This window comes from Pseudomonas sp. IT-196MI5 (genome assembly GCF_949767415.1).
Lineage (GTDB): Bacteria > Pseudomonadota > Gammaproteobacteria > Pseudomonadales > Pseudomonadaceae > Aquipseudomonas.
On record NZ_CATKPZ010000013.1, the window covers coordinates 1 to 99,838 of the forward strand.

Genomic DNA, 99,838 nt, shown 5'->3' on the forward strand with positions numbered 1-99,838 from the left:
GCTGACTGACACTCCGCAATCGCGAGCAGGCTCGCTCCCACACGTGAATGTCTGTCATGCAAAAATTGGCTGTTCACCAGCGATCCCTGTGGGAGCGGGCTTGCTCGCGAAAGCGGTGGATGAGTCGATACTGATGCTGACTGACACTCTGCTATCGCGAGCAGGCTCGCTCCCACACTTGAATATCTGTCGTACAAAAATTGGCTGTTCACCAGCGATCCCTGTGGGAGCGAGCCTGCTCGCGATAGCGGTGGATCAGTCGATATTGATGCTGACTGACACTCCGCAATCGCGAGCAGGCTCGCTCCTACAGTTCCGTTTTGGCCCTCTCCCCTGCTGCAACGCTGGTCAAGCCCGCAAGAGTCCCTATAATCGCGGCGTTTTCGTCTACCCTCACGAAGCGTCGTGCAGCAATCAGCTTGTGCGGGGCGCATCGACATTTTTCCGCTATTGAACCGGAGAACTTCCATGCTCAAACGTACCCTGGCAACGGCCATTGGCCTGACCCTGTCCCTTTCCACCCTGCTGGCACAGGCTGCCGACACCCTCAAAGTCAGCGCCATTCCTGATGAAGCCCCCACCGAACTGCAGCGCAAGTTCAAGCCTCTGGGCGAGTATCTGGAGAAGCAACTGGGCATGAAGGTCGAGTTCGTACCGGTGTCGGACTACCCGGCGGTGGTCGAGGCGCTGGCCACGGACCGTATCGACATGGCCTGGCTGGGCGGTTTCACCTTCGTGCAGGCGCGGCTGAAAACCGGCAATGCCATTCCATTGGTACAGCGTGAGCAGGACGCCCAGTTCACCAGCAAATTCATCAGCGCCGACCCGGCCGTCAAGTCGCTGGCCGACCTCAAGGGCAAGTCGTTCGCCTTCGGCTCGGTCTCGTCGACGTCGGGCAGTTTGATGCCGCGCTATTTCATGCTGCAGGACGGCATCAAGCCGGAAACTTACTTCAGCCGTGTCGGCTACTCCGGCGCCCATGACGCCACCGTCGCCTGGGTCCAGGCGGGCAAAGTGGACGCCGGCGTGCTCAACGCCAGCGTCTGGGCAAAACTGGTCGCGGCCGGCAAGGTCGACACCGACAAGGTCAAGGTCTTCGCCACCACGCCGGCCTACTTCGACTACAACTGGACCGTGCGCGGCACCCTCGACCCGGCCCTTGCCAACAAAATCAAGGTGGCCTTCCTCGCGCTCGACCCGGCCAACCCGGAGCAAAAAGCGATTCTGGACCTGCAAGCCGCCAGCCGCTTCATCGAGACCCAGCCTGAGAACTACAAGGGCATCGAGGAAGCCGCGCGCGCTGCCGACCTGCTGAAATGACACTGCATCTGAACCGGGTCAGCCTCACCCACGGCAATGGCGTGCGTGCGCTGCATGAGGTCGACCTGCACATCGCTGCCGGTGAGCAGGTCGCGATCATCGGTCCGTCCGGCGCCGGCAAGTCGAGCCTGCTCAACCTGTTGGCTACCGCCCTGCGCCCCGGCAGCGGCACGGTCGAGGTGCTCGGCGAGCAAGCCTGGCAGCTTGGCGCCCGACAGCGCCAACGGCTGCGTGCACGCATCGGCCTGGTGCATCAGGCGCCGCCACTGCCTGCGCGGCAGCGGGTGGTCACGGCGGTGCTGGCCGGAAAGCTGGGGCAATGGAGTTTTGCCAAAAGCCTGTTGAGCCTGTTGCATCCGGTGGATGTTCCGGGCGCGCGGGCGGCACTGCTCAAGCTGGACCTGGGTGACAAGCTGTTCGCCCAGTGCCAGCAATTGTCCGGCGGTCAGTTGCAGCGTGTGGGCATTGCGCGCGTGCTGTACCAGGCGCCCGAAGTGCTGTTGGCTGATGAGCCGGTGTCGGCGATGGACCCTGTACTGGCCGGGCACACCCTGTCGATCCTCTGCCGCCATGCCCGGGAGCACAATGTGACGCTGGTCGCCAGCCTGCATGCCGTGGAGCTGGCCCTGACGCACTTTTCACGCATCATCGGTTTGCGTGAAGGGCAGATCCTGTTCGATCTTCCCGCCAGCGACATCGACCAGCAATTGCTCGACAAGCTCTACGCCAACGAACAACTGCTATCGCCGCCCACGCCGGTGGCGCCCTTGATCCTGCAGATTCCCCGATGCTGACGCGCGATACACGAGACCCGGCCACCCTGCCCCGCCTGCTGCTCTGTCTGCTGGCGCTGGCCCTGCTGTGGCCCGGTGTCCATTTCAGCGAACTGGACCTGGGAGTGTTGCTCAAGGCCGACAGCCAGAGTGAGATGGGCCGTTTTGTTTCGGCCTTCTGGCCACCGGCCCATGGCGAAGAGTTCCTCCAGTTGCTGTGGCAAGCCACCCTGCAGACACTGGCCATCGCCACCGCCGGCATGGCCCTGGCCTTGCTGTTGGCCGTACCCGCCAGTCTGCTGGCCAGTCGGGCACTGTCGTTGTCGGCAGCTTCACGCAGCGGTCGCCCGAGCGCCCTGGGCCGGCTGTTGCGCTGGCCGGTGCGCGGGTTGCTGATCTTCCTGCGCAGCGTGCCGGAAATCGTCTGGGCCTTGCTGTTCGTACGCGCCGTCGGCCTTGGCCCGACGGCCGGGGTGCTGGCGATTGCCATCACCTACAGCGGCATGCTGGGCAAGGTCTACGCGGAAATCTTCGAGTCGGTCGACCAGCGTCCGGCCCATGCGCTGCTGCAAGCCGGCAGCAGCCGGTTGGCGGCATTCTGCTACGGCACCCTGCCCAATGTCGGGGCGGAGTTGCTGTCGTACACGGTGTACCGCTGGGAATGCGCCATCCGCGCGTCCGTGGTGATGGGCTTCGTCGGCGCCGGCGGGTTGGGCCAGCAGATCGACTTGTCGTTGCGCATGTTCGCCGGCGGTGAAGTGGCGAGCATGTTGCTGACCTTTTTCGTTCTGGTGCTGTTTGCCGATCAGATCAGCCGCCTGTTGCGCTGGAGGTTCGCATGAATCGCCTGATCAACCTGCTGCTGATCCTGTGCATCGTCGCGGCAGTCGTCCTCTCGTTCAGCTATCTGGGCATCAACCTCGGCGAACTGACGGGCAGCGGGAACCTTGCGCAGATGGGCGCCTACGTGCTGCGTTTTCTCAGCCCGGACCTGAGCGCCGGCCATCTGCAAGCCATCGGCCGTGGCGCCGTGGAAACCCTGGCCATGTCGGCCCTGGGCACCCTGCTCGCGGCGGTCTTCGGCCTGGTGCTGGCATTGCCGGCGGCCGGGCGTTTCGGTTGGCCGTTGCAGAGCGCGTCGCGCCTTGTGCTCAATGGCCTGCGCGCCATTCCCGAACTGGTGTGGGCCGCTTTGATGGTGTTGGCGGCGGGTCTCGGCCCCAACGCCGGGACCCTGGCACTGGCCATGCACACCGCGGGGGTGCTGGGTCGACTCTTCGCCGAAGCACTGGAAAACACCCCGCCGCAACCGGCCGAAGCCATCCGTTTGCAGGGCGGCAACGTCGTCTGGGCCTTCTGCTACGGCACCCTGCCCAACCTGTTTCCACAGCTGTTGGCGTACATCCTGTACCGCTGGGAAAACAATATCCGCATGGCCAGCGTGCTCGGTTTTGTCGGTGCCGGCGGTTTGGGGCAGATGCTCTATGTCAGCCTCAGCCTGTTCCAGGAGGCCCAGGCCAGCACGGTGATCCTGGCCATGTTGCTGCTGGTGTTTGCCGTTGATGGGCTGAGTAGTTGGAGTCGTCAGCGTTGGGTCAAGGCGTGATTTGCTTTTAGCATGAGGGCCTCAATGAGGCCCTCATGCTAAAGCGTAGTTGTACTCAGTGCGCCACTACTGGCTCGCGGTGACCGTGACCGCTGCCGAAACCGCCACGGACACCGTCGTCGGTGCCGACTCCGCGCCCTTGGCATCGGCGGCTTTATAGATAAAGGTCGCAGTGAACGGCGCTACGACCGTGGCCGGTGGTGTGTAGGTCACGCGCACACCATCGGTGCTGACCACGCCCGTGCCGGAGTCCGGTTGCTCCAGCCCCACCACTCTAAGTGGCACGTTACCGTCAGGGTCGGTGTCGTTGGCCAGGACGTTGATGGGCACCGGTTGACCGGTGTTGCTGATGGCACTGTCGGGGTTGGCGATCGGGTTTTGGTTATTGCCGTTGTTATTGGCGCGGGTATCGCCGGTGCGGAAGGTCGGCAGCGCGGCGGAGTTGACGTAGGTGACGCCGTCCCAGCCGGGTATGGGTGCTGGCATCAACTGGAACTGGCCGGGGTGCTCGACATCCCAGCGCAGCAGCATGGACGTGTCCTCGTGCTGGGTGTTGTGGCAGTGCTCCATGTAGGTTCCGGCGAATTCCCGGAAGCGGATCGCCATTTTCACGTCCACCGAACTGTCGATGCCATCGCCGACGCGATAGACGTCCTTGCGCGCCCATTTTTCCCATTCCGGCGGTGGGTTGCCATCGCGGCTGAGGATGATCCCCTCTTCGAAGTGCACGTGCACCGGGTGGTTCCAGCCGTTGCCGCCGCTCATGATTCTCCACACTTCCAGGGTACCGTCACCGGAGAAGCCGGCAGGGGTCGGGCCGTTGGCCAGTTGCGGAGCGGCGCTGATGACTCGAGGGTCCATGGGGAAACCAAATTCACCACCGTCGGTCTTGATGGTCCAGGGTGTTTCGTCGGTGCCGTCGGAGCGGCCGAAGCTGAACTCGCGATGCCGCGCCAGCGCGAGCCTGGCCTGCACCGCCGGATCGTCACGGTTGAGGGTTAGCGGGATCATGGTCTTGCCGGCTGGCTTGCCCGGTTTGGCGGGCTCGAAGTCGGCGGGGTTCATGCTCACGTCCTGGCCGGCATAAGGCTGGACCACCAACTGCAGGAACTTGCCCACCCCCGGGTCGCCGCCGACCCATTCCGGCCCTTTGCTGCCCAGCCTGATCACCGCCTTGTACGTCCCGGACAGGACATCGGCCAGGCTCAGCACTGTAGCTGTCGGCTTCTTGCCGTTCTGGTGCTCCAACAGGTTGACGAAGTACAGCTTGTCGCCGGTGTTGATCCCGTTTTTCGCGAAATTGACGATGATGTCGAAACGCTCGGCGATGCCCTGGGTGGGCAGGATGGCGTTGTGGTCCTGGGGATCGCCGCTACCGTCCAGGTCCATGCTGCCGTCGAACGGCACGGCGTGTTCCATCAGGTTGCCGTCGTTGGCGATCAAGTGGAACGGCACGCGGCTATAAGACAGGCCGGAACCGGCCGGGCCGGGGAATTCGCCACCGCTGCCGGCGACTTCACGCACCAGTGCGATCTTTAAGTAGCGCGACACCGAGCCGTTGAGGATGCGGAAGCGATAGCTGCGCGCCCGCACATTCAGGCGTGGCTGGTACTGCCAGTTGACCAGGACCTGATCGCCGAGAAAACCGTCGGTGTTGAACGGGTTGAACCAGAGCTGGCCGTTCTGATCCCAAGCCTTGTCGGCCACCATCAGGTTCACATCGTAGTCGCGGTTACCCCAAGGCAATGCCGAACCGCTGGGCAGGCGCAGGTTGACGCCGTCTTCGAAGGCTTCGTTACCGCGATCCAGGGCGCTGTAGTAATTCATCATCACCGCGTTGCCCTTGTAGACGTTCTGCGCGGTGAAATCGAGCATGTGGTCATGGAACCAGTGGGTGCTCATGGTTTCGTGCCAGTCGCCACGGATCTTGATGCTGCCGTTGTTGCACGTCTTGAGGCCCGGTGTGGCATCGTTGACGAACAGGGTTTCGCCCGGGGCGCAGGGGAACGCCGCGCGCGGATCCTGAGCGGTGGTGTTGATGGTGTCGTAACCGGCCAACTGGATCGGCCAGCGATAGTCGTAGTACTGCCCCGGAAAGAAAAACGCACCGGCAAAACCATCGCTTTCAGCCGGGGAGTGGCCGTTGTGTTCATGGGTGGTAATGGTGTGCAGGCCAAACCCCATGTTGGCCGACGGATCGATCGGCAGGGCGTTGTAGTGGCGCATCAGCGCGGCCTGACCGTAACGCACCATCAACAGTTTTGGCGGAAAAGTACCGTCGAAGGTCCAGAGCGCCTTGTGGTCCTGAATCGGCATGTTGGGGTGAAAACGAACATTGATGCCTTGGGTGGTGCCCACCAGGACCGGGGTGTCCGAGGTCTGGTTGTAGAGCCCGCCCGGCCCGAACTCACCGACAGCGTAGTTGTGCAACTGTCGGTGGTCGCGCATGCCGCTGTTGATCTGGGCACCCGCTTGCACGGTTTTGAAGCCGACCTGCGGGAAGAACTCGTTCCAGCGCTGGTGCGACCAGCCTTTTCCTGGCGGACGACCTTCGGCCGGCGAGCCGACCGGATGGCGGTTGAGGAAGGCTTCGATCTGCGCTTGCCACGGGTTACGGTCCAGCACGTTGGAAAATTGCGACGGAAACGGGAACAGCCCCGGCTGGCGCATGAAGGCTTCCAGCGCCGCGGGCGAAGGGCTGCTGCGGGCGGTGTTGTTCGGGTCCTGCGTGGGCGCCGGGCCGACGAGCGGAACCGGGAAGGTCAGGGGCGGTGCGGGCAACGCCGGGTCGAGTGTTTCCGTGCCGAATTCTTCGAACAGCAACAGTTGCTGCGTATACGGCTGGGCCCCGAACAATGGGCTGGGCTTGCCATTGGTGGGGATATTAAAGGATGTCTGCAGGGCTGGCGGCAGCACGTTTTCGGCCCGTGGCGTGTTCCGGTCACCAAATACGCCATTGGGCAGGGCGAGGGCGCCCTGGTTGGCGGGTGGCGAGGCCCGTAAGGCAGCCGCCGCGGCATCGAGGTCGGCCGGCGGGTTGCTAAACGCCGAGGGGTCCGTCGGGGGTGGCGGGCCGAAATCATCCAGCGGCACGGCGCTTGCCATGGTGGTCAGGGTAAGGAGCATCGCACAGGGCAGGCTTGTCCTGCGTAGAAAGGAGATGGAGCTGCGAAGTGATGTCGTGCGTTTCATTTTTTCACCCCTCGCGACATATCGAGTCTGGCGAAACCCACCGTCGCCAGGAGGTCTGGGACACAGCTATTGCGGGTACAAGAGGACTGCAATTAATGGGCCATCACACCAGAGGGGGAGAAAAAATCCAGGTAAATTAATAAACTATTTTTGAGTGTTTCAAACGCGAGAAGAGTGAGTGGGGAATACCCCTCTAATTAGGTGGAAAACACCCGCTCGTGGGGGTAATGCCCCATTTATGGAGAGGATTGAAACCTTTACTTTTAGCGCAGGTATACGGCGGTCAAGTGCAGTGCAATTTCGCGCCTGACGACCAAACCAGTACTGCCCACGCAAAAACCCCTTCCTGCGCGCCAACACAGGAAGGGGTTTTTCGTTGCGGCCGATCAGTCTTTAGCCTGGCTCAACTTGGTGAACAGCTCGGTCGGTACTTTCTTGCCGTTGGAGATGAACTGGTTAGTGCGGAACTTGTACACCTCCCCCTCGGACAGGAAACCGTCGCCGTTGGTGTCCATCGCCTTGAATTCCCCAGTGCCCTTGGGCGCCACGGCCAGCAGTTCCTTGAGCGACACGCGGCCGTCATCATCGGTGTCGGTGCGCGCGAAAGACGCATCGCCGCATTTGCCCTCACCGCACTTGCCCTCGGCCTGGGTCTTTTGCGCGCTGGCTTCGGCACCGCACTTGCCTTCGCCACACTTGCCTTCGCTGGTCTTTTCCGCGGAAGCCAGTTGATAGCCCTGCGGCAAGGCTTCGGCGGAAAACGCCGAGGACGCGAAGTTGATACCGCCGACCAGTGCAACAGCGATCAGGCCAATACGGGTTTTGTTCGACTGGATACGAGACATGTTGATACTCCGGAACATTTGCGCGGCTGGACCGTTATTGGTCGTACCACAAGGGTTGATAAACCTGGTGGCGAGGTGCGTTGTGCCTCTCGCTTTGGCAGGTCTATTTGGCCCCGGTGGTGTATCCCGGCTGTATCCGTAAAGTGCTGGTTTTGTATGGCTGTATGCGGATGCCGTGCCCTGATACACAGCGATACACGAAAGCCGGTATTGAGCTAGTCAGTCCCGCTTGTGTCCGCTGGGGACGATCGCTCGACATCCCCCAAGAGCGCTTGTTTAAAAAGGTTGTAGGTTATTTCCCGAGGGCTACAGGACCTTGCGTCGTTGCCTACGGTTACGCCAGAATCCGCCGGCTTGTGCGCCCAGGGTCCAGGTTCTATCGTTTCCGCGTCGTTGCCAATTCAGCGACCAGGCTTGGAACCCTGATGAATAAACGGCGCATGACGCCCTTCATAACCTATGCTGCGCACTTTTGAGTGTGTACTCCGTTATGGCGGCTGTGCGTGGGAGACCTTAGGGTCTGCCGGGTTTCCGTTTCCCGGGTTCCAGCCTGCGTACAGCTGCCACCATTCGCTTGGAACCGAATGGTGCAGCTTTAACTCATAGACGGAGAGTTGCCATGTTCAAGGTCACCCCCAACCCGCCGGACACCGATCCGGCATCCCCGTACGAACCCGACTCAAAACAGCTCAACGAGGCCGCCGACCCCGCGCTCGCCTTCCACGTCCCCTCGACCGCAGACATCAAAGCCACTCCACGCACACCCAGCGCCCTGTTTACCGTCGACCCCAAGGTCGATACCGAAACCCTGATGGTGTATCTGGTCGAAACGTTGGCCTCGGTCGATGTGATGGTGCACCAGTTGGTGGATCATCTGGACGGCGGCTCACGCAATGCCCTGCTGGGGATTTCCAACAGCGTGATGTTGGCGGAGATCACGGCGAATCGGGTGCTGGACCAGATTGATCCGCCTGAGTAATCACTGAATCGGTGGCTAACGCTGCCCCTGTGGCGAGGGTGAGGCTCAGTTCGGATCCAGCAACCCGCCGCTCCAGTTTCGCGACACCCGGCTGCCGGTAAACTTCGCCACCCCCATGCCTTGAGGAATCAGGCGATCGCGATAGCGCGTCACCAGCCGCCCCGCTTGCTCGGCGTGCAGCACCACTTCGGAGGACGGGTCGCCCGGTCGCCCGAGAATCCGTGCAAAACGCTGGCCTTCTTCGACAAAATCCCCCAGCTCTTTTTCGAAGATCAGCACCCCGGGTTGCGGCGCGATGATGGTTTCCATGTGGCCCATTTCCACGGCTTCGACGGGCCAGTCAGCCGGTGAAACTTGCTCGTCAATGACACCGCAACCGCACAGCCAGTTGTACAGCCCTTCGGCATCGGACTCGGCAAAACGGTCGCTGACATCGCCCTGCCCGCGCAGCTCCAGGGTCGCCGCCATGCGGTGCTCGGTGACGCCTTCGCGCAGCCATGGGGCAATGATGGTTTCCTCGAAGGAGCCATCGCCGCCGTCATCCCAGATGATCGCCACATCCATCTTCATCGCCGCCGCCAGTTCGCGACCACGGGGCCAGAAACTGCGGTGTACGTAGAGGTATGGCAAGGCCTCGTCATCGGTGTGCAGGTCGAGCATCACATCGGCCGGGGCGGCCAGTTGCACCAGTTTTTTTTGCCATTGCTGAACACAAGTCGAAGGCCGCGCCATGGCCGCCGACTGGTCGAACGCGCGATTGAAGTTATGCCCGGTCGCGTCGTGATAACGGCCGAGGATGCGCCCCTGGCGGAACTGCCCAATGCCCAGCGGATTGGCCTGCGGCACCACGGTCACACTGCCCTTGAGCCGGCCTTGGGATTCGGCGGTTTGCAGTCGTTGCATCAGCAGGTGCAGGACCAGCATCCCGGCGATTTCATCGGCATGCACGCCGGCCTGCAAGTGCACGTTTGGCCCGCTGCCGTCGCCTGCATAGCGCCAGGCACCGACCCGCACGGTATCGCCGTTGTTGTTTCGAACACTGAACGAAATATCCTGCGGCATTGGCTTTCCCTCCCGTCATGAACCTTGAAAAACGTTGTATCGCTGCTGCCGAGGCTGGTGATTGAACAGACGTTCAACTAAGCTCGGCATCGTGGAACCTCACCCAAGGACAGCCTTGTGACAACCGATGCCCCGAAAAACCGCCGCGCCGAACCCGAAGACCGTCGCGAAATGCTGGTGGCCGCCACCCTGCGCTGCCTGGGCCGCGACGGTCACGCCGGGATTTCCGTACGGCGCATTGCCACTGAAGCCGGAGTGTCCGTGGGGTTGCTCAACCATCACTTCGGCAGCATCGAGGCACTGATCGCCGACACCTACCAGCGACTCGCGAGCGAACTGACCACGGCCCTGCTCCAGGAAATCGAACAGGCCCAGACACCTGCGCAAAAGATCGATGCCTTCCTGGAAGGCTCGTTCTCGCCCAGGGTCATGGACCCGCAACTGCTCGGCGTGTGGGTGGTGTTCTGGAGCCTGATCCGTCACTCCGAACACGTCAGCCAGTCCCACGAAAAAAGCTACCGCGCCTACCTTGATCTGATCCGCCAGTTGCTCGACGGGCTGGCCGCCAGCGAAGGCTTCGTGATTCACGACACCCGCCTGGCGGCCATCGGCTTATCGGCGATGCTCGACGGTCTCTGGCTCGAGTGGTGCCTGAACCCCGAGACCTTCAGCGCCGCCAACGGACTGCATATCTGCCGTTGCTGGATAAAGGGGCTGCGTCACGGAGCATTCAGCACCGACGACGCCCTGTGACGAATGCCGGTCGAAGATCATCGCCAGGGTGCCGCTGACGGCGGTCAACCCTTGTCGAACTCATCAGGCCGACCTGCGTACCGGCGTCCCGCGCCGCTCGGCAAAGGCAAACAGCGCCTCGATCAGGAACGTCAGGCAGACGTACACACCGGCTACCAGCAACAAGGGTTCGTACACCTGCAGGGTTTGCGCGCGGACCACGTTGGCGGCACCAAGCAGGTCGATCACGGCGATGGTCGAAGCCAATGCCGTGGACTTGAGCAGCATCACGGTTTCCCCGGCCAGGGTCGGCAGCAACAGGCGCATCGCCCGGGGCAAACGCACCCGCAGCAAGGACTGGCGCGCGGTCATGCCAAACGCCGAGGCCGCCTCCATTTCGCCCTTCGGTACCGCCAGCAGGCCACCGCGAATCACTTCGCCGACATAGGCCCCCACCGACACCACCAGGGCGAACACGATGTACCAGTAACCGTCGCGCAGGTACGGCCAGAGGAAACTGCCGCGAATCAGCGGGAACTGGGCAAACAGGCTGCCCAGGCCGTAGTAGAAAATGTAGATCTGGATCAGCAAGGGTGTACCGCGCGTCACGCTGGTGTAGAACAGGCTGACCTTGGCAATCACCTTGTTTTTCGAGATCCGCGCCAGCGCCACCAATACCGCCAGGACAAAACCGAACACACTGGCGATCAATAGAATCCCGAGGGTGGTTTGCAGCCCCCGACCCAACAGTGCCGCGTATTCAACTATCCACGCTGGAATCATTTCATTCTCTCTGCCGGTTCAGTCAACAAGAGGCATCCAGCGACGAATACGTCGCTCAAGCCGACCCGACACATAGTTCGACACCAACGTCACCGCGTAATACAACGCCGCTGCCGTGAGGTAGAACAACAGATAATGGCGCGTCGACCCCGCGCCTTGCTTGGCGGTGTACAGCAGCTCGTTGGTGCCGACCACGCTGATCAGCGCACTGTCCTTGATCAGGTTGATCCACAGGTTGGCCATCCCGGCCATGGCGTAAGGCGCCATGATCGGCAATGTGACCCGGCGGAACAGACCGAAACCGTTGAGGCCGAACGCCTTGGCCGCTTCGATCTGGCCGAAGGGAATCGCCTGGATCGCCGCGCGGAAAATCTCCGAGGCGTACGCGCCCTGCACCAGCCCCAGCACCACGATGGCCGCCAGCGGACCGCTGACATTCACCACGTCGTAGCCGAGCCGAGTCATCAGCGAATTGAGGAGCATGGAGCCGACGTAGTACAGCAACAGAATCAGCAGCAATTCCGGAACCGCGCGGAACAAGGTGGTGTAGCCGCGCATCAGCGCTGCAATCGGCTTCGGCGCGCCCAGCTTGAGGCACGCCACCACCAGCCCGATGGCCAGCCCGAGCACAAAGGCTCCGGCGGAAATCTGCAGGGTCATCCAGAGCCCCTTCAACAGCGCACTGCCCCATCCCTGCTCGGTGAAATTGATCAGATCGAACATTGCCGGCATATCAGTCTCCCCTGATCCTGTGGGAGCGAGCTTGCTCCGGGCGGCGTTCCGACGATGAGGCCATGCCAGTCAATATCAATGGTGACTGAACCACCGCTATCGCGAGCAAGCTCGCTCCCACAGGTTTTGCATTTGCCACAGGTACTGTGTTCAGGTCAGAACGCAGGCTTCACGCTGGTGCCAAAGTAGCTCTGGGACAGGTCGTCGTAGTCTTTGCTCGCCAGCAACTGCTGGATGGCCTTGTCCAGTTTGGCCTTGAGTTCGGTGTCGTCCTTGCGCAGGCCGGCCCCCACGCCTTTGCCGAAGATCGGGTCGTAAGGCACGGTGCCGAGGTAGGCCAGGTCCTTGGCATCCGGGGTCTTGATGAAGGCGGCCATGGCGGTGCCATCGGCCATCATCAGGTCGATGCGCCCGGCAATCAGGTCGGCGTTGGCCGAGTCCTGGGTGTCGTAGTATTTAACGTCGGCAATTTTTTCGTAGTAGGTCTTCAAGTAACTGGCGCTCACGGTCGAGTTCTGCACGCCGATGATCTTGCCCTTGAGGTCATCCGGGTACTTCTTGACCGACGCCTCTTTCGGGCCGACGACGGCAATCGCCGAGTCGTAGTAGGCGTTGCTGAAGGCGATCTGCTTTTCCCGTTCTTCGGTCACCGACATCGAGGAAAAAATCACGTCGATCTTCTTGGCCAGCAGCGACGGAATGATGCCGTCCCACGCCACTTCCTTGATCTCGCAATCGGCTTTCATTTCGCTGCACAGCTTGTGGATCAGGTCGACTTCGAAGCCCTTCCACTCACCGTTGGCCTGCTTTTCGGTATACGGCGGATAGGGTTCGGCTGCCACCGCGAACCTGATCGGTTGCGCCTGGGCCGCACTCATGCCGGCCAGCAATACGCAGGCCGCACCGGTCAACCAGTTTGCAAAACGTCGATTTCCCATGTTGTTTTCCCGTCTTTTTATGATGAGTTAGCGAGTCTGATGAGCGTTGACGAACTGTCGGCAACGCTCGCTGCGTGGGTGTACGAACACTTCGTCCGGCGAACCGGTTTCCTCGATCAGCCCTTGATGCAGGAAGGCGACCTTGGAAGAGACATCGCGTGCAAAGGCCATTTCATGAGTCACCAGGATCATGGTCCGGCCTTCTTCGGCGAGGGAGCGGATCACCCGCAGCACTTCCCCGACCAGTTCCGGGTCGAGTGCCGAGGTGGGTTCATCGAACAGCATGACCTTGGGCCGCATGGCCAGGGCTCGGGCGATGGCCACCCGTTGTTGCTGTCCCCCGGAGAGAAACGCCGGGTACTCGTTGCGCTTGGCCGCAAGCCCGACGCGCTCCAGCAGCGCTTCGGCCCGTTCAGTGGCCTCCGCCCGGCTTTCACGCAGGACCTGGATCGGCGCTTCGATGAGGTTTTCCAGCACCGTGCGATGGGGCCAGAGGTTGAAGTTCTGGAACACCATGCCCAGGCTGGAGCGGATGCGTACCAGCTGCCTGGCGTCCGACACCAGCGGTGCGCCGGGACGATTCTGGTTAAGGTGAATGCTTTCGCCATCGACCAGGATGCGGCCCTGGTCCGGCACTTCGAGCATGTTGATGCAGCGCAACAAGGTACTTTTGCCCGAGCCGCTGGCGCCGATCAGGGAAATCACTTCGCCCTCGCGGGCGGTCAGGGAAACGCCCTTGAGCACTTCGATATTGCCGAAGCGTTTGTGCAGGCGATCGACTTCGATCATGGTCTTGGCGGCGACCGGTTCGGCGGCTGCGGTACGGGTCAGCGTGCCGATCACCGGCCTCGGCGCTTCGCCCATGAGCACCCCGACAAAATCGCGAATACGCTGACAGGCCTGGGCCAGGCGCTCGTCACTCAGGGTGAACGAAAGCCGTACAAAACCCTGGGCCGGCTCACCGAATGCCGCCGCATCCAGCACCGAGACACCGGCTTCGCGCAGCAGCCGCCAGGCGAACTCGAGCGAGGTCAGGCCGGTGCCACGCACGTCCACCAGCACGAACATGCCGGCATCGGGGTTGAGCACGCTGATGCCCGGGCAACCGGCCAGGCCGGACACCACCAGGTCGCGGCGCCGACAATAGATCTCGCGCATGCCGTGGGTGACTTCGTCGTGTGACTGCACGGCCTTGAGCGCCGCTTCCATGACAAACCCGGGCAAGCCGTACAGCATGCTCAACACCAGGGTTTCGACATGGTTGATCAGGGCTGCATGGGCCACGACCCAGCCGATGCGCCAACCGGTCATGGCATGGGATTTGGACAGGCTGCCGATCACCACGCAGCGCTCGGCCATGCCCGGCAAGGCCGCCAGGCTCAGGTGTTCGCGCTCATAGGCGAGGCTCTCGTAGACCTCGTCCACCACCACCCACAGGTCATGGGCGATGGCGATTTCGGCGATGGCTTGCAGCTCTTCGCGACCCAGCACCACGCCAGTGGGGTTGTTCGGGTTGGAGAAAAAAATCGCCCGGGTGCGCGGGGTGATGGCCTTGGCCAACACGGCGGCATCGAGGCGGAAACCCGAGTCCGCCGCGCAAGGCACCCGCACCAGCGTGGCGCCGGACGCCTTGAGCGTCGCTTCGTAGGTGACGTACATCGGATCGAACGCGATCACCTCGTCACCGGCACCGAGCAGGCACATCGAGGTGGCGAACAAGGCGTTCTGCGCACCTGCCGTGAGAATGACGTTCGACGCCTGCAGTTCGCGGTCGATCAGTTGGCTATAGCGACCGGCAATGGCCTCGCGCAGGGCCTGGCGGCCGGCGATTTCGGTGTAGTGGGTGTCCCCTTCGCGCAGGGCGTGGATGGCGGCGTCGGTGATGAAATCGGGAGTGGGAAAATCCGGGTCGCCGACGCTGAGGATGATCACGTCTTCGCCATTGCGCTGTGCCGCGCTGGCCGCGTAGTGAATATCCCAGGCGGCAACGCCCTGGCCACTGATCCGCTCTACAAAGGGTGAAAACCGCATGCCAGTGCCTCGTTCGAATTGAAGAAACGCAAGCCCGCAACCAGCCGGGGGAAGGTGGCCCCCAACATAGTCGAGACTGAACACTCGTTCAACAGAAAACTCGCGAGGCTTCGCGTTCAGCGCAAACAGGTCGTTTTCACGACAGTCGCGCCGTTTTTCAGCACGGCGCGATCAAGCGACGTGAAACGATTTTGCTGACCGCGCCAATCGCCAGCGCAATGACAATCAACCCGGCGGCGGCGGCAAACGTCAGCCGCATCCCCTGTGCGATGGCCTCAGGTTGCGCCTGCAAAATATCGTCGCTGGCCGAGCCGAAGGCGAACACTGCGCCCATGACCGAGGCGCCCGTGATCAACCCGAGATTGCGCGACAACCCGAGCAAGCCGGAGATTACGCCACGCTGCTGCGACTCGATATCCGCCATGACGGCGGTATTGTTCGCCGCCTGAAACAGCGCGTAACCGCCGGTCATGACAGTCAGCGGCACGATGTAGCCGAGTACACCGACCCCCAAAGGCATGGCGGGAAGGATGCAAGCGCCAATCAACATGGCAATCAATCCAATCGTACTGGCTCGATACGTGCCCAAACGATCGACCCATCGGCCCGCCGGTACACCTGCCAGTGCGGCCACCAGCGGCCCCGTCGACATCGCCAACCCAACGCTCGCCGCATTCAACGCCAGTGCGCCGGTGAGGTAAAACGGCCCGACCACCATGGTCGCCATGACCACGGTGGTCACCAGCATGCTCATGAGGAATCCTGCGCTCATGTGCCAGTTACGGAACATCGTCAATCGAACCAGAGGCGACTCGGCCGTGTGCTCGACGAATACAAACACGCACAGCCCAAGAACTGTCACCAGCAACAGCGTCATGTTCAGGGTGCCACGCCCAATGGTCATCGCCAGTGCATAAGCCAGCAGCGTCAGAATCAGCACCAGCGTGCCGAGCCCATCGAAGCCCTTTCGATCCGCCCTCTTCTCACTGCGATCATTGGGCAAAAAGTAGAGCACGAGCCCAATCGCCAAGACACCCAACGGCACATTGATCAGAAAAATGGCCTGCCACCCAAGATTGGCAATCAAAAAACCTCCAAGGGTCGGGCCGAGTGAGGTGCCAATCGCCGACATCGTGCCGAGCACGCCCATCGCACTGCCCGTTTTTTCTTTGGGAACGGCCCCGCCCACCAGCGCCATGGTCAGCGCCATCATGATGGCCGCACCGACGCCTTGCAGCGCCCGAGCGGCAATCAATAACCAGAGATGAGGGGCCAGCGCGCACAGGATCGAAGCGACGGTAAACACCCAAATCCCGATCAACAACAAACGTCGGCGGCCAATCATGTCGCCAAGTCTTCCGACACTGACGATCAGCGCCGTGATCGCCAGCAGGTAAGCGAGCACCACCCATTGCACTTGCTCAAAGGAGGCCGAGAACGCCTCGGCCAGTGTCGGCAATCCAACGTTGGCAATGCTGGTGCCCAGGGACGACAGCAGCATGGATAACGACAGGCTGGCCAAGGCTCCCCGAATCGATATGGACTTCATTTTCTCGCGACTCCGCAAATAGGTTGTCCCGAGCCTAAGCCCGGCCATAACATGGCGGAAGACGCAGCATTTGCACTTTATACGTGCATATAACGCCACCTACCCACAAACCAGTGTGGGAGCGAACCTGTGGCGAGGGGGCTTGCCCCCGTTGGGTTGCGAAGCAGCCCCAAAATCTCTGATGCACCAAAGATCTTGTGAGTGCTACGCACTCAAACGGGGCGATGCGGCGTTCCGACAAGCCCCCTCGCCACAGGGCCCGCTCCCACAGGTAATTCCGATGCCCGACCTCAATCTGTTGATCACCCTGAACGTGTTGCTCGAAGAAGGCAGCGTGGCCCGCGCTGCACAGCGTTTACACCTGAGCCCGTCAGCCATGAGCCGAGCGCTGGCGCGATTGCGCGAAACCACGGGCGATCCGCTGCTGGTGCGGGCCGGGCGCGGACTGGTGCCCACGCCTCGGGCGCTGGAGTTGCGTGAACGCGTCGGCGTGCTCGTGCAGGACGCCGAAGCCGTCCTGCGCCCTGCCGAGGCACTCGATCTCAAGCAGCTGGTGCGCACTTTCACCCTGCGCACCAGCGACGGCTTCGTGGAAAATTTCGGACCGCCACTGATCGCCCGCATTAACGAAGAAGCGCCCGGCGTGCGCTTGAATTTCGTGCAGAAGCTGAACAAGGACAGCACCCTGCTGCGCGAAGGCTCGGTGGATCTGGAAACCGGTGTGATCGGCGAATCGACCAGCCCGGAAGTGCGGACCCGAATGCTGTTTCGCGATCGGTTCATTGGCGTCGTGCGTGAGGGTCATCCACTGACTCAAGGTGAAATGACACCTGAGCGTTATGCCGCCGCCCGGCACATTCTGGTCTCACGTCGGGGCCACGAAAAAGGCGTCATGGACGACGCCTTGAATGAGCTGGGGCTCAAGCGCGACATCATCACCATCGTCGCCGGTTTCTCTTCGGCGATTGCACTGGCGCGGGCTTCAGACCTGGTCGCCAGCGTACCCGAGCGGCACGTCGGCAACCTGTGCCAGGGGATGCACTGCTTTGCCCTGCCGTTCCCCACGCCGCCGATCACGGTTTCGATGCTGTGGCACCCGCGCATGGACGCCGACCCGGCGCATCGCTGGCTGCGCGGTTGCGTGTGGGAGGTTTGCAGCCGGCAATGACCCTCGCCTACTCCTTCAGGATCAGCAGTGCTTCGCCTTTCTTCACGATGTAGGTTGCCAGTTCCGAGGCTTTGCCCTGACCCACGTTCTTCGCCACATGGGCGACACCTTCGGGGATGTACAACGAGTCACCGGCCTTGAGCGTCACCGGTGCCTGCCCTTCCAGTTGATATTCAAAGGCGCCGCTGATCACGTGTGCCACCTCGACACCGGGGTGAGCATGTCTGGGCGATGTCACGCCCGGATCGAAGTCCACGACCACCTGGAGGACTTCGCGATCGGCGGTGCCCAGGTCTTCGCGTACCAGGTCGGTGCGGTGCAGGCCCTGCTGCCAGCTTTTCATCGCCGGGGCCGGTTGTGTTTCCTGGGCTTGAGCAAGGCTCGCTACCGTGGCGAGCCCTGCGGCGGCCAGAACCAGACCAAGCTTGCCGAGGGTGTGACGGGTGGTGATACGCGACATTGTCTTTCCTCCAGTTGAACCACGCCAGGCCGCGCCGAAAGTGGCGCGATGCCGGTGATTCCATTTGAAGGCCGCCGTGTATCGCCCGGGTGTCGGGAAACACCGGTTTTGTATGCCCGGGTAACGGTGGGCGTTGCGGATACCTGCTGATACAAACCCGTATCGGCGGGTACGGCATCGTGGTCAATGGCGAAGATCAAGTGACCGCGACCCGATCCCACTCAGGTCGCGGCCTTCAGGCCCTCAAAAAACCCTCTTTGGGGTTTGTATGTGCCCACAGGTCATAATTGATCAACTAGCGGCTGTACTCATCACAGATTGGTTGATCCAAATTCATGCACCGTCGAATATCTGTTGACCTGACTGTTTCGTACCAACAAACTTTTCTGTTCTTGTGTATTTCTAAAGGTTTGTCTGATGCGTAAATCATTCACTGTCGTTGCACTAAGCCTCCTTGTATCGCAGTACTCCCTCGCCGGCGAAGCCACCAACACAGCAATCGGTGGCGGTGTCGGTGGCGCCCTTGGAAGCGCGGTCGGTCAGGCTATGGGAGGTAGCACTGGCGCTGCGATCGGAGCCGGCGTAGGTGGCGCAGCTGGGGGCGCAATATCTGCGAAGAGTGGCAACAAGACCGAATCAGCCATTGGCGGGGGGCTCGGTGCAGCGGGTGGCCAGGTAATCGGCAACAGTGTTGGTGGTTCCACCGGTGGCCTGATCGGCGCTGGACTGGGCGGCGCAGCAGGTGGTGCTATCGGCAACAATCTGGCCAACGACAACGACAACGACAACTACGACCACAAGCATAAAAACAAGTACAAGAACAAACATAAACACAAGCATGACGACTGATCTCGGATTCCGAGATCAGGAAGAAGATGACGTCGCCCCCTTCACTCGCGAAGAGCAACTGGCGATATTGGCGGCAGCCAGGGGCGACACGTGGCCGCAATTGCGCCTCCATGATGCTACCTGCTGGCGAGCATCCAATGTGGGGCGCCAAGCAGCTCGGCCACAAAGACTGGACCCTGATCGTCAAGGTTCATGGCCGCTGGCTGCCCTCCGCTGATGCAGGAGCCGGAGGGCGAGTCGAGGCACTTTTTGCCGGTAATGCCAGCGTTATGACAACATCTCCTCTAGGCAGTACGGTTTAAGTCGAAACGATCCAGGTTCATCACTTTGGTCCACGCAGCAACGAAGTCCTTGACGAACTTCTGCTGCGCATCGGCGCAGGCATAGAATTCGGCCAAGGCGCGCAACTGCGCATTGGAACCGAAGACCAGATCGACTCGAGTGCCGGTCCACTTCAGCGCGCCGGTCTTGCGATCGCGCCCTTCATACTCTTGCTGGGCATCCGATACCGGCTTCCACTCCACGCCCATATCCAGCAGGTTGGTGAAGAAGTCGTTGGTCAAGGCTTCCGGACGTGTGGTGAACACACCGTGTCTGCTCTGGCCGACATTGGTGTTCAACACACGCAAGCCGCCCAGCAACACCGTCATTTCCGGCGCGGTGAGCGTCAGCAGTTGCGCCTTGTCGATCAACAATTTTTCGGCCGGCACACGGTACTGTTGCTTCAGGTAATTACGGAAGCCGTCGGCAATCGGTTCAAGGTAACCGAAGGATTCGACATCGGTCTTTTCCTGACTGGCGTCCATACGTCCTGGGCTGAACGGCACTGTCACACTGTGGCCGGCGTTTTTCGCCGCCTGTTCGACACCCGCGCCACCGGCGAGCACGATCAGGTCAGCCAGGGAGATTTTCTTGCCGCCCGATTGCGCGCTATTGAACTCCTTCTGAATGCTTTCGAGTTTTGCCAGCACGCTGGCCAGTTGCTCTGGCTGGTTGACCGGCCAGGACTTCTGCGGCTCCAGACGCAAACGCCCACCGTTGGCACCGCCGCGTTTATCGGAGCCACGGAAAGTCGACGCTGCCGCCCAGGCCGTCGATACCAGCTGCGAGACTGACAGCCCCGAGGCAGCAATCTTGCCCTTGAGCGCAGCCACATCGCTGTCATTGACCAGCGGATGATCGACGGCCGGGATCGGGTCTTGCCACAGCAGCTCTTCGTTCGGCATTTCCGGGCCGAGGTAGCGTGAGAGCGGCCCCATGTCACGGTGAATCAGCTTGTACCAGGCACGGGCGAAGGCATCGGCCAGTTGATCGGGATTGGCCAGGAAGCGCCGCGAAATCGGCTCATAGATCGGGTCGAAGCGTAGCGACAGGTCGGTGGTCAGCATGGTCGGATCACGCCGTTTGGACGGATCATGGGCATCCGGAATGGTGCCGGCGCCAGCGCCGTTTTTCGGCTTCCACTGGTTTGCCCCCGCCGGGCTCTTGGTCAACTCCCATTCGTAACCGAACAGGTTCTCCAGGTAGTTGTTGCTCCACCGGGTTGGCGTGGTCGTCCAGGTCACTTCCAGGCCGCTGGAGATGGTGTCGCCACCTTTACCGGTACCGAACGTGCTCTTCCAGCCCAGGCCCTGCAGTTCGAGGCCGGCGGCTTCGGGCTCAGGTCCGACATGGTCGACGGGACCTGCACCGTGGGTTTTGCCGAAGGCGTGACCGCCCGCGATCAGCGCGACGGTTTCCTCGTCGTTCATGGCCATGCGCGCAAAGGTTTCACGGATGTCCTGCCCGGCGGCGACCGGATCAGAATTGCCTTCCGGGCCTTCGGGGTTTACGTAAATCAGGCCCATCTGCACGGCTGCGAGGGGGGATTCCAGATTGCGTTCTGCGGGATTTTGCCCGGCATCTTTGCCGTACCGCACGTCGCCACCCAGCCACGTTTTTTCCGAGCCCCAGTAGACGTCTTCGTCCGGTTCCCAGACATCCGGGCGGCCAGCGGAAAAACCAAAGGTCTTGAAGCCCATGTCCTCCAGTGCAACGTTGCCGGCGAGGACGATCAGGTCGGCCCAGGAGATTTTGTTGCCGTACTTTTGCTTGATTGGCCAGAGCAGCCGACGGGCCTTGTCGAGGCTGACGTTGTCGGGCCAGCTGTTGAGCGGTGCAAAGCGCTGCTGGCCGGAGCCGGCGCCACCCCGGCCGTCACCGGTGCGATAGGTGCCTGCGGCGTGCCAGGACATGCGGATAAAGAAAGGCCCATAGTGACCGAAGTCTGCCGGCCACCAGTCCTGAGAATCGGTCATCAGCGCAGTCAGGTCTTTTTTCAACGCCTGGAAGTCCAGGCTCTTGAAGGCTTCGGCGTAGTTGAAGTCGCCCCCCAACGGGTCAGATTTGGGCGAGTGTTGACTCAAGATCTTCAGGTTCAGTTGGTTCGGCCACCAGTCGCGGTTCGTCGTGCCACCGCCTGCAGCGGCGTGATTGAACGGGCATTTCGATTCAGTTGACATGGCATCTCCTCTTGATTTTGTTTTCAGCTAATCATCCTTAAGCGTGGATCCGGATCACCGATTGAAGAAATAGCTTTTCGGTATGGGATCCATAGCCTCAAGGCTATGACGGCCCAGTGATCAGTCGCTCCAGAACATCCATTAAAGTACCGGTCCGGGAAACTGTCGCTTCATCTTTGGAGATAGCTGATAAACAGTTCAAATCTGCAAGCAAATGCAAGATCATGAACACCTGCCACAATGGATAGGTAGCCTTTGCTGCAAGGATGCGTGCGATCGTAAGAATTGTTTGCCGCGAGAGGTTTCGCCATGCTCCTCAAAGCCATTGTGATCTGGTCATTGCTGTCGATCATCGTCGCCGCCGTGTTCTGTCGCCTGATGCATAACGCCAAGGTCGCCGACCGGGCGCTCAAGATCGCCAGGCCGGATCATCAGCCTCATGAACGAAACGTTGGCAATGCGTCCACGCCCCGGGACAAAAGTGGCAACGACGATTCGGATTGCCACGCGGCCCGAGCCATTCAGGGCGTTCCTACACTCAAAAAAAACCGGCTGTTCACAGACTGTGTGAAAACCTGCAATTTGCACGGTGCTCAAAGAAAATGCTCCGTATCGAAAGATACGGAGCATTTTTCTTTATGACTTACATCTAGGGAGATGTCCCGCAGATTGCTATGTTTTCACGCAGCCTGTGTAATTTCCCCGTAGGAAATGGGTTGTTTGTTATGGCGAAAATTCCTATTCGTTCATTTTGGCTATGCCATTGGATTGCGTTCAGCACGCGTCCCACCGTCTTATTCGTCGTCGCCCAATATTCCCTCTGCTCAGCGCTTCTGCCGAGATGAGAAGGAAAGGCAATTCAAACCGATGACGATAAGGACGTTGCAAATGAATGCACCTGTGCACCCCTTGTATACCAACGAAGTCTCCGCTGAGTTTCTTCGCAGTTTTGACGCCCCCCATTTCACTGAAGAACGGCTTGCGCACTTTTGCGACGAAGCTCTGGCAGTTGTTCGCCAGGGGCAGGCATACATGGAAGCTCACCCCGCTCACGCCATTTACCGAATCGCAACCGAGGACTTTCTGCCTTCCATCAAGGAGGAAGAACATCAATGAACGACGGACATTTCATTGGCCTGCATGACAAGACCACCTGTGGCGGCAAGGTCCTGGATGGTGACACCCGGATCATGATGTACGGCATTGCCCATGCCCGCGAGGGTGATCGAGTCACCTGTGGCAAGGACGGCAAGACTTACAAAATTGTCGGTGGCATTTCGCACATGATCAGTCATGGCAAAGCCATGGCGGGCACGCTGGACAGCCACAGCGATTGCCCCTGCAAGGCCCGGCTGATCCCTTCTGTGGTCACGGCGACCTATCGCAACGCTAACTCCGCACCGCGAACGGACAGGAGCGTTGTGCAACCCGTATCCAGTGCGGCAACCAGTCAACCGGCCGCGCCACGTCAGCCTGGTTTCGCCCCTTCGTACCCACCGGCGCCTGTCATATTCGCCCGCGCAGACCCTCAAGAACCGGGCTTCCATGTGGTGGCCAAAAGCATGACCCGGGAAGCCCTGGAGGCCACGCTGTTCGCCACGCCCGATGCCGCCGTGATGCGCAAGTTTCGGGCACTCAACCCAGTATCAGACAACATCAAAGCCGGCTCGTTGATCGTACTGAGCGACCCGAACAACACCTCCTGCACCTATCAGGAAGCCCAGCTGATGCAGGCCGCGCAGCAGGTCAGGGCCGCCCTCGATCCCCTGACGCCGGAGGAGGCCGAGTTCATGTTCCGCCACGCGGCGGAAATCGCCAGTTTTACCGGCGAGACTTCGACCTGGCTCGGCGTCAGCGCGGTGGTGATGGAAAAACACCTGACCCGACTGCGTGACACCCTGCAAGCCATGGAGCGCCTGCATCAGGACAGCTATCGTCAGCACGGCCACCTGCGATCGCCGCAGTTCTTCGCCGAACGCCAGCGGCTGCTCGCCCAGCTGGACGCCCACTTGCTGAACTCCACTCGCCTGCGTGGCCAGACCACCCTGGGTGATCACCCCAAGTTGAAGACGGCGCTCGGCATTTCCAGCCGTAGTCTGGTGCACCACTGGGACAAGGCCGGTGCGCCGGGGCAGATACCGGGGTATGCCACTCACGTGAATGCGACCAGTCGGGCGGCGAAGTACATGAGCACCGGCGGTTACATCGGCATTGGTATTGGTGGGGTTTCTTCGCTGTTGGCTATTCAGGAGGTTTGTGTTGGTGACTCTGGAACTGCTTGCGAGAGGATCAGGTTTACTGAAGGGGGGAAATTTGTCGGTTCTACTTTGGGTGGTATTGCAGGTGGGTGGGGAGCGTCTTCGGCAGCTGGCCCTATTTGTCTAGCGCTTGGAGTTTCTACTGGCATTTGGGGAGTTGTCTGCGCTGCGACCATCGTAGGAGTTGGTGCCTGGGAGGGAACCACCATTGGTGGCGAAAAGGGAGAGGCCTATGGCGACACTTTATATAGGGCTATACAGCCGTGATCAGCAGTTGGCCGGTCTGGGCGGTAATTATTGTGGATGGAGGGCCACTTCTGCTGGCGATGATCGCCATTGCATACTCTCTATACCTGGGCCGCCACCTGGACGCCATGATGGAAGCTCTGAAGAACAGTCGTTACATCTGTATTTGGGGGCCTACATTGCGAAATCAGGGTTGGTTTGGGTGCATCGCTCTGGTTTCAAAAATCGCAGGGATGGTGGTTTGGTCTACAGCATATATCCGCATCGGTGATGTGGACCCTGTCGATATTAAAAACTTCCCTCCCCATTTGAGATGGATGCTGACTATCAATCTTTTATTGATATTCGTGAGTCTGATTTGGATGGCAATTGACGTTGCATTGATGAGGATCTAAAAATTTTTGGAGCCAAGGATCCACCATTGGTGGGATTGCGGGTGGGGCAGGAGCTCCTTTGATTAGTGGCTCTATTTGCCTTGCGCTTGGGGTTACCACGGCAATAGGTGGTGTTATCTGCGTTGGGGCCGTGGTAGGGGTTAGCGCGTGGGTGGGGACAGAAGCGGGTGGTATGGGGGGCGAATTCGTAGGTGAGAAAATGTTTGAAATAAGACAGCCATGACCAGCATCGACATTTGGTCCCCATGGATTGCAGTTACTGTTGCTGGCGGTCCAATTCTGCTGGGGGCTATGAACATTGCTTACTGCCTGTACCTGAGCCGTCGTCATCTGGATGCCATGATGGAAGCCTTGAAAAACAGTCGCTACATTTTCATTTGGGGGCCAGGATGGCGGGGGCGGGGCTGGTTTGGGGGATTTGTACTGATCACTAAAATTGCCGGGATGGTAGTGCGACCGAGGGCGTATATACGCCTCGGTGATGTGGACCCTATCGATATCGAAAACTTCCCGCCCCACCTGAAGCGTCTTCTGATGATTAACGTAGTAATGACGATCATTACTCTAAGTTGGATGGCGATTACCTACGCTCTACTGAAGTTCAGATAACTCAATGGACGACTTTCCAAGTTGAAGTAGTCCTCGGCATTTCCAGTCGAAGCCCGGTGCACTGTTGCAACAAGGCGGTTGCATCGGGTTCCTCCGCCACATGAATTTGACCAGTTGTGGTGTCACCTATATAGCAGTCTGGAGGAGGATGGGCCGAAAACGGGACCAATTTATTTTTCATTTTCACGGAGGGAGGAAAATTTGTGTTGTCGACAATCGGTGGCCATAGAGGTGGAGAGTTGGCATATATAGCTAGCGGCCCTGTTTGCTTGGCGCTTGGGGTATCCACAGGGATTGGAGGCGTTATCTGCGTTGCGGCCATAGTAGGGGCTGGTGCATGGGTGGGTTCTGAAGCTGGAGGTGTTGCAGGAGAGTTCTTGGGCGAGAAACTGTATGAGGCCAAGCAACGGTGATCAACGCCTGGAGTCTCTGGGTTGTCATTTTGGTTGTGGGTGGGCCGTTCCTGTTAAGTATTGGTACTTTTGCCTACAGCCTTTACTTGATGCGTCATCTGGATTCCATGTTGAAAGCTCTGGAAAATAGTCGACATATTGTTGTTTGGGGAGCGGGTTTGCGACAACAAGGATGGTTTGGGCGACTCATGTTGGTGGCAAAAATCACAGGAATGGTGATGTGGCCGGGGCCGGGAATTCGCACTGGTGAAATGGATCCTGACGATGTAAAGAATTTTCCGCCTCACCTCAAACAACTTCTCAAAATCAAGATTTTGATATCGGGAATCATTGTTATCTGGGGGGCAATTGCATTCGCGCTGGTGAAATTCAAGTAATTATGTGCATCGATTCCAGATTGAAGACGGCCCTCGGCATTTCCAGTCGAAACCTGGTGCACCACTGATAAAAGGCCGGTGCACCAGGAAAGATAAGAAGCAGGACTGCGAAAAGCAAACGACACCGGAACAGACCATGTGAAAACGCGGTCTGCCAAGATCAAAAACAAATGCCCCGACTTGTCGGGGCATTTGTTGGGTTGGCCTTCAGTGGCTTTCACACTGTCTGCTCAGCCGATTTCTTTATTTCACTCAACAGCACTTCGGTCCGGCTTTACTGCCGTAACGGGCCTCCTGACGTTCGCGGAAGAACGCCTCGTAGTCCATCACCGGTTTGTCCGGGTGCTTGGTCTGCATATGCTCGACGTAGTTGTCGTAGTCGGGCATGCCAACCATCAGGCGTGCGGCCTGACCGAGGTATTTGCCGAGGCGACTCAGGTCATTGAACATGATCAGGCATCCGGCAGCGCGTGGAATGGCGCTTCCTTATCCGTACGCTCCTTGGTGCCCCAGGCGGCAATACCGACCTTGAGTGCGAAGAACAGGATGCTGAACACCACGAACAGGAACAGCGCAGTCAGCGTTGCGTTGGTGTAGGCGTTGAAGATCACGTGCTGCATCTGGTCGATGCTCTTGGCCGGGGCCAGCACCTGACCGTTGGCCAGGGCATCGCTGTACTTCTTCGCCAGGGCGAGGAAGCCGATCGCCGGGTTGGCATCGAACAGCTTGATGAAACCGGCGGTCGTGGTGCAGATCAGCAGCCATACCGCCGGCAGCAAGGTGACCCAGACATAACGCTGGCGCTTCATCTTGATCAGCACCACGGTGCCAAGCATCAGCGCGATACCGGCCAGCATCTGGTTGGAGATGCCGAACAGCGGCCACAAGGTGTTGATGCCACCCAATGGATCGATCACGCCCTGATACAGCAGATAACCCCACATGGCCACGCAACCGGCGGTGGCGATCAGGTTGGCGGTCCAGGATTCGGTGCGGCGCAGGGCTGGCACGAACGAGCCGAGCAAGTCCTGGAGCATGAAACGCCCGGCACGGGTACCGGCGTCGACCGCGGTCAGGATGAACAATGCTTCAAACAGGATCGCGAAGTGGTACCAGAACGCCATGGTGTTCTCACCCGGCAGGACGTGGTGCAGGATCTGCGCGATACCGACTGCCAGGGTCGGCGCGCCGCCGGCACGGGCCAGAATGGTGGTTTCACCGATGTCATGGGCCACGGCTTGCAGGGCTTCCGGAGTAATGGCAAAACCCCAGCTGCTGACAGTTTGCGCAACGGCCACCGCGTCGGCACCGACGACGGCGGCCGGGCTGTTCATGGCGAAGTACACGCCCGGATCGATCACGGAAGCCGCAACCATGGCCATGATCGCCACGAACGATTCCATCAGCATGCCGCCGTAACCGATGTAACGGGCATGCCCTTCGCTGGCGAGCAGCTTCGGCGTGGTGCCGGAAGCGATCAGCGCGTGGAAACCCGAGACCGCGCCACAGGCGATGGTGATGAACAGGAACGGGAACAGGCCGCCCTTCCACACCGGGCCGGTGCCGTCGATGAACTGGGTCAGGGCCGGCATTTTCAGCTCGGGCATGGTCACCAGGATGCCGATGGCCAGGGCGACGATGGTGCCGATTTTCAGGAAGGTCGAGAGGTAGTCACGGGGCGCCAGAATCAGCCACACCGGCAACACCGCCGCGACAAAACCGTAGCCGATCAGCATCCAGGTGATCTGCAGACCGGTAAAGGTAAAGGCCTTGGCCCAGACCGGATCCGCGGCAATCTGCCCGCCCAGCCAGATCGAACCGAGCAGCAACAGCACGCCGATCACCGAGATCTCACCGATGCGACCGGGGCGGATGTAGCGCATGTAGATGCCCATGAACATTGCGATCGGGATGGTCGCCATCACCGTGAAAATGCCCCACGGGCTTTCGGCCAGGGCTTTGACCACGATCAGCGCCAGCACCGCGAGGATGATGATCATGATCAGGAAGCAGCCGAACAGTGCGATGGTGCCGGGGATGCGGCCCATTTCTTCACGGACCATGTCGCCCAGGGATCGACCGTTGCGGCGGGTGGACATGAACAGGACCATGAAGTCCTGCACCGCACCGGCCAGCACCACGCCGGCGATCAGCCACAGCGTGCCGGGCAGGTAGCCCATCTGCGCCGCCAGCACCGGACCGACCAGCGGACCTGCGCCGGCGATGGCCGCGAAGTGGTGACCGAACAGTACGTGTTTGTTGGTCGGCACGTAGTCCAGACCATCGTTGTTGAGCACAGCCGGAGTGGCCCGATTGGGATCGAGCTGCATCACTTTATTGGCGATGAACAGGCTGTAGTAGCGGTAGGCAACCAGGTAGATGGCGACGGCTGCGACTACGATCCACAGGGCGTTGATCGCTTCGCCGCGGCGCAGGGCCACGACACTCAGCGCAATCGCTCCCAGGACAGCCACGGCAAACCAGGCGAGGTGTTTAGCCAGACGGGGCATAGCGTGTCTCCTGCCGACAGCCAGTGACTGCGGCGGTAATTTTTATAATTGTGTCCGCGGTGCGGAGCTGGCCCAATATCTGCGCATGCCGTCCACAAATAAATCCGCGTTACTACGTACGTGGTGTCTACGTAGTTCTACGTAGAACACGCCGATCTCCTGTTGGTTGACCACCGGATCCGGGGCCTCCCCCGATCAACTGTAGGAGCGAGCCTGCTCGCGATAGCGGACAGTCAGGCGCATTAATGCTGAATGTGCCGCCCTCATCGCGAGCAGGCTCGCTCCTACAGGTTTTACAAGCCCCAGCGGGTCATTCCGTCCAGCAACGCTACAGTCCCGGTGCCTCTATGGCATATGATCCCGAGCCTTCGCGCGGGCAGGAGTCAACATGCAGCTCAAACACAAGATCGTCGCCCTCGGGATCCTGCCGCTGGTGCTGGCCATTGCCGTCATCTGCGCGCTGGTGATATCCCTCAACCGCCAATTGGGCGACCAACAGGCGCAACTGATCGAAGACAGCATTCTGGCGAGCAAGCGCGCGGAGCTGAAAAACTACGTGGAAATGGCCCAGAGCCTGATCGAGCCGCTGTACGACGACGGCCACGGCGATGCCCACGCCCAGCAACAAGTGCTGGAAGAACTGCGCAAGCTCAGCTTCGGCATCAACGGCTACTTCTTCGTCTACGACCACGAAGGCCGCAGCCTGATGCATGCGCGTCAGTCGGAACTGGTGGGCCAATACCTGTGGGACATGAAAGACCCCCACGGCCTGCCGGTGATCCAGGCGCTGCTCAAAAGTGCGCAATCGGGCGAAGGTTTTCAACGCTACGCCTGGAACAAACCCTCCTCCGGCCAGGTGACCGACAAGCTTGCCTATGTGGTGATGCTCGATCGCTGGGGCTGGATGCTCGGCACCGGCATCTACCTCGAAGACGTCGAGCGCGCCACCCAGCAGGCCCGTGCCGAAGTGGCCATGGGCATCCGCAAGACCATGATGGCCATCGCCGTGGTCGCCCTGGTCGCGGTACTGTTCGTGTTCGCCACCGGCATGACCCTCAACGTCAGCGAACATCGGCTGGCGGACAAGAAACTGCAACGCCTGACCCAACGCATCGTCAGCCTGCAGGAGGAAGAACGATCCCGGGTATCCCGCGAGTTGCACGATGGCATCAGCCAGGTGCTGGTCTCGATCAAGTTTCAGTTCGAACTGGCCAGCCATCTGCTGGAACGCGGACAAGCCCACGACAAGGGCCTGAACACGTTAAGGGACGCCACCGAGCGCCTGGGCGATGCCATCGGTGAAGTCCGCAGTCTCTCCCACGACCTGCGCTCATCCTTGCTCGACACCCTCGGCCTGCCGGCGGCCATCGGCCAATTGGCCGCCGAATTCGAGCAGCGCAGCGGGCTGACCGTGACCTATGACGAAAATGAATTCGACTGCCAACTGGTCGACGGCGCCGCTGTTGCACTGTTCCGCATTGTCCAGGAAGGCCTGACCAATATTGAACGCCATGCGCAGGCGAAGAACGTGTCCATTACCCTGCGCGGCTGCGAACAATCGGTGCGGCTGACCGTGGTCGATGACGGCATCGGTTTCAACGTCGCCCAGGTCGAACGTCGTCAGGCCGGCATTGGTTTGCGTAACATCCGCGAACGCGTCGAGCATTTTGGCGGACGCTTCGATCTGATCTCGATGCCGGGCAGAAGTGAGCTGGACGTACGGCTGCCGATGAAACCTGGCGCCAAACGCTAAGCCGGCGCACAACTACAAGAGTGAATACTGCGATGAACCTGCCCTCCCCGATCCGCGTCGCCCTGGTCGACGATCACTCCCTGGTCCGCGACGGCATCAAGGCACTGCTGGCCGTGATGTCGCCCCTGGAAATGGTCGGTGAAGCGGAAAACGGCGCCGACGCCATCGAGATGGTCGGACGTTGTCAGCCGGACCTGCTGCTGGTCGACATCAGCCTGCCGGACATGAACGGCCTGGAACTGACCCGCGTGCTGCGCAGCCAATACCCGTCGCTCAAGGTGCTGGTGCTGAGCATGTACGACAACTACGAATACGTCAGTGAGTCGGTGCGCTCCGGCGCCAGCGGCTACGTGCTGAAGAACGCCCCGTCACGGGAAATCATCGCCGCCATCGAGGCCATCAGCAGCGGCGGCACCTTCTACAGCGCCGAAATCGCCCAGCGGCTGATCGCCGACAGGAACACCGACAACGAACTGACCCCGAGGGAAAGCCAGGTGCTGTCGAAGATGGCGCAAGGGTTGAACAATAAGGAAATGGCCCGGGAACTGGACATCAGCGTGCGCACGGTGGAAACCCATCGGCTGAGCATTCGGCGCAAGCTCAACATCGACAAGCCGGCGGCACTGGTCAAGTACGCGATTGATCACGGGCTTATTTCCCGCTAGCCCTCCAGACACCACAGCCCCCTGTAGGAGCGAGCCTGCTCGCGATGGACTTGAAGGCACCACGTGCATTCAGAAAGCACGCGTTATCGTTGACGTCCATCGCGAGCAGGCTCGCTCCTACAGGTTCGTTGTGTCTGAAATTTCTTACTTACCCCACCACCCGACGAGAAACTCATTCAGGGGACTTGTGCTTCAGGTATTATGGTATACCATCAGACGCACAGACACCAAAAACCTCCTACGGAGCAGCCCATGAGTTTCGAAATCCGCAAGATCGTCAGCTATGTCGAAGAAACCTTTATCGAAGGCGGCAAAGCCACCGATAAGCCCGTGACCATGGTCGGTCTGGCCGTGGTGATGAAAAACCCCTGGGTGGGCAACGGTTTCGTCGAAGACCTCAAACCACAGATCCGCGCCAACTGCTCCGACCTCGGCGCACTGATGGTCGAGCGCCTGGTGGGCATCATCGGCGGAGCCGAGAAAATCGAGGCCTATGGCAAGGCTGCGGTGGTCGGTGCCGACGGCGAGATCGAACACGCTTCGGCGGTGATCCACACCCTGCGCTTCGGCAACCATTACCGCGAAGCGGTCAAGGCCAAGAGCTACCTGAGCTTCACCAACAAGCGCGGCGGCCCGGGCACCTCGATCCAGATCCCGATGATGCACAAGGACGACGAAGGCCTGCGTTCGCACTACATCACCCTGGAAATGCAGATCGAAGACGCCCCGCGTGCCGACGAAATCGTTGTGGTCCTGGGTTGCGCCGACGGCGGCCGCCTGCACCCGCGCATCGGCAACCGCTACATCGACCTGGAAGAACTGGCCGCTGAAAACGCCCAGTAACCGGCCAGCAGAACGACAACAAAAAGGCATTGCAGGAGCGCTCCATGATTCGGCTCACCGCTGAACTCACCCCGGCTGGCACCAGTTACCTGGCGACCGGCCAAGGCCAGCCCGTGGTCTTGATCCACGGCGTGGGCCTGAACAAAGAAATGTGGGGAGGCCAGATCGTTGGCCTGGCCACGAAGTACCGTGTCATCGCCTACGACATGCTCGGCCATGGCGCCAGTCCGCGCCCTTCGATCGGCACGCCGCTGCTCGGCTATGCCGACCAGTTGCTGGAGCTGCTCGACCACCTGCAATTGCCCAAGGCCACGGTGATCGGTTTTTCCATGGGCGGGCTGGTGGCGCGGGCGTTTGCCTTGCACTACCCGCAACGCCTGGAAGGCCTGGTGGTGCTCAACAGCGTGTTCAACCGCAGCGCTGAACAACGCGCCGGGGTCATCGCCCGCACCAGTCAGGCTGCCGAACACGGACCGGACGCGAATGCCGAAGCGGCGCTGTCGCGCTGGTTCAGTCGCGAATACCAGGCCGCGAACCCGGCGCAGATCGCTGCGATTCGCCAGACCCTGGCCGGCAATGACCCCCAGGGCTACCTGACCACTTATGAACTGTTCGCCACCCAGGACATGTACCGCGCCGACGACCTGGCCAGCATCCAGGTGCCGACGCTGATCGCCACCGGCGAGCTGGACCCCGGTTCGACCCCGGAAATGGCCCGGCAACTGGCCGAACGCATTCCCGGTGCGACCGTTGCCGTGCTCGCCGAGCAACGGCATATGATGCCCGTAGAGTCTCCGCGCCTGGTCAACCAGCTGTTGCTGGAGTTTCTGCAGGCCGCGCACTCCCAACAAAACCAGATCAAGGGGATCGTTGCATGACACTCGCACGCTTCCAGATGTGCATCGGCGGTGAATGGGTCGATGCCCTGTCCGGCAAGACCTTCAAAAGCCTCAACCCGGCGCTGGCCGAGCCTTGGGCGGAACTGCCCGACGCCGACGAAGCCGACGTCGAGCGCGCTGTGCAAGCAGCGCAGACGGCTTTCGACAGCCCGGCGTGGCGCGGCTTGACCGCCACTGCGCGCGGCAAATTGCTGCGACGCCTGGGCGACCTGATCGCCGAGAACAAAGAACAACTGGCGCAGCTGGAAAGTCGCGACAACGGCAAGCTGATCCGCGAAACCCGTGGCCAGGTCGGCTATCTGCCGGAGTTCTTCCACTACACCGCAGGCCTGGCGGACAAGCTCGAAGGCGGCACCCTGCCGCTGGACAAGCCGGACCTGTTTGCCTACACCGTGCACGAAGCCATGGGCGTGGTCGCGGCGATCATTCCGTGGAACAGCCCGCTGTACCTGACGGCGATCAAACTGGCCCCGGCCCTTGCCGCGGGCAACACCATCGTGATCAAGCCGTCGGAACACGCCTCGGCGACCATCCTCGAACTGGCGCGCCTGGCGCTGGAAGCCGGGATCCCGCCGGGCGTGGTCAACGTCGTCACCGGTTATGGCCCAAGCACCGGCGCCGCCCTCACCCGCCATCCGCTGATCCGCAAGATCGCCTTCACCGGCGGCGCGGCCACGGCCCGGCATGTGGTGCGCAGCAGCGCGGAGAATTTCGCCAAGCTGTCGCTGGAACTGGGTGGCAAATCGCCGAACATCATCTTCGCCGACGCCGACCTCGACAGCGCGATCAACGGTGCCATCGCCGGGATCTATGCCGCCTCCGGGCAGAGCTGCGTCTCCGGTTCGCGCTTGCTGGTGCAGGACGAGATCTACGACGAGTTCGTCGGCCGTCTGGTGGAACGCGCCCGGCGCATCCGCATTGGCAACCCGCAGGACGACAGCAGCGAAATGGGCCCGATGGCCACCGCGCAGCAACTGGCCGTGGTCGAAGGCCTGGTGGCCGATGCGATTGCCGAAGGCGCGCGCCTGCGTCTGGGCGGCAAGCGTCCGGCCAATCTGGGCGACGGCTGGTTCTATGAGCCGACGCTGTTCGAGTGCGACCGCAACTCGATGAAGATCATGCAGGAAGAAGTCTTTGGCCCGGTGGCTTCGGTCATCCGTTTCAAGGACGAAGCCGAGGCCCTGGCGATTGCCAACGACTCACAGTTCGGCCTCGCCGCCGGCATCTGGACCCGCGACCTGGGCCGCGCCCATCGCCTGGCCCGGGACGTGCGTTCGGGGATCATCTGGGTCAACACCTATCGCGCGGTCTCGGCCATGGCGCCGATCGGCGGCTTCAAGAACAGTGGCTATGGACGCGAAAGCGGCATCGATTCGGTGCTGGCCTACACCGAGCTGAAAACGGTGTGGATCAACCTGTCCCAGGCACCGATGCCTGATCCCTTCGTGATGCGCTAGGAGTCCTGGAAAATGATCGAACCCGGCATTTACAAAGACGTCATGAGCTCGTTCCCGTCCGGGGTCACGGTGGTCACCACCCTGGACCCGGACGGCGGCATCGTCGGCATCACCGCCAGCGCCTTCAGTGCGCTGTCGATCGACCCGGCACTGGTGCTGTTCTGCCCCAACTACGGCTCCGACACCTACCCGGTGCTGCGCGACAGCAAGCAGTTCGCGATTCACCTGCTGTCCGCCGACCAGACCGCCGAAGCCTATGCCTTCGCCGGTAAAGGCAAAGACAAGGCCAAAGGCATCGAGTGGCACTTGAGCGAACTGGGCAACCCGATTCTTGCCAAGGCCACGGCGATCATCGAGTGCGAGCTGTGGCGCGAATACGACGGCGGCGATCACGCGATCATCGTCGGCGCGGTGAAGAACCTGATCCTGCCCGCGCAACCGGTCACGCCGATGATCTACCACAAAGGCAAGCTGGGCCCGTTGCCCACCCTGGCCTGATGCCTACACACAAAACCCTGTGGGAGCCAATCCCTTGTGGGAGCGAGCTTGCTCGCGATGACGGACTGACATTCAACATGTATGTCGACTGATACACCGCTATCGCGAGCAAGCTCGCTCCCACAGGTAAAGCAGAGCAGCCACTTTCAATTTTCTCAGGAGCCGGCATGAGCCCAGCAGCCTCGTTACTGTTCCGCCAACAGGCCTACATCAACGGCCAATGGCTGGACGCGCCGGATGGCGCCTGTCAGGACATCTTCAATCCGGCCACCGGTGAACTCATCGGCCAGGTGCCGAACCTGGGTGCCGAGCAAGCGCGCCTGGCCATCGAGGCCGCCAACAAGGCCTGGCCGGCCTGGCGCGCACTGACCGCCAAGGAACGCAGCAATACCCTCAAGCGCTGGCATGCCTTGATGCTGGAAAACGCCGACGCCCTGGCCGAGATCCTCACCCTCGAACAAGGCAAGCCACTGACTGAAGCCAAAGGCGAAATCCTCTACGCCGCGAGCTTCATCGAGTGGTTCGCCGAGGAAGCCAAACGGATCTATGGCGACACCATTCCCAGCCACAAGGGCGACGCGCGCATCGTGGTCAGCAAGGAGCCGATTGGCGTGGTCGCGGCCATCACGCCGTGGAACTTCCCGGCGGCGATGATCACCCGCAAAGCCGGCCCGGCACTGGCCGCCGGTTGCCCGTGCATCGTCAAACCGGCCCCGGAAACGCCATTCTCCGCACTGGCCATGGCCGCACTGGCGGAACAGGCCGGGATTCCAGCGGGCATTTTCAACGTGATCACCGGCGACGCCATCGCTATCGGCGCCGAGCTGACCGCCAGCCCGAAGGTGCGCAAACTGTCGTTCACCGGTTCCACTGCCATCGGCAAATTGCTGATGGCCCAGTGCGCGCCGACGCTGAAAAAAGTCTCGCTGGAACTGGGCGGCAACGCGCCGTTCATTGTCTTCGACGATGCCGACCTGGAGCGTGCCGTTGACGGCGCACTGATCGCCAAATTCCGCAACGCCGGGCAGACCTGCGTCTGCGTCAATCGCTTCCTGGTCCAGGCCGGTATCCACGACGCCTTTGTGGCGCGCCTGACCGAGCGGGTTTCGCAACTCAAGGTCGGCAGCGGCTTTGACGCGGGTGTCACCCAAGGACCGCTGATCAACGAGCGTGCCGTGGCCAAGGTCGAAGACCATGTGCAAGACGCGCTGGCCCACGGCGCACAACTGCTGTGCGGCGGTGAACGCCATGCATTGGGCAACGGCTTCTTCCAGCCAACCGTTCTGGCGGGCGTTACCACGCAAATGAAAGTCGCCCAAGAAGAAACCTTCGGCCCACTGGCAGCGGTGTTCCGTTTCGACACCGAGGCCCAGGCCGTCGAGATGGCCAACGACACCGAATTCGGCCTGGCCGCCTACTGCTATACCCGCGACCTGGGCCGCGCCTGGCGCATGAGCGAAGCATTGGAGTACGGCATGGTCGGGATCAACGAAGGGCTGATTTCCACCGAAGTCGCGCCGTTTGGCGGCATCAAGTCCTCGGGGCTGGGCCGCGAAGGGTCGAAGTACGGCATCGAGGATTACCTGGAACTCAAATACACCTTGATGGGCGGCCTCTGAGCCCACGGGAGCTACGCAAATGAGCAACGAAAAATACGAAAAAGGCCTGAAGATCCGCACCCAGGTGCTGGGCGAGGCCTACGTCAATCGTTCCATCGAGAACGCCGACGACTTCACCCGGCCATTGCAGGAAATGGTCACCGAATATTGTTGGGGTCATGTCTGGGGCCGTGAGGGTTTGTCGCTCAAGGAGCGCAGCATGATCAACCTGGCGATGATCTCGGCCCTCAACCGGCCCCACGAACTCAAGCTGCATGTGCGCGGCGCCTTGCGTAACGGCCTGAGTCGTGAGCAAATACGCGAAATATTGCTTCAGGTCGGCATTTATTGCGGTGTCCCCGCTGCCGTAGACAGTTTCCGGCTCGCCCGTGAAGCCTTCGCCGAAGCCGATGCCGAGGCCTCCAGTTAACCCTTGGCTGTTTGATGACAGAGCACATGGATTCCCGTAATCGAAGTGCTCTTTTTGCATGGACAGCCACACTCAGAGCGGACCCCATGAAACGCCTGCCACTCGACGACAGCTTCAAGGTCAATCGCAACCCCGTTACCCTGCGCGAAATCGTGCTGGATAAACTGCGAAGCGCCATCATGAACTTCCAGCTCTTGCCGGGAGATCGTCTAGTCGAACGCGATCTGTGCGATCGCCTGGGCGTCAGCCGCACGTCCGTCCGCGAAGCCTTGCGTCACCTGGAATCCGAAGGCCTGGTGGAATTCGCCGACGCCAAGGGCCCACGGGTTGCCATTATTACGCTGGCCGATGCCGTGGATATCTACGAGCTGCGTTGCGTGCTCGAAGGCCTGATCGTGCAACTGTTCACCCTGCGCGCCAAGGCCAAGGACATCAAGGCCCTGGAAAAAGCCCTGGAAGAAAACCGCAAGGCGCTCAAAGACGGCGAACTGCAACAGGTCATCGACTCGGTCCAGGGTTTCTACGACGTGTTGCTCGAAGGCTCGGGCAACCATGTCGCGGCCACTCAGCTGCGCCAGTTGCAGGCACGCATCAGCTACCTGCGCGCGACCTCGGTGTCCCAGGAAAACCGTCGCGGTGCCAGTAACCAGGAAATGGAACGCATGGTCGAAGCGATCAAGAGCGGTGACCCGCTGGCCGCCCACCAGGCGTGCGTCGACCACGTGCGTGCGGCCGCTGCCGTGGCCTTGGACTACCTCAAGCGCAAACAGGAAGAAACCGGCGCGATCCCCGAGATCACCCTGCCCATCGCGCTGAAAGAACCGCGCATAGGTCGCTGAAATGTTCAGCCCGAGCTTTTGCCCCAAGTGCGGCAGCGCAGACCTTAGGTCACAGTTGCCGCCGGGCGATACGCACGAGCGCCTGATGTGCCGCGGCTGCGGCTACATCCATTACGTCAATCCGAAAATCATTGCCGGCTGCATCATCGAGCAGGACGGCAAGTACCTGTTGTGCCAGCGCGCGATTCCACCGCGCCCCGGCACCTGGACGCTGCCGGCGGGCTTCATGGAAAGCGGCGAGACCACCGAGCAGGCGGCCTTGCGCGAAGTCTGGGAAGAAAGCGGCGTGCGCGCGGAAATCGTCTCGCCCTATTCGATCTTCAGCGTGCCCAGGATCAGCGAGGTGTACATCATCTTCCGCGCCATCGCGCTGGAGATCACCGGCCAGTACGGCCCGGAAACCCTCGACTGTAAATTCTTCGCGCCCGAGGAGATTCCCTGGGACAGCATCTACTACCCGGCGATCCGGCAGATCCTCGAACGCTATATCGAGGAACGCCAGGCCGGGGTGTATGGCATCTACATGGGCAATGACGACAGCGGGAAGATTCATTTCATCCGCTGAAAAATCCCCCATTTCCCTGTAGGAGCGAGCCTGCTCGCGATGGTCGTCAACGATGACGCGTGCTGACTGACCGAACGCGTTGCTCTGACGTTTTTCGCGAGCAAGCTCGCGCCTACAGGGTCAAGCGGTGTTGGTTAGAGCGGCGCCATGCCCTCGACAATAATCACCTCTGCCTTCGCCACACCCTCACGGTGCCCCCTCGCCTCCTGATACAGCGCCGAGTGATAGCACGCCACCGCCTGCTCATAAGAATCGAACTCGATCACCACACTGCGTTGCGGCGTCGTCCGACCTTCCATCGCCTCACTACGCCCACCCCGCGCCAGAACCCGACCGCCATACAGGGCAAACGCCTGCGGCGCCCGCCGGGTGTATTGGCTGTATTGATCAGGGTCAGTGACATCCACATGAGCAATCCAGTACGCCTTCATAGTGACCTCTCGGTTTATTTTGTATTATGGTATACCACAATACCAATCCAACAAACACCGAGACTCCAGCATGGCCTTCAACAGCATCGAAGAAATCATCGAAGATTACCGCCTCGGCAAAATGGTCCTGCTGGTGGACGATGAAGACCGGGAAAACGAAGGCGACCTGTTGCTCGCCGCCGATTGCTGCACACCCGAGGCGATCAGTTTCATGGCCCGTGAAGCCCGCGGCCTGATCTGCCTGACCCTGACCGACGAGCATTGCAAACGCCTGGGCCTGGAGCAGATGGTGCCAAGCAACGGCAGCGTGTTCAGCACCGCCTTCACCGTGTCCATCGAGGCCGCCGTCGGTGTGACCACCGGCATTTCCGCTGCGGATCGTGCCTGCACTGTGGCCGCTGCCGTCGCCGCCCATGCCGGCCCTGCCGACATCGTGCAACCCGGCCATATCTTCCCGCTGCGCGCCCGGGAAGGTGGTGTGCTGACCCGTGCCGGCCATACCGAAGCCGGCTGCGACCTGGCCCGCCTGGCCGGCCATACGCCCGCCTCGGTGATCGTCGAAGTGATGAACGACGACGGCACCATGGCCCGCCGCCCCGACCTGGAAGTGTTCGCGCGCAAGCACGGGATCAAGATCGGCACCATCGCCGACCTGATCCACTATCGCCTGAGCACCGAACACACCATCGTGCGCATCGGTGAACGTGATCTGCCGACCGTGCACGGCACCTTTCGTCTGATCACCTTTGAGGATCGCATCGAAGGCGGTGTCCACATGGCCATGGTCATGGGCGATCTGCACCGCGAAGAGCCGACGCTGGTGCGCGTGCATGTGATCGATCCGTTGCGCGACCTGGTCGGCGCCGAATACAGCGGGCCGACCAACTGGACGTTGTGGGCCGCCTTGCAGCGTGTCGCCGCCGAAGGCCACGGCGTGGTGGTGGTGCTGGCCAACCACGAATCCTCCCAGGCGTTGCTCGAACGCGTGCCGCAATTGACCCAGCCGCCACGGCAGTTCAGCCGATCGCAATCGCGGATTTATTCGGAAGTCGGCACCGGTGCGCAGATCCTGCAGAACCTGGGTGTCGGCAAGCTGCGCCACCTCGGCCCGCCGCTGAAATATGCGGGCTTGACCGGATATGACCTGGAAGTGGTGGAGAGTATTGCCTTCACCGACTGATCCTCGGTTTAGCGCAATTCCCTGTGGGAGCGAGCTTGCTCGCGATAGCGGTATGACAGCCAACACTTGTATCGACTGACACACCCTCATCGCGAGCAAGCTCGCTCCCACAAGGGATTGCATTGCCTGACAGGTTCCGGCCAATCCCCACAGCCAAAAAATCCACTTTCGGCTGATAGCCGGTACGGCAAAATGCTTGCACAAAGTTTGGAATACCATAATATGATATTCCATAGACCGGACAGTCAGCACTGACTCGATGGACTTACTGCTCCCGATAGGCGGGCACTCGAAAGCCCCGCTCATAAACACAACAATGAGGGCGTGAAAATGGTGTTGAACAAACGTGCGACCGCGGTTCTTTTTGCGGGACTGCTGAGCGTGACCAGCCAGGCATTGCTGGCGGCTGAAAGCGTCAACTTCGTGAGTTGGGGCGGCAGCACCCAGGATGCGCAGAAGCAGGCCTGGGCCGATCCGTTCAGCAAGGCCAGCGGCATCACCGTGGTGCAGGATGGCCCGACCGACTACGGCAAGCTCAAGGCCATGGTCGAGAGCGGCAACGTGCAATGGGACGTGGTCGACGTCGAAGCCGACTTCGCTCTGCGCGCCGCCTCCGAAGGCTTGCTCGAACCCCTCGATTTCAAAGTCATTGAACGCGACAAGATCGACCCGCGCTTCGTCAGCGATCACGGCGTCGGTTCGTTCTTCTTCTCTTTCGTCCTCGGCTACAACGAAGGCAAGCTCGGCGCCAGCAAGCCTCAGGACTGGTCCGCGCTGTTCGACACCAAGACCTACCCCGGCAAACGCGCCCTGTACAAATGGCCAAGCCCTGGCGTGCTCGAACTGGCGCTGCTGGCCGACGGCGTGCCTGCCGACAAGCTTTACCCGCTGGACCTGGACCGCGCCTTCAAAAAGCTCGACACCATCAAGAAAGACATCGTCTGGTGGGGGGGCGGCGCGCAGTCGCAGCAGTTGCTGGCCTCCGGTGAAGCGAGCATGGGCCAGTTCTGGAACGGCCGGATTCACGCCCTGCAGGAAGACGGCGCGCCGGTTGGCGTAAGCTGGAAGCAGAACCTGGTCATGGCCGACATCCTGGTCATTCCCAAGGGTTCGAAAAACAAGGACGCGGCGATGAAGTTCCTGGCCAACGCCAGCAGTGCCAAAGGCCAGGCGGACTTCTCCAACCTGACCGCCTACGCCCCGGTCAACGTCGACAGCGTGCAGCGCCTGGACTCGGTGCTGGCCCCGAATCTGCCGACCGCTTACGCCAAGGATCAGATCACTCTTGATTTCGCGTACTGGGCCAAGAACGGTCCGGCCATCGCGACACGGTGGAACGAATGGCTGGTCAAATGAAAATGACGGCAACCGCACCCCGTCCTTCCACGTCAGTCGGGAGCGCCCCTGGCGCTGCCGGCTCGGCGGTTGCGATGACGCAATCGCCAAGCCTGGCCCAGCGCTGGCGTGGATCGGGCAACCTGATCCCCGCCCTGCTGTTCCTCGGCCTGTTCTTCCTCGCGCCGTTGATTGGCCTGCTGTTGCGCGGCGTGCTGGAACCGGTGCCGGGCCTGGGCAACTACGAGCAACTGTTCGCCAACTCGGCCTATGCCCGGGTCTTGCTCAACACCTTCTCGGTGGCCGGTCTGGTGACGCTGTTCAGCCTGTTGCTGGGCTTCCCGCTGGCCTGGGCGATCACCCTGGTGCCCCGTGGCTGGGGGCGCTGGATCCTGAACATCGTGCTGCTGTCGATGTGGACCAGCCTGCTCGCCCGCACCTACTCCTGGCTGGTGTTGCTGCAAGCCTCCGGGGTGATCAACAAGGCGTTGATGGCCATGGGCATCATCGATCAGCCGCTGGAGATGGTGCACAACCTCACCGGCGTGGTGATCGGCATGAGCTACATCATGATCCCGTTCATCGTGCTGCCGTTGCAGGCGACCATGCAGGCCATCGACCCGATGATCCTGCAGGCAGGTTCCATCTGCGGCGCCAGCCCCTGGACCAACTTCTTCCGGGTGTTCCTGCCGCTGTGCCGGCCGGGGCTGTTCTCCGGCGGGCTGATGGTGTTCGTGATGTCACTCGGTTACTACGTGACCCCCGCACTGCTGGGCGGTGCGCAGAACATGATGCTGCCCGAGTTCATCATTCAGCAGGTGCAGTCGTTCCTCAACTGGGGCCTGGCGAGTGCCGGCGCCGCGTTGCTGATCGTGATCACGCTGGTGTTGTTCTACTTCTACCTGAAGCTCCAGCCGGAATCCCCGGTTGGCGCCAGCAACGCGAGGTAAGCCGTCATGCTCCTGACCCCCAATGCCATGAGCCGGCGCATGCGCTTCGGCCTGTATGCCACCACCGGGCTGATCGGGCTGTTCCTGCTGCTGCCGATCGTGTTCATCGTGCTGTTGTCGTTCGGCTCGTCGCAATGGCTGGTGTTCCCGCCACCGGGCTGGACGCTGAAATGGTACGGCCAGTTCTTCTCCAATGCCGACTGGATGAACGCGGCGATGGCCAGCCTGAAAGTCGCGGTGCTGACCACCTTCTTCGCCGTCGCGCTGGGCCTGCCCACCGCGTTCGCCCTGGTGCGTGGCCGCTTCCCCGGCCGCGAGATGCTCTATGGCCTGTTCACCCTGCCGATGATCGTGCCCCTGGTGATCATCGCCGTGGCGGTGTACGCGCTGTTCCTGAAACTGGGTTACACCGGGACCATGTTCGCGTTCGTGGTCAGCCACGTCATCGTCGCGTTGCCGTTCACCATCATCTCGATCATCAACTCGCTGAAGCTGTTCGATCAGTCGATCGAGGATGCGGCGGTGATCTGCGGCGCCTCGCGCCTGCAAGCGGTGTTCAAGGTGACCTTCCCGGCGATCCGTCCGGGCATGGTGGCCGGCGCCCTCTTCGCCTTCCTCGTCTCGTGGGATGAAGTGGTGCTGAGCGTGATGATGGCCAGCCCGACCCTGCAAACCCTTCCCGTGAAAATGTGGACCACCCTGCGCCAGGACCTGACGCCCGTGATCGCCGTCGCTTCGACGCTGCTGATCGGCCTCTCGGTCTTGGTCATGGTGATCGCCGCCGCTCTGCGCCGGCGCAACGAAATCAGCGCTTGAGCGCCAGGAGTACGACATGAGTGCAGTGATCAAAGATTCCGCGCAGCAAAATGACAAACCCCTGGTCAGCCTGCGTAACCTGAACAAGCACTACGGCGACTTCGCCGCCGTGGACAACATCTCGCTGGACATCAAGGACGGTGAATTCCTCACCTTCCTCGGCTCCAGCGGATCGGGCAAAAGCACCACGCTGTCGATGCTGGCCGGCTTCGAAACCCCGAGCAGCGGCGAGATCCTGGTCAACGGCCAGTCGCTGGTCAACGTGCCGCCGCACAAACGCGACATCGGCATGGTGTTCCAGCGCTACTCACTGTTCCCGCATCTGTCGGTACGCGACAACATTGCCTTCCCGTTGGCCATCCGCAAACTGGCCGCCGCCGAACGCGAGCGTCGGGTCGATGCGATGCTCAAGCTGGTGCAGCTTGAGCAATTTGCCCATCGTCGCCCTTCGCAACTGTCCGGTGGCCAGCAGCAACGCGTCGCTATCGCCCGCGCGTTGGTTTACGAACCACGCATCCTGCTGATGGACGAACCCCTCGGTGCACTGGACAAGAAACTGCGTGAAGACTTGCAGGATGAACTGCGTCAGCTGCATCGACGCCTGGGCATCACCATCGTCTACGTGACCCACGACCAGGAAGAAGCCATGCGTTTGTCCCAGCGCATCGCGATTTTCAGCCACGGCAAAATCGTCGGCCTGGGCAGCGGCTATGACCTGTACCAGAATCCGCCGAACGCCTTTGTCGCCTCGTTCCTCGGCAACTCGAACTTCCTCAAGCTCAAGGCCCAGGGCAATGCGGTGGCGACCTTTGAAGGCCAGGCGCTGTCGATCCGACTCACGGCCGGCCTGCAAACCGACCAGGACGTGCTGCTGATGGTGCGTCCGGAAAAAGCCTTGGCCTTGAGTGTCGAGCAAGCTGCGCAGGAACCGTTGGCCGCCGGCTGGAACGAAGTCTCGGCCAAGGTCGTGGAAGTGCTGTTTCTCGGCGAAAGCCAGACCTGCAGCGTGGTCACCTCGGGTGGCACCTCGATGACGGTCAAGGCACTGTCCGCCGCCGGCATGCCGCTCAAGGCGGGCGACCCGGTGCGGGTGCGCTGGGCCACCGCCGATGCCTGCGTCTACACCGAATGGGCCGAAAGCGACCTGAACAAGGCCGCCGGCGCTCACTGATCCATTGGCCTGCGCGCGCGGGCCACTATAATGAGTCACCCTCGGGCCACCACAACGTCGGGTTGTGGTGGCCTTTTTTCTGTCGCCTGTAAGATAAATTGGACAACGGATTCCTAAAATCCCGGTTTAATGCTAAATAGTGCTCAGTATTTTTAACACCCGACCCTGTCGTGCCACACAGTGCAACGAGAATAACGATATGAAAGTCCATTTCGAGAAAAGTGAAGTGTTTGGGACCCTCCACCTGCAAGCGGCGGTGGCAGCATGATCGAAGTCACCGAAGTTTCCATTGCCGAGCTGCGCGCCGCGCTCGAATCCGGCCAGACCACCTCGGTTGAACTGGTCCAGGCTTATCTCGCGCGGATCGACGCCTACGACGGCCCCGAAACGCCAACCGCGTTGAACGCGGTCGTGGTGCGCAACCCCGAGGCGCTCGCCGAAGCGCAGGCGTCCGACGCCCGTCGCGCCAAGGGCCAGACGCTGGGCCCGCTGGACGGCATCCCTTACACCGCCAAGGACAGCTATCTGGTCAAGGGCCTCACCGCCGCTTCCGGCAGCCCGGCCTTCAAGGACCTGGTCGCCTATCGCGACGCGTTCACCATCGAACGCCTGCGCGCTGGCGGGGCGATCTGCCTGGGCAAGACCAACATGCCGCCGATGGCCAACGGCGGGATGCAGCGCGGCGTCTACGGCCGTGCCGAGAGCCCGTACAACGCTGACTACCTCACCGCCCCATTCGCCTCCGGTTCGTCGAACGGCGCGGGTACTGCCACTGCCGCGAGTTTCGCGGCCTTCGGCCTGGCGGAAGAAACCTGGTCGAGCGGTCGCGGACCGGCCTCGAACAATGGTTTGTGCGCCTACACCCCTTCGCGCGGGGTGATCTCGGTGCGCGGCAACTGGCCGTTGACCCCGACCATGGACGTGGTCGTGCCGTTTGCCCGGACCATGGCCGACCTGCTCGAAGTGCTCGACGTGGTGGTGGCCGATGACCCGGACACCCGTGGCGATCTGTGGCGCCTGCAACCCTGGGTGCCGATCCCGAGCTCGTCCCTGGTGCGCCCCAAATCCTACGCGGCGCTGGCCGCCAACGGCGAGGCGCTCAAAGGCAAGAAGTTCGGTATCCCGCGCATGTACATCAACGCCGACCCTGAAGCCGGCACCTCTGAAGCACCGGGCATCGGTGGCCCGACCGGCCAACGCATCCACACCCGTCCTTCGGTGATCGGCCTCTGGGAACAGGCACGCAAGGCCCTCGAAGACGCGGGTGCCGAAGTGATCGACGTGGATTTCCCGCTGGTTTCCAATTGCGAAGGCGATCGTCCTGGCGCGCCGACCGTGTTCAATCGCGGCATCGTCTCCAAGGAATTTTTACACCATGAACTCTGGGACCTGTCCGCCTGGGCGTTCGATGATTTCCTGCAGGCCAACGGCGACCCGAAACTCAACCGTCTGGTCGATGTCGACGGTCCGCAGATCTTCCCTCACGATCCGGGCACTCTGCCCAACCGCGAGGGCGACCTGGCCGCCGGCATGGACGAATACGTGCGCATGGCCGAACGCGGCATCACCCCGTGGGACCAGATCAGCACGGTGCCGGACGGCCTGCGCGGACTGGAACAGACCCGCAAGATCGATCTGGAAGACTGGATGGATCGCCTGGGCCTGGACGCGGTGCTGTTCCCGACCGTCGCTGACGTGGGCCCGGCGAATGCCGATGTCGATCCGCAATCGGCGGATATCGCCTGGAGCAACGGCGTATGGGTCGCCAACGGCAACCTCGCCATCCGCCACCTCGGCGTGCCAACGGTTACCGTGCCGATAGGGGTGATGCCGGACATCGGCATGCCGGTCGGCCTGACGTTTGCCGGGCGCGCCTATGACGACTCGTCGCTACTGCACCTGGCGTCGGCGTTCGAATCGACCGGGAACAAACGCATGATCCCGCCGCGTACCCCGCCATTGGTCGCTGACAAGCGGTAATGTAGGAGCTGGCTTGTCGGGTCGCCGCATCGCAGCGATGGTCGTCAACGATAACGCGTGTGATCTGGATAAACGCGGTGCACTTGAGTCCATCGCCGGCAAGCCGGCTCCTACAGTTTCCCGGGATTATCAAGGATCTACCTGGGCCATCAGTTCCGGAATCGATTCCGGCCGTTTGGCATAACGCTGCGCCAGCACCGCACAGACCATCAGTTGAATCTGGTGGAACAGCATCAACGGCAGGATCAGCACGCCAATGGTGCTACCGGCAAACAACACCTGGGCCATCGGCACACCGGTTGCCAGGCTTTTCTTCGAACCGCAGAAGAGAATGGTGATGCGGTCTTCCTGGTTGAAGCCGAAGGCTTTGCCGAGCACCGTCGACGCCAGTAACACCAGCGCCAGAACGATGCAGCAGACCAGCACCAGCCCGACCAGATCCCGCATTGGAATCTGCTGCCAGAGCCCCTCGATCACCGCCTCGCTGAACGCGCCGTAGACCACCAGCAAAATCGAACCCTGATCGACGACCTTCAACCAGCTCTTGTTGCGCGCCACCCAGTTGCCGATCCAGCGCCGCGCGATTTGCCCGGCCATGAACGGCAGCAGCAACTGCACGCTGATCTTGAAGATGGCGTCCAGGGTCGAGGCGCCTTCGCCGTGCACATTCAGCAGCAAGGCCACCAGCAATGGCGTGAGGAAAATCCCGAACAGGCTGGACGCCGCCGCGCTGCAAATCGCCGCCGGGATGTTGCCCCGTGCCAGCGAAGTGAAGGCAATCGCCGATTGCACCGTAGCGGGCAGCGCACACAGGTAAAGCATGCCCATGTACAGGTCGTTGCCGATCAGCGGCGACAACAGCGGTTTTAGCGCCAGGCCGAGCAACGGAAACAGCACGAAGGTCAGGCTGAACACCAGCAGATGCAGGCGCCAGTGCCCGGCACCGGCAACGATCGACTCGCGAGACAGCTTGGCGCCATGCAGGAAAAACAGCAGCGCGATGGCGATGTTGGTCAACCAGCCAAAACCGACCGCGACCTGGCCGCTGGCAGGCAGCAGGCTGGCGAGCGTGACCACGCCGATCAGGGTCAGGGTGAAGTTGTCGGGTAACAGACGGGGGCGGGTCATGGGTTTGGTCATCCGGGGGTTGCCAGTACGTGGAAGCGACTCTAACGTGACTGGGTATTACCGACTAACGCCGATGAGCCAGCAGATGCCGCCTAAAGGACATGACAAAAGTATCCGGCGCAGTATTCCCGGGCTGTCCAGCCTGCCACGGCCGCTCTACGGTCGTACCGAATCGCTGCCCAATCGCGCCCTGACCCGGCGCCACAGTCATCCGTGGGTGCAGCTTTCCTATGCGATTGCGGGCGTGCTCGAAATTCAGACCGGCGTCGGGCGCTTCGTGGCCCCGCCGGAGCGTGCGGTGTGGATTCCGGCGGGCATGCCGCACCGGGTGTTCAGCTCGCCGCGCACGGAAATGCGCAGCCTGTACATCGATTGCAGCGTCTCGGCATGGGCGCCGCCGGGCTGTCATGTGTTGGGGGTCAGTGATTTGTTGCGCGAGTTGATCCGCGCCTTCAGCCAGGTTCCGGTGGAATACGATCAGAACGGCCCGCATGGTCGGTTGGCCCAGGTGATTCTGGATCAGTTGGCTGAGGCGCCACAGATCGACTTGATGCTGCCCCTGCCCCAGGACAGCCGATTGCGGCAGATCGCTCAAAGCCTGGAGTCGCACCCCGAGCAACAAACCACGCTCAGTCACTGGAGCGACAAATTTGGGGTCACCGAGAAAACCCTCAGTCGCCTGTTCCTGCGCGACACCGGCCTGACCTTTCGCGCCTGGCGTCAGCGTCTGCGCCTGCTCGGCGCCCTGACGCCACTGGAACAGGGCGAACGAGTGACCGACGTCGCGCTGGCCTGTGGTTACGACTCGACGTCGGCGTTTATCGCTGCCTTCCGCCAGCAGTTCGGCGAAACACCGGGGGAGTTTTTTCGCTGAGACTTGCACCGTACATCTCTGTTGCCTGTCAGTCCGCCATCGCGAGCAAGCTCGCTCCCACAGTTTTTTGTGTCGAGCACAGGTTTTGTGTACACCACATCCCCCTGTGGGAGCGAGCTTGCTCGCGATGGCGGTGGATCAGTCGACACATGCATTGACTGTCAGGTCGCTATCGCGAGCAAGCTCGCTCCCACAGGGTCATGGGTGTACATAAAGTCTGTGTTTACACAGAGATCTCATACAATTTCCCGGGGTTACTGATCCGACTTGATGCTGGTCCACACGCGCGTGCGCACCCGCTCGAGCTTTTGCGGCAATGGCTGCACGACATACAGCGTCTTCAGCGCCTCGCTGGTCGGCGTCAGGTTCGGGTTGCCGGTGATGTCCTTGTTGATCAGCGCCAGCGAGTCCTTGTTCGCGTTCGGGTAACCGAGGAAGTCGCTGATCGGCGCGATGACTTTCGGGTCCAGCAGGTTGTTGAGGAATTCGTGGGCCTCGGCGACGTTCTTCGCGCTTTTCGGGATGGCGAAGGTGTCGAACCAGATCGGCGCGCCTTCCTTCGGCAGTCGCCAGTCGACGACCACGCCGTTGCCCGCCTCTTTGGCGCGATTGCCGAATTGATAGAAGCTGCCGGAGTAGCCGATGGCCACGCAGATATCGCCGTTGGCGATGTCGGTCATGTACTTGGCGGAGTTGAAGTAGGTGACGTAAGGGCGAACCTTGAGCATCAGCGCCTTGGCTTTTTCGTAGTCATCCGGGTTCTGGCTGTTCGGATCCAGCCCCAGGTAATGCAGGGCCAGCGGCAGAATCTCCGACGGCGAGTCGAGCATGGCGACGCCACAGGCCTTGAGCTTCTCCATGTTCTCGGGCTTGAACACCAGGTCCCAGCTGTCCACCGGTGCATTCTCGCCCAGCGCCGCCTTGACCTTGGCCGGGTTGAAGCCAATCAGCACGGTGCCGTACATGTAGGGCATGCCGTACTGGTTGCCGGGGTCGTTCTTGTCCAGCAGCTTGAGCAGTGCCGGGTCCTGGCGTGACCAGTTCGGCAGCTTGGACTTGTCGAGTTTCTGGAACACGCCCGCCTTGATCTGGGTTTCGATGAACTGGTTCGAAGGCACCACCAGGTCGTAGCCCGAGTTGCCGGTCAGCAGCTTGGCTTCCAGGGATTCGTTGGTGTCGAAGGTGTCCCAGGTCACCTTGATCCCGGTGTCCCTGGCGAAATCCTTGGGCACGGACGGCAGGATGTAGTCCGCCCAGTTGTACACCCGCAATTCGTGCTGTTCGGCGTGTACCGCGCTGGCCAGCAGCGACAGTCCGCAAACGCTGGCGCCCAGTATGCGTTTCATTGAGTCCATGGATCATTTCCCCAAGTGTGGCGTGAGTTGGATGGTTTTTATGTTCTGTACACGGCAGCAATCTTGAAAATAGCCAAGGGTAAGGAAGGGAAGCTTCTGGTTGTGATTTGACCTTGGGTTGCCGACTCGGCAACCCGCGTCTGATTCTTGCTGACGGCAGCGCCGGTTCACAGCGTGAGGCAGGCCAAAAGGAGATCGATGCGGCCAAAATACGTGTCCGCTTTGATCGGTGCAGTGGGGCAATCAATCCCCGGTAAGTCCAGACTGCCGATGCCTGCGCAGTCTGTTGACTGCCTATTACGCGTTACACCAATAACAAGATCGCGAGGCTTCGATGAATGGCTTGTGAAACGCTTAAAGCATTTCGAGTGGCTATTATCAAACGCAGTGAAAGCAGTTTTCGTGGAGGGATAAGGCTTGTCGCGCTGGGGTATGGACGATCACTGTTTTTGCATATCGGTGCGGCGGTTTTTCATCAGACTGACATGATTGGCAGTGTTCGGTGGCTGCCTGTGTCCCGACAAGAGCGATGACCCATGAACGATCAAATCGAACTGTACGGCGCCAGCACCGGCAACAGTCTGCGGGCCGCAATTGCCCTGGAAGAATCCGGCATCGCCTACACGGCACGCAGGCTCGACCTGTATGCGCAGGAACACCGTGGCCCGGCCTTCCTGGCGCTGAACCCGGCCGGGAAAGTCCCGACCCTGATCGACCACGGGACCACGCCGGCGCTGGTCATCAATCAGTCCAACGCCATCATCCAGTACGCCGATGCCAAGGCGCCAGGACGACTGGCGCCGGCGCAGCCCGGACTTGAGCGTATCCGGGTGATTGACCGCTATTTCTTTTTCGTGACCGATGTCATCGCCCCCAGCCATGCCGCGTTTTTTCTGCACCAGGCGGGACAGGACAAAGCGGCGGCGATCATCGATCTGCGGGTGATCGAGCAACTGACCTACGCGGAAAGTTTTTTGACGGACGAATTCATGGCCGGAGCGCAGTTCTCCATGGCCGACATTTCGGCGTTCACCATCGCCACAGCGTTCCGAGATCGACTGGAATGGAAAGAGCTTGCGCAGCTATCGCGCTGGTTCGATACCGTCGAAGCCAGGCCGGCGGTACAACGCGGCCTGAATGTGTTCAAGCATTCCTGAGTGGTCGATGTGCTGACGCTTATGTGGGAGCGAGCCCTGCTCGCGATGGACGTCAACGATAACGCGTGCTTACAGGTTAAACGCGCCGCACTTGAGTCTTTCGCGAGCAGGGCTCGCTCCTACAAAGTGCGGCATTCCAATAGATCAGTCGGTGTAGCCGAACTTTACCGAACGGCTTTCCTGCGCCTGGCTTCGCGTAGCGAGGCAATAATACAACGGACACGTCACCACCAGCCCCACCAGCCATGACAGGTCCGCGCCGTCCACCAGATTGGCGTACGGTCCGACATACAGCGACGTATTGGCGAATGGCAGCTGCACGATGATGCCGATGAAGTAAGCAATGATCGCGTGCAGGTTGAAGCGACCGTAGATGCCGCCGTCAGCGCGGAAGATCGAAGCGATGTCATAGCGACGACGCTTGATCAGGTAAAAGTCGATCAGGTTGATCGAGGCCCACGGCACCAACACCAGCAACAGCGCGAGAATCAGGCCGATGAACTGCGAAATGAAATTCGCCGAAGCGCCCAGCGCCACCACACAGCAACCCGCCAGTACGATGCCCGACAACACCACGCGCACCTTGATGCTCGGCGTCCACTGGCTGGCGAAGGTCTGGATCGAGGTGATGATCGACAGCACCGCGCCATACAGATTCAAAGCGTTGTGGCTGATGATGTTGAGCAGGAACAGCACCATCAGGATCGGCCCCAGCCAACCGGTAGACTGCTTGACCGCCGCCATCGCCTCGGTGCCCTCCGGGGTTGCCAGTACCGCCACGGCGCCGAAGGTAAAGGACAGGATCGTGCCCAGGGTCGCCCCCAGGTAGGTGGCGAAGAACGGCCGGGTGATGCCGATATCCGCCGGCAGGTAGCGCGAGTAGTCCGACACGTACGGCGAGAAGCTGATCTGCCAGATGATGCCCAGCGACACCGTGGCCAGCCAGCCGGACAGGTTGAAGCCGCCGCGGGTGAAGAAGTCCGCCGGCAGGTCATGGGCAAAGATGTAGAGGAAGCCGGCGAGCAACGCGCTGCCCATGACCCAGGTGCCGATGCGGTTGAGGGTATGGATGAAGCGATAACCGATCACCCCGATGGCCGTGGCACTGAGGGCACCGATGAGAATGCTGGCCGGCACCGGAACCGACGGCGCAATGCCGACAATCGATTTACCCGCCAACACGATGTTGGAAATGAAGAAACCGATGTAGATCAGCGCCGCGAAGAACACGATCAGCAGCGCGCCATAGCGGCCGAACTGCCCACGGCTCTGCACCATCTGCGGAATGCCCATGCACGGTCCCTGGGCGGACGCCAGCGCAATCACCACACCGCCGACCATGTGCCCGAGGGCAATCGCCAGCAGGCCCCAGAACAGGTTGAGGTGGAACACCTGGACCACCATGGCGCCGGTGACGATGGGCAGTGGCGCAATGTTGGTGCTGAACCACAGGGTGAAAAGATCGCGGGCCTTCCCGTGGCGCTCTGCGAGTGGAACATAGTCGACCGTGTGGTTCTCGATCAACGGATCTTGCCGGGACATCTGGGACATATGCATGAACTCGAGTTTGTCTGTTCTTATCTTTGTATGAAGCCAAACCGGGGGGACTCTCTGGCCACCCCTCAGATGCGAACCATATTATGGTATTCCAAACTTTAAACAAGACTGATCCGGTCTTTGAACGAGCATCTGAGCCGGCATCCTGCCCGATTCACGCCTGCACTGGCCAGCTGAAAGCCCCGCAATCATTGGGCTAAAGACGAAAGCCTTACGTTTATCGGTTCACCTAAAAAGACCTTGCAATCGATGTATTACGGTATACCATCAGACCTACAAATATATAAAAGCGCGTCACACCATCCGAGGACCGTCCAATGATCGATGCCGCCATCTACAAACAAGTCATGGGTTCGTTCCCGTCCGGAGTGACCGTGATCACCACCCTGGATGACGACGGGCAAATCGTCGGCCTGACCGCCAGCGCCTTCAGCTCGCTGTCGATGGACCCGGCCCTGGTGCTGTTCTGCCCGAACTACAGCTCCGATTCCTACCCGGTCCTGATCAAGAACAAACGTTTTGCCATCCACGTGCTGTCCGGCGGCCAGCAGAACGAAGCCTATGCTTTCGCGCGCAAAGGCAAGGACAAGGCCCAGGGGATCGAGTGGACGCTCAGCGAGTTGGGCAACCCGATTCTGGCCAACGCCACGGCGGTCATCGAATGTGAGCTGTGGCGCGAATATGAAGGTGGTGACCACGCGATCATGGTCGGTGCCGTGAAAAACCTGATCGTGCCGCAGCACACCGCCGGTCCGCTGGTGTACTGCCACGGCAAAATGGGCGCCCTGCCCGTCGTCGCCTGAACCGACAGTCAATAACAAAGATCCGAGGTAAGCGTCATGAAGTTTTCCCTGTTCGTACACATGGAACGTTGGGACGAAAGCGTCAGCCACCGCCAGTTGTTCGAAGACCTGACCGAACTGACCCTGATGGCCGAAGCCGGTGGTTTCAGCACCGTGTGGATCGGCGAACACCACGCCATGGAATACACCATCTCGCCAAGCCCGATGCCGCTGCTGGCTTATCTGGCGGGCAAGACCACCACCATTCACCTCGGTGCCGGCACCATCATCGCGCCGTTCTGGCATCCGTTGCGGGTAGCTGGCGAATGCGCGTTGCTCGACGTGATCAGTAACGGGCGCATGGAAGTCGGTCTGGCCCGTGGTGCCTACCAAGTGGAATTCGACCGCATGGCCGGTGGCATGCCTGCCTCCTCAGGCGGTCAAGCCCTGCGGGAAATGGTTCCGGTGGTGCGCGCCCTGTGGCAAGGCGACTACGCCCACGACGGCGACATCTGGAAATTCCCGACCTCCACCAGCGTGCCCAAGCCGATCCAGAAGCCGAACCCGCCGATGTGGATCGCCGCCCGCGACCCGGACTCGCACAACTTCGCCGTGGCCAACGGCTGCAACGTCATGGTCACGCCGCTGATGAAAGGCGACGAGGAAGTCCTCGACCTGAAGAACAAATTCCAGACTGCCCTGGACAACAACCCTGGCGTGCCGCGCCCACAATTGATGGTGCTGCGTCACACCCACGTGCACACCGCCGACGATCCGCAGGGCTGGCAAGTCGGGGCCAAGGCGATCTCGAAGTTCTACCGCACCTTCGATGCCTGGTTCGGCAACAAGACCACCCCGGTCAACGGCTTCCTGGCGCCGAGCCCGGAAGAGAAATTCGCCGGTCGCCCCGAGTTCGAACTGGAAAGCCTGCACAAGACCGCCATGATCGGCACCCCGGAAGAAATCATTCCGCGCATCAAGTACTACCAGGAACTGGGTGTCGACGAATTCAGCTTCTGGTGCGATAACAGCCTGCCCCACGCGGAGAAGAAAAAATCCCTGGAGCTGTTCATCAAGCATGTGGTGCCAGCGTTCCGCTGATTGTGCCACTCTGCTCCCCGGACGCGAAGCCGGGGCGCAGCACACCTCAACTGTGGGAGCCTGCTCGCGATTGCGGAGTGTCAGTCAACATCAATGCTGGATGTGCTGGCCTCATCGCGAGCAAGCTCGCTCCCACAATGTTCGAGGGTGTACACAGGTTTCGTGTTCGACACAGATCAACTGTGGGAGCGAGCTTGCTCGCGATAGCGGTGGGTCAGTCAACATCAATGCTGGATGTGCCGGCTTCATCGCGAGCGAGCTCGCGCCTACAGGGGTCGATTCCAATGATGACTGGTCGTCTCCCATCACTCGCCCTTCCCTGTGGCGCCGCGCGGGCTTACCTGCGCGGTGAATGGACCGCTTCGCACCTGCATTTCAAGCGCCTGCGCGCCAGCGTTTCGGCCAAGCAGAACGGCTTCTGGCAAATAGTTCACTGAGCCCACCCGAACAGCCAATCACGCACCTCGCGTCCCGCCATTGCATGGCGCGTACGGTGCATCGTGTTTCGCCTTGATCAGGTTTGCCCAATGAACAATAACAACGCGCTGTTGATCATCGACATGCAGCAGGAGGACGGCTTCGTCCTGGAAAACCTCGACCAGGTGGTCGCCCATACCGCCGCCCTGCTCGATACCGCCCGCCATCAGCGGATGCCTGTCATCTATACCCGCCACATCAATCAGGCCGACGGCAGTGACCTGCCCCACGGCGAACCTCTGGCCGCCGACGGTGGCCCCGGCAGTTACCGCGCCGGCACCCGGCAAATGGAAATCATCGAGTCGCTGACGCCGCAGCCCGGTGAATTGATCATCGACAAGGGCCGTTACAGTGCCTTTCACCGCACCGACCTCGACGCCCGACTCAAGGCAATGGAGGTCGACACGCTGATCGTCTGTGGCGTGTTGACCGACGTCTGCGTGCTCACCAGCGTGTTCGATGCCTTCGCCCTGGGCTATCGCGTGCGCCTGGTCAGCGATGCCTGCACCACGACCTCCGAGGCCGGGCATTACTCGGCCCTGCTGATCATGGCCAACTGGGTCTATTCGCTGGAAATCCTCACCACGGCCGAGTGCCTGCGCGCCCTGCAACAACTCGATTACGTCAGCCTGATCCCCGAGCGCCCGGACCTGTTTGCCCACCAGCTCCATGAGCTGCCCGGCACTATCGCCCGTCTGCAATCCCGTCTCGTCCGGACTCAGGAGTGATCGCCATGCAAGTCGAAAAAAGAAGCATCGATTTCATCCCCGAAACCGAACGTCACGGCAAACCGGGTTCGCTGTTCTATATCTGGTTCGGCGCCAACATGAACATCACCACCATCGCCTCCGGCGTGTTGCCGGTGGTGATGGGGCTCAACCTGTTCTGGAGTGCGCTGGCAGTCATCATCGGCTCGTTGCTGGGGGCGATTTTCATGGCCTCGCATTCGGCACAGGGACCGAAGCTGGGCATTCCGCAAATGATCCAGAGCCGGGCGCAATTCGGTGTGTTGGGGGCGGTGTTGCCGCTGCTGTTCGTGATGCTGATCTACCTGGGCTTCTTCGTCAGCAACACCTTGCTCGCGGCCCAGGCACTGGAGTCGGTCAGCCCGCTGCCGATGTCCGGCAATATCTACCTGATCGGCGCGTTGTGCTTCGTCGTCGCGCTCTATGGCTATCGGTTGATTCACCGCTTGCAGAAGCTGCTGTCGATTCTGTCGCTGGTGGTGTTCGTGGCGGCCACGGTGCTCGCCTTGCAGTTGCCGATCCCGGCCGAACAATGGCTGCCAATCGGCTTCTCGTTGTCGAAGTTTCTGGTGGCGGTGAGCATTGCCGTGACCTGGCAACTGTCCTACGCGCCTTATGTCGCCGACTATTCACGCTATCTGCCGAGCAGCACGCCGACCGCCCAGGTGTTCTGGTACAGCTACGCCGGCACGGTCAGCGGCGGCGCGTGGATGATGATTCTCGGGGCGATCCTGAGCGTCGGCATCAGCGACTTTTCCAGCAACGTTGGCGGGCATGTCGCCGGTCTGTTCGGCGCTGGCGCGGTGCTGTTGTTCGCCTTCATCGTCTACGGCCAGGTGTCGATCAACGTGTTCAACCTGTACGGCGCGTTCATGTCGACCATCACCGTGATCGAGCCTTTTGCCCGGCTCAAGGTGACCCCGCGGGTACGCGGTGTGTTCATGCTGCTGATCAGCCTGGTGGCCACGGCCCTGTGCACCATCAGTCAGGACGACTTCATCAACTTCTTCCTCAACTTCATCTTCTTCATGAGCTACTTCCTGATCCCGTGGACGGCGATCAATCTGGTGGACTACTACTGCCTGCGCAAAGGTCAGTACCGGATTGACGACATCTTCGACCTGAACGGGATCTACGGGCGCATCAACCGGATTGCCTGCGGCAGTTTCCTGCTGGCGATTGCCCTGGAAATCCCGTTCATGAACACCACGTTGTACGTCGGCCCGATGGCCACGGCGCTGGACGGGGTGGATCTGGCGTGGGTAGTCGGGTTGCTGGTGCCAGCGTTGAGTTATTACTGGCTGATGAAGCTCGGCAAGCGTGCGCCGGTGGCAGAGTCCGCATAACGAAGATCTCCTGTAGGAGCTGCGGTGCGGCGATCCGACTTGCCAGCGAATGCGCCCTGCTTGACACACCGCGTCGTCCGGTTCGCCAGCAAGCCGGCTCCTACAGCCTTCGCCCCGCGTACGGAATTTCAGGCAAAAAAAATCCCAGGCAGCTGATGGACGCCCGGGATTTAAAAATGCATAAACCGTGGTGGTGAACGCGGCGCGGATATTACGGAATATTTCGGCCTGTAACAAGATATTTTTATTCACTATCCAGTTACTAATCCTTCTAACCCCTTCAATATCCACATGTTTTTTAAGGACGACTAGAGGAACCAGCGATACTCCCGTGCGCTGATATCATGCAGAAATGCCAGATGATCCTGACGCTTGTTTTCGCAGTAGACGTCCACAAACTCCGCCCCCAAGCCTTCGCGCAGCGGTGAATGACTTTGCAGGGCCTGCACCGCTTCGAGCATTTCCAACGGAAAGTCGATGCCACTGCTGCGGTCTTCGTTGAGCGGCGCAATCGGCTCGCGCTCCCCTTCCAGGCCTTGCTCCAGCCCCACCAGAATCGCCGCCAACGCCAGATACGGGTTGGCATCGGCGCCCGCCAGGCGATGTTCGATGCGCAGGTTTTTGACGTCCGACTCCGGTATGCGCAAGCACGCATCGCGATCCTCGAAGCCCCAGCTGGCGCGGGACGCGACGTTCACCGTGGCGCTCAAGCGGCGCATGGCATTGTGGTTCGGGGCAAAGATCGGCATGCAGTGCGGCAACACTTCCAGGCAACCGGCCACCGCATGACGTAGCGCCCGCTGGCCGTTCGCCGCCAGCAGATTGTTGCCGGCCTGGTCATACAGGCTGACATGCACGTGCATGCCGCTGCCGGGGTGCTGCAAATAGGGTTTGGCCATGAAGCTGGCGCGGTAGTTGTGCTTGAGCGCCACACCCCGGGTGCTGCGGCAGAACAGCGCGGCCCAGTCGGCGGCACGCAGGCCGTCATCGCAATGGCCGAAATTGATTTCGAACTGGCCCGGGCCGAGTTCGGCGGTGATCACCGTGGCATCGACGCCCTGGGCTCGCGCGGTCTCGACCATTTCATCGAGCACCGGGGCGAAGCGCGACAAGCGTTCGATGTGCATGTTCGGCTGATCGTCGGCATCGCCGGTCAGCTCATCACGGGGGAACTGCGGCAAGCCGTCCTTCAGGTGGCTGTCGAACAGGTAAAACTCCAGCTCGAAGGCCACCACCGGGAAAATGCCCTTGCGCTTGAGTCGCTCCAGCACCCGCGCCAGCACTTCACGAGGTTCGAATTCGATGGGTTTTTCGGTGCCGTCGGAGGTGATCAACATCTGGCCCAAGGGCTGCTTTTCCCAGCTCACCAGCTTCAAGGTGCCGGGCACCAAACGGCGCAGCGCATCCGGGTCACCATCGTTGAAGCAGTAATCGCCGATCTTGAACAGCCCGCCCTGGGTGCCGAGCAGCACGCAGTTCTGCGGCAGTTTCAGTGCGCTGCCGGCAGCGACTTTTTCCAGCATCTCGATCGGGTAGCGCTTGCCGTAGAAATGCCCCGGAATATCCAGGGAGATCAGGTCGACATAACGCACTTCGGGGTTGCAGTGGCGGAAGTTGCGAACCTCGGCCAGCAGTTCAGAGCACACAGCATCCATCGATTTATTCCTTGTTGTTCTCAGGTGTAAACCCAAAGCACACGGGTCAGTTGATCGGACAGGTTGCCGTAGCGGCAGTGCGCATGGCTGGCCAGTTGAAAGCTGTCGCCGGGACGCAGGGTCACCGGTTCGTTGTCATCGAGCCACAGGGTCAGCTCCCCTTCGAGGACGTAACCGCCCTGCTCCGAGCTGTCCTTCATGTGCCGGTCGCCGCTGCTGGCGCCGGGCTCGAGCTGGCTTTCGAGCATCGAAAAGGACGCACGCATTTTTGGCGAAACGAGGATGTCGGTGATGCCGTCGGCGTAGTACAGCGTGCGGCGCTCGTCCGGGCGGGTGACCCAGGACAAGGCCATGGGTTTGGGCAGGCTGTAGAAATAGGTGGTCGGCACCCCCAGGGTTTCGCTGATGGCGGTCAGGTCAGCCACCGTCGGGCGAGACAGGCCGCGCTCGACCTGGGACAGAAAACCCACGGAGCGACCGATTTTGTCCGCCAGTTCCTTCAGGGTGTACTTTTTGTGTTTGCGCAGGTCCTGGATCAGGATTGCCAGCGCCGAGATTTCTTCTTGCATGTCCATCCAGAGGCTTCCAGAAAGTGTCGCTTCAAATGCTGTCGCGCAGTCGATACCAGGCCTTGCCGATGGCTTCCAGCGGCGCGGCCAGGTATTTGCCGCCGGGAAAACTGCCGTTGTTCAGGCCCTGATACAGGGACAGCTCGTCGGGCTGACCGAGTATCGCCTCGGACACCGCCCGTGCCGCGGCCAGTGTCGGCAGCACGCCATGCCCGGAATACCCTTGCATCCAGTACAGATCGCCCCGCCGTCCGATATCCGGCGTGCGCTTGAGGGTCAGGTCGATGTGGCCGCCCCAGGCAAACTCCAGCCCGACGCCGGTGAGTTGCGGGAACACGCGCTCCAGGAACGGCCGGGTCGCCGCGGCGATGTCCTTGGGCATCCCGCCCAGGTAAGTGCAACCGCCGCCGAACAGCAGGCGGTTATCCGGGGTGCGCCGGAAATAGTCGAGCACGAACTGGTTGTCGGTCACGCACACGTTGCTCGGTAGCAGCGCCGTGGCCTGGTCCTTGGTGAGCGGCGCAGTCGCGACCTGATAGGTCCCGACCGGCAACACGCAACTGGCCAATTGCGGGTCGAGCCGGTCGAGGTAGGCGTTGCACGCCAGCACCAGCACATCGGCGCGAATACGCCCGCGCTCGGTCGTCACCACAAACCCGTCGCCCTCCTCGCCATAACTCAGCGCCTTGCTTTGCTCGTGAATGCGGCCGCCGGCCCGCTCAATCGCATCGGCAAGGCCGAGGGCCAGTTTCAGCGGATTCAGATGCCCGCCCTCGGGGTCGAACAAGCCGGCCTGATAACGCTCGCTGGCCACCCATTCCGGCAACTGTTGCCGTGGAATGAATTGCAGTTTGTGGTGACCCCACTTGTGACTGGCCTCGTGTTGCCACTCGGTCAGCAGTCCAACCCGACGCGACATCACCGAAGTCCAGAGATGGCCGGCGCGGTAGTCGCAATCGAACCCATGGCGGCCGGGCAAATCACGCAGTTCGCGCGCAGCCCAGCGCATGCCGTCCCACAGTCGCCGTGCCCGTTCGTAACCCAGCGCCGCTTCCAGCGGTGGCATGTCGCACGACCAACCGAGAATCGCCTGCCCGCCATTACGCCCGGACGCAGCCCAGGCCACCCGGCTGGCTTCGAGCAAGGTCACGCGCTTGCCGGCCAGCGCCAGGCGCAAAGCCGTGTGCAAACCACTGAAACCGGCTCCGATGATCAGCACTTCGGTGTCGTGCTCACCTTCCAGTGCAGCTCGATCGACCAGACGATCGGCGCAGGTGTGGGCGTAGTAACTGGCGACATGCCGGGTGGATTGCTGAAACATACGGCCTCGTGAAATTTTGTATTTTTAATTTCATGAAAAAATACACGGTAAATTTCACATAGGCAAATGACGCGCAAAAAAAAACCGGATGCACGCCAGGCATCCGGTTTTTTCTCGATTCGGGCGAAAATACGGTCGGCGACCGATTTTCACTCATCTGCGCTTACAAGCAGTCGTGCACGATTTTGCGCAGGTCGCCGGATTTGGCCCAGGGTGGCCCCTGATACAGCGAAATCCGGCTGCCGTCCTTGTACTTCACGATATCCAGCACTTCGTCGGCCGTGATCACGCTGGGCGCGGTGATCCTGAATCCATTGGATATCGAAACCTGGGTGGTATTCGATACTTCCTTTTGCCAGGCAGGCAACACGCACGCCGCATACACTTTTGGCGTCTTCGCGCTGTGCTTGCTGACATTCGGCTCGCCCGGTACCAGCGACGCCGGCAATGAACACCCGGCCAGCAATGCCAGTGCGACTCCCCCCATCAACATCCGCATGCTGCTTCCTTTAATGTTAAATAAGAAAATGTAGCCTGCCGTCGTCCCTACAGCCATCCCCAACGATTCAGCGACTGTCATTGATATCGCTTGCCCCGGTTAGTTCCTTGAATTCAGATAATCCATCCATCTTTCGTAGGCTTCATGCTGGCGTTGTTTGACCTGCTCCCATTGCGGCCCACTGAGTTGACGGGCCGATACCAATTGCATCATCTCATTGGTCGCCTCCTCCAGGTCAGCGATCAACTCCCGGGCCTTGGCCCTGAAATCATCAGTTGCGGTCATTTGACGTCACCCCCGCAGGAAAAACCGACTCTTGAGTAGGACAGCTTATTTTCTCGTTCGCTGTAGTTTTCCCGACCAAAGGAAACCCCGCGGATTCAGACGAATACAACATCCGGCGCGGCAAACAGGTCTAAAATTTCGGTGTGCAGAGTTCAGGAGGTCATCATGTGGCTTAACGAATCGGAACAGGAACTTCGGCGTGATCTGCAAGGGCTTGCGTCAGATTTGCGCTGGTCGGCCGTGGAGCTGTTGCGCATCGAGCAGCAATTGCGTCTGCTCGGGAGTGAGGCCGACGCGCAAGCCGTGCAAAGACTGTGTTCTTTATTTCAGGGTGATGAAGAAAAACTGTCCGGCTATGCCGAGGAAGTGAAAGCCAAGGTCATTAGCCGCAACAAGGCTCAATAGCGGGAGCGCTGCCATGAACAGGCCTCTATTCACGCTGGTTGTCGCACTGACCGCGTTGGCAGGCTGCAGCACCAACTCGATCTACCAGGACCAGCCGCTGGTTGCGAAAGTCGACACCGGCATGAGCCAGGAGCAAGTCCGGCAAATCGGTGGCCAGCCCTTGTCGGTCACTGATCGTACCGTCGAACCCGGTACGTGCTTTGACTACAAACTGACTCAGGCCGGCCATCAACAAGCTTACAATGTCAGCTTTGACGGCCGGGGCATGGTCGACCACAAAAGCTTTATGACGTGCGCGGAATGGAGCCACGTGCAACAAAAGGCCCGAGAACCCTCCCGCCCCAGCGGAGGCGGTGGCTACTAGCGCCCTCGAGGACTTTGTAGGAGCGAGCTTGCTCCGGGCGGCGTTCCGACGATGGACTCCAGCGCGCCGAGTTTAGCCAGGAAACACGCGTCATCGTTAGCGACCATCGCGAGCTCGCTCCTACAGGAGATTACCGGAGCACCGGGGCTTCGGGCCTGGACTTCACTTTGCTTGATGGCTTTGCGCAGGCCTGCCGGCACGAGCCCTGTAGCCGGGCAGCGACGCGGCAAACGCCAGTGCTTCTTCCCGACTGTCAAATGAACCCAGTCGGTCACCCTGGGTACATACCCGCCAGGGCCCATTGCTCACTCTGAGTACGTCATAGCCGTTCATGTGCATTTTGTTCAGCATTGGAACGCTCATAGTCACCTCCTCCTGGGCAGCGATATCAAGTTGGCTTGCTTACCTTACACCCGCCCTTCTCCAAAATACCGACCAGATATCGCCACGAAGATTCCCGAATCCGGATGCGCTTGGCCCCTACCCCTTGGCCAACGCCGTCGCTGCCCTGTCGATCAATGCCGCCACTTCGGCGGGCATCGACGCCAGGGACGCATGGCTGGCAGTCAAGGTCAGAATCTCCCGGGCATTCAGCCGCTCGGCCATCCATTGCTGGTTTTGTGGAGCGATCATCCGGTCCCCGGTCGAAATCTGATACCACGATGGTTTTGTCTTCCAGGCCACCGTGCCAATCGTGTCACCGAAGGTACTCGCCAGCGGCGCTTTCTGGGTGAGGCCCATGACCAACCCTTCGGTCGCCGGCAGATCCTGACAGAAGCTTTCGTGATAGAGCTCTGGCTTGACCCACAGGTAACCGTCGCTATCGGGCGCCAGGTTGGCCGCCGCCGCGGGCAGATGCCGTTGCGTGATGCCACCGGGGCTTTCACCGGCGTCCGGCGCGAACGCGGCGATATACACCAGGCCAACCACATTCGGCAAATCACCCGCTTCAGTGATCACCGCACCGCCATAGGAATGCCCCACCAGCAGCACCGGCCCCGGCACCTGGGCGACCATCTTGCGCGTACGCTCGGCATCATCGGCCAGCGAAGTCAGCGGTAACTCGACGGCACGAATGTTCGTGTCACCCCGGCTGAGCAATTTGACGATGACCTTGTTCCAGTGGGCAGCGCCGCCCCAAAAACCATGGACCAGCACGATCGTGGGTTTGTCACTCATCACCATGACTCCGTTGTTTGCCGATGGAGTTGTCTGTCGCTCGCCTCAGCCCTGATCGCCGCCGCCCACGGGCATGACCATGCCGGTGATATAGGACGCTTCGTCGCTGGCCAGAAACAGAATAGCCCCCGCCTGCTCATCCAGGGTGCCGTAGCGTTTCATCAAACTGCTGTCGAGGGTCTGGTCGACGATCTGCTGGTACCAGAGCTTTTCCTGCTCGCTCTGCTCGGCACCGTTGCGGGGTATGCGTCGCGGCGGTGCTTCGGTGCCGCCCGGTGCAGTGGCGTTGACCCGCACGCCACGACCGGCGGTTTCGAATGCCAGACAAGCGGTCAATGCATTGACCCCACCCTTTGCCGCACCGTAGGGCACGCGGTTGAGGCTACGGGTGGCGATGGAGGATACGTTGACGATCGCCCCGCTGCCCTGCTCCAGCATGAATGGCAGCGCCGCATGGCAACACCACAAGGTCGGGAACAGCGAACGGCGAACCTCGGCCTCGATCTGCGACGCTTCATAGTGCTCGAACGGCTTGGCCCAGATCGTCCCGCCGACGTTATTGACCAACACGTCGAGGCGATCGAAGCGCTCGACGGCGGTTTGCATCACCCGGCTGCATTCCTCGTATTGTTCAAGATCAGCGGTCAGGGCCAGCACCTGGGTGGTCGAGGCCAGTTGTTGCTGGACTTCGAACACCAGGTCGGAGCGGTCCACCAGGATCAGCTTTGCCCCTTCGGCGGCCATGCGCTCAGCCACCCGCCGCCCGATGCCTTGGGCTGCGCCGGTGATCAGTGCGACTTTTTCGTGAAATCTGTTCATGTGTACCTCGAAGGATGCCAACAACCCCTGTGGGAGCGAGCTTGCTCGCGATAACTGCCTCACAGGCGACATCAATGTTGAATGTTCCGGCCTCATCGCGAGCAAGCTCGCTCCCACATTGGATCTTTGCCAAGCAGACTATTTGTGCGCGACTCAAGCCGCGCTGGCAGCAAACTTTTCGTAGTAGAAATTCGCAGGCGCGATGCCTTGCTCGCGGATGAACTGGCTGACGGCCTCGACCATCGGCGGCGGGCCGCACAGGTAGACGTCGATGTCGCCATCGTTCAAATGCCTGGGCTCGATGTGCTGGGTCACGTAGCCCTTGAGCGGGTGCTGGCTCTCGGGGCTGGCGACGCAGGCGCTGAAGGTGAAGTTGGGAATGCGCGCGGCGAAGGCTTCGAGGCGGTCGATTTCCACCAGGTCGAAATCGTGGGTCACGCCGTAGATCAGATGCAGCGGATAATCGCTGCCCTGCTCGGCGATCTTCTCCAGCATCGCGGTGAACGGTGCCAGCCCGGTACCTCCGGCCAGCAGCAACAGCGGCCGACGGATGTCCCGCAGGTAAAAGCTGCCCAAGGGACCTGCCAGGCTCATGCTGTCACCGGCCTTGGCCATGCCGGTCAGGAAACTGCTCATCAGGCCGCCGGGCACGTTGCGGATCAGGAAACTGACCTCGCCATCGCGCTGCAACGAACTGAAGGAATAGGCGCGGGTTTGCTCGCTGCCGGGAATCCCCAGGTTCACGTACTGCCCCGGCAGAAACGCCAGTTTGCTCAAGGCCTCGCCCTTGATCGACAGCGCGATGGTGCTGTCGGACAACTGGCGCACGGCGCTGATGGTGGCCTCAAAGCTGGCCTGACGGGTGCGGCAGACTTCGGAGGATGTCGGTACGCGTACCACGCAATCGCTTTGGGCGCGCATCTGGCAGGTCAGGACAAAACCCTGCTCGGCCTCTTCAGGGCTGAGGGCGTCTTCGATGTACTCCTCGCCCAAGTCGTAGGTGCCGGCTTCGGCAAAACACTTGCAGGTGCCGCAGGCACCGTCGCGGCAGTCCAGCGGAATATTGATACCCTGGCGGTACGCGGCATCGGCCACGGTTTCGCCGACGTTGGCATCGATGAACCGGGTGACGCCGTCTTCAAAATTGAATGCAATGGAATGGGTCATGACGGCCGCCTCACAGGTGGTAAACATCGATGACCTGACGAACGTAGTCGTTCTTCAGGATCACTTTCTTGGCCTTGATCAACGGGTTTTCACCGCGCACGTCGAGGGTGTAGAAACTGCTGCCGAAATAGCTGTCGACGGTCTTGTAGCGAAAACTCAGGGTGTGCCAGTTGAAGCGCACCTTGCACAGTCCGTCGGCCTGTTCGAGCAGCTCGATGTTGCTGATGTTGTGGGAGGTGCGGGTGTCCGGCACGCTGGCGCTGGAGCGCTCGGTCTTGATGCGAAAGATGCGGTCTTCAAGGCCGGTGCGGTTGCCGTACCAGATCAGCGAGATTTCCCGCTGCGGGTCCTCGGTCAGTTCGTCGTTGTCGTCCCAGGACGGCATCCAGTACGTCGCGTCCGGGGCGTACAGTTCCAGCCATTCGTCCCACTGCCGGTCGTCGAGGTAGCGCGCTTCGCGGTAGAGGAAATCGCGCACGCTGTCGTAGGTGATGGTCATTGCACGTCCTCCACGGCGATCAGTTTCGACTGCTCATCAGCCAGGGCCTTGAGCATGGTCTGCTGCCAATACTTGTGTTGCAGCACGAACAGGCCTTCGTCTTCGGTGCGTACGCCACTGAGCAGCGGATGCAGGTCGATTTCTTTGGCCGCCTCGTCGGCGCCTTCGATCCAGTGCTCGGCACCACGGGACATGTCGTTCCAGGTGGTGACGCTGCCCTGATAGCTGGTCTGGCAGGAGCGGAATTCCTCCAGGTCGTCCGGCGTGGCCATGCCACTGACGTTGAAAAAATCTTCGTACTGACGAATCCGGCTGGAACGGGCATGGTCGCTCTCGCCCTTGGGGGCGATGCAGTAAATGGTGATTTCCGTGCGGTTGACCGAGATCGGCCGGGCGATGCGGATCTGCGAGCTGAACTGGTCCATCAGGTACACGTTGGGGTACAGGCACAGGTTGCGCGAATTCTCGATCATCCAGTCGGCGCGGGCCTTGCCGAAGTCTTGCGCCAGCTCATCGCGACGCTCGTACAGCGGACGGTCCTCGGGGTTGGCCCAACGGGTCCAGAGCAGCATGTGGCCCTTGTCGAAGGAATAGAAACCACCGCCTTGCTTGGCCCAGCTGCCGGCGCTCATGGTCGGATTGCTGTCGCCGGCCTCGCGCTGCTTGCGCTGGTTCTGGGTGGCCGCGTAGTTCCAGTGCACGGAGCTGACGTGGTAGCCGTCGGCGCCGTTTTCGGCGGTGAGCTTCCAGTTGCCTTCGTAGATGTAGCTCGAAGAACCCCGCAGCACTTCCAGGCCATCAGGCGACTGGTCGACGATCATGTCGATGATCTTCGCCGACTCGCCCAGGTGCTCGACCAGTGGCAGCACATCGGCCTTGAGGCTGCCGAACAGGAAGCCGCGATAGGACTCGAAACGTGCGACGCGGGTCAGGTCGTGGGAGCCTTCGCAGTTGAAGCTCGCCGGGTAGCCGGCGTTGGCCGGATCCTTGACCTTGAGCAGCTTGCCGGAGTTATTGAAGGTCCAGCCGTGGAACGGGCAGGTGTAGGAGCTCTTGTTGCCGGACTTGTGCCGGCACAGGGTCGCGCCGCGATGGCTGCACGCGTTGATGAAGGCGTTGAGTACACCGTCCTTGTTGCGCGCAATGAAGACCGACTGGCGCCCCATGGTGGTGGTGTAGAAATCGTTGATATTGGGGACCTGGCTTTCGTGTGCCAGATAGAGCCAGTTGCCCTCGAAGATGTGCTGCATCTCCAGGTCGAACAACCGGGGGTCGGTGAACATTTCGCGCTTGCAGCGATAGAGGCCCTGCTCGGGATCGTCTTCAAGCAGGGAAAGCAAATATTCGGGTCGCAGGGACATGGCCGCCGCCTCCATTGTTATTGTTCAGGCAGGGGTCATGCTAGGACGGGGGGGCAGGCTGGAATATCCGCGGTGTGCAGACCTCTATCCGTTTTGTGCAGTCACTGGCGGTGTGTCAGGCGCCATCAATAGTGAATGTGCCGGCCCCATCGCGAGCAAGCTCGCTCCCACAGGGGCGAAGCAATCCAATGTGGGAGCGAGCTTGCTCGCGATGGGGCCAGACCAGACGACATCAAACCTGAAGGCATCAATGGCGGCGTTTGAGGGTATCGGACGGCAACTCGCCGAACTGCTTGCGGTAGCTGTCGGAGAACCGGCCCAGGTGCAGGAAGCCATAGTCCATGGCCACTTCCGTGATGTTGCGCACGTTGCAGGTCGGGTCGCTCAGGCAGGCGTTGATGCGTTCCAGGCGTTTCTGGCGCAGGTAGTTTTTCGGCGTAAGGCCGGCATTGCGTTCGAACAGTCCGTACAACGAACGCAAGCTCATGTGCGCCTGGCGCGCCAGTTCCTCGCTGTCGATGTCCCGCTTGAGATTGCTCGCGATATAGTCGGCAATCGCTTCGAACGTGGCCGTCTGCGAGCCCAGTTCGAGGCGACAGACATTGGTTTTCATCAGGCTGAGCATCTTGCTGACGATGATCTGCGTGTAATGCTCCTGCACCCTGGGGATCTGCTCGGTGGATTCGGCCTCCTGGCAGATCATCGCCAACAGGTTGACGAAACCTTCCAGTTCATTGAGCTGATAACGGTTTTCCAGAAACCGCACACCCTGCCCCGGATAGCGCCAACGCTGCTCATCGCAGACCGATTCAAACAAGCGGGTCGGGACTTTGAGGATGAATTTTTCGCAATCGGCGGAGTACGTCAGGTCCACCGGATCGTCGGGATTGATCAACAGCAGTTCGCCAGGAGCGAAGTAATGTTCCTGGCCGTGGCCGCGCCACAGGCAATTGCCGCGCAGCAGCACTTGCAGGTGATAAATGCTGTCCAGCGCACCGGACGTCACCCGCACACTGGCACCGTAGCTGATGCGGCACAGGTCGAGGCTGGCGAATTTGCGATGATCAAGGCTGGCCAGCGGACTGCCGGCGCGGGGCATGAGAATGCAGTGATTGCCGACGTGCTGATTGACGTAGCCCGACACCGCATAAGGGTCGGCATGGTCGAATACTCTGCTGCGCTGACTCAACAGTTGCGCTTGCATCATCGGGTCACTCTGATTGTTGTTATGAGTTACTTCAGTTCATTCTAGAACCGAACCCACTGTAGGAGCGAGCCAGCTCGCGATGGTCGTCAACGATAACGCGTACTTTCTGGCTAAACGCGGCGTTTTCAAGTCCATCGCGAGCAGGCTCGCTCCTACAGTGTGGTGATCCCACAGGGTTGTGCTATCAGTCCTCGAGTGCGCGAACCCGCTCGTGGCGCTGTTGCTCTTCAGGCTGTGCCGACGACTGCAGGGTGAAATCGAACTCGATTTCGGCAAAGCGCCCGCTCACACCATGGGCCGCCGCGCGCTGCTGATCATCGCTGAAGGTGATTTTGGCGATCAGCTCGTCACGGGTGGCGTAGGCAAAATCGTCGTGCAGGTACTGATCACCATCAAGGTTGATCTGGGTGGTCAGGTGGCGATGATCCGGCGCGGAAATGAAGAAGTGAATGTGCGCCGGGCGCTGGCCATGACGGCCCAGTTGATCGAGCAGTTGCTGGGTCGGACCGTCCGGTGGGCAGCCATAACCCGACGGCACGATGCTACGCAAACGATAGCGGCCTTCGGCATCGGTCACGATGCGGCGACGCAGGTTGAATTCCGACTGCGTGGTATCGAAGTACGAGTAGGTGCCACCGGTATTGGCGTGCCAGACGTCGACCACGGCGCCAGCCAGGGGTTCGCCAGCGGTGTTGAACACGCGGCCTTGCATGAACAGGGTCACGCCCGGATCGACGCCATCGTCGAGACGCGCTTCGCCTTGCGACAGCGGCGCACCGGCCACGTACAACGGGCCTTCGATGGTGCGCGGGGTGCCGCCGGACTTGCCGGCCTGTTCGTCTTCGGCATCCATCAACAGGTCGAGGTAATGCTCCAGACCGACACCGGCCACCAGCAGCCCGGCCTCCTGGCGCGCACCCAGCACGTTGAGGTAGTTGACGGCTTTCCAGAATTCTTCCGGGGTCACGGCCAGGTCTTCGATGATGTTCACCGAATCACGCAGGATGCGGTACACCAGCGCCTTGGTCCGTGGATTGCCGGCGTCGTTGAGCAGGCCGCTGGCTTCTTCGAGAAATTTCTGGACTTCGGCAGTGTGGGAAATCTTGACGTTCATTCTGGGTTCCTCATCTTGTAATTATTAGCGTAGCGCGCTGAACAGGCTCGGCTCAGCGGTCATCGTCATGGATGGAAGAAGGATGACGGCACATCGCGTCGATCTCGATGGCCATGTACGGAAACAGTGGCAATTGCATCAGCAGGTCATGCAGTTCCTGAACGCTGTCGACATCGAACACGCTGTAGTTGGCGTAGTGCCCGGCGATGCGCCACAGGTGGCGCCACTTGCCCTGCTCCTGCAGGCGCTGGGCCAGGGCTTTTTCGTCAGCCTTGAGGCTGGCGGCTGCCTGCGGGTTCATGTCGACCGGCAGGTTCACGGTCATTTTTACGTGGAACAGCATAATGCTCTCCTCAGGCTTGATGAATGGTCTTGTCGCGGCGCAAGAACGCCAGGCGCTCTTCATCCAGGCTCAGGCCCAGACCCGGTGTTTTCGGTACGTGCAGTTCAAAATCGCGATACACCAGCGGTTCGCTGAGAATGTCTTCGGTCAGCAGCAACGGGCCGAACAGCTCGGTGTCCCACGCCAGTTTGTTCAGCGTGACGAAGGCATGGGCCGACGCCATGGTGCCCAAGCCACCTTCAAGCATGGTGCCGCCGTACAGGGCGATGCCCGCTGCTTCGGCGATGGCGGCAGTACGCAATACAGCGCGTGGGCCACCGTTCTTGGCGATTTTCAGGGCGAACACCGAGGCCGCACCTTCGCGGGCCAGGTTGAACGCATCTTCCACGCATTCGATGGATTCGTCGGCCATGATCGGCGCCGGGCTCATGGCGTTGAGGCGGGCCATGCCGGCGCGGTTGTTGCGCGAGATCGGTTGTTCAATCAGGTCGATGCCGTTGGTACCGAGGATTCGGCAGGCACGTATTGCCACGGCTTCGTCCCACGCCTGATTGACGTCGACCCGAACACTGGCGCGGTCACCCAGGGCTTTTTTGATGGCGATGACGTGGGCCAGGTCGCGATTGACCTCACCGGCACCGATCTTCAATTTGAAAATGCGGTGGCGACGCAGGTCGAGCATTTTTTCCGCTTCGGCGATGTCTTTTGCGGTGTCGCCGCTGGCCAGGGTCCAGGCCACGGGCAGCGCGTCACGCACCCGGCCGCCGAGCAACTCGCTGACCGGCAGGCCGAGGCGTTTGCCCTGGGCGTCGAGCAGCGCAGTTTCGATACCGGATTTGGCGAAGGTGTTGCCACGGATGCTGCGCTCCAGGCGCAACATGGCGGCATTGATGTTGCCGCTGTCCTGGCCGATCAACAACGGTGCGAAGTGCGTGTCGATGTTGGTCTTGATGCTGTCCGGGCTTTCATTGCCGTAGGCCAGGCCACCGATGGTGGTGGATTCGCCGATGCCTTCGATGCCGTCGGCGCAACGCACACGAATGATCACCAGGGTCTGGTTCTGCATGGTGTGCATCGCCAGCTTGTGCGGGCGGATGGTCGGCAGATCGACGATGATCGTCTCGATCGACTCAATGGCGGTTGCAAGCATTTCGATACCCGTCAGGTTCTTGAAGTTCTGGAATCGATTCTCGTACGGCTTTTTTCGCGATGCCAATATAGAATTGGTCTGACTTGATACCTTAAAGGTATGCAACTGATCCGCATCTGGAGGCTCCATGGAACTGCGTCACCTGCGTTATTTCCAGGTACTGGCTCAAACCCTCAACTTCACCCGCGCCGCAGAGCTGTTGCACATCGCCCAACCACCCCTGAGCCGGCAGATCCAGCAACTGGAGGACGAACTGGGGGTGATGCTGCTGGAGCGCGGCCGACCGCTGAAGCTGACCGACGCCGGGCGGTTTTTCCATGAACACTCCACCGCCCTGCTCGAACAGCTGAACAAGGTCTGCGACAACACCCGGCGTATCGGGTTGGGTGAGAAAACCTGGCTGGGGATCGGCTTTGCCCCGTCGACGCTGTACGGCGTGCTGCCGGAACTGATCCGGCGGTTACGCAGTGGCGAGCCGCTGGAGCTGGAACTGGGGCTGTCGGAAATGACCACGTTGCAACAGGTGCAGGCGCTCAAGGCCGGGCGCATCGACATCGGTTTCGGCCGGATCCGCATCGACGACCCGGCCATCGTCCAGACTGTGCTCACCGAAGATCGCCTGGTCGCCGCCCTGCCCGCCGGGCATCCGTTGCTCGCCGGCCCCATCAGCCTGCGGGAGCTGGCCAAGGAACCCTTTGTGCTGTACCCCGGCAATCCGCGACCGAGTTACGCCGACCATGTGATTGCGCTGTTCGAGTCCTATGGCGTGCGCATCCACGTCGCGCAATGGACCAACGAGCTGCAAACGGCGATCGGTCTGGTGGGGGCAGGCATCGGGGTCACGCTGGTGCCGGCCTCGGTACAGTTGCTGCACCGCGACGACATCGGTTTCACGCCATTGCTGGAAGACAACGCGACCTCGCCGATCATTCTCAGCCGACGGGTGGGCGATGTGTCGCCGGGGTTGAACCATTGTTTGCGGATGATTGATGAGCTATTGCCACAAGATTAAACGGTGATTACCTTTAGGAGCTGCCGCAGGCTGCGATCTTTTGATTTTGATTTTCAAAAGCAAGATCAAAAGATCGCAGCCTGCGGCAGCTCCTACCGGGAATTGCTGTTCCAGATCCAGTTCCAGAACCCCGGCAACTCGACCGGCTGCGAATCGTCGTGCACGGTTCGCGCCATGGCTGCCCGCAACAACGCGGCCTGATCCTCGTAAAACGGCTTGTCCGCGGTTTTCACCCCGGTCTCCCGGGCGCTGTCGAGCAGAATCTGCAGGTATTCGCGGGTATGCCGGGCGGTATAACGGTTGAGGTCGTGGAAGGTCACCACCACCGGAATCACCCCATCGACCACCGGCAGTTCGCCGCGGGCAATGCGTTCGCGGACTTCGGACATCGAACGCAGCATATGCGACCGGCGCCGGGGGCTGGCGTTGAAGCCCCAGATCTTGCCGTCATTGGCGCTCAAGTCCGTCAACAGTACATGCAGGCCATGTCGCTGATAAGCGGCGAAGGTGCGTTTGTCGTAGTTCCAGAATGGCGGGCGCAGCAAGATTGGGGGAGCGCCGGTGATCGCCGCGATGTCAGCGCTGCCATCGGTCAGGGCCTGTTCCAGCTCTTGCGGTTCCAGCGAGCGATGATTGGTGTGCCAGGGCGTGGCGGTGTGGAAGCCCAGGATATGCCCTTCGGCGTGTTCGCGGCGCATGATGTCCCGGCCCAGCTCGCTGCCGCCAGCCCGCGGTGCGCGGGTTTGCACGAAGAACACGGCTTTGATGCCCGGTTGCAGCGGGTTTTGCGCCAGGCTCTCGAGCACCGTCACGGTCGGATTCCACCAGCTCGATGCACTGGGACCGTCATCGAAGGTCAGCAGAAAGCGGATGGGGGGTTGCTCGTGCAAACGCTGCTCGGTCTGCGCAGTCATTTCGATCGGTGCTGCGATGCACCCCAGCAGACCCACTGCCAAGGCGCACACCGTTAAACACTTGAACAACTGTTTCATCTTTTGCCTTGGGCCAGACCATCACGGTCGATACTTCAACTGGCAGCAATCCTTCGCCCGTTCATCCGTCGTTGGCCCGCATCGAGACGGCGGGCCGAGGTTGGATAAGGTACACAGAGTTTGGTTCCAGTGCTTGCCAAGCCCGTTTCGTCGCCACCAACTAAACTGAAAAAAATGCTCAACCAGAGTGTCAGGCCATGTGCGGACGACTGTCGCAATACCGCGGAATCCACGACTTCGTGGCGGTGCTGAGCATCCCCGACGCGCTGATCAACCGCGTCGGTAACGAACCCCTGGCGCACTACAACGCCGCACCCACCACGCCACTCGCCCTGCTGCATCTGGAGAATGAGCGGCTTCACGCCGACCTGGTGCGCTGGGGTTGGCGACCGCACTGGGCGACGGATCGCACGGAGCCGGTCAATGCCCGGGTCGAAAAAGTCGCCCACGGTCCGTACTTCCGGGCGATCTGGCCGCATCGCGCGATCTGCCCGATTGATAACTGGTTCGAATGGGTCGACGCCGGTGACGGTAACAAACAACCGTGGTTGATCCGACGACGGAACCGGGCGCCGGCTTTCTGTGCGGCGATCGGCCAGTACCCCATCGGCGGGGCCCCTCACAGGGAGCACGACGGTTTCGTCATCCTGACGGCCGACAGCGCCGGTGGCATGCTCGATGTGCATGACCGGCGACCGGTGGTGTTCTCTCCCGAACTGGCGCGGGAATGGCTGGACCCGGCCACGCCCAAGGAACGAGCCGAGGAAATGGCCTTATCCCAGGGCGAGGTCAGTAACGTATTCGAGTGGTACAAGGTCGACAAGGCCGTTGGCAATGTCAGGAACCAAGGCGCCGCGCTCATCAAAGAAATCCCATGAACCTGTCAATAACGACAAAGCCCCACTCAATGGCGTAATGCTGATTCTTTTTTGTAGGAGCGAGCTTGCTCGCGATGGTCGTTAACGATAACGCGTATTTACTGGCTAAACGCGGCGCTCTTGAGTCCATCGCGAGCAAGCTCGCTCCTACAGAGAATCAGCATTGCGTCATTGCGAGGGGCTTTGTCGTATTCGCGCGCCGGTCAGAACTTGCGGTCAGGCTCTGACAGCTCCTTACCGTCGTCAGGATGCTTCCAGTCCGGTACCGAACGCTTCTGCTGTTCAATCTCTTCTTCCGTGGGTTCGTCCTCGTCTTCTTCCGGGTCCGGTTGCTTGGGTTCATTGGCCATGTTCACCTCGCTTCCTGAAGGGATCGGTCATCAATTTCAAGTTTAGATCAGTTCCCTTGCCCCGCTCAAAACCACCAGCGCAACAAAAAGAAGAAGCCCATGCTCAACAGCATGCTGAGCAACGTATTGCGCGTGTAAAGCACCAGAGCGACCGCCACCAGTGAGCTGATCAGATAGGGATTGTCCCAGTGCAGGTTCAGCTGTTTTTCCGGCATGAACACAATCGGCCCACAGATCGCAGTCAACATGCCCGGCACGGCAAATCCGAGGAATTGCCGGGCGTTGCTGCTCAAGCGCACCGGCAGCCGCGGTTCCAGAAAAACATAGCGGTTGAGGAACACCAACACGCCCATCCCGACAATCACTGCCCAGACCATCATGTGCGTCCACCGTAGAATTTATTGCAGACAAACCCGGCGGTCATGCCCGCCAGCCCTGACAGTACCAGCGCCGAGCCCCATTGCCAGTAACTGGACAACACAGAGCAGAACAGCGACACCGCCACGCACACCACCGTCGGCACGTTGCGGACCACCGGGGTGATCAGGGCAATGAAGGTGGCCGCGATGGAGAAGTCCAGGCCCAGGTGTTCCAGGCCCGGAATGCTGCTGCCGAGCACAATCCCCGCCAGGGTGAACAGGTTCCAGGCGATGTAGAACGTCAGGCCCACGCCCAGGGCGTACCAGCGGTTGAACTGCTGTTTGTCGTGCCGGCTGGTCAAGGCGAACAGTTCATCGGTGAGCAAGAACCCCAGCCCTGCACGCCAGCGCCCCGGCAATGGCGAAATCACCGAGCGCATGCTCATCCCGTAGAGCAGATGCTGGGAGGTGAGCAGCAACGTGGTGAGCAAGATCGAAAAAATCCCGGCTCCCCCCTTGAGCATGCCAATGGCCACCAGTTGTGCGGCGCCGGCAAACACAATGCTCGACAAACCCTGGCCTTGCAGAGGCGTGAGGTTGGCTTCGATAGCCATGGAACCGGCCAGCAAGCCCCAGGGCGCGGTGGCCAGGGACAACGGCATGATCGCCGCAGCGCCGCGCAAAAAGGCACTGCGCGGCATGATTGAGTTGGACATAACGCTCTACAGACAGGGAAAGACCCCAGACTTTGCCAGCTGTCGCGGCCGAAGGCTTGAACAATCTTGCTCACTCATACGACAACGTGCCATTCATCGGCTACCCGCTTGATTCGCTAAAGTGGTAACAACATGATGGCGCTGCATTTTCATCGAGGCGGGCCCTTCATGAGTTCAGTCGAAACCGACAGCGACGTTTATAAAACCCTGCTTGAGTCGACCCGGGCGATTCCCTGGCGCATCGACTGGAAAACCATGACCTTCAGCTACATCGGGCCGCAGATCGAGCAATTGCTCGGCTGGAAACAGGACAGCTGGCTTTCGGTCAATGACTGGGTCGAGCGCATGCACCCGGATGATCGCAACTACGTAATGGACTTCTGCGTCTCGCAATCGCGCGCCGGTATCGATCACGAAGCCGACTATCGCGCACTCACCGAAAGCGGCGGGTACGTGTGGATCCGTGATGTGGTGCACGTGGTGCGCACGAACGGCGAAGTCGAGGCGCTGGTGGGTTTCATGTTCGACATCAGCGAGCGCAAGAAAACCGAAGAACACCTGATCCGCCTGCAAAAACAGCTCGAAGAGTATTCCTTCCAGGACGGCCTCACCGGCATCGCCAACCGGCGCATGTTCGACACCGTGCTGGAGCGCGAGTGGAACCACGCCCAGCGCACCGGTTTGCCATTGTCGGTGATCGTGCTGGATATCGATTACTTCAAGCAGTACAACGACCATTACGGCCACATCAAGGGCGATGAATGCCTGCGCCGCGTCGCGCAAACCCTGGCGCTGGCGGCCAATCGGCCACGGGATTTCATCGCGCGGATCGGTGGTGAAGAATTCGTCTGGCTACTCCCGGAAACCGATGCCGAATCCGCCCGGCTGGTGGCGCACAAATGCCTGCACCTGATTCGCCAGCAGCAGATTCCCCATGAATTCTCCGGGGTGTCGAACCTGCTGAGCGTCAGCCTCGGTGTCGGCACCACCGGCGTTTCAGTGCATGCGACGGCGCTGGAGTTCGTCGAACAGATCGATCTGTTGCTCTACAAGGCCAAGCACAATGGCCGGATGCGCGCCGAGTTCGCTGATTTTCGTGATTGACAAACGGCGCTCCGGGTTTTAAAACTGGGCGCCTCACTCAGGGTGTAAACAAGTATGTCCGCAACCTTCAACCTCAACACTTCCGTCATTGGCTTGATTGCCAAGGCGCAAGGTTGCGTTGCGCACGCCCTCAAATCGAAGAAACAGTCGCTCATGTGACCGGGGCGCGCTGTCCCGTCAGATGAGCTGACAGGACATTGAGCGCGACGGACCACCCTCCCCTTGCTTACTCTCCTTCCATGCCCCTGACGGTGACGAAATCGGTCAACCATCAGGAGAAAGTGCATGTCTGCGTTTCAAGGTATCTGGGTTCCACTGGTCACACCGTTCCACAACGGTGCCATCGATTTCGTCGGCTTGCGCCGGCTGGTCAGCCATCTGCTGGAAAAAGGCGTCGACGGCCTCATCGTTTGCGGCACCACCGGCGAACCGGCGGCAATGGGCAAACAGGAGCAACTGGCGGTGCTCGATGCGGTGCTGGAGCTGGTGCCGGCGCAGCGGGTGGTCATGGGCCTGGCCGGGAATAATCTGACCGAGTTGTTGCAGTTCCAGAGCGAGATCCTCAAGCGCCCGGTGGCTGGCCTGCTGGTGCCGGCGCCGTATTACATCCGCCCGTCCCAGGCCGGCCTCGAAGCGTTTTTCCGCACGGTCGCCGATGCCTCCAGCGTTCCGCTGATTCTCTACGACATCCCTTACCGGACCGGCGTGGCCTTCGAACAGGCGACCCTGCTCAACATCGTCACCCATGAGCGGATCGTCGCCATCAAGGATTGCGGCGGTAACTTTTCGAACACCCTCGCCTTGCTCAACAGCGGCCAGGTCGACGTGCTGTGCGGCGAAGACAACCAGATCTTCAACGCCCTGTGCCTGGGCGCCAAAGGCGCGATTGCCGCGTCGGCGCATGTCCATCCCGAACTGTTCGTGCAATTGCACCGGCAGATCCGCGACAACCAATTGGCGGACGGCCGCGCCACGTTTTTCCGGTTGCTGGCGCTGATCAACAGTCTGTTCCTGGAGCCCAACCCGGCCCCGGTGAAAACCGCGCTGGCCCTGCAAGGCTTGATCGGTGACGAACTGCGCGCACCGATGCAACGCAGCAGTGACTCGATGACCGAGCGTTTGAAAGGCGTGCTCAGCGCATTGGGCCGCGACAATCGATAGAGCGCCCGTCACCGGCCCGAGTACCATGGACCGATTCGTTCAGCCTTCAGGGGCACCGACATGCTGTACCGAATCGCCGCCGACGGGCTGATGCTGTTTCACTTGCTGTTCATTGTGTTTGTGTTATTCGGCGGGTTGCTGGTACTCAAATGGCGCCACCTGATCTGGTGGCATCCGCCCGCTGCGTTGTGGGGTATGGCGGTGGAATTCTTCCACTTGCCCTGCCCGCTGACCGACTGGGAAAACCACATGCGTCATGGGGCCGGGCAATCTGGCTATGGCGGTGGATTCATCGAGCATTACATTTGGCCGGTGATTTACCCGGCGGGGCTGACACCCGGTATTCAGCTGGGATTGGGCGCCGTGGTGTTGGTGATCAACGTGCTGGTTTATCTTCGAGTGATCCGGCAATGGGCCGCCTGAATCTTCAACAGCCAGACGGTCGCGCCCTGGGCGCGTGGCTGGTTCAGGGAACGGGACGGTTTGCCTGACGCCCGACGCTCAGTTGGCAATCACACTCATGTTCCGCCCACTGGCCTTGGCCACGTACAGCGCCTTGTCTGCCGCACCGATCAGGTCTTCGGGGCGGAGCTGGGAATCGGCATTGCTGGCACACACGCCGACGCTGACGGTCACGGTACCTTCCGGGCTGTCACTATGAGCAATGTCGGCCTGTAGCACCGCGCGGCGGATTTTCTCCGCCACCAGAAATGCCCCCACGTAGTCGGAGCCAGGCAGCACCACGGCGAACTCTTCGCCACCATAACGGGCGGCCAGGTCACCGGGGCGCTTGATGTTGTCCGTGATGATCGCGCTGACCTTGCGCAAACACTCATCACCGGCCAGGTGGCCGTAGCGGTCGTTGAACGGTTTGAAATGATCGACGTCGATCATCAACAGCGCCAACTCGGCCTGGCTGCGTCGGGCGCGCCCCATTTCGGCATCGATGAAAGCGTCGAGCTGGCGCCGGTTGGCCAGCCCCGTCAGCGCGTCCTTGAGGGCCAGGCCCTCGAGGTTGCGATTGACCTCCAGGAGCTTGTCCTGGGTGTCCAGCAACTCGACCTGCACCAGATTCTGTTGCTTCATCAGTTTGATAAGCCGCAACCCCAGTACCCCGAGAAAACTCAGCAACAGCGTGACGATGCAGACGCTGAGCAGCGTTTCCTTGCGCCAGCTGGCAAGCACTTCATCCTTGTTCAGCGCGGTAAACACGATCAGCGGATAGCCCTCGACCCGGCGGTACCCTATCACCCGCTCGACACCATCGACAATCGACCTGATCGTGGCCGTACCCGTGTCGCCCTTGGGCAACAACTGAGTGAACAATGGGCTCTTGGCGAGGCTGGAGCCGATATCCGTCTCCTTGAAGGGTCTGCGGATGACAATGCTGGCATTGTCGGCGATCAGGTTGATCACGCCATTACTGCCCAGGTCGATGCTGTCGTAGAGTTGCAGGAAATGGCTGAGGTAAATCGTCGCCAGCGCCACGCCGGCAAAGCTGCCATCGGGATGATTGACCCGGCGCGAAACCGTCATGATCCATTCACCGGTTGAACGGCTCTTGATCGACGGCCCGATGTGCGGCCCACGGCCGGGATTATCGCGATGGAAGATGAAGTATTCGCGGTCGGAATTGTTGACGCCGGTCTGGCCGGCGCCATTGGAGTTGGCGATCCACTGCCCTTTTTCGTCGTAAACGAACAGGCCGTGGAGCTGGCTCAACTCGCGGCGCTGGACGTTGAGCAGTTGTGGCAGCCGGGATTGATCCACACCTTCGTGCTCCAGCCGATCGACCAGGGTGAACAGCAGCGTGTCGGCCTGCTTGATCGTTGCCTGCGCTTGCGAGGCCAGTGTCTGTGCAAGGTTGGACATCGCCACTTCCTTGTCATGCAGCAGGTACTGGCGCGAACTCCAGACCTCCCAGATCACGATCGCCATCATCGACAGGCACACCGCCGCCAGCAGGATCACCGCCGAACGGAGTTTGAGTCGGGGCACGGCTGGCCGGAGCATTTCAATAGGATCGTTGATCGACGGATGTCGCATGGTGCTCCCTGATTGTCTCTGACAGGGCGACTCTTCCTGATCGCCGCTTTTGCTCACTATGCCTGCTACAGGCTCGCAATGATGTTAGCGCGTCCCCTGCTTTACCGCCTCCAGCCACGCCGGATCCAGGCGCGTCTGCCCGATATCGATGCCCAGCGCTTGCATCCGTTCCTTGTGCTGATCCATTTCGCGAATCAACTGGTCATGGTCGCTTGAATTACCATCGAGCTGATGCATCTGGTTCAACCCCAGATGGTAGAAACGCAACAGCTTCATGGCAACCGGATCACCGCGCTCACCGGCCGCCGTTACATGATGCATGACATTGGTGATGCTCATCAGGCTGCGCTTGAGCTGCCAACTGTAGACCGCCGGCGCCATCCATGCCTGGCGCCAGAACACTTTGTGCATCAGCGCCGCCATCGCCAGCACGGCCACAAACACGCCACCGACGTTGAAGCGCAGATTGTCGCCCCCCGGCGTGCCGAACAGAGCCACCGCCGCCGTGGATAGAATCATCGCCAGCGCCAGAAAGATCAGGGCAATGATGACCGTGCTGCGCCGCGTCTGTTGCCGGTAGGTGTCGGCGTTCATCGGCTGGATTTCGAACATTGCGTCGGGTTTCCTGAGCTTCAATGGTAAAAAGGGGTCTGAGGCAAAAAGACAGCGGGACATTATCGCCTCTGCGAAGGATTTAGCTATGCTGGGGCTACTTTTCATCTTTTCATCGTCAAGCGGGGGACATGGCGAGACCATGCAGTTCGTGCCATCTTCTTTCATGAATACACATTATTCGGATGCCATTCGTGGTTGCTGTGTGAATGACATCGTTTTAAGGATCATTGAATGACCCAACGCCAAGTTATCGACGCCTCCGTCAGCCCCAAAGGCAGCCTGGAAACGCTCTCGCAACGGGAAGTCCAGCAATTGAGCGAAGCCGGTTCCGGCAGTACCTACAACATCTTCCGCCAGTGCGCCCTGGCCATCCTCAACACTGGCGCCCATGTCGACAACGCCAAGACCATTCTTGAAGCCTATAAAGATTTTGAGATCCGCATTCACCAGCAGGACCGCGGCGTACGCCTGGAACTGCTGAACGCTCCGGCCGACGCCTTCGTTGACGGCGAAATGATCGCCAGCACCCGGGAAATGCTGTTCAGCGCCCTGCGTGACATCGTCTACACCGAAAACGAACTCGACAGCCAACGCATCGACCTGAGCAGCTCCCAGGGCATCAGCGACTACGTGTTCCACCTGTTGCGCAACGCCCGCACCCTGCGTCCCGGCGTCGAGCCGAAGATCGTGGTGTGCTGGGGCGGGCACTCGATCAACACCGAAGAATACAAATACACCAAGAAAGTCGGCCACGAACTGGGCCTGCGTAGCCTGGATGTCTGCACCGGGTGCGGCCCCGGCGTGATGAAAGGCCCGATGAAAGGCGCGACCATCGCCCACGCCAAACAGCGCATCCACGGCGGCCGCTACCTGGGCCTTACCGAACCCGGAATCATCGCCGCCGAAGCGCCGAACCCGATCGTCAACGAACTGGTGATCCTGCCGGACATCGAAAAACGCCTGGAAGCCTTCGTCCGCGTCGGCCACGGCATCATCATCTTCCCGGGCGGCGCCGGGACGGCCGAAGAGTTCCTGTACCTGCTGGGCATCCTGATGCACCCGGACAATGCAGGCCTGCCTTTCCCGGTCATCCTCACCGGGCCGAAACATGCCGCGCCGTACCTGGAACAACTGGACGCGTTCGTCGGTGCCACCCTGGGCGACGCCGCCAAGCAGCACTACCAGATCATCATCGATGACCCGGCCGAAGTGGCGCGCCAGATGACCCAGGGCCTCAAAGCGGTCAAGCAGTTCCGTCGCGAGCGCAACGATGCGTTTCACTTCAACTGGCTGTTGAAAATCGACGAAGGCTTCCAGCGCCCGTTCGACCCGACCCACGAAAACATGGCCAACCTGAAGCTGAGCCTCGACCTGCCGTCCCACGAACTGGCGGCCAACCTGCGCCGCGCGTTCTCCGGCATCGTCGCCGGCAACGTCAAGGACAAGGGCATCCGCCTGATCGAAGAGCACGGGCCGTACCAGATCCGTGGCGACGCGGCGATCATGCACCCGCTGGACCTGCTGCTCAAAGCCTTCGTCGCCCAGCACCGCATGAAACTGCCGGGTGGGGCGGCGTATGTGCCGTGTTATCGGGTGGTGGCGTAGCCCTTTCGGTGTAACGACACCGATGTGAGCTTTACCGTCGCGAACCGCAGCGAACGCTGCGGTTCGTGGCACTCTGTTGGCTGGCAGGCCGCCTTCGCAGGCAAGCCCGCTCCTACAGTGGATCAGCGTATGTCTGTGCATGCAGGTCGAAGCGAAGCCGACCGGTGGGCAATGCCCCCGGATGAATACCGCAGCGAAGGAACGCCGAGCCTCAGCGAGGGGCCGTACATAAGGGCGTGAAGGTCACCCTCCTAGGAAACATCCAAAGCCAAAGACATGAACTCACCGATCCGCGACCGCAACCACCGCTCCGCCGGATCATTGTCATGCACCCCGCTCCAGGCCATCGACAACTGCGCCGCCTCAATCTCGAACGGCGGGTCCTCAGCGCGCAAGCCACAGCCCTCGACCAACGCACAGGCCGCATAATCCGGCACGGTGGCAATCATCTCGGTCCCCGCGAGCAACGCCCGCAACCCACTGAACTGCGGCACCCCCAGCACCACTCGACGACTACGCCCGACCTTCGCCAGATCCAGGTCGATATTGCCGCTCAAGTCCCCCGAGAACGACACCATCGCATGGGGCCGCTCGCAGTACTCGTCCAGGGTCAGCGTCCCGGGCCGGGTGTCGCCGCGCAGCACTTTGCAGGGAATATCGCGCAGCTTCTTGCGCTTGGCATTGGCCGGCAGATCCGTGGTGTAACTCACACCCACCGAGATTTCCCCCGAGGCCAACAGCGCCGGCATCAACAGGTAATTGGCCCGCCGCACGACCACGACGATGCCCGGTGCTTCCTCTTGCAACTGACGCAGCAACGGTGGAAACAAACCGAACTCGGCATCGTCCGAAAGACCGATGCGGAACACATCGCAACTGGTCGCCGGATCGAACTCCCTGGCCCGGCTGACCGCGCCGGAAATGGTGTCCATCGCCGGCTGCAACTCCTTGAGAATCGCCAGCGCACGCGCCGTCGGTTCCATGCCGCGACCGTTGCGCAACAGCAACGGGTCGTCGAACAGATCGCGCAAACGCCCCAACGCGGCGCTCACCGCCGGCTGACCCATGAACAGTTTTTCGGCGACGCGGGTCAGGTTCTTTTCGAACATCAGGGCTTCGAAAATCACCAGCAGGTTCATGTCGACGCGACGCAGATCGTTACGGTTCATAGGCTCGGGTTCCTTGTATGGTCGGCCAGGCGCGAGAGCTGCCGACTTTACTCGATCAACGGCACGTTCGCCGCTCGTTTGTACGGCCCGTACTCCACCGGCACCCACTGGAAATGCTTGTCTTCGGCGGTAATGTGACCAATGCCGGGGAATGGCAGGTGCGCCGCCGTCACCCAGGTCTTGCTGGCGGCAGCGGCACTGAACACCAGGTTGCGGCTTTTGATCGCACGCTGGCTGTCGACGTCGAAACTGATCGATACCTCTGGGTGCAGGAATTGCACAGCCAGGTTGTGCACCAGGTCGCCCATGAACAGGATGCTTTGCCCTTGCGAGGTGAAACGGTACGTGGTGCTGCCCGGCGTGTGCCCTTCTTCCAGTTGCGCCTCGACCACGCCCGGCAGCGGTGACTGGCCGGGGGTGAAGGTCTTGAATCGGCCGGCGGCCACGTAAGGTGCGGTGGAATCCTGGGCGATCTTGAAGTAGCCCTTGGCCGCTTCCGGCGCCTTGGCCAACGCCTGCGGGTCAAGCCAGTAGTCGGCTTCGGCCTTGGCCGCGTACACCGTGGCGTTGGCGAACACCGGTTGCTGCTGGCCGTCCACCAGACCGCAGACGTGATCCAGGTGCAGGTGAGTGATCAGGATGGCGTCCACCTGCTCCGGTTTGTAGCCGGCCGCTTGCAGGTTGGCCGGGAGCTGGCCGGCGGTAGGGCCGATGCACTGCCCTGCCCCGGTATCAATCAGGACAAGCTGTTTACCGGTGTTGACCAGAAAGGCGTTGAAGGCAGTCTGCACACCCGGGGTTTCAATCGAACGACGGGCCAACAGTGCGCGGATCTGGCTCTGGCTCATGCCTTGTAACAGCTTCGGCGACAGGTCGTTATAGCCGTCGAACAGCGCCGTCACTTCGTAATCCCCCAACGCCAGGCGGAAGTAACCGGGTACTTGCGTGCCAACCTGCGCCGGCGCCTGGGCCAGTGTGTTGGCCGATATCAAAACCAGGCCGATGGCGCCCAGCGTTCCCTGCCATGTCCGTTTCATCTGTTCACCTTTTCAAACCAACCGACGGTCCGTTGTGGCCCGCTCCATATTGCGCATCTTGTGCCCATCGACGGCGCCCGCACTTGCAACGATGTGCTGTATTCACAGCCTCGGGCATGGAATTAACAACGTTTAACTCGTCAGCCACAGCGGGCGCCGCCAACAATGAAGCCCTCAGCGCAGAACTGTTTTTCCAGAGTAATGGTGCTGATCGCTCAAACCGGGCGCCAGCGCTTTTCCTCCCCGACCGGACAATGGCCATGGCTTACCCACAGCACACCACCGCCCGCGCACCTGCCAGCGAACCACGCAAGACCCACACCGGCGGCCTCAGCCCGCAACGCGAACGGCTGGTCAAACAACTGATCCTCGAGCGTCTGGGCGACAGCCTGGAAGTCAGCGAACTGGCACAGGCCTGCGCCCTCTCGCGCAGTCACTTCTCCCGCGCGTTCAAGTGCAGCACCGGCCTCTCGCCCCAGGACTGGATCCGCCAGCAGCGCATTGCCCTGGCCAAGCAATTGATCCGGTACACCGACATGAGCCTTACGCAGATCAGCCTTGAATGCGGCTTCTGCGATCAGGCGCACTTCAGCCACATCTTCACCCGCAGCGAAGGCATCAATCCGTTTGCGTGGCGCTGTCAGTTTGTCCGCGGCACCGCCCTCAACGGCAAAAGATCGCTGCCTTCGCCAACTCCTACGGGCATGCACGCAACCCTGTAGGAGCTGGCGAAGCCTGCGATCTTTTGATCCGGCTTTTTAACCTTTCAAGAACGCCAGCAGGTCCGCGTTGAGCTGGTCCTTATGGGTGTCCGTCAAACCGTGAGGGGCGCCCGGGTAAATCTTCAGGGTCGAGCCCTTCACCAGCCTGGCGGAGGAGACGCCCGCCGCTTCGTAGGGCACGACCTGATCCGCGTCGCCATGCACCACCAGGGTCGGCACGTCGAACTTCTTCAAGTCTTCGGTGAAGTCGGTTTCCGAGAACGCCTTGATGCAGTCATAGGCGTTCTTGTGGCCGGCCATCATGCCCTGCATCCAGAACCAGTCGATCATGCCCTGGGACGGTTTCGCGCCGGGTTTGTTGAAGCCGAAGAACGGGCCGCTGGCGAGGTCGATGTACAGCTGCGAACGGTCGGCCAGCGAGGCCTGGCGAATACCGTCGAACACCTCCAGCGGCAGGCCGCCGGGGTTGGCTTCGGTCTTGAGCATCTGCGGCGGCACAGCGGATATCAGCCCGGCCTTGGCCACGCGGCCGGTGCCGTGGCGACCGATGTAACGCGCCACCTCGCCACCACCGGTGGAGAAACCGAACAGCACGGCGTTTTGCAGATCCAGCAGCTCGATCAACTGCGCCAGATCGTCGGCGTAATGGTCCATGTCATTGCCCGACCACGGCTGGCTGGAACGCCCATGACCGCGACGGTCGTGGGCGATGACCCGGTAGCCCTTTGAAGCCAGGAAGATCATCTGCGACTCCCAACTGTCGGCGTTCAATGGCCAGCCGTGGCTGAAGACAATCGGCTGACCGGTGCCCCAGTCCTTGTAGTAAATCTCGACGCCGTCGCGGGTAGTGAAGGTGCTCATGGGTAATGCCTCCTTAACGAGGGTTGGGGGTGTGAATCAAACCGGTAGCGGGTTCATGCGATCCGCCAGGCGCGCCACACGCTCGCCCAGGTGCGCGGCGGTGCAGCGATCTTCGGGCGGAGGGGCATCGTCGGGGGATTGTTCGACATTCGACTGGGCCATGGCGCCCAGTGAGCTGCCCAGGCGATTGAGTTGGCCGTTGAACGCGCCGGTGCTGGAACGCGCCGGCAGCAGGTCGAGGCCGACCCAGATCATCGAGTGCTGGGCGGCGAACACGGCCATTTGCAACAAGGTGCTGAGTTTGTCGCCGCACAGGCAGCCGGAATTGGTGAAACCGGCTGCCAGTTTGTCGCGCCAGGGCTGGGCCAGGTAGAACGCCGCCGTGGCCTCCATGAAGCCCTTGAAGGCCGCCGAGGCGCTGCCCATGTAGGTCGGCGCGCCAAAGATGATGGCGTCGGCGTTGTGCAGCCGCTCCCAGTGCTCGTCCACCTCCTGGACCGGAATCAACTGGCAGGTGCTGCCCAGGTGCCGTTCCACGCCTCCGGCCACGGCTTCGGCCATGACCCGGGTGTGCCCGTAGCCACTGTGATAGACCACCACCACGTTGCTCATTACTCTGTCCTTTGTGGGAGCGAGCCTGCTCGCGAAAGCGCTGTGTCAGTCACCGCATAGGCTGAATGTGACACCGCCTTCGCGAGCAGGCTCGCTCCCACATTGAGCTGCTCGCGGCTGACTGACATTTCATCCCTGCTTTCAGTGGAAGTTGAAGAAGGAGAGTTTTGGCGCAGACCGGACGCGCGACGAGTTAAACGTTGTTAAATTTCCATGGCGCGCAAAAAGCCCCGGCAGCTGCTGTCCGTCTGTCGCGCCCAATGATCACGGGGCCGACAGCCATTGGCCGATACGCTAGAGTCAATGCCTGCCCCTTCAGTCACCCGGGTGGCGCATTGCGCTGAGTAAAAAACCTGAGGAATATGCTCGAAAACCGCGTATTAGACGGATGCAGCAGGAGCGACTCGTTGACCCTTTCCCCCGAACAGGCTGTGCATTTCGGCCCCTACCGGGTCTACCCCGGACAACGCCTGGTGATGGAGGCCGACCAGCCCTTGCGCCTGGGCCGGCGCGCCATGGACATCCTGTTGATCCTGCTGGAACACGCCGGCAACGTGGTCAGCAAGCAGCAGCTGATCGCCCGGGTCTGGCCCAGCAGCGTGGTCGAAGACATCAACCTGCGGGTGCACATGGCCGCGTTGCGCAAGGCGCTTGGCGACGGTCAGGCCGGCCAGCGCTACATCGTCACCGTGGCCCAGCGCGGGTACAGTTTCGTCGCACCGCATTCACTGGAACAGGCCGAGCAAGCGCCGGGGCCCGCACGTACCGCGTCGAGCCGGCATAACCTGCCGGTGCGCCGCACGCGCATGATTGGCCGGCAGGCCCTGGTCGACAACCTGATGGAGCAACTGCCCCGCCAGCGCTTCATCACCCTCCTCGGCCCCGGCGGCATCGGCAAGACCACCGTAGCCCTGCGGGTCGCCGAACAAATGATCGGTCGCTACCGGGACGGCATACACCTGCTGGACCTGGCCCCGATCAACTGCCCGCTGATGATTGACGGTCATCTGGCGACGCTACTCGGACTGGCCCTGCACGACGACACCCCCCTGAGCGGACTTGCAGACTCTCTGCGCGATCGCCACATGCTGCTGATCATCGACAACTGCGAACACTTGGTCGACGCCATTGCCCAGCTCAGCGAAGACATTCTGCGCAGTGCGCCGCACGTGCACATCCTCGCCACCAGCCGCGAGAGCCTGCGGGCCGAAGGGGAATTCGTCCAGCGCCTGGAGTCACTCGACTGCCCGCCGCCCATCGCCGTCCTCGACCGCGCCCAGGCCATGACCTTTTCCGCCCTGCAACTGTTTGTCGAGCGGGCCATGGCCAGTCAGGACAGCTTTGAACTGACTGATGATGAACTGCCGCTGCTGATAGACATTTGCCATCGACTGGACGGCATACCGCTGGCCATCGAACTTGCAGCGGCGCAAGTGGGTAACTTCGGATTGCACGGCTTGCTGGCACAGTTGCAAAGCAGCTTCCGGTTGCTGAACCAGTCCTGCCATACGCCCCTGGCACGCCATCAGACCCTGCGTGCAACATTGGACTGGAGCTTCGAACTGCTCACTGCCTGCGAAAAGACCTGCCTGCGCCGACTGAGTGTGTTTTGCGCTGGCTTCACCCTGGAGTCGGCAGCGGCAGTGATCGTCGGCGAACACATGGAACCGCGCGAGGTGTTCGGCTCAATCACACAACTGGTCGCCAAGTCGTTACTGAACGTGGAAGTGGGCGACGAAGACGTGTACTACCGTCTGCTCGACACCACCCGCGGCTACGCCCTGGAAAAGCTTGCGCAAACCGCCGACCTGCCCGGCACGCGGGAACGCCATGCCGAGCGCTGCCTGGTGCTGATGCAACAGGCGCAGGACGACTGGGAGAAAACGTCGACCGGCCTGTGGATCGAGCGCTATGGCCGGGCTCTGGAGGACATCCGTGCAACCCTCGATTGGGGTTTGCACGCTCAAGGGCCGCAGGCACTGGCGATACGCCTGGCCGCGAAGTCCACTCCCCTGTGGCAGGAGTTGTCACTGCTCAAGGAACACGGCGGTTATGTGCGCAAGGCCCTGGCCTTGCTCGAGCAGTCACCCGAGCCTTGCCCGCGCTTGAAAATGGCCCTCATGCTGGCCCTGGGCAGCGCCTGTTATCACACGCAGGGGGGTACCGACGAAACCGTCGGCGCTTTCGTCAGCGCCCACAGCCTGGCCCGACAGTGCAACGATGTGGCTGGCCAGTTACTGGCGATTTCCGGTCACGTGGCGGTCAATCTCTGTTGCGGTCATTACCGGATGGCCCAGGAGCAGAGCCGGCAATTCGATCGACTGGGGCTGCAGGACGACGCCCTGATGTCCCTGAGCATGCATCGATTGCGGGTACTGGCCCTGCACTTCTGCGGCGACCAGCATCAGGCTCGGGAGCATGCCGAACAGGTGCTGCAACGCATGGCCCACAGCGGTCATCTCAACCGTTTCACCCATGCTTTCGGCGTGCAATACGACCAGAGCGTTGCGGCGCTGACCATCCACGCGCGCATCCTCTGGCTGCAAGGCCAACCGGAGCAGGCCTGGCGCGCAGCCCGGCAGGCACTGGACATCGCCTTGCAGATCAACCACGGCACATCGATCTGCTACACCCTGGCGCTCTCCGGCTGCCTGATCGCTTACTACAACGGCGACACCCGCAGCGCCCGCGAACTCCTGCGCCTGCTGCTGGAACAGGCGCAGAAACACTCGGTTCTGCTGTTCTACAACTGGGCGCAACACTACGCGCAGGTGATCGGCGGCACCGATGTTCAGCCGACCGGCCGCCAAAGCGTCGGTTTGATCAAAGACATCATGGTCACGCTGGATTCGACATACGTCGACGATGGTTTGCTCGAACGCGCGCAAAACGGTGTGTCGGGCTGGAGCACCGCAGAAATTCTGCGGGCCAGGGCCAAGACGTTGCTGGCAACGGATTGCCCGGTCAACGCCGCGACGGCCGAAACCGTGCTGCTCAAGGCACTTAACGTGGCAAAGGCCCAGGGTGCCCTGGCCTGGGAGCTGCGCAGCGCCACCTCGCTGGCGCAACTGTGGCAGCGTCAAGGCCACCGCCAAAGGGCGTATGACCTGCTGGCACCGATCTACGAGCGCTTCACCGAAGGTTTTGCCACGCCTGACCTGATGACGGTTCGCCGGCTACTCGACGAGTTGCAATGCCACCTGTCGGCCTGAAGACCAGCACGTTTGACTGATGTAAGCCGCATAACGCATTTCAAGGGTTCGCAATTGACCACTGAGTTCGAGTTTTTCCAGTGCGTAGGTGCGGGTGGTGTTGAGGAAGCGGTAACGGGTCACACCGCCGCCCTGCTCCTGGGACAGCAATGACTTGAGAGCGAGGTTCTCCATCACCTTGATCAGCTCGGCCACCGGCAGCACGTCGCAGTTGATCACGCCAATCGCTGCGTCCTGGGTAAACGCCATTTTGAACACCGCCAGACGCTGCAACACGGTTTGCTCCACGGCAGTCAACCGTTCGTAGCTCCAGTCCAGAGCGGCTTTGAGGGTCTGATGTCGGGGAACGGCTGTACGGCGGCCCTGAGTCAGCAGCTGAAAACAGTTGTCGAGTTGCGCTTGCAACCCCACCAGCGCCAACGCATCGATGTGCGCCGCGGCCAGTTCAATCGCCAGCGGCAGGCCGTCGAGGCGTCGGCAGATATCCCGTACGGTCCTGAGGTCTTGTTCGCGCAGGTTGAACCCGTGCAGACGAGCCCGGGCACGGCTGACGAACAACTGCACCGCCGAATAGCCCATGACCTCGGCGACGCTGCGCAGCCCTGATGCCGGCGGCACGGCCAGCGGTGGCAGACGCAATACGGTTTCGCCAGACGCCTTGAGTGGCTCACGGCTGGTGGCGAGGATCGACAGCCGGGGCATCGAGTGCAACAGTGTCTCGATCAACGTCTGGCAGCGTTCGAGCAGGTGCTCGCAGTTGTCCAGAACCAACAGGGCGTGCCGTTGCGACAGCGCCTCCAACGTGGTGCCGACCTTCAGTTCAAGAGTTCGTGTGAGGTGATCGGTCACTTGCGCCGGGTCATCGATCGTCGCCAGGTCCACCAGCCACACGCCATGCCGATAGTGCTGCAGTAACAGTTCGGCCACGCGCAGCGCCACGGTGGTCTTGCCGATCCCGCAAGGCCCGACCAGGGTCATGAATCGGCGCACCGGCAACTGCCGCACCAGGCTGCCGACAACCGCATCGCGCCCGGTAATCGGCGTGAGCCGCGCCGGCAGGTTGTGCAGGAGCTTTTGTACGGTCCCGCTCGGGAACGCTACAGGCTCTGGCGAATGCTGCACCGGGGCGACAAAACTGTAGCCGCGCTGGGGAATGTTGACGATGTAGCACTGGCCGTTCTGCCCATCGCCCAGGGCACGACGCAGGGCGGCAATGTGCACCCGCAGGTTGATCTCTTCGACCACGGAGCGCGGCCAGACCTGCGCAATCAACTCTTCCTTGCTGACCACTGAACCTGCGTGCTCGACCAGCACCTGCAACACGTCAAGAGCGCGGCCGCCCAGGCGCAGCGGTCGATCGCCCTCCAGCACCAGTCGCTGACTGAGGTGGAAAGCGTAGGGTCCGAATTGCAGCACCGCTTCGCTGTTTATATCTCTGAGGCTGTTCATGGGCAGTCACCCGCTGGAAACCTGGCTTCCAGCCCAGGCTCCGCACCGTCCTTGCAATGAGTTCAGCGGTATCTTGGCAGGCCACGGTGACGGTACAACTGCCACGGGGGGAGCGTCACGGCCATTGCGGTGCGCAGGACGGACACGCGTGCTAGCTGAACTGCTCGCGGTATTGGGTCGGGGTCAGGCCAAGCTTTTCACTGAACAGAAAACGCATGTGCCGCACACTGCCAAAGCCACTTTTGAACGCCACGGTCTTGAGCGGCAACTCGGTGGTTTCCAGCAGGTTCCTGGCGCAATCGACGCGCGCGCTTTGCAGAAACTCCATCGGCGTCATGTTCACTTCCCGGGCGAACACCCTGGCGAAGTGACGCGGGCTCATGTTGGCCAGACTCGCCATGTGCTCGATGCTATAGGTTTCATCGAGATGTTCAAGCACATGGTTCTGCACCCGGGTAATCGCCGTTTCGTGAGGGGCCACCGCCGCCATCAACGGGCTGAACTGCGCCTGCCCGCCCTGGCGTTTCATGACCACCAGCAATACCTTGGCCACGTCCTGGGCGACTTTTTTGCCATGGTCCCGGGCCACCACCGACAAGGCCAGGTCGATCCCGGCGGTGACGCCACCGGAAGTGATCAGGTTGCGGTCCTGAACGAAGATTTGATCGGTCTCGACGGTCGCCTTCGGAAAGCCCTTGATCAGCCGCTCGGTATAGTGCCAGTGGGTGGTGACGCGATACCCGTCGAGCAAACCCGCATTCCCCAGCACGAACGCCCCGGTGCAGATGGAACCATAACCAGCGGACCGGCTGACGTTGTGCCTGAGCCAGTCGAGCAACGGTGGATGCCTTTCGTTGTAGGCACCGGGACCACCGGGCACCAGCAGCAAATCAAAACCCTCGCAGGCCTGGTCGATGTGCCGGTCGGCATGCACGCTCACCCCGTTGGACGCCCGCAGTGCGCCGTGCTCAGTGCCGATGGTCGACAGCACATAGTGATCGTCGGGTTTCAGATAACGATTGGCGATGGAAAACACTTCCATGGGCCCGGCCATATCGAGCAGGAGAAAGTCGGGAAACAGCACCATTGCCACGGTTTTCATGGATTGGAATTCACTGGGATCAAATAAGGTCGGTCCGCCGAACACGGCCCCCCTGTAGGAGCGAGCCTGCTCGCGATGGACTCAACAGCGCCGCGTTCATTCAGCCAGAACGCGTCACCGTTAACGACCATCGCGAGCAGGCTCGCTCCTACAAAGTCTGCGCCCGGCATCAGGGGTGGTGTGCATTATGGCTAAATGTGGCGCTTGCATCGAAAAAAGAATGCGTGACACAGCCCACATAACTGTCAACCACATAGAGACAGTATTTCAATTTTCATCTACTTATTGCATCCAACAGTAAACATTAACCTTCTCCTCACTCGGACGAATTCACGTCCTGAAAGGAGATTTGATCATGCTGACTCTTCGCAAAGCCTCGGATCGTGGCCTGGCCAATCACGGCTGGTTGAAGTCCTTCCATACCTTTTCCTTTGCCAGCTATCGCAACCCGAAAGAGCAGGGATTTTCTGACCTGTTGGTGATCAACGACGACCGCGTCGCCGCCGGTAAAGGCTTCGGCCAGCACCCGCACCGCGACATGGAGATTTTCTCCTATGTGCTTGAAGGTGCCCTGGAACACAAGGACACCCTGGGCACAGGTTCGGTGATCCGCCCCGGCGACGTGCAACTGATGAGCGCAGGCAGCGGCGTGGCCCACAGTGAGTTCAACCACTCCAGCACCCGGCCGGTGCACTTTCTCCAGATCTGGATCGTGCCCGACGTCAGTGGCGCCAAACCGCGTTATCAGCAAGAGCACTTCAGCACCCAGAAAAAACGTGGCCGCCTGCAATTGATCATCTCGCCGGACGGCGCCAAGGGTTCATTGAAGGTGCGTCAGGATGCACGGGTGTATGCCGGCCTGATCGACGGCAAGGAAAGCGCCACCCTGGAACTCGCCGCCAACCGCTACGCCTATGTGCACGTGGCCCGGGGCAGCGTCGAACTCAACGGTGTGTTGTTGCAGGAAGGCGACGGTGTGCGGGTTCGTGATGAACAGGCGCTGACCTTGAGCAACGGCGTGGATGCCGAAGTGCTGGTGTTCGACCTGCGCCCACAGGAACTGCCGCAAATGCCATGACCCATCCCCTGTGCTAGTCCTCTGTGGGAGCGAGCTTGCTCGCGATTGCTGAGTGCCAGACGACATCATTGTTGAATGACACGACGCTATCGCGAGCAAGCTCGCTCCCACAGGATTTGTGCCACCTGGAATTATTCGCCAGTCCCGGCAAACCCCGCGACAATCTCATCGATCACCGCCCGCACCCTCGCCGTATGCCGCAGGTCCGCGTGGGTCACCAGCCAGATGTCATAGGGCAACGGCCGCGAGCGCTCCGGCCACAACCTGACCAGCCCCTCCTTCTCCCCGATGTACACCGGAATTTCCCCGACCCCTATCCCCGCCGCAATCGAACGGCGCACCAGCAGACTGGAACTGAGGCTGGCGACAATCCGCCCGCGCACCACCGGCTCCGAGACCAGTGTCAGGTCCTTGTTGCCCTGCAAGTACGGTTGATACACCACCAGATCATGCCCGGCGAACGCCGACCCCGGCGCCGGCACGCCGTGGGCATCGACATAGGCTTGCGAGGCAAACAGCCCCACCGGCCAGCGGGCGATGCGCCGGGCGATCAGGTCCGGGTTGTCCGGTCGGGTGTTGCGCACGGCGATGTCCGCCTCGCGTTTTGCCAGGCTGAGAATCTGCGTGGTGGCGTCCAGTTGCACCCGTACATCCGGGTGTTGTCGATGCAGGCGGGCAATCGCCGGGATCAGGAAATCGATCGCCAGAGAGTCGGTGGTGCTGACCCGCACCGTGCCGGTCAGGCGATCGTCCAGGCCCTGGATCTGGCGCTCCAGCTCTAACGCCGAATGCTCCATTTTCTCCACCGCCTTGAGCGCCGCTTCGCCGACAGCCGTCAGCGCGTAACCTTCGGAGGTACGCAGGAACAAGGTCGCACTCAATGACTTTTCCAGCGCCGTGATGCGCCGGCCGACCGTGGCCTGGTCGACCCCCAACACCCGCGCCGCACCACGCAACGTCGATTCACGGCAAACCGCGAGAAATACCCGGGCGTCATCCCAATTCACAGCGTTCTCCTGATGATGCATTTACGCATCAGCATAGCGCGTAATCGCTGCATTAATGCTTCGAAGAATCTCGATATGCTGAAGGCCTGAGTTCCCCACAGGACAATGCACATGCACAGCTCATCTGCGACCCTTAACCCTGCACCCAGCGCAATCTGGCTGCCGATCTTCGCCGGCCTCTGCGCCAGCCTGGTCAGCATCGGCCTGGCGCGTTTCGCCTACACACCATTAATTCCTTCACTGATCCAGGCTCACTGGTTTTCCGCCAGCGACGTGGTGTACCTCGGCGCCGCCAATCTGGTGGGTTACCTGATCGGCGCACTGATCGGCCATCCACTGGCACGCCGGACCTCGAACAAAACCGCCCTGCGCCTGATGATGCTGGCGGTGACGCTGGCGTTTTTCGCCTGTGGTTTTCCGTTGTCGATGAGCTGGTTCTTCGGCTGGCGCCTGCTGTCGGGGATCGCCGGTGGCGCGATCATGGTGTTGGTGGCGGGAACCGTATTGCCTCACGTACCGGCGACCCGCAGGGGCCTGGCCAGCGGTGCGATATTCCTTGGCATCGGCTTGGGCATTGCCGGCTCGGGGACGCTCGTGCCGCCGCTGCTGAGCCTCGGCTTGCAGCAAACCTGGTTCGGTCTTGGCTTGCTGGCCCTGGTTCTCACCGCCGCCAGTTGGTTTGGCTGGCCAACCGCTGCGCACCCGGTCGCCGCTGCGCCGTCGGATACCTCGCCGCCTGCCCCCACCGACCCGAACGTCTACCTGCTGTTCGCCCAATACGCGTTCATGGCCGCCGGACTGGTGCCGGCCATGGTGTTCCTGGTGGATTACGTCGCCCGCGGGCTCAATGCCGGAGCGCATGTCGGCGCGCTGATCTGGGTGATGTATGGCCTTGGCGCGATTGTCGGGCCAGTGAGCTACGGTTTTCTGGCCGACCAACTGGGCGCGAAAACGGGGATCCGCATCGTGCTGGTCATACAGGCGTTGGCGGTTGGCCTTTTATCGATCAGCAGTTCGGTCGCGGCACTGGCTTTACTGGCGGTGATCCTCGGCTCCTTCCCGCCCGGCATCGTGCCGCTGGCGTTGGCCCGGGTGCATGAATTAATCCCCAACCATCACCAGCAGCAGATCGCCTGGAGCCGCGCCACCGTGTCGTTCGCGACGTTCCAGGCCCTCTCGGGGTTCGCTTATTCGGCGCTGTTCAACGCCAATGGTGGCCATCATGCCTTGATGTTCGTGATTGCCGCCGGGGCCATTGTGGTAGCGCTATTGCTGGAACTCGGCAGCCGATTGCTCAGTCGTTCGAGCGAATCATTGACACTCGATACAGGTATTTGAAATGACACTGCCCCAGACCATGACCCTGATCGAAATCACCGAACCCGGTGGCCCTGAAGTCCTGCAACCGCGCCAGGTGCCTGTGCCCGTTGCAGGGGCCGGGGAAATACTGATTCGCCTGCGCGCCGCCGGGGTCAATCGCCCGGACGCGCTGCAACGGGCCGGCAAGTACCCGATGAAACCCGGCATGAACCCGAACCCGGGACTGGAAGTGGCCGGTGAAGTGATGGCGATTGGCGCGGGCGTCCGCGAATTTGCCCTGGGCGACAAGGTCTGTGCCCTGACCAATGGCGGCGGATACGCGCAATACTGCGTGGTCCCGGCCAGTCAGGCGCTGCCGATCCCCACAGGCATGGACTGGCTGCAGGCGGCGGCCATCCCGGAAACCTTTTTCACCGTGTGGGCCAATCTGTTCGGCCTTGGCGATGCCCGTCGGGGTCAGCGCGCCTTGATCCACGGTGGCACCAGCGGCATCGGCACTACCGCGTTGATGCTGTGCCGCGAGCTCGGCATCGAAGCGTTCGCCACCGCCGGCAGCGAAGAAAAATGCGCCGCGATCCGCGAATTGGGCGCCGAGGCGATCAACTATCGCGACCAGGATTTTGTGCAGGTCATCGCTGAAAAAACCGCAGGCCAGGGTGTCAACGTGATACTCGACATCATGGGTGGCGCGTACCTCAACAACAATGTGGCCGCCCTGGCCATGGAAGGTCGCCTGGTGATGCTCGGTTTCCTCGGTGGAGCTCACGCCAGGGATGTCGATTTATTGGCGATCATGGCCAAACGCGCCGTTGTCACCGGCTCCCTGCTGCGCTCGAGGACCCGGGAAGAAAAAGCCGCCATCGCCTGCCAATTGCGCGAACACGTATGGCCCGTGCTGAGTGCCGGTCGCTGCCTGCCGATAATCGATCGGGTTTACCCGCTCAGCGAAGCGGCACAGGCCCACGCCCGGATGGAAGCGGGAGAGCATATCGGCAAGATTGTCCTGCAGGTGGATAGTTGATTGCTCAGGGCTCGCAGGACTCCTGAAGGGCTGCGCCCCCTGCGCCCTGCTCCCCCTGATAGCGGGCCCGATAACGCCCAGGGCTTTCCCCGGTCCACTTCTTGAACGCCCGATGGAAGGCGCTGGGCTCCTGGAATCCCAACTGCTCGGCGACATCGCTGATGCTCGCATCGCTCTGACGCAGTTGCTCAAAGGCCACACCACGCCGTACTTCGTCCTTGATTTCCTGGTAGGAACAGCCTTCACGCTCCAGTTTGCGGCGGAAGGTGCTGGGGCTCAGGTGCTGTTCCAGGGCAAAGGCCTGCAACGTCGGCCACTCACTGTAATGACTGCCGCGCAAGCGCTGATGAACCTGGGATGCCAGGCCGTGCTGGTTACGGAAGCGGATCACCAGCCATTGCGGCGCGGTACGCAGAAACACTTTCAGCGACGCCAGGTCCTGAACCACTGGCAGGCGCAAGTAGTGGCTGGCAAATTCGATTTCGGTGCGCTCGGCACCAAAGGTCAGGTTGGGGCCCCAGAGCAGGCGGTCGTCGCCAAGCGACAGGCGCGAATGGCGAAAGTCCGCACGGTCAATGGGAATGCGCCGCCCGCCCAGCCAGCACAGCAGGCTGATCATCAACACCAGGAAGGTTTCTTCACCGAACCGGCTGGCATCGTTGTCCGTCGAACGGGTTTCCAGGCTGATCACCGCACGCTTGCCACGCACGGCCAGCGAGCCACGAAAGTCGCGCAGGAACAAGCCGAAGTTGGCCAGGCATTGACGCATGGCCTTGTGCAAATCGGGCTCCTGAATCAGGGCACGGCAAATCAGGGCGAAACTGCCCGGCGGCATGCCATGGGAGTCGAGCCCGAAAAACTCATCGTCGAGCTCGCGGATCTGGATCAGCCACAGCGCCGCAAACGCATTGGCCGGCACCCGCGCCGTGGGTTGGTGCATGACCGCCGGATCAATGCCCGCCTGTTCGAGTACGGCCGTCACGCGCTGCGGATCATCCCTCAGCCCATGGATCATTGCCTGCACGAAATAGGCGGCAACCGAGTCCTTTTCCCGCATTGGTTCGTTTCTCTCTCATCACCCGAATGGCAAAAAACATCAGTGCCGTTGAACAGTTTTGGCATAGGACAACCGCCCTGCCGGCTCTAGACTCGCGGCAATAGTACGCCTTCGGCTGCAGTCGCGGCCAAGGTATCGCAGGGTTTGATCGAAGGATGGGAAGATGAATCTGCAAAACATCGGCGTGATCGGTGCGGGCACCATGGGCAACGGCATCGCACAAGTCTGTGCCATGGCCGGTTTCAACGTGACCTTGCTCGACATATCCGAAAGCGCTTTGCAAAAAGCCGTCGCAACGGTCGGCAAGAACCTGGACCGGCAGGTCGCCAAGCAAACCCTGACGCCGGAGCAGAAACAGGCCACCCTCGACAAGATCCGTACCAGCACCGATTACAGTGTCTTGGGTGACGCGCAATTGGTCATCGAAGCGGCGACGGAAAATCTCGACCTGAAACTGCGTGTGCTACAACAGATCGCCGCGCAGGTCAGCAGCGAATGCGTCATTGCCTCCAACACCTCGTCGCTGTCGATCACCCAACTCGCCGCCCATGTCAGCCAGCCTGAGCGCTTCATCGGCCTGCATTTCTTCAACCCGGTGCCGGTGATGGGCCTGATCGAAGTCATCCGCGGCCTGCAAACCAGTGACGCGACCCACCAACTGGCGCTGGACATGGCGACCAGCCTCGGCAAAACGGCGATCACCGCCGGTAACCGCCCGGGCTTCGTGGTCAACCGGATCCTGGTGCCGATGATCAACGAAGCGATCCTGGTGTTCCAGGAAGGCCTGGCCAGCGCCGAAGACATCGACGCCGGCATGCGCCTGGGCTGCAATCAGCCTATCGGCCCGTTGGCCCTGGCGGACCTGATTGGCCTGGATACCCTGTTGTCGATCCTCGAAGCCTTCTATGACGGTTTCAACGACAGCAAATATCGCCCGGCGCCGCTGCTCAAGGAAATGGTCGCTGCCGGTTACCTGGGACGCAAAACGGGGCGCGGCTTCCATGCCTATGCCTGAGCGTTGCTCGCGCTTTGCCGAGTACCGGGACAAGGTCCTGGAGCTGTTTGCCTGCAAGGGGTTCGGCCAGGTCGGCATGCGTGAGCTCGCGACGTGCCTGGGGCTTTCTCCAGGTTCGCTGTATCACCATTACCCGAGCAAACAGCATCTTCTGCTCGACCTGATCGAAGAGTTCTACGAGGAACTGCTGGCCACTCTGGCACGTATCCAGCAGAAGGCCCCGGGCAAGCGCGACAAACTCAACAGCCTGATCCGCGCCCATCTGAATCTGCATCGGGAGATGCCTTGGCATTTCCGCCTGGTGGAGCGCGACAGCGGTTGCCTGAATGAAGAGCAACAGGCTCGGGTCAGGCAATTGCGCGAGCAATACGAACGTACGCTGCTGAAGATGCTGGGCGCGAAGTCCCGTTTCAGCGAGCAAGGCCTGCTGGCCGCCGGGCATGCCATTGGCGCCCTGCTCAACAGCGCTCCCAGCTGGCTGACGCCCCATGTGCTGGACGAGCAGGAGCACGATGAACTGCTGGAAAGCATGGTCGGCGGCGCCATCGAACGCGTGCTGGCGCCTCGGCGTGTGCCGGAGGCGATAAGCCTCGCGCGTCCTATCGAAAAAACATCTAAAGAAACACAAGCGTCGACAAAGATTTAGCGCTTTGCTTGTCGGCTCGACACAATCGGAATTCGCCGAAAAAACCGGCGTCCAAACCGACGTATGTACTCGAGCACCCGGAGCCGACCATGAAAATCAATCCCTACCTTATCTTCAACGGCGACTGCAAAGCGGCCTTCACGTTCTACGCGCAGTGCCTGCAGGGCCAGATCGAAGCCATGTTGACCTTCGGCGAAACGCCGGCCGGTGAGCATTTCCCCAAGGATCTGCACAACCTGATCATCCATACCCGCCTGATCGTCGGTGATCAGGCCATCATGGGGTCGGACACCACACCGGATCGCCCCATCGATAAAATGAGTGGCTGTTCGATTTCACTTAACGTCGACAGCATTGCCGAGGCCGAGCGGGTCTTCAATGCACTGGCGGACGGTGGCAACGTGCAAATGCCGCTGGAAAGCACCTTCTGGGCAGCACGCTTCGGCATGCTGGTCGACCGTTTTGGTGTGTCGTGGATGGTCAATTGCGAAAAGGATCGGTGAACGGCTTTTGTCGATCGACAGTCTTCAGGCACAAAAAAGCCCAACCTGAAAAGGTTGGGCATTCTGGCAACTCCCGGTCTGTCTGCTACCGTCAACTAGCCACAGGGATAGCGGCGCAATCTCAAAGGCATCGTAATCAAGTACCAATAGCTTCCTCCCACGCCCGGAGATACTGTCAGCGGAGATAGAATTTGAATGACGTGGTGATCGCCCTCATCGTTTTCGCCTGCCTGTCCGCCAGCGCACTTCTGGGCTCGTACGTGAGGGAGCGATTACCAAGCCATCATCTGAGCGATGACTCCGTGGCGGTGGTGAAGCTGGCCACCGGCCTCATCGCAACGATGTCGGCGCTGGTCCTCGGCCTGCTCGTTTCCACTGCCAAAGGCACATTCGATACGGCCAATGCCGAACTGGAGGGCGCGGCGGCGAAAGTGGTTCAATTCGATCGTTTGCTGGCCCGTTACGGCGCCGACACCCAGGGTATCCGCACCGAGCTCAAGCACAACTACGCCGAAGTCACGAAAGTACTCGCCTCTCGCGATCACCGTCAGATTGCAACGCTCGATAGCCCTGAAGTCATCCACCGTTCTGAAGCTCTGCAAGCCCAGGTCGAATCACTGTCGGCAGGCAACGATGATCAGCGCTCACTCAAGGCCGCGGCATTGCAAGACATGGACACGGTTTTTGCCACCCGCTGGCTTACGCTGCTGCAAGCCAATCAATCGATTCCACCGGTGATGCTGGTGATCCTGGTGACATGGCTGGCGATAATCTTCGGCTCGTTCGGCCTGTTTGCACCACGCAACGGGACCATTGTCGCCGTGTTGTTGATGTGCGCCCTGTCGACGGGGGCAACCATCTTGCTGGTGGAGGAACTCAATCGGCCGCTTGATGGGTTTATCTGTGTGTCGCTGGAGCCGTTGACGCACACGCTGGAGCGGTTGGGGCAGTAGGAGCGAGCTCGCTCCCACAGGGAACAGCGTTTGAGGTT

General features: G+C 61.0%; 99 protein-coding genes. 54 read left to right on the top strand and 45 right to left on the bottom strand.

What is annotated here, in order from left to right; translation table 11 throughout:
• Nucleotides 1–468 precede the first annotated feature (468 nt).
• From ACM6IK_RS11420 to phnE, 4 genes are read left to right on the top strand one after another with little or no spacing between them, the layout of a single operon-like run.
• The gene (locus tag ACM6IK_RS11420) at nt 469–1,320 is read left to right on the top strand and encodes a putative selenate ABC transporter substrate-binding protein (protein WP_414874397.1); all 852 of its coding nucleotides are present in this window, start codon (nt 469–471) and stop codon (nt 1,318–1,320) included.
• Complete coding sequence (locus ACM6IK_RS11425; RefSeq protein ID WP_414874398.1) at nt 1,317–2,114, top strand: phosphonate ABC transporter ATP-binding protein; 798 nt, start codon at nt 1,317–1,319, stop codon at nt 2,112–2,114. Before ACM6IK_RS11420 ends, ACM6IK_RS11425 begins: the two co-directional genes overlap by 4 nt.
• A complete protein-coding gene (locus ACM6IK_RS11430) occupies nt 2,108–2,935 on the top strand; it encodes a PhnE/PtxC family ABC transporter permease (RefSeq protein ID WP_414874399.1) in 828 nt (275 codons plus the stop codon). The genes ACM6IK_RS11425 and ACM6IK_RS11430 overlap by 7 nt, the downstream gene beginning before the upstream one ends.
• On the top strand, nt 2,932–3,699 hold the full coding sequence (gene phnE, locus ACM6IK_RS11435; protein ID WP_414874400.1) for a phosphonate ABC transporter, permease protein PhnE: 768 nt from the start codon (nt 2,932–2,934) through the stop codon (nt 3,697–3,699). The genes ACM6IK_RS11430 and phnE overlap by 4 nt, the downstream gene beginning before the upstream one ends.
• A gap of 66 nt (nt 3,700–3,765) precedes the next feature.
• On the opposite strand, the gene ACM6IK_RS11440 is transcribed toward phnE, so the two are convergent.
• A complete protein-coding gene (locus tag ACM6IK_RS11440; protein WP_414874401.1) occupies nt 3,766–6,825 on the bottom strand; it encodes an Ig-like domain-containing protein in 3,060 nt (1,019 codons plus the stop codon).
• A 452-nt stretch (nt 6,826–7,277) separates the two neighbouring features.
• Complete coding sequence (locus tag ACM6IK_RS11445) at nt 7,278–7,736, bottom strand: hypothetical protein (RefSeq protein ID WP_414874402.1); 459 nt, start codon at nt 7,734–7,736, stop codon at nt 7,278–7,280.
• 619 nt (nt 7,737–8,355) lie between these two features.
• On the opposite strand from ACM6IK_RS11445, the gene ACM6IK_RS11450 reads away from it, so the two are divergent.
• Complete coding sequence (locus ACM6IK_RS11450) at nt 8,356–8,715, top strand: DUF6124 family protein (protein WP_414874403.1); 360 nt, start codon at nt 8,356–8,358, stop codon at nt 8,713–8,715.
• A 45-nt stretch (nt 8,716–8,760) separates the two neighbouring features.
• Here ACM6IK_RS11450 and ACM6IK_RS11455 read toward each other — a convergent pair whose 3' ends face one another.
• The gene (locus tag ACM6IK_RS11455; RefSeq protein ID WP_414874404.1) at nt 8,761–9,777 is read right to left on the bottom strand and encodes a succinylglutamate desuccinylase/aspartoacylase family protein; all 1,017 of its coding nucleotides are present in this window, start codon (nt 9,775–9,777) and stop codon (nt 8,761–8,763) included.
• A 117-nt stretch (nt 9,778–9,894) separates the two neighbouring features.
• Between ACM6IK_RS11455 and ACM6IK_RS11460 the strand changes: the two genes are divergently transcribed.
• Nucleotides 9,895–10,530 carry a TetR/AcrR family transcriptional regulator gene (locus tag ACM6IK_RS11460; RefSeq protein WP_223457385.1) on the top strand — a complete coding sequence of 212 codons (636 nt, stop codon included), beginning with the start codon at nt 9,895–9,897 and terminating at the stop codon, nt 10,528–10,530.
• A gap of 63 nt (nt 10,531–10,593) precedes the next feature.
• On the opposite strand, the gene ACM6IK_RS11465 is transcribed toward ACM6IK_RS11460, so the two are convergent.
• The 5 genes from ACM6IK_RS11465 to ACM6IK_RS11485 form a co-directional block, all read right to left on the bottom strand.
• The gene (locus tag ACM6IK_RS11465; RefSeq protein ID WP_414874405.1) at nt 10,594–11,292 is read right to left on the bottom strand and encodes an ABC transporter permease; all 699 of its coding nucleotides are present in this window, start codon (nt 11,290–11,292) and stop codon (nt 10,594–10,596) included.
• An 18-nt stretch (nt 11,293–11,310) separates the two neighbouring features.
• Nucleotides 11,311–12,024 (bottom strand): ABC transporter permease, encoded by a 714-nt coding sequence (locus ACM6IK_RS11470; protein WP_108219723.1) that lies wholly within the window; start codon nt 12,022–12,024, stop codon nt 11,311–11,313.
• Nucleotides 12,025–12,179: 155 nt separating this feature from the next.
• Nucleotides 12,180–12,962 (bottom strand): transporter substrate-binding domain-containing protein, encoded by a 783-nt coding sequence (locus ACM6IK_RS11475; protein WP_414874406.1) that lies wholly within the window; start codon nt 12,960–12,962, stop codon nt 12,180–12,182.
• A 27-nt stretch (nt 12,963–12,989) separates the two neighbouring features.
• Nucleotides 12,990–14,993 carry an aminotransferase class I/II-fold pyridoxal phosphate-dependent enzyme gene (locus ACM6IK_RS11480; protein ID WP_414874407.1) on the bottom strand — a complete coding sequence of 668 codons (2,004 nt, stop codon included), beginning with the start codon at nt 14,991–14,993 and terminating at the stop codon, nt 12,990–12,992.
• Nucleotides 14,994–15,150: 157 nt separating this feature from the next.
• The gene (locus ACM6IK_RS11485) at nt 15,151–16,590 is read right to left on the bottom strand and encodes an MFS transporter (protein WP_414874408.1); all 1,440 of its coding nucleotides are present in this window, start codon (nt 16,588–16,590) and stop codon (nt 15,151–15,153) included.
• A gap of 232 nt (nt 16,591–16,822) precedes the next feature.
• Between ACM6IK_RS11485 and ACM6IK_RS11490 the strand changes: the two genes are divergently transcribed.
• A complete protein-coding gene (locus ACM6IK_RS11490) occupies nt 16,823–17,710 on the top strand; it encodes a LysR family transcriptional regulator (RefSeq protein WP_414874409.1) in 888 nt (295 codons plus the stop codon).
• 7 nt (nt 17,711–17,717) lie between these two features.
• On the opposite strand, the gene ACM6IK_RS11495 is transcribed toward ACM6IK_RS11490, so the two are convergent.
• Nucleotides 17,718–18,170 carry a cupin domain-containing protein gene (locus ACM6IK_RS11495; RefSeq protein ID WP_414874410.1) on the bottom strand — a complete coding sequence of 151 codons (453 nt, stop codon included), beginning with the start codon at nt 18,168–18,170 and terminating at the stop codon, nt 17,718–17,720.
• 417 nt (nt 18,171–18,587) lie between these two features.
• Here ACM6IK_RS11495 and ACM6IK_RS11500 point away from each other — a divergent pair, with 417 nt between their 5' ends.
• Complete coding sequence (locus tag ACM6IK_RS11500; protein WP_414874411.1) at nt 18,588–19,019, top strand: glycine zipper domain-containing protein; 432 nt, start codon at nt 18,588–18,590, stop codon at nt 19,017–19,019.
• A 284-nt stretch (nt 19,020–19,303) separates the two neighbouring features.
• Here ACM6IK_RS11500 and katG read toward each other — a convergent pair whose 3' ends face one another.
• Complete coding sequence (gene katG, locus ACM6IK_RS11505) at nt 19,304–21,520, bottom strand: catalase/peroxidase HPI (RefSeq protein ID WP_414874412.1); 2,217 nt, start codon at nt 21,518–21,520, stop codon at nt 19,304–19,306.
• A gap of 309 nt (nt 21,521–21,829) precedes the next feature.
• Here katG and ACM6IK_RS11510 point away from each other — a divergent pair, with 309 nt between their 5' ends.
• The 6 genes from ACM6IK_RS11510 (at nt 21,830) to ACM6IK_RS11535 (ending at nt 25,818) form a co-directional block, all read left to right on the top strand.
• Complete coding sequence (locus ACM6IK_RS11510) at nt 21,830–22,162, top strand: hypothetical protein (protein ID WP_414874413.1); 333 nt, start codon at nt 21,830–21,832, stop codon at nt 22,160–22,162.
• A 246-nt stretch (nt 22,163–22,408) separates the two neighbouring features.
• Nucleotides 22,409–22,636 carry a hypothetical protein gene (locus ACM6IK_RS11515; RefSeq protein ID WP_414873188.1) on the top strand — a complete coding sequence of 76 codons (228 nt, stop codon included), beginning with the start codon at nt 22,409–22,411 and terminating at the stop codon, nt 22,634–22,636.
• Nucleotides 22,633–24,045 carry a PAAR domain-containing protein gene (locus ACM6IK_RS11520; protein WP_414874414.1) on the top strand — a complete coding sequence of 471 codons (1,413 nt, stop codon included), beginning with the start codon at nt 22,633–22,635 and terminating at the stop codon, nt 24,043–24,045. The genes ACM6IK_RS11515 and ACM6IK_RS11520 overlap by 4 nt, the downstream gene beginning before the upstream one ends.
• Nucleotides 24,042–24,419 (top strand): hypothetical protein, encoded by a 378-nt coding sequence (locus tag ACM6IK_RS11525; protein ID WP_414874415.1) that lies wholly within the window; start codon nt 24,042–24,044, stop codon nt 24,417–24,419. Before ACM6IK_RS11520 ends, ACM6IK_RS11525 begins: the two co-directional genes overlap by 4 nt.
• A 219-nt stretch (nt 24,420–24,638) precedes the next feature.
• Nucleotides 24,639–25,028, top strand: a complete 390-nt coding sequence (locus ACM6IK_RS11530) for a hypothetical protein (protein ID WP_414874416.1) — start codon at nt 24,639–24,641, stop codon at nt 25,026–25,028.
• Between the two features lie 409 nt (nt 25,029–25,437).
• Nucleotides 25,438–25,818 carry a hypothetical protein gene (locus ACM6IK_RS11535; RefSeq protein WP_414874417.1) on the top strand — a complete coding sequence of 127 codons (381 nt, stop codon included), beginning with the start codon at nt 25,438–25,440 and terminating at the stop codon, nt 25,816–25,818.
• Nucleotides 25,819–26,070: 252 nt separating this feature from the next.
• Here ACM6IK_RS11535 and ACM6IK_RS11540 read toward each other — a convergent pair whose 3' ends face one another.
• Nucleotides 26,071–26,268: a YbdD/YjiX family protein gene (locus ACM6IK_RS11540; protein ID WP_007976534.1), complete on the bottom strand. Its 198-nt coding sequence runs from the start codon at nt 26,266–26,268 to the stop codon at nt 26,071–26,073.
• A 2-nt stretch (nt 26,269–26,270) separates the two neighbouring features.
• On the bottom strand, nt 26,271–28,328 hold the full coding sequence (locus ACM6IK_RS11545) for a carbon starvation CstA family protein (RefSeq protein WP_218432024.1): 2,058 nt from the start codon (nt 28,326–28,328) through the stop codon (nt 26,271–26,273).
• A gap of 388 nt (nt 28,329–28,716) precedes the next feature.
• Between ACM6IK_RS11545 and ACM6IK_RS11550 the strand changes: the two genes are divergently transcribed.
• The 10 genes from ACM6IK_RS11550 (at nt 28,717) to ACM6IK_RS11595 (ending at nt 37,875) form a co-directional block, all read left to right on the top strand.
• Nucleotides 28,717–30,081 carry a cache domain-containing protein gene (locus ACM6IK_RS11550; protein WP_108219712.1) on the top strand — a complete coding sequence of 455 codons (1,365 nt, stop codon included), beginning with the start codon at nt 28,717–28,719 and terminating at the stop codon, nt 30,079–30,081.
• 32 nt (nt 30,082–30,113) lie between these two features.
• Nucleotides 30,114–30,746, top strand: a complete 633-nt coding sequence (locus tag ACM6IK_RS11555; RefSeq protein WP_414874418.1) for a response regulator — start codon at nt 30,114–30,116, stop codon at nt 30,744–30,746.
• 252 nt (nt 30,747–30,998) lie between these two features.
• Nucleotides 30,999–31,589, top strand: coding sequence for an amino acid synthesis family protein (locus tag ACM6IK_RS11560; RefSeq protein WP_414874419.1), 591 nt, complete (start codon nt 30,999–31,001; stop codon nt 31,587–31,589).
• 44 nt (nt 31,590–31,633) lie between these two features.
• The gene (locus tag ACM6IK_RS11565; RefSeq protein ID WP_277536880.1) at nt 31,634–32,467 is read left to right on the top strand and encodes an alpha/beta fold hydrolase; all 834 of its coding nucleotides are present in this window, start codon (nt 31,634–31,636) and stop codon (nt 32,465–32,467) included.
• A complete protein-coding gene (locus ACM6IK_RS11570; RefSeq protein ID WP_414874420.1) occupies nt 32,464–33,945 on the top strand; it encodes an aldehyde dehydrogenase in 1,482 nt (493 codons plus the stop codon). The genes ACM6IK_RS11565 and ACM6IK_RS11570 overlap by 4 nt, the downstream gene beginning before the upstream one ends.
• Before the next feature lie 12 nt (nt 33,946–33,957).
• Nucleotides 33,958–34,443, top strand: coding sequence for a flavin reductase family protein (locus ACM6IK_RS11575; RefSeq protein ID WP_090456302.1), 486 nt, complete (start codon nt 33,958–33,960; stop codon nt 34,441–34,443).
• Between the two features lie 167 nt (nt 34,444–34,610).
• The gene (locus tag ACM6IK_RS11580) at nt 34,611–36,062 is read left to right on the top strand and encodes an NAD-dependent succinate-semialdehyde dehydrogenase (RefSeq protein ID WP_414874421.1); all 1,452 of its coding nucleotides are present in this window, start codon (nt 34,611–34,613) and stop codon (nt 36,060–36,062) included.
• A 19-nt stretch (nt 36,063–36,081) separates the two neighbouring features.
• Complete coding sequence (locus ACM6IK_RS11585; protein WP_008059553.1) at nt 36,082–36,471, top strand: carboxymuconolactone decarboxylase family protein; 390 nt, start codon at nt 36,082–36,084, stop codon at nt 36,469–36,471.
• 86 nt (nt 36,472–36,557) lie between these two features.
• Nucleotides 36,558–37,310: a GntR family transcriptional regulator gene (locus ACM6IK_RS11590; protein WP_414874422.1), complete on the top strand. Its 753-nt coding sequence runs from the start codon at nt 36,558–36,560 to the stop codon at nt 37,308–37,310.
• Between the two features lies 1 nt (nt 37,311).
• Complete coding sequence (locus ACM6IK_RS11595; RefSeq protein WP_414874423.1) at nt 37,312–37,875, top strand: NUDIX hydrolase; 564 nt, start codon at nt 37,312–37,314, stop codon at nt 37,873–37,875.
• A 134-nt stretch (nt 37,876–38,009) separates the two neighbouring features.
• On the opposite strand, the gene ACM6IK_RS11600 is transcribed toward ACM6IK_RS11595, so the two are convergent.
• Nucleotides 38,010–38,306, bottom strand: coding sequence for a DUF1330 domain-containing protein (locus ACM6IK_RS11600; RefSeq protein ID WP_414874424.1), 297 nt, complete (start codon nt 38,304–38,306; stop codon nt 38,010–38,012).
• Nucleotides 38,307–38,376: 70 nt separating this feature from the next.
• Between ACM6IK_RS11600 and ribBA the strand changes: the two genes are divergently transcribed.
• The 6 genes from ribBA to ACM6IK_RS11630 all read left to right on the top strand — a co-directional run bounded on the left by ribBA (nt 38,377) and on the right by ACM6IK_RS11630 (nt 45,738).
• Nucleotides 38,377–39,486, top strand: coding sequence for a bifunctional 3,4-dihydroxy-2-butanone-4-phosphate synthase/GTP cyclohydrolase II (gene ribBA, locus ACM6IK_RS11605; RefSeq protein ID WP_414874425.1), 1,110 nt, complete (start codon nt 38,377–38,379; stop codon nt 39,484–39,486).
• Between the two features lie 330 nt (nt 39,487–39,816).
• A complete protein-coding gene (locus tag ACM6IK_RS11610) occupies nt 39,817–40,842 on the top strand; it encodes an ABC transporter substrate-binding protein (protein WP_414874426.1) in 1,026 nt (341 codons plus the stop codon).
• The gene (locus ACM6IK_RS11615; RefSeq protein ID WP_414874427.1) at nt 40,839–41,771 is read left to right on the top strand and encodes an ABC transporter permease; all 933 of its coding nucleotides are present in this window, start codon (nt 40,839–40,841) and stop codon (nt 41,769–41,771) included. Before ACM6IK_RS11610 ends, ACM6IK_RS11615 begins: the two co-directional genes overlap by 4 nt.
• A gap of 6 nt (nt 41,772–41,777) precedes the next feature.
• Nucleotides 41,778–42,587 carry an ABC transporter permease gene (locus ACM6IK_RS11620; protein WP_007976227.1) on the top strand — a complete coding sequence of 270 codons (810 nt, stop codon included), beginning with the start codon at nt 41,778–41,780 and terminating at the stop codon, nt 42,585–42,587.
• 16 nt (nt 42,588–42,603) lie between these two features.
• Nucleotides 42,604–43,758, top strand: a complete 1,155-nt coding sequence (locus ACM6IK_RS11625; protein WP_414874428.1) for an ABC transporter ATP-binding protein — start codon at nt 42,604–42,606, stop codon at nt 43,756–43,758.
• 264 nt (nt 43,759–44,022) lie between these two features.
• The gene (locus ACM6IK_RS11630) at nt 44,023–45,738 is read left to right on the top strand and encodes an amidase (RefSeq protein ID WP_414874429.1); all 1,716 of its coding nucleotides are present in this window, start codon (nt 44,023–44,025) and stop codon (nt 45,736–45,738) included.
• Nucleotides 45,739–45,867: 129 nt separating this feature from the next.
• On the opposite strand, the gene ACM6IK_RS11635 is transcribed toward ACM6IK_RS11630, so the two are convergent.
• Nucleotides 45,868–46,866: a bile acid:sodium symporter family protein gene (locus ACM6IK_RS11635; RefSeq protein ID WP_414874430.1), complete on the bottom strand. Its 999-nt coding sequence runs from the start codon at nt 46,864–46,866 to the stop codon at nt 45,868–45,870.
• A gap of 85 nt (nt 46,867–46,951) precedes the next feature.
• Between ACM6IK_RS11635 and ACM6IK_RS11640 the strand changes: the two genes are divergently transcribed.
• Nucleotides 46,952–47,740, top strand: a complete 789-nt coding sequence (locus ACM6IK_RS11640; protein ID WP_414874431.1) for an AraC family transcriptional regulator — start codon at nt 46,952–46,954, stop codon at nt 47,738–47,740.
• A 254-nt stretch (nt 47,741–47,994) separates the two neighbouring features.
• On the opposite strand, the gene ACM6IK_RS11645 is transcribed toward ACM6IK_RS11640, so the two are convergent.
• Entirely contained in the window at nt 47,995–49,095 is a 1,101-nt protein-coding gene (locus ACM6IK_RS11645; protein WP_414874432.1) for a polyamine ABC transporter substrate-binding protein, read from the bottom strand.
• Nucleotides 49,096–49,631: 536 nt separating this feature from the next.
• Here ACM6IK_RS11645 and ACM6IK_RS11650 point away from each other — a divergent pair.
• A complete protein-coding gene (locus tag ACM6IK_RS11650) occupies nt 49,632–50,252 on the top strand; it encodes a glutathione S-transferase family protein (protein ID WP_414874433.1) in 621 nt (206 codons plus the stop codon).
• Nucleotides 50,253–50,396: 144 nt separating this feature from the next.
• Here ACM6IK_RS11650 and ACM6IK_RS11655 read toward each other — a convergent pair whose 3' ends face one another.
• Entirely contained in the window at nt 50,397–51,803 is a 1,407-nt protein-coding gene (locus ACM6IK_RS11655; protein WP_414874434.1) for a purine-cytosine permease family protein, read from the bottom strand.
• A 323-nt stretch (nt 51,804–52,126) separates the two neighbouring features.
• Here ACM6IK_RS11655 and ACM6IK_RS11660 point away from each other — a divergent pair, with 323 nt between their 5' ends.
• The 5 genes from ACM6IK_RS11660 to ACM6IK_RS11680 all read left to right on the top strand — a co-directional run bounded on the left by ACM6IK_RS11660 (nt 52,127) and on the right by ACM6IK_RS11680 (nt 56,261).
• Nucleotides 52,127–52,612, top strand: a complete 486-nt coding sequence (locus tag ACM6IK_RS11660; RefSeq protein WP_414874435.1) for a flavin reductase family protein — start codon at nt 52,127–52,129, stop codon at nt 52,610–52,612.
• 36 nt (nt 52,613–52,648) lie between these two features.
• Nucleotides 52,649–53,692 (top strand): LLM class flavin-dependent oxidoreductase, encoded by a 1,044-nt coding sequence (locus ACM6IK_RS11665; protein ID WP_414874436.1) that lies wholly within the window; start codon nt 52,649–52,651, stop codon nt 53,690–53,692.
• Nucleotides 53,693–53,979: 287 nt separating this feature from the next.
• Nucleotides 53,980–54,129, top strand: coding sequence for a hypothetical protein (locus ACM6IK_RS11670; protein ID WP_165798752.1), 150 nt, complete (start codon nt 53,980–53,982; stop codon nt 54,127–54,129).
• Between the two features lie 90 nt (nt 54,130–54,219).
• The gene (locus tag ACM6IK_RS11675; protein ID WP_414874437.1) at nt 54,220–54,897 is read left to right on the top strand and encodes a cysteine hydrolase family protein; all 678 of its coding nucleotides are present in this window, start codon (nt 54,220–54,222) and stop codon (nt 54,895–54,897) included.
• Nucleotides 54,898–54,902: 5 nt separating this feature from the next.
• Complete coding sequence (locus ACM6IK_RS11680) at nt 54,903–56,261, top strand: purine-cytosine permease family protein (RefSeq protein ID WP_414874438.1); 1,359 nt, start codon at nt 54,903–54,905, stop codon at nt 56,259–56,261.
• Between the two features lie 308 nt (nt 56,262–56,569).
• Here ACM6IK_RS11680 and ACM6IK_RS11685 read toward each other — a convergent pair whose 3' ends face one another.
• From ACM6IK_RS11685 to ACM6IK_RS11705, 5 genes are all read right to left on the bottom strand, one after another.
• Nucleotides 56,570–57,916, bottom strand: coding sequence for a glutamine synthetase family protein (locus ACM6IK_RS11685; protein ID WP_414874439.1), 1,347 nt, complete (start codon nt 57,914–57,916; stop codon nt 56,570–56,572).
• A gap of 20 nt (nt 57,917–57,936) precedes the next feature.
• Nucleotides 57,937–58,491: a helix-turn-helix domain-containing protein gene (locus ACM6IK_RS11690; RefSeq protein ID WP_007982493.1), complete on the bottom strand. Its 555-nt coding sequence runs from the start codon at nt 58,489–58,491 to the stop codon at nt 57,937–57,939.
• A gap of 25 nt (nt 58,492–58,516) precedes the next feature.
• Complete coding sequence (locus ACM6IK_RS11695; RefSeq protein WP_414874440.1) at nt 58,517–59,806, bottom strand: NAD(P)/FAD-dependent oxidoreductase; 1,290 nt, start codon at nt 59,804–59,806, stop codon at nt 58,517–58,519.
• A gap of 163 nt (nt 59,807–59,969) precedes the next feature.
• Nucleotides 59,970–60,305, bottom strand: a complete 336-nt coding sequence (locus tag ACM6IK_RS11700) for a hypothetical protein (RefSeq protein WP_223546045.1) — start codon at nt 60,303–60,305, stop codon at nt 59,970–59,972.
• Nucleotides 60,306–60,404: 99 nt separating this feature from the next.
• Nucleotides 60,405–60,590: a hypothetical protein gene (locus ACM6IK_RS11705; RefSeq protein WP_414874441.1), complete on the bottom strand. Its 186-nt coding sequence runs from the start codon at nt 60,588–60,590 to the stop codon at nt 60,405–60,407.
• 165 nt (nt 60,591–60,755) lie between these two features.
• On the opposite strand from ACM6IK_RS11705, the gene ACM6IK_RS11710 reads away from it, so the two are divergent.
• Nucleotides 60,756–60,995: a hypothetical protein gene (locus ACM6IK_RS11710; RefSeq protein ID WP_008021270.1), complete on the top strand. Its 240-nt coding sequence runs from the start codon at nt 60,756–60,758 to the stop codon at nt 60,993–60,995.
• Between the two features lie 13 nt (nt 60,996–61,008).
• Entirely contained in the window at nt 61,009–61,359 is a 351-nt protein-coding gene (gene osmE, locus ACM6IK_RS11715) for an osmotically-inducible lipoprotein OsmE (protein WP_414874442.1), read from the top strand.
• A 162-nt stretch (nt 61,360–61,521) separates the two neighbouring features.
• On the opposite strand, the gene ACM6IK_RS11720 is transcribed toward osmE, so the two are convergent.
• From ACM6IK_RS11720 to ACM6IK_RS11765, 10 genes are all read right to left on the bottom strand, one after another.
• Nucleotides 61,522–61,722, bottom strand: coding sequence for a DUF2188 domain-containing protein (locus ACM6IK_RS11720; RefSeq protein ID WP_414874443.1), 201 nt, complete (start codon nt 61,720–61,722; stop codon nt 61,522–61,524).
• Nucleotides 61,723–61,839: 117 nt separating this feature from the next.
• Nucleotides 61,840–62,538, bottom strand: a complete 699-nt coding sequence (locus ACM6IK_RS11725) for an alpha/beta hydrolase (RefSeq protein WP_414874444.1) — start codon at nt 62,536–62,538, stop codon at nt 61,840–61,842.
• 45 nt (nt 62,539–62,583) lie between these two features.
• Entirely contained in the window at nt 62,584–63,357 is a 774-nt protein-coding gene (locus ACM6IK_RS11730) for a 1,6-dihydroxycyclohexa-2,4-diene-1-carboxylate dehydrogenase (RefSeq protein WP_414874445.1), read from the bottom strand.
• Between the two features lie 153 nt (nt 63,358–63,510).
• Nucleotides 63,511–64,524, bottom strand: a complete 1,014-nt coding sequence (gene benC / locus ACM6IK_RS11735) for a benzoate 1,2-dioxygenase electron transfer component BenC (RefSeq protein WP_414874446.1) — start codon at nt 64,522–64,524, stop codon at nt 63,511–63,513.
• A 10-nt stretch (nt 64,525–64,534) separates the two neighbouring features.
• The gene (benB, locus tag ACM6IK_RS11740; protein ID WP_108218028.1) at nt 64,535–65,023 is read right to left on the bottom strand and encodes a benzoate 1,2-dioxygenase small subunit; all 489 of its coding nucleotides are present in this window, start codon (nt 65,021–65,023) and stop codon (nt 64,535–64,537) included.
• The gene (gene benA / locus ACM6IK_RS11745) at nt 65,020–66,384 is read right to left on the bottom strand and encodes a benzoate 1,2-dioxygenase large subunit (protein WP_414874447.1); all 1,365 of its coding nucleotides are present in this window, start codon (nt 66,382–66,384) and stop codon (nt 65,020–65,022) included. The genes benB and benA overlap by 4 nt, the downstream gene beginning before the upstream one ends.
• Nucleotides 66,385–66,631: 247 nt before the next feature.
• Nucleotides 66,632–67,591 carry an AraC family transcriptional regulator gene (locus tag ACM6IK_RS11750; protein WP_414874448.1) on the bottom strand — a complete coding sequence of 320 codons (960 nt, stop codon included), beginning with the start codon at nt 67,589–67,591 and terminating at the stop codon, nt 66,632–66,634.
• A gap of 184 nt (nt 67,592–67,775) precedes the next feature.
• Entirely contained in the window at nt 67,776–68,705 is a 930-nt protein-coding gene (catA, locus tag ACM6IK_RS11755) for a catechol 1,2-dioxygenase (RefSeq protein ID WP_414874449.1), read from the bottom strand.
• 52 nt (nt 68,706–68,757) lie between these two features.
• Entirely contained in the window at nt 68,758–69,048 is a 291-nt protein-coding gene (gene catC, locus ACM6IK_RS11760) for a muconolactone Delta-isomerase (RefSeq protein WP_414874450.1), read from the bottom strand.
• 10 nt (nt 69,049–69,058) lie between these two features.
• On the bottom strand, nt 69,059–70,198 hold the full coding sequence (locus ACM6IK_RS11765) for a muconate cycloisomerase family protein (RefSeq protein WP_414874451.1): 1,140 nt from the start codon (nt 70,196–70,198) through the stop codon (nt 69,059–69,061).
• Nucleotides 70,199–70,325: 127 nt separating this feature from the next.
• Here ACM6IK_RS11765 and ACM6IK_RS11770 point away from each other — a divergent pair, with 127 nt between their 5' ends.
• Nucleotides 70,326–71,210, top strand: a complete 885-nt coding sequence (locus tag ACM6IK_RS11770; RefSeq protein ID WP_223530672.1) for a LysR family transcriptional regulator — start codon at nt 70,326–70,328, stop codon at nt 71,208–71,210.
• A gap of 92 nt (nt 71,211–71,302) precedes the next feature.
• Here ACM6IK_RS11770 and ACM6IK_RS11775 read toward each other — a convergent pair whose 3' ends face one another.
• Nucleotides 71,303–72,202: a polysaccharide deacetylase family protein gene (locus ACM6IK_RS11775; RefSeq protein ID WP_414874452.1), complete on the bottom strand. Its 900-nt coding sequence runs from the start codon at nt 72,200–72,202 to the stop codon at nt 71,303–71,305.
• A 197-nt stretch (nt 72,203–72,399) separates the two neighbouring features.
• Here ACM6IK_RS11775 and ACM6IK_RS11780 point away from each other — a divergent pair, with 197 nt between their 5' ends.
• Complete coding sequence (locus ACM6IK_RS11780) at nt 72,400–73,080, top strand: SOS response-associated peptidase family protein (RefSeq protein WP_414874453.1); 681 nt, start codon at nt 72,400–72,402, stop codon at nt 73,078–73,080.
• A gap of 203 nt (nt 73,081–73,283) precedes the next feature.
• Here the strand turns inward: ACM6IK_RS11780 and ACM6IK_RS11785 are convergent, their stop codons facing one another.
• From ACM6IK_RS11785 to ACM6IK_RS11795, 3 genes are all read right to left on the bottom strand, one after another.
• Nucleotides 73,284–73,430, bottom strand: a complete 147-nt coding sequence (locus tag ACM6IK_RS11785; RefSeq protein WP_167362858.1) for a hypothetical protein — start codon at nt 73,428–73,430, stop codon at nt 73,284–73,286.
• Between the two features lie 65 nt (nt 73,431–73,495).
• Complete coding sequence (locus ACM6IK_RS11790) at nt 73,496–73,807, bottom strand: AzlD domain-containing protein (RefSeq protein WP_177413237.1); 312 nt, start codon at nt 73,805–73,807, stop codon at nt 73,496–73,498.
• On the bottom strand, nt 73,807–74,505 hold the full coding sequence (locus ACM6IK_RS11795) for an AzlC family ABC transporter permease (RefSeq protein WP_414874454.1): 699 nt from the start codon (nt 74,503–74,505) through the stop codon (nt 73,807–73,809). The genes ACM6IK_RS11790 and ACM6IK_RS11795 overlap by 1 nt, the downstream gene beginning before the upstream one ends.
• A gap of 168 nt (nt 74,506–74,673) precedes the next feature.
• Here ACM6IK_RS11795 and ACM6IK_RS11800 point away from each other — a divergent pair, with 168 nt between their 5' ends.
• The 3 genes from ACM6IK_RS11800 to ACM6IK_RS11810 all read left to right on the top strand — a co-directional run bounded on the left by ACM6IK_RS11800 (nt 74,674) and on the right by ACM6IK_RS11810 (nt 77,193).
• Nucleotides 74,674–75,609 carry a diguanylate cyclase domain-containing protein gene (locus ACM6IK_RS11800; protein WP_414874455.1) on the top strand — a complete coding sequence of 312 codons (936 nt, stop codon included), beginning with the start codon at nt 74,674–74,676 and terminating at the stop codon, nt 75,607–75,609.
• Between the two features lie 285 nt (nt 75,610–75,894).
• The gene (gene dapA, locus ACM6IK_RS11805; RefSeq protein WP_414874456.1) at nt 75,895–76,770 is read left to right on the top strand and encodes a 4-hydroxy-tetrahydrodipicolinate synthase; all 876 of its coding nucleotides are present in this window, start codon (nt 75,895–75,897) and stop codon (nt 76,768–76,770) included.
• Between the two features lie 60 nt (nt 76,771–76,830).
• On the top strand, nt 76,831–77,193 hold the full coding sequence (locus ACM6IK_RS11810) for a DUF2784 domain-containing protein (protein WP_414874457.1): 363 nt from the start codon (nt 76,831–76,833) through the stop codon (nt 77,191–77,193).
• A 78-nt stretch (nt 77,194–77,271) separates the two neighbouring features.
• On the opposite strand, the gene ACM6IK_RS11815 is transcribed toward ACM6IK_RS11810, so the two are convergent.
• Together ACM6IK_RS11815 and ACM6IK_RS11820 are read right to left on the bottom strand one after the other, a co-directional pair.
• Entirely contained in the window at nt 77,272–78,816 is a 1,545-nt protein-coding gene (locus ACM6IK_RS11815; protein ID WP_414874458.1) for a diguanylate cyclase, read from the bottom strand.
• Nucleotides 78,817–78,900: 84 nt separating this feature from the next.
• Nucleotides 78,901–79,428, bottom strand: a complete 528-nt coding sequence (locus tag ACM6IK_RS11820) for a DUF3087 domain-containing protein (protein WP_414874459.1) — start codon at nt 79,426–79,428, stop codon at nt 78,901–78,903.
• Nucleotides 79,429–79,662: 234 nt separating this feature from the next.
• Between ACM6IK_RS11820 and ppnN the strand changes: the two genes are divergently transcribed.
• Complete coding sequence (gene ppnN / locus ACM6IK_RS11825) at nt 79,663–81,036, top strand: nucleotide 5'-monophosphate nucleosidase PpnN (protein ID WP_414874460.1); 1,374 nt, start codon at nt 79,663–79,665, stop codon at nt 81,034–81,036.
• A 251-nt stretch (nt 81,037–81,287) separates the two neighbouring features.
• Here ppnN and ACM6IK_RS11830 read toward each other — a convergent pair whose 3' ends face one another.
• Complete coding sequence (locus tag ACM6IK_RS11830) at nt 81,288–82,205, bottom strand: LysR family transcriptional regulator (RefSeq protein ID WP_108219672.1); 918 nt, start codon at nt 82,203–82,205, stop codon at nt 81,288–81,290.
• Nucleotides 82,206–82,252: 47 nt separating this feature from the next.
• On the bottom strand, nt 82,253–83,242 hold the full coding sequence (locus tag ACM6IK_RS11835; RefSeq protein ID WP_414874461.1) for an MBL fold metallo-hydrolase: 990 nt from the start codon (nt 83,240–83,242) through the stop codon (nt 82,253–82,255).
• A gap of 260 nt (nt 83,243–83,502) precedes the next feature.
• Here ACM6IK_RS11835 and ACM6IK_RS11840 point away from each other — a divergent pair, with 260 nt between their 5' ends.
• Nucleotides 83,503–83,964 carry a helix-turn-helix domain-containing protein gene (locus ACM6IK_RS11840; protein WP_414874462.1) on the top strand — a complete coding sequence of 154 codons (462 nt, stop codon included), beginning with the start codon at nt 83,503–83,505 and terminating at the stop codon, nt 83,962–83,964.
• Between the two features lie 36 nt (nt 83,965–84,000).
• Here the strand turns inward: ACM6IK_RS11840 and ACM6IK_RS11845 are convergent, their stop codons facing one another.
• Nucleotides 84,001–84,825 (bottom strand): alpha/beta fold hydrolase, encoded by an 825-nt coding sequence (locus tag ACM6IK_RS11845; protein WP_218432101.1) that lies wholly within the window; start codon nt 84,823–84,825, stop codon nt 84,001–84,003.
• 36 nt (nt 84,826–84,861) lie between these two features.
• The gene (locus ACM6IK_RS11850) at nt 84,862–85,437 is read right to left on the bottom strand and encodes a flavodoxin family protein (protein WP_414874463.1); all 576 of its coding nucleotides are present in this window, start codon (nt 85,435–85,437) and stop codon (nt 84,862–84,864) included.
• A gap of 407 nt (nt 85,438–85,844) precedes the next feature.
• Between ACM6IK_RS11850 and ACM6IK_RS11855 the strand changes: the two genes are divergently transcribed.
• Nucleotides 85,845–88,649: an ATP-binding protein gene (locus ACM6IK_RS11855; RefSeq protein ID WP_414874464.1), complete on the top strand. Its 2,805-nt coding sequence runs from the start codon at nt 85,845–85,847 to the stop codon at nt 88,647–88,649.
• Here the strand turns inward: ACM6IK_RS11855 and ACM6IK_RS11860 are convergent.
• Together ACM6IK_RS11860 and ACM6IK_RS11865 are read right to left on the bottom strand one after the other, a co-directional pair.
• Nucleotides 88,614–90,098: an ATP-binding protein gene (locus ACM6IK_RS11860; protein ID WP_414874465.1), complete on the bottom strand. Its 1,485-nt coding sequence runs from the start codon at nt 90,096–90,098 to the stop codon at nt 88,614–88,616. The two genes, ACM6IK_RS11855 and ACM6IK_RS11860, sit on opposite strands and share 36 nt — an antisense overlap.
• Before the next feature lie 151 nt (nt 90,099–90,249).
• Nucleotides 90,250–91,200 (bottom strand): GlxA family transcriptional regulator, encoded by a 951-nt coding sequence (locus ACM6IK_RS11865; protein ID WP_414874466.1) that lies wholly within the window; start codon nt 91,198–91,200, stop codon nt 90,250–90,252.
• Between the two features lie 355 nt (nt 91,201–91,555).
• On the opposite strand from ACM6IK_RS11865, the gene ACM6IK_RS11870 reads away from it, so the two are divergent.
• The gene (locus ACM6IK_RS11870; RefSeq protein WP_414874467.1) at nt 91,556–92,278 is read left to right on the top strand and encodes a pirin family protein; all 723 of its coding nucleotides are present in this window, start codon (nt 91,556–91,558) and stop codon (nt 92,276–92,278) included.
• Between the two features lie 131 nt (nt 92,279–92,409).
• Here ACM6IK_RS11870 and ACM6IK_RS11875 read toward each other — a convergent pair whose 3' ends face one another.
• Nucleotides 92,410–93,285: a LysR family transcriptional regulator gene (locus tag ACM6IK_RS11875; protein WP_414874468.1), complete on the bottom strand. Its 876-nt coding sequence runs from the start codon at nt 93,283–93,285 to the stop codon at nt 92,410–92,412.
• A gap of 111 nt (nt 93,286–93,396) precedes the next feature.
• Between ACM6IK_RS11875 and ACM6IK_RS11880 the strand changes: the two genes are divergently transcribed.
• Nucleotides 93,397–94,623, top strand: a complete 1,227-nt coding sequence (locus tag ACM6IK_RS11880) for a YbfB/YjiJ family MFS transporter (RefSeq protein WP_414874469.1) — start codon at nt 93,397–93,399, stop codon at nt 94,621–94,623.
• Between the two features lies 1 nt (nt 94,624).
• Nucleotides 94,625–95,626 carry an NAD(P)H-quinone oxidoreductase gene (locus ACM6IK_RS11885; protein ID WP_414874470.1) on the top strand — a complete coding sequence of 334 codons (1,002 nt, stop codon included), beginning with the start codon at nt 94,625–94,627 and terminating at the stop codon, nt 95,624–95,626.
• Between the two features lie 4 nt (nt 95,627–95,630).
• Here ACM6IK_RS11885 and ACM6IK_RS11890 read toward each other — a convergent pair whose 3' ends face one another.
• On the bottom strand, nt 95,631–96,683 hold the full coding sequence (locus tag ACM6IK_RS11890) for an AraC family transcriptional regulator (protein ID WP_414874471.1): 1,053 nt from the start codon (nt 96,681–96,683) through the stop codon (nt 95,631–95,633).
• Nucleotides 96,684–96,846: 163 nt separating this feature from the next.
• On the opposite strand from ACM6IK_RS11890, the gene ACM6IK_RS11895 reads away from it, so the two are divergent.
• The 4 genes from ACM6IK_RS11895 to ACM6IK_RS11910 all read left to right on the top strand — a co-directional run bounded on the left by ACM6IK_RS11895 (nt 96,847) and on the right by ACM6IK_RS11910 (nt 99,800).
• The gene (locus ACM6IK_RS11895) at nt 96,847–97,698 is read left to right on the top strand and encodes a 3-hydroxybutyryl-CoA dehydrogenase (protein WP_414874472.1); all 852 of its coding nucleotides are present in this window, start codon (nt 96,847–96,849) and stop codon (nt 97,696–97,698) included.
• Nucleotides 97,685–98,344: a TetR/AcrR family transcriptional regulator gene (locus ACM6IK_RS11900; protein ID WP_414874473.1), complete on the top strand. Its 660-nt coding sequence runs from the start codon at nt 97,685–97,687 to the stop codon at nt 98,342–98,344. The genes ACM6IK_RS11895 and ACM6IK_RS11900 overlap by 14 nt, the downstream gene beginning before the upstream one ends.
• A gap of 89 nt (nt 98,345–98,433) precedes the next feature.
• Nucleotides 98,434–98,847: a VOC family protein gene (locus ACM6IK_RS11905; RefSeq protein ID WP_414874474.1), complete on the top strand. Its 414-nt coding sequence runs from the start codon at nt 98,434–98,436 to the stop codon at nt 98,845–98,847.
• Nucleotides 98,848–99,047: 200 nt separating this feature from the next.
• Complete coding sequence (locus tag ACM6IK_RS11910; protein WP_414874475.1) at nt 99,048–99,800, top strand: hypothetical protein; 753 nt, start codon at nt 99,048–99,050, stop codon at nt 99,798–99,800.
• Nucleotides 99,801–99,838 lie beyond the last annotated feature (38 nt).

Excerpts from the sequence above, each read along its gene's own strand:
- benB (WP_108218028.1), bottom strand. The coding sequence starts at position 65,023 with ATGACCATCACCTACGACAGCGTGCGCGATTTCCTCTACCGCGAAGCG.
- ACM6IK_RS11885 (WP_414874470.1), top strand. The coding sequence starts at position 94,625 with ATGACACTGCCCCAGACCATGACCCTGATCGAAATCACCGAACCCGGT.
- ACM6IK_RS11485 (WP_414874408.1), bottom strand. The coding sequence starts at position 16,590 with ATGGCCGGGCTTAGGCTCGGGACAACCTATTTGCGGAGTCGCGAGAAA.
- ACM6IK_RS11870 (WP_414874467.1), top strand. The coding sequence starts at position 91,556 with ATGCTGACTCTTCGCAAAGCCTCGGATCGTGGCCTGGCCAATCACGGC.
- dapA (WP_414874456.1), top strand. The coding sequence starts at position 75,895 with ATGTCTGCGTTTCAAGGTATCTGGGTTCCACTGGTCACACCGTTCCAC.
- ACM6IK_RS11465 (WP_414874405.1), bottom strand. The coding sequence starts at position 11,292 with ATGATTCCAGCGTGGATAGTTGAATACGCGGCACTGTTGGGTCGGGGG.
- ACM6IK_RS11895 (WP_414874472.1), top strand. The coding sequence starts at position 96,847 with ATGAATCTGCAAAACATCGGCGTGATCGGTGCGGGCACCATGGGCAAC.
- ACM6IK_RS11610 (WP_414874426.1), top strand. The coding sequence starts at position 39,817 with ATGGTGTTGAACAAACGTGCGACCGCGGTTCTTTTTGCGGGACTGCTG.
- ribBA (WP_414874425.1), top strand. The coding sequence starts at position 38,377 with ATGGCCTTCAACAGCATCGAAGAAATCATCGAAGATTACCGCCTCGGC.
- ACM6IK_RS11900 (WP_414874473.1), top strand. The coding sequence starts at position 97,685 with ATGCCTATGCCTGAGCGTTGCTCGCGCTTTGCCGAGTACCGGGACAAG.
- ACM6IK_RS11495 (WP_414874410.1), bottom strand. The coding sequence starts at position 18,170 with ATGTCGCGTATCACCACCCGTCACACCCTCGGCAAGCTTGGTCTGGTT.
- ACM6IK_RS11720 (WP_414874443.1), bottom strand. The coding sequence starts at position 61,722 with ATGAGCGTTCCAATGCTGAACAAAATGCACATGAACGGCTATGACGTA.
- ACM6IK_RS11560 (WP_414874419.1), top strand. The coding sequence starts at position 30,999 with ATGAGTTTCGAAATCCGCAAGATCGTCAGCTATGTCGAAGAAACCTTT.
- ACM6IK_RS11540 (WP_007976534.1), bottom strand. The coding sequence starts at position 26,268 with ATGTTCAATGACCTGAGTCGCCTCGGCAAATACCTCGGTCAGGCCGCA.
- ACM6IK_RS11480 (WP_414874407.1), bottom strand. The coding sequence starts at position 14,993 with ATGCGGTTTTCACCCTTTGTAGAGCGGATCAGTGGCCAGGGCGTTGCC.
- ACM6IK_RS11530 (WP_414874416.1), top strand. The coding sequence starts at position 24,639 with ATGACCAGCATCGACATTTGGTCCCCATGGATTGCAGTTACTGTTGCT.
- benC (WP_414874446.1), bottom strand. The coding sequence starts at position 64,524 with ATGACCCATTCCATTGCATTCAATTTTGAAGACGGCGTCACCCGGTTC.
- ACM6IK_RS11690 (WP_007982493.1), bottom strand. The coding sequence starts at position 58,491 with ATGGACATGCAAGAAGAAATCTCGGCGCTGGCAATCCTGATCCAGGAC.
- ACM6IK_RS11590 (WP_414874422.1), top strand. The coding sequence starts at position 36,558 with ATGAAACGCCTGCCACTCGACGACAGCTTCAAGGTCAATCGCAACCCC.
- ACM6IK_RS11440 (WP_414874401.1), bottom strand. The coding sequence starts at position 6,825 with ATGCTCCTTACCCTGACCACCATGGCAAGCGCCGTGCCGCTGGATGAT.
- ACM6IK_RS11425 (WP_414874398.1), top strand. The coding sequence starts at position 1,317 with ATGACACTGCATCTGAACCGGGTCAGCCTCACCCACGGCAATGGCGTG.
- ACM6IK_RS11800 (WP_414874455.1), top strand. The coding sequence starts at position 74,674 with ATGAGTTCAGTCGAAACCGACAGCGACGTTTATAAAACCCTGCTTGAG.
- ACM6IK_RS11520 (WP_414874414.1), top strand. The coding sequence starts at position 22,633 with ATGAACGACGGACATTTCATTGGCCTGCATGACAAGACCACCTGTGGC.
- ACM6IK_RS11705 (WP_414874441.1), bottom strand. The coding sequence starts at position 60,590 with ATGACCGCAACTGATGATTTCAGGGCCAAGGCCCGGGAGTTGATCGCT.
- ACM6IK_RS11680 (WP_414874438.1), top strand. The coding sequence starts at position 54,903 with ATGCAAGTCGAAAAAAGAAGCATCGATTTCATCCCCGAAACCGAACGT.
- phnE (WP_414874400.1), top strand. The coding sequence starts at position 2,932 with ATGAATCGCCTGATCAACCTGCTGCTGATCCTGTGCATCGTCGCGGCA.
- ACM6IK_RS11765 (WP_414874451.1), bottom strand. The coding sequence starts at position 70,198 with ATGCTTGCAACCGCCATTGAGTCGATCGAGACGATCATCGTCGATCTG.
- ACM6IK_RS11645 (WP_414874432.1), bottom strand. The coding sequence starts at position 49,095 with ATGGACTCAATGAAACGCATACTGGGCGCCAGCGTTTGCGGACTGTCG.
- benA (WP_414874447.1), bottom strand. The coding sequence starts at position 66,384 with ATGTCCCTGCGACCCGAATATTTGCTTTCCCTGCTTGAAGACGATCCC.
- ACM6IK_RS11725 (WP_414874444.1), bottom strand. The coding sequence starts at position 62,538 with ATGAGTGACAAACCCACGATCGTGCTGGTCCATGGTTTTTGGGGCGGC.
- ACM6IK_RS11550 (WP_108219712.1), top strand. The coding sequence starts at position 28,717 with ATGCAGCTCAAACACAAGATCGTCGCCCTCGGGATCCTGCCGCTGGTG.
- ACM6IK_RS11490 (WP_414874409.1), top strand. The coding sequence starts at position 16,823 with ATGCCCGACCTCAATCTGTTGATCACCCTGAACGTGTTGCTCGAAGAA.
- ACM6IK_RS11750 (WP_414874448.1), bottom strand. The coding sequence starts at position 67,591 with ATGATGCAAGCGCAACTGTTGAGTCAGCGCAGCAGAGTATTCGACCAT.
- catC (WP_414874450.1), bottom strand. The coding sequence starts at position 69,048 with ATGCTGTTCCACGTAAAAATGACCGTGAACCTGCCGGTCGACATGAAC.
- ACM6IK_RS11515 (WP_414873188.1), top strand. The coding sequence starts at position 22,409 with ATGAATGCACCTGTGCACCCCTTGTATACCAACGAAGTCTCCGCTGAG.
- ACM6IK_RS11815 (WP_414874458.1), bottom strand. The coding sequence starts at position 78,816 with ATGCGACATCCGTCGATCAACGATCCTATTGAAATGCTCCGGCCAGCC.
- ACM6IK_RS11700 (WP_223546045.1), bottom strand. The coding sequence starts at position 60,305 with ATGCGGATGTTGATGGGGGGAGTCGCACTGGCATTGCTGGCCGGGTGT.
- katG (WP_414874412.1), bottom strand. The coding sequence starts at position 21,520 with ATGTCAACTGAATCGAAATGCCCGTTCAATCACGCCGCTGCAGGCGGT.
- osmE (WP_414874442.1), top strand. The coding sequence starts at position 61,009 with ATGAACAGGCCTCTATTCACGCTGGTTGTCGCACTGACCGCGTTGGCA.
- ACM6IK_RS11600 (WP_414874424.1), bottom strand. The coding sequence starts at position 38,306 with ATGAAGGCGTACTGGATTGCTCATGTGGATGTCACTGACCCTGATCAA.
- ACM6IK_RS11665 (WP_414874436.1), top strand. The coding sequence starts at position 52,649 with ATGAAGTTTTCCCTGTTCGTACACATGGAACGTTGGGACGAAAGCGTC.
- ACM6IK_RS11545 (WP_218432024.1), bottom strand. The coding sequence starts at position 28,328 with ATGCCCCGTCTGGCTAAACACCTCGCCTGGTTTGCCGTGGCTGTCCTG.
- ACM6IK_RS11780 (WP_414874453.1), top strand. The coding sequence starts at position 72,400 with ATGTGCGGACGACTGTCGCAATACCGCGGAATCCACGACTTCGTGGCG.
- ACM6IK_RS11455 (WP_414874404.1), bottom strand. The coding sequence starts at position 9,777 with ATGCCGCAGGATATTTCGTTCAGTGTTCGAAACAACAACGGCGATACC.
- ACM6IK_RS11795 (WP_414874454.1), bottom strand. The coding sequence starts at position 74,505 with ATGTCCAACTCAATCATGCCGCGCAGTGCCTTTTTGCGCGGCGCTGCG.
- ACM6IK_RS11640 (WP_414874431.1), top strand. The coding sequence starts at position 46,952 with ATGCCGCCTAAAGGACATGACAAAAGTATCCGGCGCAGTATTCCCGGG.
- ACM6IK_RS11470 (WP_108219723.1), bottom strand. The coding sequence starts at position 12,024 with ATGCCGGCAATGTTCGATCTGATCAATTTCACCGAGCAGGGATGGGGC.
- ACM6IK_RS11890 (WP_414874471.1), bottom strand. The coding sequence starts at position 96,683 with ATGCGGGAAAAGGACTCGGTTGCCGCCTATTTCGTGCAGGCAATGATC.
- ACM6IK_RS11770 (WP_223530672.1), top strand. The coding sequence starts at position 70,326 with ATGGAACTGCGTCACCTGCGTTATTTCCAGGTACTGGCTCAAACCCTC.
- ACM6IK_RS11575 (WP_090456302.1), top strand. The coding sequence starts at position 33,958 with ATGATCGAACCCGGCATTTACAAAGACGTCATGAGCTCGTTCCCGTCC.
- ACM6IK_RS11835 (WP_414874461.1), bottom strand. The coding sequence starts at position 83,242 with ATGAAACGGACATGGCAGGGAACGCTGGGCGCCATCGGCCTGGTTTTG.
- ACM6IK_RS11445 (WP_414874402.1), bottom strand. The coding sequence starts at position 7,736 with ATGTCTCGTATCCAGTCGAACAAAACCCGTATTGGCCTGATCGCTGTT.
- ACM6IK_RS11625 (WP_414874428.1), top strand. The coding sequence starts at position 42,604 with ATGAGTGCAGTGATCAAAGATTCCGCGCAGCAAAATGACAAACCCCTG.
- ACM6IK_RS11775 (WP_414874452.1), bottom strand. The coding sequence starts at position 72,202 with ATGAAACAGTTGTTCAAGTGTTTAACGGTGTGCGCCTTGGCAGTGGGT.
- ACM6IK_RS11845 (WP_218432101.1), bottom strand. The coding sequence starts at position 84,825 with ATGAGCACCTTCACTACCCGCGACGGCGTCGAGATTTACTACAAGGAC.
- ACM6IK_RS11860 (WP_414874465.1), bottom strand. The coding sequence starts at position 90,098 with ATGAACAGCCTCAGAGATATAAACAGCGAAGCGGTGCTGCAATTCGGA.
- ACM6IK_RS11660 (WP_414874435.1), top strand. The coding sequence starts at position 52,127 with ATGATCGATGCCGCCATCTACAAACAAGTCATGGGTTCGTTCCCGTCC.
- ACM6IK_RS11830 (WP_108219672.1), bottom strand. The coding sequence starts at position 82,205 with ATGAACCGTAACGATCTGCGTCGCGTCGACATGAACCTGCTGGTGATT.
- ACM6IK_RS11850 (WP_414874463.1), bottom strand. The coding sequence starts at position 85,437 with ATGAGCAACGTGGTGGTGGTCTATCACAGTGGCTACGGGCACACCCGG.
- ACM6IK_RS11730 (WP_414874445.1), bottom strand. The coding sequence starts at position 63,357 with ATGAACAGATTTCACGAAAAAGTCGCACTGATCACCGGCGCAGCCCAA.
- ACM6IK_RS11615 (WP_414874427.1), top strand. The coding sequence starts at position 40,839 with ATGAAAATGACGGCAACCGCACCCCGTCCTTCCACGTCAGTCGGGAGC.
- ACM6IK_RS11880 (WP_414874469.1), top strand. The coding sequence starts at position 93,397 with ATGCACAGCTCATCTGCGACCCTTAACCCTGCACCCAGCGCAATCTGG.
- ACM6IK_RS11620 (WP_007976227.1), top strand. The coding sequence starts at position 41,778 with ATGCTCCTGACCCCCAATGCCATGAGCCGGCGCATGCGCTTCGGCCTG.
- ACM6IK_RS11695 (WP_414874440.1), bottom strand. The coding sequence starts at position 59,806 with ATGTTTCAGCAATCCACCCGGCATGTCGCCAGTTACTACGCCCACACC.
- ACM6IK_RS11865 (WP_414874466.1), bottom strand. The coding sequence starts at position 91,200 with ATGAAAACCGTGGCAATGGTGCTGTTTCCCGACTTTCTCCTGCTCGAT.
- ACM6IK_RS11840 (WP_414874462.1), top strand. The coding sequence starts at position 83,503 with ATGGCTTACCCACAGCACACCACCGCCCGCGCACCTGCCAGCGAACCA.
- ACM6IK_RS11710 (WP_008021270.1), top strand. The coding sequence starts at position 60,756 with ATGTGGCTTAACGAATCGGAACAGGAACTTCGGCGTGATCTGCAAGGG.
- ACM6IK_RS11810 (WP_414874457.1), top strand. The coding sequence starts at position 76,831 with ATGCTGTACCGAATCGCCGCCGACGGGCTGATGCTGTTTCACTTGCTG.
- ACM6IK_RS11555 (WP_414874418.1), top strand. The coding sequence starts at position 30,114 with ATGAACCTGCCCTCCCCGATCCGCGTCGCCCTGGTCGACGATCACTCC.
- ACM6IK_RS11510 (WP_414874413.1), top strand. The coding sequence starts at position 21,830 with ATGCTCCTCAAAGCCATTGTGATCTGGTCATTGCTGTCGATCATCGTC.
- ACM6IK_RS11420 (WP_414874397.1), top strand. The coding sequence starts at position 469 with ATGCTCAAACGTACCCTGGCAACGGCCATTGGCCTGACCCTGTCCCTT.
- ACM6IK_RS11670 (WP_165798752.1), top strand. The coding sequence starts at position 53,980 with ATGACTGGTCGTCTCCCATCACTCGCCCTTCCCTGTGGCGCCGCGCGG.
- ACM6IK_RS11820 (WP_414874459.1), bottom strand. The coding sequence starts at position 79,428 with ATGTTCGAAATCCAGCCGATGAACGCCGACACCTACCGGCAACAGACG.
- ACM6IK_RS11650 (WP_414874433.1), top strand. The coding sequence starts at position 49,632 with ATGAACGATCAAATCGAACTGTACGGCGCCAGCACCGGCAACAGTCTG.
- ACM6IK_RS11905 (WP_414874474.1), top strand. The coding sequence starts at position 98,434 with ATGAAAATCAATCCCTACCTTATCTTCAACGGCGACTGCAAAGCGGCC.
- ACM6IK_RS11450 (WP_414874403.1), top strand. The coding sequence starts at position 8,356 with ATGTTCAAGGTCACCCCCAACCCGCCGGACACCGATCCGGCATCCCCG.
- ACM6IK_RS11430 (WP_414874399.1), top strand. The coding sequence starts at position 2,108 with ATGCTGACGCGCGATACACGAGACCCGGCCACCCTGCCCCGCCTGCTG.
- ACM6IK_RS11595 (WP_414874423.1), top strand. The coding sequence starts at position 37,312 with ATGTTCAGCCCGAGCTTTTGCCCCAAGTGCGGCAGCGCAGACCTTAGG.
- ACM6IK_RS11675 (WP_414874437.1), top strand. The coding sequence starts at position 54,220 with ATGAACAATAACAACGCGCTGTTGATCATCGACATGCAGCAGGAGGAC.
- ACM6IK_RS11655 (WP_414874434.1), bottom strand. The coding sequence starts at position 51,803 with ATGTCCCAGATGTCCCGGCAAGATCCGTTGATCGAGAACCACACGGTC.
- ACM6IK_RS11630 (WP_414874429.1), top strand. The coding sequence starts at position 44,023 with ATGATCGAAGTCACCGAAGTTTCCATTGCCGAGCTGCGCGCCGCGCTC.
- ACM6IK_RS11570 (WP_414874420.1), top strand. The coding sequence starts at position 32,464 with ATGACACTCGCACGCTTCCAGATGTGCATCGGCGGTGAATGGGTCGAT.
- ACM6IK_RS11790 (WP_177413237.1), bottom strand. The coding sequence starts at position 73,807 with ATGGTCTGGGCAGTGATTGTCGGGATGGGCGTGTTGGTGTTCCTCAAC.
- ACM6IK_RS11500 (WP_414874411.1), top strand. The coding sequence starts at position 18,588 with ATGCGTAAATCATTCACTGTCGTTGCACTAAGCCTCCTTGTATCGCAG.
- ACM6IK_RS11785 (WP_167362858.1), bottom strand. The coding sequence starts at position 73,430 with ATGGCCAATGAACCCAAGCAACCGGACCCGGAAGAAGACGAGGACGAA.
- ppnN (WP_414874460.1), top strand. The coding sequence starts at position 79,663 with ATGACCCAACGCCAAGTTATCGACGCCTCCGTCAGCCCCAAAGGCAGC.
- ACM6IK_RS11585 (WP_008059553.1), top strand. The coding sequence starts at position 36,082 with ATGAGCAACGAAAAATACGAAAAAGGCCTGAAGATCCGCACCCAGGTG.
- ACM6IK_RS11565 (WP_277536880.1), top strand. The coding sequence starts at position 31,634 with ATGATTCGGCTCACCGCTGAACTCACCCCGGCTGGCACCAGTTACCTG.
- ACM6IK_RS11475 (WP_414874406.1), bottom strand. The coding sequence starts at position 12,962 with ATGGGAAATCGACGTTTTGCAAACTGGTTGACCGGTGCGGCCTGCGTA.
- catA (WP_414874449.1), bottom strand. The coding sequence starts at position 68,705 with ATGAACGTCAAGATTTCCCACACTGCCGAAGTCCAGAAATTTCTCGAA.
- ACM6IK_RS11685 (WP_414874439.1), bottom strand. The coding sequence starts at position 57,916 with ATGGATGCTGTGTGCTCTGAACTGCTGGCCGAGGTTCGCAACTTCCGC.
- ACM6IK_RS11635 (WP_414874430.1), bottom strand. The coding sequence starts at position 46,866 with ATGACCCGCCCCCGTCTGTTACCCGACAACTTCACCCTGACCCTGATC.
- ACM6IK_RS11580 (WP_414874421.1), top strand. The coding sequence starts at position 34,611 with ATGAGCCCAGCAGCCTCGTTACTGTTCCGCCAACAGGCCTACATCAAC.